The sequence below is a fragment of the Vibrio sp. SCSIO 43155 genome (genome assembly GCF_023716605.1).
GTDB classification, from domain to species: Bacteria; Pseudomonadota; Gammaproteobacteria; order Enterobacterales; family Vibrionaceae; genus Vibrio; species Vibrio harveyi.
On sequence record NZ_CP071852.1, the window covers coordinates 1,439,091 to 1,554,433 of the forward strand.

89 protein-coding genes (2 of these 89 cut by a window edge) are annotated in these 115,343 nt (G+C 44.8%); 50 read left to right on the plus strand and 39 right to left on the minus strand.

Features of this window, described 5'->3' with window-relative positions; translation table 11 throughout:
- Positions 1–1,717: the 5' portion of a DNA repair helicase RadD gene (radD, locus tag J4N44_RS06625; protein ID WP_009698138.1), read on the minus strand. The gene continues 35 nt to the left of window position 1, outside the view; the window shows 1,717 of its 1,752 coding nt (coding positions 1–1,717); it begins with the start codon at positions 1,715–1,717; the stop codon falls past the left edge of the window.
- A gap of 74 nt (positions 1,718–1,791) precedes the next feature.
- On the opposite strand from radD, the gene rsuA reads away from it, so the two are divergent.
- From rsuA to J4N44_RS06640, 3 genes are all read left to right on the plus strand, one after another.
- A complete protein-coding gene (gene rsuA / locus J4N44_RS06630) occupies positions 1,792–2,493 on the plus strand; it encodes a 16S rRNA pseudouridine(516) synthase RsuA (RefSeq protein ID WP_005450615.1) in 702 nt (233 codons plus the stop codon).
- Between the two features lie 467 nt (positions 2,494–2,960).
- On the plus strand, positions 2,961–4,163 hold the full coding sequence (locus J4N44_RS06635) for a Bcr/CflA family multidrug efflux MFS transporter (RefSeq protein WP_053050202.1): 1,203 nt from the start codon (positions 2,961–2,963) through the stop codon (positions 4,161–4,163).
- Positions 4,163–4,825: a DUF2913 family protein gene (locus J4N44_RS06640; protein WP_252044988.1), complete on the plus strand. Its 663-nt coding sequence runs from the start codon at positions 4,163–4,165 to the stop codon at positions 4,823–4,825. Before J4N44_RS06635 ends, J4N44_RS06640 begins: the two co-directional genes overlap by 1 nt.
- Before the next feature lie 71 nt (positions 4,826–4,896).
- On the opposite strand, the gene J4N44_RS06645 is transcribed toward J4N44_RS06640, so the two are convergent.
- Positions 4,897–6,618: a solute:sodium symporter family transporter gene (locus J4N44_RS06645; RefSeq protein WP_252044989.1), complete on the minus strand. Its 1,722-nt coding sequence runs from the start codon at positions 6,616–6,618 to the stop codon at positions 4,897–4,899.
- A 133-nt stretch (positions 6,619–6,751) separates the two neighbouring features.
- Complete coding sequence (locus J4N44_RS06650; protein ID WP_252044990.1) at positions 6,752–8,854, minus strand: alpha-galactosidase; 2,103 nt, start codon at positions 8,852–8,854, stop codon at positions 6,752–6,754.
- A gap of 232 nt (positions 8,855–9,086) precedes the next feature.
- On the opposite strand from J4N44_RS06650, the gene J4N44_RS06655 reads away from it, so the two are divergent.
- Complete coding sequence (locus J4N44_RS06655) at positions 9,087–10,148, plus strand: LacI family DNA-binding transcriptional regulator (protein WP_252044991.1); 1,062 nt, start codon at positions 9,087–9,089, stop codon at positions 10,146–10,148.
- Here the strand turns inward: J4N44_RS06655 and J4N44_RS06660 are convergent.
- Positions 10,145–11,605, minus strand: coding sequence for a DUF2867 domain-containing protein (locus J4N44_RS06660; RefSeq protein ID WP_252044992.1), 1,461 nt, complete (start codon positions 11,603–11,605; stop codon positions 10,145–10,147). The two genes, J4N44_RS06655 and J4N44_RS06660, sit on opposite strands and share 4 nt — an antisense overlap.
- A 95-nt stretch (positions 11,606–11,700) precedes the next feature.
- Between J4N44_RS06660 and J4N44_RS06665 the strand changes: the two genes are divergently transcribed.
- From J4N44_RS06665 to fabV, 8 genes are all read left to right on the plus strand, one after another.
- The gene (locus J4N44_RS06665; RefSeq protein ID WP_053050206.1) at positions 11,701–13,077 is read left to right on the plus strand and encodes an MATE family efflux transporter; all 1,377 of its coding nucleotides are present in this window, start codon (positions 11,701–11,703) and stop codon (positions 13,075–13,077) included.
- A 129-nt stretch (positions 13,078–13,206) separates the two neighbouring features.
- On the plus strand, positions 13,207–13,878 hold the full coding sequence (locus tag J4N44_RS06670) for an ABC transporter ATP-binding protein (protein WP_005428554.1): 672 nt from the start codon (positions 13,207–13,209) through the stop codon (positions 13,876–13,878).
- Positions 13,859–16,312 (plus strand): ABC transporter permease, encoded by a 2,454-nt coding sequence (locus tag J4N44_RS06675; protein WP_009698130.1) that lies wholly within the window; start codon positions 13,859–13,861, stop codon positions 16,310–16,312. The genes J4N44_RS06670 and J4N44_RS06675 overlap by 20 nt, the downstream gene beginning before the upstream one ends.
- Positions 16,312–17,436 (plus strand): lipocalin-like domain-containing protein, encoded by a 1,125-nt coding sequence (locus tag J4N44_RS06680; protein WP_005450604.1) that lies wholly within the window; start codon positions 16,312–16,314, stop codon positions 17,434–17,436. The genes J4N44_RS06675 and J4N44_RS06680 overlap by 1 nt, the downstream gene beginning before the upstream one ends.
- 331 nt (positions 17,437–17,767) lie before the next feature.
- Positions 17,768–18,943 (plus strand): Na+/H+ antiporter NhaA, encoded by a 1,176-nt coding sequence (gene nhaA / locus J4N44_RS06685; RefSeq protein WP_050936306.1) that lies wholly within the window; start codon positions 17,768–17,770, stop codon positions 18,941–18,943.
- 458 nt (positions 18,944–19,401) lie between these two features.
- Positions 19,402–20,028 (plus strand): TetR family transcriptional repressor PsrA, encoded by a 627-nt coding sequence (gene psrA, locus J4N44_RS06690; protein ID WP_005444555.1) that lies wholly within the window; start codon positions 19,402–19,404, stop codon positions 20,026–20,028.
- A 68-nt stretch (positions 20,029–20,096) separates the two neighbouring features.
- Entirely contained in the window at positions 20,097–22,382 is a 2,286-nt protein-coding gene (locus J4N44_RS06695; RefSeq protein ID WP_009698128.1) for an acyl-CoA dehydrogenase, read from the plus strand.
- A gap of 178 nt (positions 22,383–22,560) precedes the next feature.
- Positions 22,561–23,763: an enoyl-ACP reductase FabV gene (fabV, locus tag J4N44_RS06700; RefSeq protein WP_005444550.1), complete on the plus strand. Its 1,203-nt coding sequence runs from the start codon at positions 22,561–22,563 to the stop codon at positions 23,761–23,763.
- A gap of 113 nt (positions 23,764–23,876) precedes the next feature.
- Here fabV and J4N44_RS06705 read toward each other — a convergent pair whose 3' ends face one another.
- Together J4N44_RS06705 and J4N44_RS06710 are read right to left on the minus strand one after the other, a co-directional pair.
- On the minus strand, positions 23,877–25,559 hold the full coding sequence (locus tag J4N44_RS06705) for an aspartate:alanine antiporter (protein WP_005444545.1): 1,683 nt from the start codon (positions 25,557–25,559) through the stop codon (positions 23,877–23,879).
- 181 nt (positions 25,560–25,740) lie between these two features.
- A complete protein-coding gene (locus J4N44_RS06710; protein WP_005428550.1) occupies positions 25,741–26,007 on the minus strand; it encodes a GrxA family glutaredoxin in 267 nt (88 codons plus the stop codon).
- Positions 26,008–26,367: 360 nt separating this feature from the next.
- Here J4N44_RS06710 and J4N44_RS06715 point away from each other — a divergent pair, with 360 nt between their 5' ends.
- A complete protein-coding gene (locus tag J4N44_RS06715) occupies positions 26,368–27,606 on the plus strand; it encodes an iron-containing alcohol dehydrogenase (RefSeq protein ID WP_009702965.1) in 1,239 nt (412 codons plus the stop codon).
- Between the two features lie 79 nt (positions 27,607–27,685).
- Here J4N44_RS06715 and J4N44_RS06720 read toward each other — a convergent pair whose 3' ends face one another.
- The 5 genes from J4N44_RS06720 to J4N44_RS06740 all read right to left on the minus strand — a co-directional run bounded on the left by J4N44_RS06720 (position 27,686) and on the right by J4N44_RS06740 (position 33,276).
- Positions 27,686–28,540, minus strand: a complete 855-nt coding sequence (locus J4N44_RS06720) for a MurR/RpiR family transcriptional regulator (RefSeq protein WP_005444542.1) — start codon at positions 28,538–28,540, stop codon at positions 27,686–27,688.
- Positions 28,541–28,851: 311 nt separating this feature from the next.
- Positions 28,852–30,498: a pyridoxal-dependent aspartate 1-decarboxylase PanP gene (gene panP / locus J4N44_RS06725; RefSeq protein WP_050903952.1), complete on the minus strand. Its 1,647-nt coding sequence runs from the start codon at positions 30,496–30,498 to the stop codon at positions 28,852–28,854.
- Positions 30,499–30,619: 121 nt separating this feature from the next.
- Positions 30,620–31,132, minus strand: a complete 513-nt coding sequence (locus J4N44_RS06730) for a hypothetical protein (protein WP_005444538.1) — start codon at positions 31,130–31,132, stop codon at positions 30,620–30,622.
- Between the two features lie 211 nt (positions 31,133–31,343).
- Entirely contained in the window at positions 31,344–32,249 is a 906-nt protein-coding gene (locus J4N44_RS06735; protein WP_005444536.1) for a LysO family transporter, read from the minus strand.
- Positions 32,250–32,355: 106 nt separating this feature from the next.
- Positions 32,356–33,276 (minus strand): HDOD domain-containing protein, encoded by a 921-nt coding sequence (locus J4N44_RS06740; RefSeq protein ID WP_005444535.1) that lies wholly within the window; start codon positions 33,274–33,276, stop codon positions 32,356–32,358.
- Positions 33,277–33,646: 370 nt separating this feature from the next.
- Between J4N44_RS06740 and J4N44_RS06745 the strand changes: the two genes are divergently transcribed.
- Positions 33,647–34,234 (plus strand): TfoX/Sxy family DNA transformation protein, encoded by a 588-nt coding sequence (locus J4N44_RS06745; protein ID WP_005444533.1) that lies wholly within the window; start codon positions 33,647–33,649, stop codon positions 34,232–34,234.
- 210 nt (positions 34,235–34,444) lie between these two features.
- On the opposite strand, the gene J4N44_RS06750 is transcribed toward J4N44_RS06745, so the two are convergent.
- The 3 genes from J4N44_RS06750 to J4N44_RS06760 all read right to left on the minus strand — a co-directional run bounded on the left by J4N44_RS06750 (position 34,445) and on the right by J4N44_RS06760 (position 37,635).
- On the minus strand, positions 34,445–34,993 hold the full coding sequence (locus tag J4N44_RS06750; protein ID WP_005442235.1) for a hypothetical protein: 549 nt from the start codon (positions 34,991–34,993) through the stop codon (positions 34,445–34,447).
- A 207-nt stretch (positions 34,994–35,200) separates the two neighbouring features.
- The gene (locus J4N44_RS06755) at positions 35,201–35,698 is read right to left on the minus strand and encodes a response regulator (RefSeq protein ID WP_009698122.1); all 498 of its coding nucleotides are present in this window, start codon (positions 35,696–35,698) and stop codon (positions 35,201–35,203) included.
- Entirely contained in the window at positions 35,695–37,635 is a 1,941-nt protein-coding gene (locus tag J4N44_RS06760; RefSeq protein ID WP_252044993.1) for an ATP-binding protein, read from the minus strand. The genes J4N44_RS06755 and J4N44_RS06760 overlap by 4 nt, the downstream gene beginning before the upstream one ends.
- A gap of 185 nt (positions 37,636–37,820) precedes the next feature.
- On the opposite strand from J4N44_RS06760, the gene J4N44_RS06765 reads away from it, so the two are divergent.
- From J4N44_RS06765 to J4N44_RS06780, 4 genes are all read left to right on the plus strand, one after another.
- Entirely contained in the window at positions 37,821–39,083 is a 1,263-nt protein-coding gene (locus tag J4N44_RS06765) for a DUF945 family protein (RefSeq protein WP_017188166.1), read from the plus strand.
- Positions 39,084–39,214: 131 nt separating this feature from the next.
- Positions 39,215–40,309, plus strand: a complete 1,095-nt coding sequence (gene serC / locus J4N44_RS06770; RefSeq protein ID WP_252044994.1) for a 3-phosphoserine/phosphohydroxythreonine transaminase — start codon at positions 39,215–39,217, stop codon at positions 40,307–40,309.
- Positions 40,310–40,476: 167 nt separating this feature from the next.
- Entirely contained in the window at positions 40,477–41,649 is a 1,173-nt protein-coding gene (locus tag J4N44_RS06775) for a sugar ABC transporter substrate-binding protein (RefSeq protein WP_017188164.1), read from the plus strand.
- A complete protein-coding gene (locus J4N44_RS06780; RefSeq protein ID WP_005444512.1) occupies positions 41,646–43,580 on the plus strand; it encodes a diguanylate cyclase domain-containing protein in 1,935 nt (644 codons plus the stop codon). The genes J4N44_RS06775 and J4N44_RS06780 overlap by 4 nt, the downstream gene beginning before the upstream one ends.
- A 78-nt stretch (positions 43,581–43,658) precedes the next feature.
- Here the strand turns inward: J4N44_RS06780 and J4N44_RS06785 are convergent, their stop codons facing one another.
- The 4 genes from J4N44_RS06785 to dsdC form a co-directional block, all read right to left on the minus strand.
- Positions 43,659–44,045 carry a hypothetical protein gene (locus tag J4N44_RS06785; protein ID WP_005444511.1) on the minus strand — a complete coding sequence of 129 codons (387 nt, stop codon included), beginning with the start codon at positions 44,043–44,045 and terminating at the stop codon, positions 43,659–43,661.
- Positions 44,046–44,279: 234 nt separating this feature from the next.
- The gene (locus J4N44_RS06790; RefSeq protein ID WP_017188162.1) at positions 44,280–45,293 is read right to left on the minus strand and encodes a helix-turn-helix domain-containing protein; all 1,014 of its coding nucleotides are present in this window, start codon (positions 45,291–45,293) and stop codon (positions 44,280–44,282) included.
- A gap of 549 nt (positions 45,294–45,842) precedes the next feature.
- On the minus strand, positions 45,843–46,793 hold the full coding sequence (locus J4N44_RS06795) for a helix-turn-helix domain-containing protein (protein WP_017188161.1): 951 nt from the start codon (positions 46,791–46,793) through the stop codon (positions 45,843–45,845).
- A gap of 182 nt (positions 46,794–46,975) precedes the next feature.
- Positions 46,976–47,923 carry a DNA-binding transcriptional regulator DsdC gene (gene dsdC / locus J4N44_RS06800; RefSeq protein WP_005444507.1) on the minus strand — a complete coding sequence of 316 codons (948 nt, stop codon included), beginning with the start codon at positions 47,921–47,923 and terminating at the stop codon, positions 46,976–46,978.
- Positions 47,924–48,131: 208 nt separating this feature from the next.
- Between dsdC and dsdX the strand changes: the two genes are divergently transcribed.
- Entirely contained in the window at positions 48,132–49,469 is a 1,338-nt protein-coding gene (gene dsdX, locus J4N44_RS06805) for a D-serine transporter DsdX (RefSeq protein WP_049536178.1), read from the plus strand.
- Positions 49,470–49,484: 15 nt separating this feature from the next.
- Complete coding sequence (gene dsdA, locus J4N44_RS06810; RefSeq protein WP_049536177.1) at positions 49,485–50,816, plus strand: D-serine ammonia-lyase; 1,332 nt, start codon at positions 49,485–49,487, stop codon at positions 50,814–50,816.
- 260 nt (positions 50,817–51,076) lie between these two features.
- Here dsdA and cydC read toward each other — a convergent pair whose 3' ends face one another.
- The 3 genes from cydC to trxB form a co-directional block, all read right to left on the minus strand.
- The gene (gene cydC / locus J4N44_RS06815) at positions 51,077–52,798 is read right to left on the minus strand and encodes a heme ABC transporter ATP-binding protein/permease CydC (RefSeq protein ID WP_252044995.1); all 1,722 of its coding nucleotides are present in this window, start codon (positions 52,796–52,798) and stop codon (positions 51,077–51,079) included.
- Entirely contained in the window at positions 52,791–54,578 is a 1,788-nt protein-coding gene (gene cydD / locus J4N44_RS06820; RefSeq protein ID WP_252044996.1) for a heme ABC transporter permease/ATP-binding protein CydD, read from the minus strand. The genes cydC and cydD overlap by 8 nt, the downstream gene beginning before the upstream one ends.
- A 103-nt stretch (positions 54,579–54,681) precedes the next feature.
- Positions 54,682–55,641 carry a thioredoxin-disulfide reductase gene (gene trxB / locus J4N44_RS06825; protein ID WP_252044997.1) on the minus strand — a complete coding sequence of 320 codons (960 nt, stop codon included), beginning with the start codon at positions 55,639–55,641 and terminating at the stop codon, positions 54,682–54,684.
- A 633-nt stretch (positions 55,642–56,274) separates the two neighbouring features.
- On the opposite strand from trxB, the gene J4N44_RS06830 reads away from it, so the two are divergent.
- Positions 56,275–56,934: a 2OG-Fe dioxygenase family protein gene (locus J4N44_RS06830; RefSeq protein WP_005444497.1), complete on the plus strand. Its 660-nt coding sequence runs from the start codon at positions 56,275–56,277 to the stop codon at positions 56,932–56,934.
- Positions 56,918–58,153, plus strand: coding sequence for a cysteine desulfurase-like protein (locus J4N44_RS06835; protein WP_049536176.1), 1,236 nt, complete (start codon positions 56,918–56,920; stop codon positions 58,151–58,153). Before J4N44_RS06830 ends, J4N44_RS06835 begins: the two co-directional genes overlap by 17 nt.
- A gap of 79 nt (positions 58,154–58,232) precedes the next feature.
- Here the strand turns inward: J4N44_RS06835 and J4N44_RS06840 are convergent, their stop codons facing one another.
- Positions 58,233–59,057: a DUF2797 domain-containing protein gene (locus J4N44_RS06840; protein WP_026000105.1), complete on the minus strand. Its 825-nt coding sequence runs from the start codon at positions 59,055–59,057 to the stop codon at positions 58,233–58,235.
- Between the two features lie 340 nt (positions 59,058–59,397).
- Here J4N44_RS06840 and J4N44_RS06845 point away from each other — a divergent pair, with 340 nt between their 5' ends.
- Entirely contained in the window at positions 59,398–60,735 is a 1,338-nt protein-coding gene (locus tag J4N44_RS06845; RefSeq protein WP_252044998.1) for a GGDEF domain-containing protein, read from the plus strand.
- A gap of 196 nt (positions 60,736–60,931) precedes the next feature.
- Here J4N44_RS06845 and J4N44_RS06850 read toward each other — a convergent pair whose 3' ends face one another.
- From J4N44_RS06850 to J4N44_RS06860, 3 genes are all read right to left on the minus strand, one after another.
- Positions 60,932–62,302 (minus strand): SLC13 family permease, encoded by a 1,371-nt coding sequence (locus J4N44_RS06850; RefSeq protein WP_009698107.1) that lies wholly within the window; start codon positions 62,300–62,302, stop codon positions 60,932–60,934.
- Positions 62,303–62,547: 245 nt separating this feature from the next.
- Entirely contained in the window at positions 62,548–63,282 is a 735-nt protein-coding gene (locus J4N44_RS06855; RefSeq protein WP_009700901.1) for a SanA/YdcF family protein, read from the minus strand.
- A gap of 166 nt (positions 63,283–63,448) precedes the next feature.
- Positions 63,449–65,137, minus strand: a complete 1,689-nt coding sequence (locus tag J4N44_RS06860) for an NAD-dependent malic enzyme (RefSeq protein WP_005444490.1) — start codon at positions 65,135–65,137, stop codon at positions 63,449–63,451.
- Positions 65,138–65,365: 228 nt separating this feature from the next.
- On the opposite strand from J4N44_RS06860, the gene J4N44_RS06865 reads away from it, so the two are divergent.
- The 4 genes from J4N44_RS06865 to J4N44_RS06880 all read left to right on the plus strand — a co-directional run bounded on the left by J4N44_RS06865 (position 65,366) and on the right by J4N44_RS06880 (position 71,042).
- Positions 65,366–67,720 carry a helicase-related protein gene (locus J4N44_RS06865; RefSeq protein WP_188015204.1) on the plus strand — a complete coding sequence of 785 codons (2,355 nt, stop codon included), beginning with the start codon at positions 65,366–65,368 and terminating at the stop codon, positions 67,718–67,720.
- 402 nt (positions 67,721–68,122) lie between these two features.
- Positions 68,123–68,500: a hypothetical protein gene (locus J4N44_RS06870; RefSeq protein ID WP_005444488.1), complete on the plus strand. Its 378-nt coding sequence runs from the start codon at positions 68,123–68,125 to the stop codon at positions 68,498–68,500.
- A 290-nt stretch (positions 68,501–68,790) separates the two neighbouring features.
- Positions 68,791–70,467, plus strand: a complete 1,677-nt coding sequence (locus tag J4N44_RS06875) for an alkaline phosphatase D family protein (RefSeq protein WP_252044999.1) — start codon at positions 68,791–68,793, stop codon at positions 70,465–70,467.
- A gap of 215 nt (positions 70,468–70,682) precedes the next feature.
- Positions 70,683–71,042, plus strand: coding sequence for a T6SS amidase immunity protein Tai4 family protein (locus J4N44_RS06880; RefSeq protein WP_038898695.1), 360 nt, complete (start codon positions 70,683–70,685; stop codon positions 71,040–71,042).
- Positions 71,043–71,100: 58 nt separating this feature from the next.
- On the opposite strand, the gene J4N44_RS06885 is transcribed toward J4N44_RS06880, so the two are convergent.
- Together J4N44_RS06885 and J4N44_RS06890 are read right to left on the minus strand one after the other, a co-directional pair.
- Positions 71,101–71,331, minus strand: a complete 231-nt coding sequence (locus J4N44_RS06885) for a PAS factor family protein (RefSeq protein ID WP_017819479.1) — start codon at positions 71,329–71,331, stop codon at positions 71,101–71,103.
- Between the two features lie 376 nt (positions 71,332–71,707).
- Positions 71,708–72,172: a DUF417 family protein gene (locus J4N44_RS06890; RefSeq protein ID WP_050936545.1), complete on the minus strand. Its 465-nt coding sequence runs from the start codon at positions 72,170–72,172 to the stop codon at positions 71,708–71,710.
- Between the two features lie 128 nt (positions 72,173–72,300).
- Between J4N44_RS06890 and J4N44_RS06895 the strand changes: the two genes are divergently transcribed.
- The 5 genes from J4N44_RS06895 to J4N44_RS06915 all read left to right on the plus strand — a co-directional run bounded on the left by J4N44_RS06895 (position 72,301) and on the right by J4N44_RS06915 (position 76,682).
- On the plus strand, positions 72,301–72,777 hold the full coding sequence (locus tag J4N44_RS06895) for a GNAT family N-acetyltransferase (protein WP_009698103.1): 477 nt from the start codon (positions 72,301–72,303) through the stop codon (positions 72,775–72,777).
- Positions 72,774–73,253, plus strand: a complete 480-nt coding sequence (locus J4N44_RS06900) for a GNAT family N-acetyltransferase (protein WP_049536172.1) — start codon at positions 72,774–72,776, stop codon at positions 73,251–73,253. The genes J4N44_RS06895 and J4N44_RS06900 overlap by 4 nt, the downstream gene beginning before the upstream one ends.
- 209 nt (positions 73,254–73,462) lie before the next feature.
- Positions 73,463–74,881: an SLC13 family permease gene (locus J4N44_RS06905; RefSeq protein WP_252045000.1), complete on the plus strand. Its 1,419-nt coding sequence runs from the start codon at positions 73,463–73,465 to the stop codon at positions 74,879–74,881.
- 3 nt (positions 74,882–74,884) lie between these two features.
- Positions 74,885–76,222 (plus strand): ATP-binding protein, encoded by a 1,338-nt coding sequence (locus J4N44_RS06910; RefSeq protein ID WP_009698101.1) that lies wholly within the window; start codon positions 74,885–74,887, stop codon positions 76,220–76,222.
- Positions 76,209–76,682, plus strand: a complete 474-nt coding sequence (locus tag J4N44_RS06915; protein ID WP_005444472.1) for a response regulator — start codon at positions 76,209–76,211, stop codon at positions 76,680–76,682. Before J4N44_RS06910 ends, J4N44_RS06915 begins: the two co-directional genes overlap by 14 nt.
- Before the next feature lie 85 nt (positions 76,683–76,767).
- Here J4N44_RS06915 and J4N44_RS06920 read toward each other — a convergent pair whose 3' ends face one another.
- Positions 76,768–78,474, minus strand: coding sequence for a putative bifunctional diguanylate cyclase/phosphodiesterase (locus J4N44_RS06920; RefSeq protein WP_005444471.1), 1,707 nt, complete (start codon positions 78,472–78,474; stop codon positions 76,768–76,770).
- 460 nt (positions 78,475–78,934) lie between these two features.
- Between J4N44_RS06920 and J4N44_RS06925 the strand changes: the two genes are divergently transcribed.
- The 4 genes from J4N44_RS06925 to J4N44_RS06940 all read left to right on the plus strand — a co-directional run bounded on the left by J4N44_RS06925 (position 78,935) and on the right by J4N44_RS06940 (position 83,751).
- Positions 78,935–80,146 carry a cyclic di-GMP phosphodiesterase gene (locus J4N44_RS06925; RefSeq protein WP_005444470.1) on the plus strand — a complete coding sequence of 404 codons (1,212 nt, stop codon included), beginning with the start codon at positions 78,935–78,937 and terminating at the stop codon, positions 80,144–80,146.
- A gap of 323 nt (positions 80,147–80,469) precedes the next feature.
- Positions 80,470–81,096: a LysE family translocator gene (locus J4N44_RS06930; protein ID WP_005444463.1), complete on the plus strand. Its 627-nt coding sequence runs from the start codon at positions 80,470–80,472 to the stop codon at positions 81,094–81,096.
- A gap of 207 nt (positions 81,097–81,303) precedes the next feature.
- Positions 81,304–82,848, plus strand: a complete 1,545-nt coding sequence (locus tag J4N44_RS06935; protein ID WP_252045001.1) for a YjjI family glycine radical enzyme — start codon at positions 81,304–81,306, stop codon at positions 82,846–82,848.
- A 21-nt stretch (positions 82,849–82,869) separates the two neighbouring features.
- A complete protein-coding gene (locus J4N44_RS06940) occupies positions 82,870–83,751 on the plus strand; it encodes a YjjW family glycine radical enzyme activase (protein WP_152163497.1) in 882 nt (293 codons plus the stop codon).
- A gap of 16 nt (positions 83,752–83,767) precedes the next feature.
- Here the strand turns inward: J4N44_RS06940 and J4N44_RS06945 are convergent, their stop codons facing one another.
- Entirely contained in the window at positions 83,768–84,724 is a 957-nt protein-coding gene (locus tag J4N44_RS06945) for a LysR family transcriptional regulator (RefSeq protein ID WP_045488354.1), read from the minus strand.
- 339 nt (positions 84,725–85,063) lie between these two features.
- Between J4N44_RS06945 and J4N44_RS06950 the strand changes: the two genes are divergently transcribed.
- Both J4N44_RS06950 and J4N44_RS06955 read left to right on the plus strand, forming a co-directional pair.
- Positions 85,064–85,831, plus strand: a complete 768-nt coding sequence (locus tag J4N44_RS06950; protein ID WP_009702297.1) for a TerC family protein — start codon at positions 85,064–85,066, stop codon at positions 85,829–85,831.
- 168 nt (positions 85,832–85,999) lie between these two features.
- A complete protein-coding gene (locus J4N44_RS06955; protein WP_009698095.1) occupies positions 86,000–86,602 on the plus strand; it encodes a 2OG-Fe(II) oxygenase in 603 nt (200 codons plus the stop codon).
- Between the two features lie 93 nt (positions 86,603–86,695).
- On the opposite strand, the gene J4N44_RS06960 is transcribed toward J4N44_RS06955, so the two are convergent.
- A complete protein-coding gene (locus tag J4N44_RS06960; protein ID WP_252045002.1) occupies positions 86,696–87,955 on the minus strand; it encodes an HD domain-containing phosphohydrolase in 1,260 nt (419 codons plus the stop codon).
- 292 nt (positions 87,956–88,247) lie between these two features.
- On the opposite strand from J4N44_RS06960, the gene J4N44_RS06965 reads away from it, so the two are divergent.
- From J4N44_RS06965 to J4N44_RS07005, 9 genes are all read left to right on the plus strand, one after another.
- Entirely contained in the window at positions 88,248–88,880 is a 633-nt protein-coding gene (locus J4N44_RS06965) for an SDR family NAD(P)-dependent oxidoreductase (protein WP_050939230.1), read from the plus strand.
- 179 nt (positions 88,881–89,059) lie between these two features.
- Positions 89,060–90,253, plus strand: coding sequence for an iron-containing alcohol dehydrogenase (locus J4N44_RS06970; RefSeq protein WP_017819473.1), 1,194 nt, complete (start codon positions 89,060–89,062; stop codon positions 90,251–90,253).
- 174 nt (positions 90,254–90,427) lie between these two features.
- Positions 90,428–91,633, plus strand: coding sequence for an aromatic amino acid transport family protein (locus tag J4N44_RS06975; protein WP_252045003.1), 1,206 nt, complete (start codon positions 90,428–90,430; stop codon positions 91,631–91,633).
- Between the two features lie 259 nt (positions 91,634–91,892).
- The gene (locus tag J4N44_RS06980) at positions 91,893–93,017 is read left to right on the plus strand and encodes an HD-GYP domain-containing protein (protein ID WP_252045004.1); all 1,125 of its coding nucleotides are present in this window, start codon (positions 91,893–91,895) and stop codon (positions 93,015–93,017) included.
- 99 nt (positions 93,018–93,116) lie between these two features.
- Positions 93,117–93,332 carry a hypothetical protein gene (locus J4N44_RS06985; protein ID WP_005433984.1) on the plus strand — a complete coding sequence of 72 codons (216 nt, stop codon included), beginning with the start codon at positions 93,117–93,119 and terminating at the stop codon, positions 93,330–93,332.
- A gap of 374 nt (positions 93,333–93,706) precedes the next feature.
- On the plus strand, positions 93,707–94,471 hold the full coding sequence (locus tag J4N44_RS06990; protein WP_005444434.1) for an ABC transporter ATP-binding protein: 765 nt from the start codon (positions 93,707–93,709) through the stop codon (positions 94,469–94,471).
- A 12-nt stretch (positions 94,472–94,483) separates the two neighbouring features.
- A complete protein-coding gene (locus J4N44_RS06995) occupies positions 94,484–95,368 on the plus strand; it encodes an ABC transporter substrate-binding protein (RefSeq protein ID WP_017819471.1) in 885 nt (294 codons plus the stop codon).
- Positions 95,368–97,344: a Fe(3+)-hydroxamate ABC transporter permease FhuB gene (gene fhuB / locus J4N44_RS07000; protein ID WP_005444426.1), complete on the plus strand. Its 1,977-nt coding sequence runs from the start codon at positions 95,368–95,370 to the stop codon at positions 97,342–97,344. The genes J4N44_RS06995 and fhuB overlap by 1 nt, the downstream gene beginning before the upstream one ends.
- Before the next feature lie 216 nt (positions 97,345–97,560).
- Positions 97,561–99,783 carry a TonB-dependent siderophore receptor gene (locus J4N44_RS07005; protein WP_050925845.1) on the plus strand — a complete coding sequence of 741 codons (2,223 nt, stop codon included), beginning with the start codon at positions 97,561–97,563 and terminating at the stop codon, positions 99,781–99,783.
- Positions 99,784–99,827: 44 nt separating this feature from the next.
- On the opposite strand, the gene J4N44_RS07010 is transcribed toward J4N44_RS07005, so the two are convergent.
- From J4N44_RS07010 to J4N44_RS07040, 7 genes are all read right to left on the minus strand, one after another.
- Positions 99,828–100,376 (minus strand): MSHA operon transcriptional regulator, encoded by a 549-nt coding sequence (locus J4N44_RS07010; RefSeq protein WP_005442115.1) that lies wholly within the window; start codon positions 100,374–100,376, stop codon positions 99,828–99,830.
- 496 nt (positions 100,377–100,872) lie between these two features.
- Positions 100,873–102,600 (minus strand): DUF3466 family protein, encoded by a 1,728-nt coding sequence (locus J4N44_RS07015; RefSeq protein ID WP_252045005.1) that lies wholly within the window; start codon positions 102,598–102,600, stop codon positions 100,873–100,875.
- A 577-nt stretch (positions 102,601–103,177) separates the two neighbouring features.
- Positions 103,178–104,956: an ABC transporter transmembrane domain-containing protein gene (locus J4N44_RS07020; protein WP_005444422.1), complete on the minus strand. Its 1,779-nt coding sequence runs from the start codon at positions 104,954–104,956 to the stop codon at positions 103,178–103,180.
- Entirely contained in the window at positions 104,956–106,698 is a 1,743-nt protein-coding gene (locus tag J4N44_RS07025; protein ID WP_005444420.1) for an ABC transporter transmembrane domain-containing protein, read from the minus strand. Before J4N44_RS07025 ends, J4N44_RS07020 begins: the two co-directional genes overlap by 1 nt.
- A gap of 271 nt (positions 106,699–106,969) precedes the next feature.
- Positions 106,970–107,461, minus strand: a complete 492-nt coding sequence (locus tag J4N44_RS07030) for a type II secretion system protein (protein WP_005451816.1) — start codon at positions 107,459–107,461, stop codon at positions 106,970–106,972.
- A 229-nt stretch (positions 107,462–107,690) separates the two neighbouring features.
- Complete coding sequence (locus tag J4N44_RS07035) at positions 107,691–109,034, minus strand: sodium/glutamate symporter (protein ID WP_252045006.1); 1,344 nt, start codon at positions 109,032–109,034, stop codon at positions 107,691–107,693.
- Positions 109,035–109,461: 427 nt separating this feature from the next.
- Positions 109,462–110,340, minus strand: a complete 879-nt coding sequence (locus tag J4N44_RS07040; protein WP_045488376.1) for a LysR family transcriptional regulator — start codon at positions 110,338–110,340, stop codon at positions 109,462–109,464.
- A gap of 103 nt (positions 110,341–110,443) precedes the next feature.
- On the opposite strand from J4N44_RS07040, the gene J4N44_RS07045 reads away from it, so the two are divergent.
- Together J4N44_RS07045 and J4N44_RS07050 are read left to right on the plus strand one after the other, a co-directional pair.
- Positions 110,444–110,731, plus strand: coding sequence for a putative quinol monooxygenase (locus tag J4N44_RS07045; protein ID WP_045411324.1), 288 nt, complete (start codon positions 110,444–110,446; stop codon positions 110,729–110,731).
- A gap of 11 nt (positions 110,732–110,742) precedes the next feature.
- A complete protein-coding gene (locus J4N44_RS07050) occupies positions 110,743–111,720 on the plus strand; it encodes a Gfo/Idh/MocA family protein (RefSeq protein WP_252045007.1) in 978 nt (325 codons plus the stop codon).
- 84 nt (positions 111,721–111,804) lie between these two features.
- Here the strand turns inward: J4N44_RS07050 and J4N44_RS07055 are convergent, their stop codons facing one another.
- Positions 111,805–112,491: a DNA-3-methyladenine glycosylase I gene (locus J4N44_RS07055; protein ID WP_017819464.1), complete on the minus strand. Its 687-nt coding sequence runs from the start codon at positions 112,489–112,491 to the stop codon at positions 111,805–111,807.
- Between the two features lie 86 nt (positions 112,492–112,577).
- On the opposite strand from J4N44_RS07055, the gene J4N44_RS07060 reads away from it, so the two are divergent.
- On the plus strand, positions 112,578–112,772 hold the full coding sequence (locus J4N44_RS07060; protein ID WP_005377692.1) for a hypothetical protein: 195 nt from the start codon (positions 112,578–112,580) through the stop codon (positions 112,770–112,772).
- 72 nt (positions 112,773–112,844) lie between these two features.
- On the opposite strand, the gene J4N44_RS07065 is transcribed toward J4N44_RS07060, so the two are convergent.
- Positions 112,845–115,343: the 3' portion of an Hsp70 family protein gene (locus J4N44_RS07065; protein WP_252045008.1), read on the minus strand. It continues 312 nt past the right edge of the window; 2,499 of the gene's 2,811 nt are visible here — the last part of the coding sequence; its start codon lies off the right edge, out of view; its stop codon occupies positions 112,845–112,847.

The following is a 115,343-nucleotide window of genomic DNA, read 5'->3' on the forward strand; positions in this document are numbered from 1 at the left end:
GTTTCCAAAAACGCCCTGACTTTCTAGCAATCACGAATTGTGGCAGACGGAAACGATGCTGGTTTGCCACGACTCTGGTTGGCGACGCCTCTTCAAATGGACGATGTTTGTCAGCAAGGTGAGGGCGTACAAACTGGTCTTTGAAGATTTGCTTCTGTTTTTTGGTATTCAGTGACCAGAATTCGTGAACCAATGCATTTCCTTCTCCTTGATAGGTTTCACCGGAATACGTCACTTTCAACTGTGATTTGCCATCACTGGACTTAAATACTGACAAGTCCATCTCGGTACATTCAAAGATCAGCGCATCTTTTAGGTTCAATGCTTCCTTGAGCTTTTTGTCTGGATCAACCAGCGTGGCATCACACTCATGACAAATACGCGCTGCAATGTCGTTATCAGCGCCACACTCGCCGCAATATTTAGCTCTAAATCGATAACCGCAATGCTCACGTTCTCCGGTCTCATCGTCCTCAAAATATCCTTGGCAACGACGACCAAAGTGCTCCAGCAAAAAGCCATTGCTATCCAGTTTTCCCCAGAAGTTGTTATTAAAGCCGCAAGCGGGGCAAGGGATGGTGATGATTTCGCTAGTGGAATCTGGCTTCGGATCGCCCACTTCAGGCTGATATAAATCATAGCTGTTGCCAGCGTAATCCAGTACGAGACATTCTGATTTGCCTTCCGACAGACGCAAACCACGACCAACAATTTGCTGATACAAGCTGACCGACTCGGTTGGGCGCAGAATCGCGATTAAATCCACATGTGGTGCATCGAAGCCCGTGGTTAAAACGGACACGTTAACCAAGTACTTTATCTCACGATTCTTGAACGACTGAATAATGGCATCGCGCTCTGGTGTTGGCGTGTCACCAATCACAATCGCGGTTTCGCCTTCAGGCAATAAACCATGGATTTCTTGTGCATGGCGAACTGTAGCTGCAAATACCATTACGCCTTTGCGTTCTTTGGCGTATTGAATGATTTGTTCAACGATCTGTGGTGTCGCTCGCTTAGCTTTGTCGATCACCATGTCCATCTCAGCTTCTTTGTATCGACCTGTGTTTGCTGGTTTGAGTTGTGAGAAGTCATAAGATAGGACTGGCGCGTCCATCATGCGAGCTGGTGTTAAGAAGTTTTCATCCAGTAAGTAACGGATAGGGAGTTCGAAGATACAGTCACGGAAAAAGCGTGACTCTTCCGTGCGAACTTGTCCACGGGTGTGATACTGATAGATCCAGCCCATGCCTAAGCGGTATGGGGTTGCGGTTAACCCCAAAACTTTAATGCCTGGGTTGAGTTCTCTTAGGTGCGTGATTACTTTTTGGTAGCTACTGGTTTTTTCGTCTGGCACGCGATGACATTCATCAATCACTAACAAGGAAAATTGATTCTTGAAAGAGTCCAGATTGCGCACTACTGATTGTACAGAAGCAAACACCACTTGCTGATCGGTTTCTTTACGTCCAAGACCCGCTGAGAATATTGAGCCTTTCAGTCCATAGCCTTCGTACTTGGCGTGGTTCTGTTCCACCAGCTCTTTTACATGAGCAAGTACTAGGACGCGCCCTTTGGCAAGTCTTGCTAGCTCTGCAATGACCAAGCTTTTACCTGCACCTGTAGGCAGCACAATGACTGCTGGTGTGGTGTGTTTACGAAAATAGTGAATCACCGCTTTAACAGAGTCGGCTTGGTATGGTCGAAGGGTGTACATGAAAATCTGTGAAATTGCTCAACTATTCGAATTAGGATCGCTATAATACCCGACCTTAAACATTAGAGGTATTCATGCGTTTAGATAAATATTTGTGTGATGGGCTGGGTGCGACTCGCAAGCAGGCAACGAAGATCATCAAAAGTGGCGAAGTGACCGTTGATGGCGAAGTACAAAAGAGTGGTGCTTTCAAAGTGCCAGAAGGTGGTGTGGTTGAGTGGGAAGGGCGCGAAGTTGGTGCTCCTGGTCCTCGTTACATTATGTTGTACAAGCCTGCGGACTTTGTGTGTTCACATGAAGATGGGCATAACCCAACCGCATTCGTGTTGCTTGATGAGCCAAAGGTAGAAAACCTACACTTTGCTGGTCGCTTGGATGTGGACACTACTGGTCTTGTGTTGATCACTGACGATGGTCAATGGTCCCACCGTATTACGTCGCCAAAACACAAATGTGAAAAGACGTACCGCGTATGGCTTGTGGATGCGATTCAACCTGATTACGTTGAAAAGTTTGCCGAAGGTATTGAGTTACGTAATGAACGCGAACCAACATTGCCTGCCCACCTTGAAATTGTAAACGAAGCTGAAAACGAAGTGCTGTTAACGATTGTGGAAGGTAAATACCACCAAGTGAAGCGTATGTTTGCTGCGCTCGGCAACAAGGTTGAACACCTTCACCGTGAGCGTATTGGTTCAATTGTGCTTGATGAAGCGCTTGAGCCGGGTGATTACCGATTCTTAACAGAAGAAGAAGTCGAATCAGTAGTGAAATGATTCACTCTGGTTGGAAGTAATTGCTGTTCTGGGAAATTGTTTAATTCCTGATAGGAACTAGTGTTTTGGTAGGAAATCGCTCAGAATGGGGATTCCTACCAAATAAGTCTTAGTGTCTGAACAAGACGCGCATTCGCCGCTCATAAACGCAGGCAGAACTGTATTTAATCTGAGAAAAGTCTTTTCTCTTGTTGGTCCTTACTGACGATAAGTACAGACGGTGTTAACGTCATCGCCTCTTCGTTTTAGCTCGGTTACTTTTTCGTTCTGCATACTCATCATGCAGGTTTTAGCGTCGAGTTAGGCAAGACCGCCTTGGTATACTTTCGTCTTTTATGATCTTCTCAATAGTAAGGATACTATGCACTGTCTCCGTGATTGTTACGGATTCGGGGTAAGGGAAGCGTCAATCATCTATCTCAATCAATGTGGAATGTTGATGGGAGGACACAACAAGAGGTAAGGCAATGACAGAAAAAGCCCAAAGTGCTCCCCAGTCACAAATCAGTTTTTTATTATTCCTTGTACTCGGTGCAATTGGTGCGTTGACGCCACTTGCTATCGATATGTATTTGCCGGCTATGCCAACCATCGCTAAAGATCTTGGTGTAACCGCAGGTGCTGTACAAATTACGTTAACGGCTTATACAGCAGGCTTCGCAATAGGTCAGCTGATTCATGGTCCGTTAGCCGACAGCTATGGTCGCCGACCTGTACTCATTTTAGGTGTGCTCTTTTTTGGTTTGGCAGCGGTAGTCAGTGCAACGACTAACGGTATTGATGCGCTTACTTATGTGCGTACGGCACAAGGTTTTGCGGGTGCGGCAGCGGCTGTGATTATCCAAGCGGTTGTACGAGACATGTTTGACCGTGAAGATTTTGCGCGTGCAATGTCATTCGTGACGTTGGTGATCACGATTGCACCTTTGGTTGCACCGATGATTGGTGGTCACCTCGCGATCTGGTTCGGTTGGCGTTCAATCTTTTGGGTGCTCGCTATCTTCGCGGTTGTGGTGATCTTGCTTGTTCTATGGATGATTCCAGAGACATTGAAACCAGAAAACCGTCAGCCATTAAGATTCAGAACCACGATTCGTAACTATGCACGTCTGTGTTCTAACCCTGAAGCGTTAGGGTTAATGCTCTCAGGTGCGTTCTCGTTCTCAGGCATGTTTGCATTCCTGACTGCGGGTTCATTTATATATATCGATTTATACGGTGTTCGACCAGACCAATTTGGTTACCTATTTGGCTTGAACATTGTGGCAATGATCATCATGACCAGTCTCAATGGTCGCATGGTGAAAAAGGTCGGTTCCCATTTTATGCTGCGCTTCGGTCTAACCATCCAGTTGATTGCTGGTATTGGACTGTTTGCTGGTTGGGTGCTTGATCTTGGTTTGTGGGGCATCGTGCCATTTGTAGTGCTGTTTATTGGAACCTTGTCTACGATTGGTAGTAACTCGATGGCGCTGCTGTTAAGTGGCTACCCAACGATGGCAGGCACTGCATCTTCACTTGCTGGTACTCTGCGCTTTGGCACAGGTTCATTGATTGGTGCGCTTGTTGCAGCAATGCCCGGTGGCGTTGCGTGGCCGATGATCGTTGTTATGTTTGCTTGTTCAGTGCTGTCTGCACTGTTTTATTGGACTTTAGGAAGAAAGGCGTAATGTCTAATTACACCAAAGAAATTCAAAATTTAGTTAACGCTGCTTTGGCAGATTTAGACCAAGAGCATCGCTCTGGTAAATTGGCAAATGCACCAGTAGCGAACAATCATTACTTGGTTCGTTGGGTAACCAAGGCGCTGAAGTCACAGCGTTTTGGTCGCACTGTGGGTGATGACTTAACGCGTTGGCAAAAAGCAGGTCGCTCAAAAGGTAATGATGCGGGTTTGCTATTCATCTTCAAACGCATCTCTGGCTTTTACGCGCAGTTTTTCCCAGAAGGTGAAGAGCCTAAAGTGATCAAAGATTCTGACGTTGAAGCGTTCCTTGATGCAATGGAACAAGCGGATTGGGAAGTGTCTACGTCTGAGCAACTGGTTGGCTGTGGCAAAGTGCAAATCTTCACTGAAGGTCAAAACTCACTAGCCTTATGTGCTGACCAGTGCGAAAGCTGTTTTGATGGTGAGCTACTCGTTAAACCAATGAGTTGGTTTGTTCGTGGCAACCACGCAGAGTTTGTCGAAAAAGCATCACAAGCGGGTTATATGGTTCATAAAGTGACGGATTACAAATCTATGGTGAAATACCACGGTGAATACCTGATCTTCCCTGCTAACGAAGGCAATCAACTGGCAGAGATTCCGCTGTCATTTAAAGCAGACTAATTCATCTATCGCATCATAAAAAATCGGAGCCTGTGCTCCGATTTTTTATATCCGTGACTTATCGATCTTATTTATGGCATGTACATGTCATTCAGTTTAGTCACTTGCTTATGCTTTCTACGCTTGATGAAGTAGTTAGAAACCACACCGAACATCAAGACCAGACCACAGAACCCGTACACTTGCATGATAGTCGGATCGCTTGAGACAAAACCGAAGTCTGAGAACATTACGTAAGCGCCCAATACCATGTAGATGATGACCGCTGATGCTTCAAAGCGGAATGACCACGGCGTCACATCGATATTCTCATTTACAGGCATTACGTAGTCTGTTTCACGTGGCATGAAGTGACCAATCGCAAACATCAGAGCAGTACACACGACGAATAGAATCGCCAATTGGTGTAGGAAGTGGATTGGTGTACCAAAGACCAATTGCATCGCAGCGTAAGAGCTAACAAATACGACCAAAGCAACTTTAGCGGCAATAGCCGGTACACGTTTGGAAATGTAGCCTACAAATACGATGGTGAAGATAGGCACACTAAAGAAGCCCGCAACCATTTGTAGGTATTGGAACAAGCCTTCTGGTGCGTACATGATGAAAGGGGCAATACAGACCGAAATGATCGCAATGATAACACCGAAGATACGACCTTTACCGACCAACTCCTCATCCGATTTGTCTTTGCCAAATAATGGTTTGTAAACATTCAAAGCAAACAAGGTGGTTGAGCTGTTCAATACGCCGTTAAAGGTACTTAAGATAGCGCCGAACATGACCGCAACAAAGAAACCAACAAGCGGCTTAGGCAATACCTCGTTCACCAAGCGTGTGTACATCGTGTCTGGGTTGCCTGCATCTGCGCCAAACATATGGAAAGCAATGATGCCCGGAATGATAAGAAACAGTGGAGATATAACTTTAATCGCACCCGCGAGAATCACACCTTTCTGACCTTCTTTGAGGTTCTTTGCGCCAAGTGCACGTTGGATAATGGATTGGTCAGTACCCCAGTAGTACAAGTTCACCAACAATAGACCTGTGAACAGAGTAGAGAACGGCAGTGGATCGGTCTCTTTACCTACGGATTGCAGCTTTTCCGGTGCGGCTGTCAGCAATACGTCTAAACCTTCCATAAAGTTACCGCCGCCTAATGCCATCAGACCAAATACAGGGATCATCAAACCGCCGGTGATCAAGCCTACGCCGTTGATCGTGTCTGCAATTACCACGGCTTTTAGACCGCCGTAAATCGCGTAGAAGAAACCCAACAAACCAATAGTGGCAGAAATAAGGGCGATAGAGCTGAACTCAGAAATGCCCAGCAAAGCTTGCACATCAAAGATTTCGCCCAGTACCACAGCGCCAGCGTAAAGAGTGGTAGGTAGAATGTTGATGACGTATTGGCACAAGAACAACAGGGTAACGAACTTCTTCACCGACATGTCGTAACGGCTTTCTAAGAAGTCAGGAATAGTGGTGATGCCTTGCTTGAGGTAGCGAGGAACAAGCAGCAGCGCAATGATAACCAGTGTAACGCCAGATGCCACTTCCCAGCCCATCACACTCATGTTGTGGGTGTAGGATTGTGCACTCATGCCAACAAAGCTAGTAGCACTCAGGTTGGTAAGAATCAAGGAGCTGGCAATCAGCCCACCTGTTAAGCTTCGTCCACCAAGGAAGAAGCCATCTTGAGAGGTGTGTTTATCGTTTTTAACTTTGCTGTAAGTGAACACCACAACAAAGCCTGTAAACAGCAAGAACGAAAGTAATACTGTAATAGACATTTTGTTTCCTTAACAAGTTAAGCAATTAAGTTTTGCTTGTTAGTTGTAGGGTGTCCCTCTAGCGCGTATAGGAGTGTTTTATCAGGAACAACGCGAAGTTGAAACCCGGTCGCTAGAGGGCACAGATAGAGGTTTAAATTTTCTTAAGGTGTACAATCAGTGCCGATTCAGGGTCGAGAATCGGAAGCGTCACCCCAATTTCCTTTAAGTTATCGCCACTTAACGTCAGGGTTTTGTCTAGCCATTGCGGACGTTGCTTCATCAACTGGAAGCTGGTTTTTGGCATTTCAACAATCTTGACTTCGTAACGGGCGTTTTCATCCGCACAGCTAACGCGAAGTGGAGATGGCAGTGCATGATTTGGCATTGCCAACTGACACACCGTAATCAGCATTTCTTGCCCGTTCTCAACGCCATAGTTGTTCTGGTTTTGATCGGCAGGATCGATGCGGAAAGTACGTCCAGAATGAAGCAAATCGCGATACTGTTTGTGCAGTTGAATGTAATGAGCAAACGCTTGCTTTTCTTCCGCGCTTTCTTTTACTGGATCGAGCTCCACACCCATGTGGCCGCTTAACGCTGTCACACCACGCATGTTGATCGCATGACGACGATTGGTTGAGTGACACTCTGCAGGACCAATGTGAGCGCCCATGACTTCAGGTGGGAAGAAGTAGCTCATACCACGCTGAATCGCTTGACGTTCCAGCGCATCGTTACAATCAGAAGCCCAGAAACGGTGAGTGCGTTTAAGGATTTCAAAATCAATACGACCACCACCCGAAGAGCAAGACTCAATTTCAACCGCAGGGTGTGTTGCTTGAAGCTCGTCAAGCAAGCGGTAAAGCGCTTTCGTTTGACCATGTACAGCAGGTTTACCTTGATGCCCCGGTTGAACCAATTCACGGTTCATGTCCCATTTCAGGTAGCCGATGTTGTAACGAGTCAGTAAGTCATTCAAACGTTCAAACAGGTAGTTGAAGCAATCTTGGTTTTGCAAATCCAACACGTATTGCCAGCGACCGGAGGGCTGGTGGTAGCCTTGCAGACTTAATACCCAATCTGGGTGTTGGCGATATAGATTTGAGTCTTGGCTGACCATCTCTGGCTCAACCCAAAGACCAAACTCCATGCCTTTGTTATTTACGTGCTCGATGACAGGCTCAAGACCATTCGGGTACTTTGCTTCATCCAAATACCAGTCACCAAGCGCTGCACGTTCGCCATCACGACCAATGAACCAACCATCGTCAATTATGAAGCGCTCGACACCCATTTCAGCGGCTTCCGTTGCCATCTGCATGATGTATTCAGGTTTATGATCGAAGTAGATGCCTTCCCACGTGTTTAAATGAACAGGACGAGGCTTGTTGTTTGGAAATTGAATAATATTGGCACGAACAAACTCGTGGAATCGCTCTGATATTCCATTCAAACCCGAGTTACTGTATGTCGCGTAAAGCCATGGTGATTGGTAGGTTTCACCGCTTTGTAGGCGCTTTTCACCAGACAGCAGTAGTTCACCAGCTTGAACAAAGCGACGACCGTCACTACGAACATCGGCACGAAGTTGGTGGTTACCACTCCAACCAAGATGGAAGCCCCAAACTTGTCCCAATTGTTCACTAAAGCCATTAGTGCCTGCGAACAAACCTGGGAAGTTTTCGTGAGAGGTGCGACCGCGACGGTTTTCTTGCATAAAGCCACCATGCTCAAAGCTCAAACGCTGAGTTTGAAACTCATGGCACCAGCGTCCGTGGAACGTCATCAGCTCGTTTGCATGGTTAGGAAGTGGCAGAGTAGAGGAGAGCTTACCCAAGCAATACTCACCGGCAGTTGTGTTTGTTACGGTGATGCGTTTTTGTACCACATCACTGTTAAAGTCGAGTTGTAGCTCAATCAATAATTCAAGACCAGCAATGTCATCTTGCAGAGTAAATGTCGCGCTGTTGTCATCGTGCTCAATGGATGTGGTTGTGAACACGGGAGCCCAGTCTTCGCCATTACGATGCCCCTCAATCCCAGGCGCATTAAAGTGACCACTACCAAGCTCAGGACAAAGTGATAACGGCACGTCGACATCAAGGCGAGCCTGAGATATAGGGCGCTCGGTTGAGAGCATTAAATCGGGATCGATCTGAGCGATTTTTGCGCCCCAATGAAGGATTTCAGGAACACGATCCACTTTAATGATCATGCTGTGATTCTTGGATTTTAAGTGAACAATTTTTTGCATGTTGTTTCTCTGTTTTCGCAAACATTTAGTCTGCAAATAATCATGCGCTTGTTTGGTTTTATTTCGATTGAATAGCCGTTTAAATGTGACTTTGAACAGGTTTTAGAGCGTGGTTTTGTGTGCTAGATCTTCTGTTTTCGGGAACATTTTTTCATGTTTTTTACGACATTGTTCACGAGAATATTCGAATGAATTTGGTAGAGTGAACAGCAAATCAGAATAGGAGAACGCAGTGGCAGTTACGTTTAAAGATGTTGCACGGTTAGCAGGTGTCTCGACGCAAACCGTATCGCGCGTAACCAACGGCGCGGATAACGTCGCAGAAGAAACACGAAAGCGAGTTAACGACGCAATCAAAAAGCTTGGATACGTGCCGAACAAAGGGGCACAAATGTTGAGCCGAGCGAAGTCGCGGATCATCGGTATTGTCTCTTTGGATATCTCACTGCACGGTGTGGCCCTTATTGCTAATGGCGTTCGCAACCAAGCACATGAGATGGATTACGCGACGGCGCTGGCAGTGTTAGGTGACAACTCCATTGAGGAATTCCGTAGTGCAATCCGAGAGCTTATTGCCCAACAAGTTGATGCCATTATTATCAACGCTCCGGTAACCAGAGAGATGGCAGAGACCCTAGTGGAGCAGTTCAGTCAGCTCACGCTGGTTTTTATCGATGTACCCGAGGGGACGCCCGTTAATTCTCTCAGTTGTGATCATAAATCTGGGGCAAATTTGGCGATCTCCCATTTGATTGAGTACAAACGCGAATCTTTTGTGTGCATTTCTGGACCAAAGGCATCCACGGCTTCTCAGATTCGTTACCAAGAATGGCAGTCACAGATTCAGCAGCATGGACTGATGCAAACGGCATTCTATGAGGGGGACTGGCAAGCTGCCAGTGGCTACAACGCAGTTAAAGACGCCGTGTTAAAAGGTGTACCTTTTGATGCTGTATTGGTGGCGAATGATCAGATGGCGCTTGGCGTGTTATGCGCGCTTTCGGAGGCGGGTATTAATGTACCTAAAACCGTATCTGTGGTTGGGTTTGATGGCATTCAAGATAGCCAATTTTTCTCACCCCCTCTGACAACGATTAAGCAAGATTTCAACGAACTTGGACGAAGGGCGGTCAAGTTAGTGCTGAGTCAGATGGAAAAAGGGCAAGGTGTTGTGTCAGAAGTATTGCCTGTCAGCTTGGTTGAACGACAAAGCACATCACCAAAGGCGGATACACTTTATGACAAGCAAGAAATACTTGCTCATCTAGAAAATATCCGCCGATTATTGCCTTAACCGTCAGGTTGGACTTTGCTTTGGCTTTCCAGCACTTCTGCTTCTTTGGCGATGGCTTTCACCATTCCTTTAAAGATAAATAGGTGCGCGGGCATCATCGCAAACCAGTAAAGTAAGCCCGGAAAGCCTTGTGGGTGCCACCATGCGGTAATGTCGAACTCACGCTCTTCGCCATCGTCTTTAATCGTGATTTCCAAACGACCAAGTCCCGGTCCTTTCATTCCAAAGAACAGTGAGAGGAACAGGTTCTCTTCACAGCGAATGACTTTCCATGAATCAATGAAGTCACCCACCTTAAGCTCTGGTCCTGGTGGTGAAACTCGAATAGGTTTCCCACCACCAAAGAAGATATCGAGCCACTCGCGGGTTCGCCAAAGGAGATTGGCAAAGTAATAGCCTTTTTCCGGGCTTCCGATCTTTTGCGCGACTTTCCAAAGTGATTCCGCAGAGGCTTTTGTCTTGATGTTAGCTCCCGCTTGTTTTGGATAGTACCCGTAGCCTGGTTGCCAACGTTTGAGTGCTGCAGGCTCAAATCCCCAAACATTACTGCGCACAAAAGTCCCTTCAGTTGCTATGGTGTCTGTAACGGACTGTTCATAGCTGATCAGCTCTTGAGGGAATCGCTCATGAATGGCTTTGGTATCAGCAATATAATCGTGTTCCAAACCTGCAAGTAGCGCTTTACCAATACTTGCGGGGACAGATGTCACAATAGCTAACCAATACGATGCCATTTTAGGTGTCAACAGGGGTGTTGACCAAAGTCGGTAAGGTTTCTTAGTGACCTTACAGATTACTTCAAATTGATCGCGATAACTTAGTGTATCTGGACCACCAACTTCATAAATTTCACTTTCTGTTGGTTTGGTTTCTGCCAATTCAAGCAAATAGTGATTGAGGTTGGGTAGGGCGATTGGGTTGGCTTTGGAGTCTACCCATTTAGGTGCAATTAGAATCGGCAGGTTATAGACAAAGTCGCGCATGATCTCGAATGCCGCAGAACCGGGACCGATAATGACGCCAGCTCTAAGTTCAGTAACAGGCACACCGGCTTGGCGAATGATCTTTCCCGTCGCTTTGCGTGCTGCCAAATGTTGAGAGTTTCCGGTTTGAGGCTGAATTGCACTTAAGTAAATAACGTGTTCTACACGACTTTTCTCAAGGGCATTTTTGAAGTTCTCTGCGAGGTTTAATTCGTATTCAACAAAGTCGTGACCTTGCGCCATACCGTGCACAAGGAAGAACACCAAATCAAAATCATTCACGATTTCGAGCGTCGCTTCTGCTTCGGCGAGGTCTAAATAAGTGAGTGTGAGATTAGGGTGTGGCTGAGTTCGGGATTCTAAATAGTCAATATGACGCGCCGCTGCCGTGACAATGTAACCTTTATCAAGCAGTTGTGGAAGAAGCTGTGAACCAATGTATCCTGAAGCCCCAAGTACCAACACCTTTTTCATTCTGAGTCCTTTTTATTGCTGGTGGATTAGTCACCACTGGGTATAATCATGAGACACTTTTCCCGTTCTATCAATAAGTTGTCGTCGGAGCGAGCATGACTTTTTTCTCACAATTGGTTACTCATGCTGATAAGTCGTTTTTACGTCGACTATTTGCTATCGCATTACCCATTACTTTACAAAGTATGATGTTCTCCAGCCGTGGCTTAGTAGATGTGTTGATGCTTGGTCAGTTGGGCGAGGCAGAAATTGCGGCTGTGGGTGTTGCAGCTAGAGCGACCTTTGTTACTACAATTATGTTGCTTGGCGTAACAACTGGTGGTGCGTTGTTAACGGCGCAATATTGGGGGGCGGGTGATAAAGTGGGGGTGCGCCAGAGTACTTCACTCACTTGGATGATCTCCATGGTATTCGCGGCTTTCACTGTCGTGTTATTTGTGTTGTTCCCCGAGCCCATTATGCGTCTGACAACAGATTCAGAAGAAGTGATTCGTCTTGGTGCCGATTATCTGCTGATCTCATCGGTCAGCATGTTTGCCGTGGCTTGTGTTGCCAGTATGGCGGTTGGTTTACGCGCCATGCATCAACCGGGGTTAAGTACGTTTTTTAGCGGCATCGGCATTCTGTCTAATATCTTTCTTAACTGGGTGCTTATTTTTGGGCAATTTGGCTTTCCTGCGATGGGGATTAAAGGGGCTGCCATTGCGACGGTCATCAGTGGCGCAATTGAAGTAACATGTTTATTCAGTTATCTGTGGTTTAAAAAGCACATCATTGCTTTTGGCTTGGATGACATTCGTGCCAGCTTAGTGTTGGATAAAATCACCCGTTTCTTAAAACTTTCCCTTCCGACAACATTTAACTTCCTAGCATGGGCGGGCGGCTTGTTTGCTTATCACGCGATTATGGGACAAGCAGGCGTGCAAGGCTTAGCGGCATTGTCAGTAATGACGCCCGTAGAGTCGATTGCTCTTGCTATGATGATTGGTTCATCTAACGCTGCTGCGGTATTGGTGGGTAATCAATTAGGCGCAAAGAACTTTGATCCGGTTTACTACCAAGCGTGGGCAACCGTGATTCTCAATGTGTTGATAGCTGTTGTTGTCGCGATTTTACTTCTGCTCTCAAACCAACTTATTCTCGATGCCTTTAGTGCTCTAACGCCAGAAACGCGCCACCTAGCTGAACAGTTTATGGTGATTCTTGCGATCGGTGTGGTTCTTCGCTCTGTACCTATGATGGCTATTGTTGGTGTACTTCGTGCTGGTGGGGATGTGAAGTTCTGTTTATACCAAGATCTAATCGCGCAATGGGTGATCAGTATCCCTCTTGCTGCTTTTGGTGCAATTTATCTTGGTTTTGAGCCTCAGTGGGTTTATTTGCTGTTTTTGACCGAAGAAGTGGTGAAGTGGGGAACATGTCTACACCGCATGGCGAGCAAGAAATGGATGAAAAATTTGATCGAAGCTTGAATGGTGTCGCGAGACAAGTTGCATTTGTACTCTGATAGTGTGATCAACTATTCAAAATACTTCCTACCAACAGGATTTTAGTGTAGATTCTGATTCCAATTTTTAAACACCATTTGAGCGGCAAAATCAATGTTAAAACTGTCAGACCTATGTAAAGGCTATGTAGACGGGGGAGAATTTCATCCTGTACTACAAGGGGCAGAATTAACATTACAACAAGGTGAACAAGTTGCATTAATGGGGGAAAGTGGCTCAGGTAAAAGTACCTTACTTAACTTGATAGCTGGTCTTGATACCGCTGATTCTGGCGAGATCCAGTACCCAAGTTTCGCCATGCACAGCGCTCCAGAGCACTTAAGAACTCTATACCGCCGCAACAATATTGGTAATATCTTCCAGCAGTTTAACCTACTTCCTACTTTGAACATCGCTGACAACATCCGTTTTTGTCGCCAATTAAAAGGCTTACCAGAAGATAAAGGCTTGTGGCGTCAAATTCTTTCAGCTCTAGACCTTATGCCACTTTTAGGTCGTTACCCTGAAGAAGTCTCTGGTGGTCAGCAACAACGTGCAGCGATTGCTCGTGCCTTGTACATGGAACCGAAAATCCTGCTTGCCGATGAGCCAACTGGTAGTTTGGATGAGCGTAATGCTGAAGCGGTAATGCGTTTGCTAACGAGTCTTGCTCGCCAGTTAGAGTGTACTTTGCTGCTGGTAACACACAGTGAAAAAGTGGCAGAACACATGGAAGGTCGAATCCGTCTTCAAGGAGGACAACTACATGTTATGGCCCGTAGTTAAGGCACTACTCGGTCATTACCGTCGCTATCCACTTCAAATCATTCTCGTTTGGCTTGGTTTAACCCTCGGGGTGTCCCTCCTTGTCGGTGTGACTTCTATTAACCAACACGCTAAACAGAGCTACGAAACCGGTGAGAAACTTTTTTCAAACCCTTTGCCTTACCGTATTCGTACTAAGCATTCTGCTAACAAAATTCCTCAGGGCTTTTATATTCAATTACGTCGCGCTGGTTTCAACCAATGTGCGCCTTTTGATATTCTTCATCTCGATACGAAAGCCGACTTAAGCCTGATGCTAGTAGGCGTTGATCCTGTTGCGCTGTTGCCGCTTCACCAAGGTAAATCACTTAAAGACCTTCCTATGTTGTCTTTAATGAAGCCTCCGTATCCTATCCTTGCTAGCCAAGATCTGGCTGCACACATGCAATGGAATGATGGCGACTTTATTGAGCTCAATGATGGCAGTCGACTTGGACCGCTAAAAGTCGATACGGACAACTTACTCTCTGGCACTCGCCTCGTTACCGATATTTCTCTTCTTCGCATGCTTAAGCGCAGCTCCGGTTTGTCCGCTATTGCTTGTGGTGAAATGTCCGAAGAGAAAATGTTGGCACTAAAAAATATGCTGCCAAACGGTATGACACTGGTGCGTAACAGCCGCTCCGAATTAGAGTCACTGACAAAAGCATTCCACATGAACTTAACGGCGATGGGTATGTTGTCGTTCTTAGTTGGCTTATTCATCTTCTATCAAGCAATGTCGTTGTCTTTTATTCAACGTCAGCGCTTGGTTGGTATCCTCCGTCAAACGGGGGTGAATGGCATGCAATTGGCGCAAGCGCTCATGCTTGAACTGACCATCCTTGTTCTTGTTGCTTGGGCGTGTGGTAACTTCTTTGGTCTTATTTTGGCAAATGAGCTTATCCCTGCTGTCTCTTCAAGCTTGAGCGATCTTTATGACGCAAACGTCGGTTTGACGATTGGCTGGTCATGGGAGTCGAGCCTATACAGTTTGGCAATGTCAGCGATGGGCGCTTTGATTTCGTGTCTGTGGCCGCTGATTCGCTTGTTAAAGTCACAACCGATTCGACTTTCTTCTCGGTTGTCTCTGATGCGTTTTGCTGGGCGAGAGTTCTCTTGGCAGGCTTTCGCGGCGTGTGCGTTCTGTGTAGCTGCAGTTGCCGTCTATCAAGCGCCAAAAACTCAAGAGTCGGGATTTGCGATTATCGCACTCATGTTGATCAGTGTGGCGTTGTTTATGCCGTTTTTGATGTGGCATATGTTCCAAAGCTTCTCTTACTCACTACGTTGGGTTCGTGTACGTTGGTTCTTTGCCGATGCTGCAGCAAGTATGAGTTATCGTGGTGTAGCAACCATGGCATTTATGCTCGCATTGGCAGCGAACATTGGCGTGGAAACCATGGTGGGCAGCTTCCGTGATACAACGGATAAGTGGCTGAGCCAACGCCTTGCGGCTGATATCTATATTTACCCAACTAATAACTCAGCAGCACGCATGAGTGCTTGGTTAAAAGAGCAACCCGAAGTGGATGCTGTTTGGTGGCGTTGGGAAAAAGATGTCCCTACTGAGCGCGGTGCATTACAAGTGGTGAGCACGGGTTCTTCAGAAGGAGAGTTGGACTCTCTTACGGTGAAACTAGGCGTTCCAAATTACTGGTATCACTTGCACCATTCTAAGAGTTTGATGGTAAGTGAATCCATGGCTTTGAAGCTCGACATTCGCCCTGGCGACTATATCGACCTTCAACCTCCCTTAGGGGGAGGTTGGCAAGTGGTTGGCGTGTACTACGATTATGGCAACCCATATAACCAAATCATGATGTCTCATCGTAATTGGCTGTACGCGTTTGCGGGCTCTGGTAATGTTGGACTTGGTGTTTTGCTGGAAGATAATGTCAATGGCGAAGGCTTGAAGCGTAGATTAGAGAACGTATTCCGTTTGTCCCAAGACCGAGTCTTTGATAACAACAATATCTACAACCAAGCTATGCGTGTGTTTGACCATACCTTTGCTATTGCAGGCACCTTGGGCAACATCACTCTGATCATTGCGGTATTTGGTTTGTTCTTTGCAACACTTGCGGGAGAACTTTCTCGGCAAAGACACTTCTCACTACTGCGGTGTATGGGTGTATCAGGCAAAGAACTAGTCATGTTGGGTGGTTTACAGCTATTTGTCTTCGGTACCATCTCAGCCATCATTGCGGTCCCACTTGGTTTAGCATTGGCACACTTGATCGTTGATATCATCATTAAACAATCATTTGGTTGGTCGCTAGAGTTACAGACGATTCCTTGGGAATACGCTCAAACGATCGCTTGGGCAATGTTGGCGATCATGATAGCAGGAGCTTTACCTGTTATCAGGATGATTAAGAGCACGCCAATGAAGTCATTGAGGGATGCGCTGTAGTGAAAAACATGAAACTCAAAAAGCTGCTATCTCTTTCTGCATTAGTGTTTGTCGTATTTGTCACCCTCGCGGGCATGACTCTTTATTTTACGTATTGGGCGGAAGCGACAGCAACTGAACAAAGTGAAATCAGCGATGTATTAAAGCGCGAAAGTAAGACTATCTTCGAGCCAGTTCTACCAAATGAGCACGTTTCGCTGCCGCATGATTTCCGTTTTCATCCAGATTACCAACATGAATGGTGGAACTACTTTGCGAAGGTGCAAGACAAGCACGGCAAGGTTTACAACATTCAATGGAGTTATTTCCGCGTTGCTACCGACGAGCGTGATACTCGAGGTTGGCAAAACCCACAATTGTTTATCTCTCATATTGTCGTCAGTTCCGGCTCGCATGTTTGGAAAGAGCAGCGTGTCGCTCGTGGAGGGATTGGGCAGGCGGGCATGACGAATCGTCCTTTCCGTTTATGGATTGACAACTGGACTTGGCGTGCGCTTGGCTCCACACCATTCCCAGGAAATCTTGATGTCTCGACCGATACGTTTGCAATTGACTTAAATACTACAACGAGCGGTCCTTTTGTTGTTAATGGTGACAAAGGGTTCCAAGTTAAACATGCGCTGCAATCTATCGCGTCTTTTAGCTTCAGTGCGCCGTTTCTCAATGTCAAAGGTACCCTTACCCTTAATGGACGTGAAATCCCGGTATCAGGCTCTGGATGGACACAGAAGGAGTGGGGAAGTGGTCTGATTGGCGAAGGGCAGCAAGGTTGGGATTGGTTTGTGTTTAACCTTGATGATGGACGAGCGCTTACAGTGAGTCGTTATCGTCATAATGGTCAGGTTCCTCATTTATTCGGCACACTATCAACGCGTTCTGGCAAGGTGATAAACCTAACAGAAAAAGAGCTGACGATGACGCCACTACACGTCACTAACTTGTCTAATGGAAGAAGGTTACCGCTTCAGTGGATCATCAATGTCCCCGGGCAAAACATCAATTTAACGACACGGATCATAAAATCGGACATGTGGCTTCCTTTTGTGATTCCATATTGGGAAGGACCGATACTCGCATCGGGTTCCAATGAAGCCTGGGGTTTTATGCAACTCACCGGTTACTAGAAACAACGAAAAAGCCACCCAACAAGGGTGGCTTTTTTGTTACTGAAACACGCAGTTTTCGGTGTAAAACCGCACGTTAATCACGAAAATTAGTCAGATATTATACTAACTTAATAGTAGTCTATGTGAATAGATTGAGCTTATAAGGAGATAGGCAGGTCTTGTAAATAATTATGTTCTTGTTGAAAAATACGATGTTTCGTAAATGAAACATCGGAAAAATCGAAGTTTAAACTCTAAACAAGCGATTATTCTAAAATTTTCAGCAGCTATACACTCTCATCATTCTTTGTTAATCGTTTATTAAGATAATAAATATAAGGGCGAAACCATGAACGATGTCATTCGTGACTTTTTCAAAATGGAATCCGCAGGCGGTATCCTTCTTGTGATTGCAGCAGCAATCGCTATGACCATTGCAAACTCACCGCTTGGCGAAAGTTATCAAGCAATGCTGCATACTTATGTATTTGGTATGTCAGTGTCTCACTGGATCAACGATGGCCTGATGGCTGTGTTCTTCCTATTAATCGGTCTTGAAGTAAAGCGTGAGCTGCTTGAAGGTGCACTTAAATCAAAAGAAACCGCAATCTTCCCTGCAATTGCAGCGGTAGGCGGTATGTTAGCTCCGGCACTTATCTACGTTGCTTTCAACGCAGGTGATGCAGAAGCGATTTCTGGCTGGGCAATTCCTGCAGCAACAGACATTGCGTTCGCTCTGGGTATCATGGCGCTTCTTGGTAAACGTGTTCCAATCAGCTTGAAGGTTTTCCTACTTGCGTTGGCGATCATTGATGACCTTGGTGTGGTTGTGATTATTGCGCTGTTCTACACTGGCGACCTATCAACGATGGCATTGATTGTCGGCTTCATCATGACGGGTGTCTTGTTCATGCTGAACGCAAAAGAGGTCACCAAGCTAACACCTTATATGATTGTCGGTGCGATACTATGGTTTGCCGTACTTAAATCTGGTGTTCACGCAACACTTGCAGGTGTGGTTATCGGCTTCGCTATCCCACTTAAAGGCAAGAAGGGCGAGCACTCCCCACTGAAACACATGGAGCACGCACTTCACCCATACGTAGCATTCGGTATTCTTCCTCTGTTTGCTTTTGCAAATGCAGGTATCTCACTAGAAGGCGTATCGATGTCAGGTCTGACTTCAATGTTGCCTCTGGGTATTGCGCTGGGTCTGTTGGTTGGTAAACCACTTGGTATCTTCACATTTAGCTGGGCGGCAGTGAAAATGGGCGTGGCTAAGCTGCCAGAAGGTGTGAACTTTGTACATATTTTCGCTGTGTCCGTGTTGTGTGGTATCGGCTTCACCATGTCGATCTTCATCTCGTCACTTGCGTTTGGCAATGTAAGTCCAGAATTTGATACTTATGCTCGACTAGGTATCCTGATGGGCTCAACGACAGCTGCTGTAATTGGTTACGCACTACTGCACTTCTCCTTGCCAAAGAAAGCGGTTGAAGAAGTCGCAAGCGAGAAAAAAGCGTAAGCTAAGATAGAATAATTTAACGAAAGCCTCCCGACAGGGGGGCTTTTTTGTATCCGAGGATCGGTGAAGTCTGTTCAACGTAATACAAGGTTAAGCGAAGGCGGCAAACTCAAATGACAGACGAAAAAAAGCCCAGACGAAAAATTGTCTGGGCGGATACAAACATAGGAGTTAATAAGAAAAAGCAGCAATGTAGCAACTAGATAGAAACAAGTTTGACGGCCTGTGAAACTTTAAATGCCCTAGTTGTTACAGTAATTCAGACCGAGACAATTCCAAACAGTTCCATTTTTTTTAGAATTTTTTTTCACAAAACAATATTCGCTTTAAATTCATTCCTTTAAGTTCGCACTTCTTTTATCTGGTCAGACCAATGCTTGAAAGTGTGATGTTAATCATTTGTTAATCTCAGGTTTCGGGAGTATATTTCAAACAGTTGTTTAATACGAGTGATTGAAATGGCCCCGAGAAGTACAACTAAAGAAAAAATACTCGATGTAGCAGAAGGACTATTTGCAGAATACGGCTTCAATGACACATCACTACGAACCATTACTGGTAAGGCGAATGTCAACCTAGCTTCGGTTAACTACCACTTTGGCGATAAGAAAACGCTGGTGAGGGCAGTATTAGATCGATACCTAGAAGCGCTAATGCCAAATATTAAGACGTCTTTGATCGAGTTAAACACGCGCGATGATTACAACATGGATGAAGTGTTTGAATCGCTACGTTTGCCTCTAAGAGCACTGAATGATGTGCGTCCGAATGGTACTGCGTTATTTATGTTGCTAATTGGTCGTGGATATACCGATGTCCAAGGTCATTTACGTTGGTTTATTAGTACAAGATATGAGGAAGTGCTAAAGCTGTTTATGTTTTCCATCATGAAAGCAAATTCGGAATTGACGGAAGAACAGTTGTTCTGGAGATTGCACTTCACACTAGGCACTTGTGTTTTCACTATGGCATCAAGCCAAGCGTTAACCGAGATTGCAGAAAGTAAGTTTGAAAAAGAGGTCGATGCAAAGTCTGTCGTTGATCTTCTGATTCCATACTTGTCGGCAGGTATGTCAGCCAAGTAAACAAAATTAAATCAATAATAAAATAAGTTAAAGCCGCGAGCGGTGACGTGAACAAAAGGATCTGAACTATGAGCTCTCTACGAAGAAAATGGATTAGTGACCCAGCATTCAAAATGTTTAAGAAAGTACTCCCTCCATTGTCGAGCACGGAAAAAGAAGCGATGGAAGCGGGTAGCGTATGGTGGGATGCTGAGCTGTTCTCAGGCAAACCTAACTTTACGACGTTACATCATTATCCAAAACCTGCGCTTTCTTCTGAAGAACAAGCTTTCATGGACAATGAACTCGAAACATTGCTTGAAATGCTTGATGATCAAAAGATCGTTAAGGAAGACAGAGATCTTTCGCCTGAAGTATGGGAATACTTGCGCAAAGAGCGTTTCTTCTCGTTAATCATTTCAAAAGAGTATGGCGGTCGTGAGTTCTCAGCACTGGCTAACTCGACCATCGTTTCTCGCATCGCAACACGTAGTATCAGTGCTGCGGTATCAGTGATGGTTCCAAACTCTCTGGGACCTGGTGAGTTGCTGTCTCACTATGGTACTCAAGAACAGAAAGATTATTGGTTGCCGCGTTTAGCAGATGGTACGGACATTCCGTGTTTCGCCCTTACAGGTCCAGAAGCGGGCTCTGATGCCGGTGGCATTCCAGATCAAGGCGTAGTGTGTTACGGAACTCACGAAGGTGAAGAAGTTCTTGGTATCCGTGTTAGCTGGAATAAGCGTTATATCACTCTAGCGCCAGTAGCAACAGTTCTTGGGTTGGCATTTAAGCTTCAAGATCCTGATGGTCTACTTGGCGACAAAAAAGACGTGGGCATTACTTGTGCACTTATCCCAGCAGATCATGAAGGTGTGGAGATCGGTGAGCGTCACGACCCACTAGGCTCTGCATTCATGAACGGTCCAACACGCGGTAATGATGTATTCATTCCAATGGAATGGTTGATTGGTGGTTCCGAATACGCAGGTAAAGGCTGGCGTATGTTGGTGGAATGTCTATCGGCTGGTCGTGGTATCTCTCTTCCTGCACTTGGCACCGCGATTGGTCACCTTACAACGCGTACAACCGGTGCTTATGCATATGTTCGTAAGCAGTTTGGTATGTCGATTGGTAAGTTTGAAGGTGTTGCAGAAGCGATGGGTCGCATTGGTGGTTTAACTTACCTGTTGGAAGCGACACGAACGCTGACAACCACTTCTCTGGATATGAAGGAGAAGCCGGGCATCGTGACCGCAATTGCCAAATACCACATGACCGAAATGGCTCGTACTATCCTGAACGATTCTTTCGATATTCATGCAGGACGTGCAATTCAAGATGGCCCAATGAATTACCTAGCTAAGCACTATTTGGGTATTCCCGTTGCGATTACCGTTGAAGGTGCAAACATCCTGACTCGCAACTTGATGATCTTCGGTCAAGGTGCGACACGTTGTCATCCATATGTTTTGAAAGAAATGGAAGCAGCAGCAAACCCAGATGTAAAAGAAGGCGCAAAAGAGTTTGACGAATTGTTGTTCAAACATATTAAACATGCGATGGGTAATACTTTTGGTGCTCTTGGCGCGGCATTGACAGGTTCTCGCTTTGTTAAAGCGCACATGAGCGGTCCTACGCAGCAATACTATAAAGACATCACGCGCTTAAGCCGCGCACTTGCAGTGAGCGCAGACTTTGCAATGTTAACTCTAGGTGGCGATCTGAAGCGTAAAGAAATGATCTCTGCACGCCTTGGTGATGGTTTGAGTTACTTGTACATGGCGTCCGCTGCACTTAAGAAGTACGAAGATGAAGGTCGTCAACAAGGTGATTTGAACTTTGTGCACTATGCCGTTCAGCACTGTTTGTACAACGCATCGAAGTCGCTTAATGAAGCGTATTCAAACTTCCCAGTGAAATACGTCGGTGGCGTTCTGAAAGGTCTGTTGTTCCCATTGGGTAATCACTTCAAAGCTCCAAGCGATGAGCTCTGTGTGAGCCTTGCTGAGGCAATGATGACGCCTGGAGCTCAACGTGACCGAATGACGAGCTTATGCTACATCGGTCAATCAGAGGATGATAGCGTAGGGCTCATGGAACGAGCGTTCCTTGCGATGTACGACGTGAAGCCTCTTGAACGCAAACTGATGAAAGCAGCGAAAGATGGCAAGGTAGCGCGTAAAGGTTTATTGCATGACCGCCTGCAACAAGCATTCGAAGCGGACGTACTTACTGAGCAAGAAATTGATCAAATTATGGCAGCAGACAAACTGCGCTATAAAGCGATTCAAGTCGACCATTTTAGCCACGACTTTTCAGAAGTTCGTACAAATGCACCAAGCAAAAAATCGCATTTGAACTCGGCAGCGTAATACGACTGCGTATAAAATAAGAAAAGCACCTCAATTGAGGTGCTTTTTCGTGTTTGAGCCTATAGCTTTTTTGTTGAGTGCTCCAACCACTTGCATTTTCGCAGCATTTTTACAGAAATTAGGTGCGAAGTAGGGCTGAACCTTTTATCCTAGCAACGTTTTTTAAAGGAAGTTGAATATGATCATCAAACCTAGAATTCGTGGATTTATCTGTACTACTACGCACCCAGTGGGTTGTGAAGCTAACGTAAAAGAACAAATTGCTTACACTAAAGCGCAAGGTCCAATTAAAAACGCGCCAAAACGCGTTCTTGTTGTGGGTGCATCAAGTGGCTACGGTCTATCTTCTCGTATCGCTGCGGCATTTGGTGGCGGCGCTTCAACTATTGGTGTTTTCTTCGAAAAAGAAGGCACAGAGAAGAAGCCAGGTACAGCAGGTTTTTACAATGCGGCTGCTTTCGAGAAGCTAGCTCGTGAAGAAGGTCTGTACGCGAAAAGCCTAAACGGCGACGCTTTCTCAAATGAAGCAAAACAGAAAACAATCGATCTGATCAAAGAAGACCTTGGTCAGGTGGATATGGTGGTTTACTCACTGGCTTCTCCAGTACGTAAAATGCCAGAAACGGGTGAACTGATCCGTTCAGCACTTAAGCCTATCGGTGAAACTTACACGTCGACTGCTGTTGATACCAACAAAGACGTAATCATCGAAGCAAGCGTAGAGCCTGCTACTGAGCAAGAAATCCAAGACACAGTAACCGTAATGGGCGGTGAAGACTGGGAACTATGGATTAATGCACTATCAGAAGCTGGCGTTCTAGCAGATGGCTGCAAAACTGTGGCGTACAGCTACATCGGTACAGAGCTTACTTGGCCGATCTACTGGGATGGTGCTCTAGGTAAAGCGAAAATGGACCTAGACCGCGCAGCAGCAGCACTTAACGAGAAACTATCAACAACTGGCGGTAGCGCAAACGTAGCGGTACTTAAGTCTGTTGTGACTCAAGCAAGTTCTGCAATTCCTGTCATGCCTCTTTACATCGCGATGGTGTTCAAGAAAATGCGTGAAGAAGGCGTACACGAAGGTTGTATGGAGCAAATCTTCCGTATGTTCAGCCAGCGTCTTTACAAAGAAGACGGCAGCGCAGCAGAAGTAGATGAAGTAAACCGTCTGCGTCTGGATGACTGGGAACTACGTGAAGATATCCAGCAACACTGCCGAGATCTATGGCCACAAATTACCTCTGAAAACCTAAAAGAGCTGACTGACTACGTTGAGTACAAAGAAGAGTTCTTGAAGCTATTCGGCTTTGGTGTTGACGGTGTGGATTACGAAGCAGACGTTAACCCAGCAGTAGAAACAGATTTCACTCAAATCTAATCGTTTCTAACGGTATTAAAAAGGCGCTCATTGAGCGCCTTTTTTGTGTCTTGAATCTCTGTGCTGAATAATGAGCGCTGCTTGAACACACCTGAAAAGCACGCTCAAAGAGATTAACTTAAAATAATCAGAATCGTACCGGCTAAAGTCATTAAGATATTGGCAATCGCGTAGGTACCTGCGTAGCCAAGGGCAGGAATAGTCGACTTCGCGTATTCGTTCACTACGTCCATTGCTGGTGCACACGTACGAGCACCGATGATGGCACCAAAGAGTAGAGCACGGTTCATCTTAAGTACGTAAGCGCCAACTAGGTACGCGAGCACGACAGGCACAACACTAACGATAAATGCCAAACCGATGATTTGTGGACCCACTTGAGTTAAGTGTTCAAACATCTTGCCACCGGCGCTTAAGCCGATGCCAACCATAAAGAACATTAAACCTAAGTCTTTGACCATATTCAATGCTCCTTGCGGTACATAACCGAAAGTAGGGTGGTTTGCTCGTAGGAAGCCCAGTGTGATGCCTGAAAGCAACAGACCAACTGCGTTACCTAGGCTGAATGACACTTGACCAAACGTCATGGTCACCAAACCAAACATAATACCTAGAATAAAGAAGCTACAGAATGCGAGCAGGTCTGCCATCTGGCTGTGGATCGAGATGAAACCGATTTTCTCAGCGAGACCATGAACACGACTCTTCTCTCCACTTACTTGGAGCACATCACCTTTGGCTAGAACAATGTCCAAGTCCATTGGCATTTCAATTTGAGCACGCACGACGCGGTTCAAGAAACAGCCGAATTCCGATAGATTCAAATCAGATAGGCGCTTACCAGCAATTGCATCACTTTTAACCACGATCTCTTCTTCGACGATTCGAAGGTCCAGCAAGTTACGGTCGAATACTTCTTTACCGTTGCGAAAGCTTGGATCAAGACGTGCATGGCTATCTGGGAAGCCTACCAATGCGATTTCGTCACCTTCTTGTAGGATTGCATCACCGTCTGGGTGAGCAAGGATACCATTACGGCGAATACGCTCTATGTAGCAGCCTGTTTGGCGGTAAATGCCCAATTCGCGAAGGTTCTTACCATCTGTCCAGTCAATTAGCTCAGGACCAACGCGGTACGCGCGGATGATTGGTAAGTAGACCTTACGTTGGCTAGAGTTACCCAATCCACGTTCTTGCGCAATTTGCTGAGCTGAATCGGATAGATTCTGCTTTTGCAGTTTTGGCAACAGTTTGGCGAACATGATCATACTGATCAAACCCACCAAATAAGCCATCGCATAACCAACCGATAGATTTTCTAATACCAAAGAAAAATCCATGTTTCGTGGGATGGTTGCAAGACCAGAATTCAACGCATCTTGTGCGCCCACCAATACAGGCGTAGCGGTAAGAGCGCCGGCCATCATACCCGCAGATAAACCAAAATCGAGTCCCATGTAATGGCTACAGAAATAGGTTAACCCTACCGCTGAGACTAATACGGTCATGCTCAAAATAAAATAATGTTTACCGTCGCGGAAAAATATGCCGAAAAAGTTTGGACCAGCTTCAATACCTACACAGTAGATAAATAGCATAAAGCCGATGGTTAGGGCTTCTGCGTTAAAGGAGAAACCAAGATGACCCATAACAAGAGAAGTAATGAGGACGCCTATGGAGTTACCTAACTGTAGGTTCCCAAAGCGAATTTTACCAATGGCAAGACCAATTGCTAATACGACGAAGATTAGAAGAATAGGGTTTTGTTCAAGAAGGTGTACGACGTCTATGTTCACTGTGTGGCTCGGTAAAGTGTGTGCCAAATAAAAGATTAAGAATTGCGAATTGTAACTAAATATAGCAAAAAGATAAGTGAATTTTTTTAGGTTTTACTATTACTTGACGTAAGGGAATAACAAATTGAATAAACAATAAAAAAGCCGCTAATAGCGGCTTTTAAAAATTCAGTAATTTGGATTACTCGTCGAATAGACCTAGGTGCTCTTTTGCGTAAGCTTCAAAATCATCACAACCACCAATGTGTGTTTGGTCGATGAAGATTTGAGGAACAGTTTCTACTGGCTTACCAACTGTTTTCTCTAGGTCAGCTTTAGAAATACCTTCAGCGTGGATGTCTACGTAACGGTAGTTGAAGTCATCACGTTTTGCTTTAAGTGTTTCTGCGTGCTCTTTCGCGCGAACACAGAATGGGCAAGCTGGGCGACCAAAGATAACTACGAACATAATCTTATTTCTCCTAAAATCTATTCTTTTTGAAAGCACAACTAGACTTCATGTCGGTACATGCTTTCGTTTCTTGAGACAACTATGCCCGATCCAGATACGGAAATAAAGCAGCATTTACCTCTTGTCTCGATAGGCGAAATCTATCGTATAAAAACTAAACACGCACTAAGCTTAAAGCCATGAAAAGTCACTTTTTAGAATGATTCTTAACCGCAAAAGCACATGACGTAAGTATGTGAAGTGACGCATAAAAACACACTTTTTGAAGGGTTAATGGCGGCAAGGTGCACTTGGTCAACTTTTTTTGGTGGAAAGCATAGCACTCTAGTGTGAGTTGTTGTTTTGGGGAGGAAGTGTATGTTTCAGTTTATGACTGCGACACGGATTATCTTCGGCGAGGGAGCACTCCAATCTTCGCTGTCTGTAATCAATCAATTTGGCTACAGCGTTTTACTGGTGACTGGTAAAGATACGCAACGTGCCACACCTATCATTAATTATCTAAAAGCGCAGAACATGCGTTATCAACACGTTGCCATCAATGGTGAACCTAATATCACAATGGTAGAAGAAACCGCAGTGCTTGGACGCAAATTCCAACCTGATATGGTTATCGCGATTGGAGGGGGTAGTGTCATTGATATGGGCAAAGCGCTCGCGGCGATCATACCTAACCAAGGTGACGTATATGACTACGTCGAAGTCGTTGGAAGAAACGTTCCTTTGAAAACCAAGCCGATTCATTTTATTGCTATTCCTACGACAGCAAGCACAGGGTCAGAGGTAACCAGAAATGCTGTGCTTAAATCGGGGCAAGACCAAGTGAAAGTAAGCTTAAGAAGCCCGGAAATGCTCGCAGACGTTGCGATTGTTGATCCAACCTTAACCTATGGTACTGACCAGTATACCTCTGGTCGTGGCGCGATGGATGCGTTTACTCACCTTATGGAAGCCTACGTTTGTGGTGATCCAAATCCTCTTACCGATATGGTGTGTGAAGAAGGTTTACGTCGCTTAAGCCGCTCAGTAATTGCAGGGTGTAAACAAGACAGTCACAAAGCCAGATCAGACCTTTCTTTTGCGGCACTTTTAGGCGGAATGGCAATCACAAATGCCAAGCTCGGCGCTGCGCATGGTTTAGCTTCCGCATTGGGAGGCAAGCTTGATGCGCCGCATAGTGTGATTACTGCACGTCTGGCTCCGCATGTGATGCAAGAGAATATCAATGCGGCAAAGCAAGCAGGACGAAGTGATGTGATCAGTCGTTATAAGCGTTTAGCGCAATTAGTGACGGACCGAACTAATGCCAATGAGCACGATGGCGTGCTTTGGGTGAAAATGGTGTTAGATAAGCTAGCGCTACCTCAGTTAGGTAAGTTTGGAGTATGCCAAACTTCTTTTGAGCAAGTTGCGGATGATGCTTTGAAGTCAGTAGCAATCAAAGGCAACCCCTTACCCCTTACGCAGGATCGGTTGGTGTACATTCTTCGTCAAGTTTGTGATTGTAGCGATGCGTGTGTAGGAGAGAGTTCGCATCACGTAAGTTCAGTAGAAGTGCTGGAGTCTCGCTCTGATCTATCGGATGTGAATCAATAGAAATACGACCTGAACAGATACGAAAAGGGGAGCTACTTAGCTCCCCTTTCTATTTTTTATTACAGACTAAGTCGATTCGTTAGTATTGACTTAGCTTATCGTAGCGGCTGTCTTTCAATGCGTCTTTTACTCGCTTTAGGTTTTCACGGAAGCCAGTACCACGGCGCAGCGTGAAGCCTGTTGCTAGGACATCGATAACCGTCATTTGTACTACGCGACTTGCCATTGGCATATACACGTCGGTATCTTCTGGCACGTCTAGTGTAATAGCCAGTGAACTCGCTTTCTCTAGTGGTGAGTCTTTTGCTGTGATTGCAATAACGGTTGCACCGTTTTCACGTGCAAGGTTCGCAATCTCAACTTGGCTCTTAGTACGACCTGTGTGAGAAATCAGAACGATAACGTCATTGTCGCTACAGTTAATGCAGCTCATGCGTTGCATTACGATATCTTCAAAACAAGTAATAGGAATGTTGAAGCGGATAAACTTGTTTTGAGCGTCGCGTGCGACAGAAGAAGAAGCACCTAGACCGAAGAATGAGATGCGCTTCGCTTGAGTCAGGAGATCAACTGCACGATTAACTTGCATCGCATCAAGGCTATTTTTTGCGACATCTAAACACGCCATTGTCGATTCGAAAATCTTGTGCGTGTAGGCATCAGGACCATCGTCTTCTTCCACATTACGGTTAACGTAAGGCGTACCATTGGCAAGGCTTTGCGCAAGGTGAAGTTTAAAATCTGGGAAACCTTTGGTATCCAGACGACGACAGAAACGGTTAACAGTAGGCTCACTCACGTCAGCCATTTTAGCTAACGTTGCAATGCTTGAATGAATTGCAGTTTGTGGAGACGCCATAATCACTTCCGCAACTTTGCGCTCTGACTTACTGAAATTCTCCAGATTTTTTTGAATTTTTTCTAATGTATTCATAGTGTTCACGAGGGTATAGAGAACAACTCGCTGGCTCTGCTAACGAATGGAAACCCAAAGGCTTCTCGGTCTAGAGGGGCGTTAACGAAAACTACCAGCGCCATAAATTCAGTATAAACCCGATCCTCAATCTGGCTAAACCAAATACGGTTACTATTTCGTGAGAATTTGACAAGCCTCAAACAAAATGTTGTAAAAACTACAGAATTGGATGTGGGATCGATGGTTTGTTGCTCTAGTGGCACAATAATGATGATTGAGTTACATCAAAAAGAAAGAAATTTTCAATTTGATGTAACTCACATTGGCACTTAAGAATTGAGAATGTCGTCGACAGTTTCTTCAATTTTTGCCATTAAGCTTGGGGCTTGTTGAGCAATTTCGCGCTGCTCGTCCAATACCGCACTTAGAATGTCATTGGTCGTCAATGGGTTCGCTAACACAACACGGAATACAATGGTGTTCATGCGTTGCCATTGGTCTGGGTTCAGTCGAGTACGTGACACAAAGGACTTACCTGTTTCACGCTGGCGCTTTTGGATAAACTGAGTCAGTTGGTTGAGTAACTCATTCAGTTTCTCTTTCTGCGTACCTTGTGCTTTCTCTAATGCTGCGCGCATATTGGTTGGCAAATAACGGTAAGTCAGCAGACAAAGCTCAGGCTCAGACACTAACTCAAAGTCTTCTTGCTCGTTAATAAGATCAGCGAAGTAGCGCGCTTTGGCGATACTCTGGTCAATCAGCAGTTCATAACCAGGTCGGCTAATGATATGCATTGCCGCGTAAACCAACATCGCCATACCGGAGCGAGAGCCTTCAAGGGTGTGGCTACCTAGGTCTTTTGAGCCCTTACGCAAAATGTATTGTGCGTGGTGCTCGATTGACTTCATCGCATCTGGGTCTTTAAACAGAACCATACCTGCACCCATAGGGATGTAGAGTTGTTTATGCGCGTCAATCGTCACAGAGTCTGCAAGTTCGACCCCACCAAGTAGGTGACGATGATTGTTCGACATCAGTGTCGCACCACCCCATGCTGCATCCACATGGAAGTGACAATCGTGTTCAGCACACACTTCAGCGATTTGAGGAAGCGGGTCAACGCTACCGGTTTCTGTCGTACCAGCAACACCAACCACCGCAATAGGCTTGATATTTTGCGACTCAAGTTCCGCAATTTTTGCTTTCAAGTCATCAACGATAATGCGGTTGTTTGCGTCTGTTTTGACGGCAACTAATCCTTCTTGACCAAGCCCAAGTACGTCGGCAGCTTTCTTCAGTGAGTAATGCCCACGCTCAGAAACCAGAATTGCCAGCCCTTCATAGCCATAATGTTTCATGGCTTTGAAAAGACCTTCTTTTTCAACGCCTTTGAATGCGCCATCTGCTCTTAGTGCTTTATTGCGAGCAACCCAAAGCGCAGTAATGTTCGCGATGGTACCGCCAGAACAAAATGCACCGAGAGAGTGCTTCGCGCTGTGCATCCACTTACGGTAGAACTTGTCGTCCTGACCATAAATAAGGCGATGCAGCATACCAAGTACTTGGCGTTCAAGTGGTGTGAATGCTTTCGAAGTTTCAATCTTTACCAAGTTTTGGTTCAAGGCGATCATGATCTTCGACAGCGGCATTAAGAAATACGGCAGGGCAGAAGTCATGTGACCAATAAAGCTTGGCGCAGATGTATGAACCGAGTGAGATACCAAGGTATCTAGTAGGTGCTCGGTATGGTCTGACACGAACTCTGGTTGCTCAGGAATCTGAGCAGAAGAAAAGTCTTTCTCAATTTCACGTAAAGGCTTTTCTTCTGCCACGATGTGTTCACGAAGAAATTTGTTCAAGTTCTGGGAGAGACTCTCGTCGATTTTGGTCAACGTAGAATCTGGACCTTCAGGAATTGTGAAGATCTTTAACAAGCTCTCGAAGCTAACGTCAGCGGTTTTTTGTTCCTTAACCATAGCAAAGAATCTTTGTAGTTATTTTGGTAATGCGAGCGGCACAATCTAAACCAAAACGGGCGCAAAGTCCCGTTTTAATTATTGAAACCCATGTTGCTGAAATGAAATTCTAGGGCGAGGTTTATTCACACTTCTGCTTTTCAATCTTAGCAATTGATTGATTGTACTTATTAAGCGCAGAATCGATCTGTTTTGGGTGGCTCAATAAGTCAGCAAATGCAGAACGTAGGTCATAGTTCTTTGGATGGTTCGCCGATTGACGATCACTAAACGTTTTTTGTGCAGCTTGACCGAGCTCATCACTGCGTGTTGCAAGCTGCTTCACATCGTGTTGTTCTAGCTTGAGCCACGCTTCAACAGGTTGCTCTGTAGCAACACGGCTAGGATCATTTTTCAGGAAGTAATGTACCGCTTCACGGTTTAATTCAAAGTGGTGTTGGCGACCTTCTAAGAACCATTGACTTACTTCTTTCAAATCTGGGTATTGAGTAACGGTTAGGTCTACAAGGTCTTGATACCACTGTAAAGAGGCGTCTATATAACCGTCGTATTTGTTTGCAAGACATTGCTGGTCAGCAGCAAAGGTAAAAGTTGAGCTTGTAGCGAGGAGCGCTGCAACGACAAAGCGTTTCATTGTTATTCCTTTTTGGTTGAATTCCCTTTGTAACCCCAATAGGCACTATGCCTTGCCTGTCACTGATTACCGATCCAAGAGTTTAAAAATCAAAGGGCTCGATAACTAAGCGGTAATCCAGAAAATTCTCTTTGAATTGAGCATTTTGAGGTTACGTGGGTATTTGAATTTTTGCCGTATTGTAATGGATGTTAATGAATATTCCTGAGATCTAGCTAGCAAGAGACACAAAGAAAAGCATCATGACAGGCACCAATAAGCTCAAAATAAAACCACTTACGATCGCGACAGGCACACATCGAACCCCCCCAGTTGTCTGGATGACTGGCAGGGTAAAGTCCATTGCTGTTGCTCCTGCGTAACCAATGGCTGTTGAAGGGTAGGTGCGAATAAACAATGGAATAGCAACTAATGCGACCAACTCACGCATCAATTCAATCAAGAAGGAAGCGCCGCCAAAAATGGGACCAAATGCATCACCCATCAAGATGCCAGCTAACGAATACCAACCAAAGCCAGAAGACATTGCCAGCGCTTGGTAGAGTGGTAAATCCAAGATCACTGAGGCAATTGCACCACCGAGCATACAAGTTGCAATAATGACTGTCGCAATCGCCATGCCTTGTTTGTTCAACAGAATCTGCTTAAGGGTTAAGCCGCTATTACGCAATTGAATGCCAATAAAGAACAGTAGAAGAAATAAAATCCATTCGCTCGCCGTATCCACCCAAGAAAGACCAATTGGCAAGATCAAACCGGCAATCAAACCACCACCAACGACGACAACAAGCTTGATTGATTCTAATGCCATAGAAGACAGTGGGAGTTTTTTCTGGTTTTGGTCGGTTTGCAAAGGAAGCAGTTTATCGACTAGCGGCAAGGCAAGTAGGTTACAAGCGCCCAAACAGACGAAGAAAGTACCAGCGTAAAGCAAGATGGTTTGCAAGTTGCTGCCGAGGTTGTCGAGTGCAGCAAGGCTTAAACCCATCAAGGAGAGAATGACGTAAATCAGGTATGAGGTCGACTTGTTGATTTTTTCAAGTACCGACGCCTGAGAAATTGGAATTAAGTAGCCCACCACCAATGGGGCAAAGATAAATAGCATCCCTGAGAACATAAAACTCAATGATTCCTTTATGAGGTAAGCAAAATACATAGCCACGCATAAACAGCTCAGAATACTATCTGATGCTTAGCGTGGCTTAAAATGAAGTATTGAGAGATTAAAGACCGCTTGCGCTTAGAACTTCTTTAATTTCACAATGGAAGTCAGTATCACTCATATTGCTCAACTCGTACAAGATTTCTGCACCCGTTAAATTGAATTCCACTTCATGATCTTCAATGCGTTCATCTTGGTTACGGAACATTAATAAGTGGTTTGCGATACGAGCAATATCCAGGTAGCTGACTTCTGGGCGCGATGCTTCATATTTTTCATTCGATGAAACCTCACGGAAATCATTGTCAAAACCCCACTTCTCCAATACTAATTTGCTTGTCGCAGAACAGCGCGTTTGGAATATTTGTAGTGCAATATCTGCATCTAAGTAATTACCACGATCAAGATATAAGTGGTATTCGTTGATGAGACAGAACAGACCAATATCCGCCAACAAACCTACTAATAGCGCTTTTTCTTGCTCTAGGTGACCGTATGTCGCTGGTTCATGCTTACGGAACTCTTGGACAACCAATACCATGGTTGCGCCTAGCTCACGAGAAACCGCGGCACTTTTCACCAATATACTATTGCAGTCTTTAGAAAGGTTGACCGAATGCTTTAACTGTTCAATTGCTTGAGCTGTGACGATATCCCTCACTCGTAAAATGCCTAAGCGAGATACCGCTGTTGTCAGGTCATTACAGGTAATATTACGGCGATTAAAAATCACGGAATTCGCGACGCGAACCACAACCGCAGCAAGACTAGGATCTTCTAGTAACGCATTTGCGACGTCGGAAATCGTGGTGTTTTCTTCTGTGCAGAGTTGCTGGATTTTAAGTACGACATCAGGGATAGGAGGAAGGGAGATTTTCCCAGTAGAAATTGATTGTTCTACTAGGTGAGCGAACTCAGATTCGAGTGCTTTTATAAGCTTATCTTTATTATTTGGTAGCCAAAAAAATGATAGATGTTCCATTATGACGTTGTGCTAGAGAGCTTTCGTACAGTGTACCTCCACACTATGTTGCTTATCAATTAAATACCTATTTCACGTTCGCAATTGCCGCATTTATCACCATGATGTTTGATTTTTGGCAGTTGCTGTGTCAAAAAAACATCGCTTAAGGATGAGTAAATGTGAAACTAATCACGTATGTGGAATTTGTAGTTCGGCAACTGTGACATAGATCCTAACTTATTTTTCAACGTTAAGTATGATTAAGACAGTTGGTGAGCGCAATTCACAAAAATATCGCCAACATATCGACAATTTATAATTCGCTATAAGCTGCTGTTCATCTGGTGACATCGCTAATCGGGGTAATTTATTCCAATTACAGAGGTCAATGGACATGACAGACCAAGCTTTTTTTAACTATGTAAGCAATTTTAGTGAGTACCAAAAACGTTCAATGTTTGGCGGGATTGGTTTATTCAGCAACGACGCAATGTTCGCACTAGTAAGTAACGACTGTTGTTATTTACGTGGTGGTAACGGGTTAGATGAAGAATTTACTCAACTAAACTGTGAAAAATATAAGCACGTCAAAAAACAAACGACGGCAACCGTTAACTACTATGATGTAACCGATCTATTTGACTCAGGTTTTGCGGGTCTAGACGCGTTGTTACAAAAATCGATTGAATGTTCTATTAAGGAACGTAAATACCAAAAGTCTTCAGCCAGTAGACGTTTGCGTGACCTACCCAATATGCAGTTGACGCTAGAGCGTATGGTCAAAAAAGCAGGTATTGATGACGTAGAAACGTTTTTGGAACTAGGACCAGTAGAAGTATTTAATAAAGTAAGAGTGACATACGGTAGTGATGTTGATGTGAAGCTTCTATGGAAGTTTGCTGGCGCCACTGATGGTATTCACTGGAAGCTGCTCCAAGAACCACGCAAGAAACAACTGCTGGCAATGTGTGAATAAATCGCTTTAGTTTCACGATGATTGACTCGTTTAGGATGAAGTTAGCGAGTCATAAAAGGTGAGTGTTGAAAGCGACAAAAGGAAGTTGATGCTTTTGGCCACTTCATTTGAGTTAGTCATTGCAACAAGACAGTTTGTAGATACAAAAAAACCGAGGTAAATGCCTCGGTTTTTTAGTTCATACTTTAAGAAAGTACGCTCAGTAGGCGTTTAGAACTTAAAGCGAGTAGTGAACATTACTTGATCACCGTAGAAGTCGTTGATACGCGCTTCAGCACCCAGAGAGAATAGCTCTGTAGAGTGGAAACGAGCGTAAACAGAGCCGATCCAATCGTCATCGTTGTCGATAGAAACGTAACCCGCTTTACCACCAACTTCTAGTTGAGGACCAAGCCATTGGCGCACGCCTAAGTTAAGTTCCATACCAACGTCAGTGCTGCTTGAGTTTGACGGTTGTACAACGCGCATTAGCATTGCACCCGTTAGGTCAGCCCAGTTGTTTAGTGGTGAGTGGAAACCAAAACCTGCTGCTGAATCGAAATCACCATCAAACTCAGAGTCGATGCGCGCGATTACGTGTGCATTTGGGTGGATTGATTTGCTGAAACCAGCACCGAACGTTACTGGGCTAGCACCAATGCGAGCTTCCATGTAGTCGTAGCTAAAGTTGCTCATTGTTGCTGGAGCGTTGTAGTCGTTCGCAGCTAGAGCTTGGCTTGATGCCAACAAAAGGGCAGCGGCTAATAGTGTTTTACGCATAACTAACGATAAACCTTGTCTTATAGTTCCATGGATCCAAGTAACCACTTGAACCGTAATCTGATTTGTTCGACATCATAATAAAAACGAAGGTCTACGACCAACAAAAATGTGTCGATGTTTTGTCAAATGACTCATTGTGCCGTTTTATCAGCAAAAAACGCGCCATGTTGATGACGAATATGACTTGTTTTTCTATCCCAGCTCTCATTCACCAAAGCTTGCACGTCGTTGTGCCATCGCGTTGAGGATTGCCTCTGCGTCTAGGATGGATGTCCACGATAATAAGTTGTCATCATTTTCTATCATAAAAGCAGTCAGTTGCGAAACAATAGCGTCTCTGAGCTCTTCACCTTTCCAAGGCTTGGCGATGTAGTAATCGAGGCTCGCATGATTGATTGCTTCAACGGTGTCTTCTAAGCCAGCTTGACCCGTTAAGAGCAGCTTGCGAGATGATTTAGTGTCACCATTTTGACTGAGTTCGATTAAAAAGCTGATGCCAGTTTGCTCCGGCATGATGTGGTCACACAGAATCAAGGCAAGCTGAATACCGTCCTCCGCCATTTCTTCAATCACCTGTTTTGCTTCCGTGACAGATTCCGCACCCTCAACAACGAAATTTTCTTCGAATGGCATCAAATCCTGAAGGACACTATCTAAGACTTCTCTTTCATCATCCACACATAAAATCAGATATTTAGTCATACTTCATCTCCTTCTTGAGTGATAGGTAACCAGACGGTCATGCAAGTGAAATGGTTGAGCTCAGATTCCACCTCTATCCAGCCTTTATGGCTTGCCATAATCTGTTGGCAGATAGACAGTCCGATACCTAAACCGAAATTACCTTCTTTCTTGGTTGTAAAGTTGAGTTCAAAAATGGCTTTTTGTTGCGATTCGGGGATGCCACATCCGTTGTCTGTAAATGAAATTACGGCATACTTTTGTTGGTTTTTTTCTACCAAGCGAGATTGAATAGTGAGTTCGCCTTTATCAGGAAAGGCATCAATGGCGTTGGAAATCAGATTTGTCCAAACTTGTTGTAAAGCAATGGGTTGGCAGAGTGTATTAGGAAGTTCTGCGTAGTTTGTTGTGACCTTATGCATCTTGAGTTTGTTCTCAAAGATCACCAACGTATCTTCTATGCCTTCATGTAAGTTGGCAAAGTGTAAACCTTCGTCGTCTGAGCGCGCGTAGCCTTTTAAGCTTTTTACCATATCAGCGATGCGAGCTGCGCAAACATTGATTGAGCGAAGTGATGCGCCGACTTGATGATATTGTTCTAACGTGCCAAGTGAATCCAATGAGTCGGCGTTTTGACGGTTAAGTTGTGCAACCAAAGTTTGGTCGCCCTCAAGCCCTAGATTAACGACTTTCTTTGCTAATGTTCTGTCGGGAAGGCTGGCACTCAATTGTTTTACTCGCTCCCTGAGTTCTGCGGTCGAAGCCGGTTTGGCGCTTTGAGCTCTTGTCAGTAAACCAATGCCTTTTTCTTGAACCTCGTAACTAGGTAGCTGAGTGAGTAGGTTTTCAAGTGTCAGAGTTAGGTTTTCTACCCCTCGCAAGATAGCTGCAATGGGGTTGTTTAATTCGTGTGCGACACCCGCAACAAGTTGACCCAGCATCGCCATTTTTTCGCGTTCGATGAGTTGCTGGTGGGCGGACTCCAATGATTCCAATGTTTTTTGCAGTTGCAACTTAGTGTTGATACTGCGTTGCAATCGTCGGTTGAAATGACGTAGCAACAAGTTGGTAAACAGAGGTAGTAAGTTAGAATCACCTTGCATCACCTTACGGAAGACATTTCTGTCAAGCTTGATGACTTCCGTTTTTGTTAGGGTGAGTGCAGTTGAAAACGAACTCTCTCCGGTGACAAATGACATGCCGCCGACAATGTTTCCTTTTGAATGGCGCACCACTTCACGTTGCATGCCAAGTTCATCACGTTTGTAGAGCGCTACCTCACCACTGGTAATAAACCACAAGAAACTGTTTGGCTCGCCTTCAATCGTAAGTAGGTGTTCAGGAGAGTAGGTGCGGCAAGCCTTGGTATCGTCATTTTGTTCAAAGAAGTGTTGCAACGCCGTGATGACTTGTTCTGCGAGTTCCCCATCAGAGAGGGCATGGTAGTCGTTCAAGAATCCTGCTTGATAGTTGCTCATCTGATTTTCGATGTGAGCGCGCAGCAATTTATGCTGGTCGAGGATTTGGCTGTAGTTGAGCAAGTCTTCTCTATCATGACGGAGAATGAACTGGGTCAGTTCTTTTTGCGCCGTATTGAACAGGACCTTATCCGGAAGAGGCTTGGTTAAGCAGTGATCGAGGCGTCCTTCATTGACGGCGGTTAAAATGGCCTCAATATCGGACGAGCAGCTAATAAGGATTTTGCGAGCTTGCTCAGTGTGTGGCTTGCGGTCGAGACCGATGAGGAAGTCAACGCCATTAAAATGTGCATGATGGCTCGCAATAACCAGCGCAACCTTTTGTTCTCTTTCTTCGAGGTATTCGAGAGCGCTCTGCGCTTCTTCTATCGATTCTACAGAGAGAATATCAAACTTGCTCGAAAAGGCAGACAACTCCAGTCGAAACTGTTCGGCACTGATTGGATTGTTGTCGAGGCACAATACGGCGTAACGGTTCACAGTGGTTTGAGCTCCGGTTAAAACTTGGCACCAACAACATATCAATTAAATATAGAAATGGTTGAGAGCTGAGTATTGTTCTCGATTAATGAACTAAAATAACCATCAATAGTCTGATATATCTCAATGTTTTATCCGCTTTGGGTTTGGGTTAGACTGAGCACAAATACTCAATAAGTGACGTTATGGAAAATCTTAAAAAAATCGGTGCCATTGGTGGCGCTATTTCTCTTGCGCTGTGTTGGCCGTTAGCAGTTGGTCAAATTGGTCAAACTATCATTGAAGATGGCATCGCCAATATGAACGATGAAATGGTCAAAGGTGAAATTGTGGAATATGACCGCGGTTACCTGTCTTCGGTCGTTCTGACGCGTTACACCGTTGTCGACCCAGAAATCAAAGCGCAGCTTGAGCGTGATGGTCTTCCGACAGCTTTTGATGTGACCAGCGACGTAACACATGGTTTAACAAGCCTAAGTGCTGACTCTAAATTGGTGGATGCTGACTTTTTGCCGCTGACAATGCACAGTAAAACTCAGCTCAACGGAAACACGGATTTCACGCTTAACCTAGCAAGTTGGAATTACCAAAACGACGCTCAAGGTATGCACCTTTCATCTAGTCCTGCGCAAGTTAAAGGTAATGTGACTGTGCTGGGTGATTTAAACTACCAAGTGTCGATTCCTTCGGTACAAATCGACTTTGAAAATGGTGAAGAGATTCATCTAACAGAGCTGAAAGGTGAAGGTAAAGGTAAGCAAGCAAAAGGATACTGGCTAGGGGAGCAATCTTTCTCTCTACAAAAACTGGATATTGTTGATGCGCAACTTGCCCCGATGTTCCTAATCGAGAACGCAAGCTACAGTGGCAATACATCCCTGAATGAATCTGGCGACAAACTGAACACCCAGTTGGTATTAGACGCTAAGCAAATGCGTTTAACGGATGGTACAGACGTTGATAACTTCAAGCTTGATTTCGCTATCGGTGATATTGACAGCCAGTCGTTCGATCAAATTATGTCGATTTACCAAAATTCACCAATGCTAGATGAGCAAGAGATTCAAAAGCTGTTGCCGCATATTGATACTTTGTTTAGCAAAGGCTTTAACCTATCAGTCAACGAACTATCTCTCGCATTTGGAGACGGCAAATTCCGTAATGAATGGCAATTATCCGTGCCGGAAGGTACCGACCACATCACGCAAGACCCGATGAAGCTAATGACAGCGACAAAAGGCTCGCTGAATACTTACTTCTCTGATGAGTTGGTGGATCTGTACCCATTCATTCAAGAAGGCGTTGACGAGTTGATGGTGATGGAACTTATTGAGAAAAAAGACAAGGGCTATGAACTAAAAGCACAAATTTCTGATGGGAAATTGAAGTTCGAAAATGGACAAGAATTTCCTTTAATCGCACTGCTTATGCCTGCATTGATGCAATAGAGAAGTTTACAAAGTAAGTTTTTAGCTTTTCCAGTTTAAAAAGAGGTCGTAAGACCTCTTTTCTTGTTTTTATCCCTGCAAAAACGTGATATTAATTTCGTAATCTTTACTTAGCAGGAGCAATGAGCATCATGGAACAAAATACGGACAACGTATTTAACTTCAGTGCAGGACCTGCAGGTCTGCCAAAAGCAGTCATGCAGCAAGCACAAAAGGAGCTAATCAACTGGCAAGGTCTTGGGACTTCAGTGATGGAAATCAGTCACCGAAGCAAAGAGTTCATTAAGGTTGCAGAAGAAGCAGAGCAAGACCTTCGTGATCTTTTAAATATCCCAGACAACTATAAGGTATTGTTTTGCCAAGGTGGTGCTCGTGCTCAATTTGCCGCTGTTCCACTAAACCTATTAGGTAGCGCGGAAACTGCGACCTACATTGATGGTGGTTACTGGGCAGAAAGCGCAGTAGCAGAAGCGAAAAAGTACTGTGAACCTGACGTGTTCAACGCAAAAACGGTGATTGACGGTAAAGCGGCAGTTCTACCTGCAACAGAATGGAAAATTTCGCCAGATGCGGCTTACGTCCATTTTTGCCCGAACGAAACCATTGATGGTATTGAAATCAACGATCTGCCAGTAACGGATAAACCAATTGTTGCAGATATGTCTTCGACCATTCTTTCTCGTGAAATTGATGTTTCTCAATACGGTGTCATTTACGCTGGTGCACAAAAGAACATTGGTCCATCAGGCATTGCAATTGCGATTGTTCGTGACGATCTTCTTGGTTTGGCGAAAGAAGTGCTACCGAGTATTCTTGACTACAAAGTGTTGGCAGAAAAAGAGTCGATGTTCAACACGCCTCCTACATTCGCTTGGTACTTATCAGGTCTAGTGTTTAAGTGGTTAAAAGAGCAGGGTGGCGTAAAAGCGATCGAGCAAGTAAACCGTGAAAAAGCAGCACTGCTATACGATTACATCGATCAGTCTGATTTCTACTGTAACGGAGTGCACTCTGCGAACCGTTCTCTGATGAACGTACCGTTCCAACTAGCAAAACCAGAACTTGATGGCACATTCCTAGAGTTGGCAGATGCAAAAGGACTGAAGGCACTAAAAGGTCACCGTGCCGTTGGTGGTATGCGTGCATCAATTTACAACGCGATGCCGCTTGAAGGTGTGCAAGCTCTCGTGGACTTTATGCGTGAGTTCGAGCAAGAGTACGCTTAATCACTAACTGTGATATAATCTTTGAAAGCGTCGCAATTGCGGCGCTTTTTGCTTTCTATGGTAGGGTGAACCACCAATGGAAGCACCCGCACATTTCCTGTCGGCACTTTTGAATAAGCACCAGTCGTTCGCTACTTTTGTAATACCATCAATTTTCGAGAATTCTAGTGAGAAACCTGAGCCTGTTGTTGTTATTTCTGTTTTCCTCCTTGGTCTCCGCTCAAGAGATCCAAGTTTGGAGTGGCATTGAATATTCTACCGTCGCAGAAATTAACGAGCGCTTCGAAGCCGAAACAGGCAACACACTCGCGATCAGAGAGTTCGATGTAAACAATATCCGTTCAGAACTACTACTCGCCAAGCAAACTGGTATTACCGTGCCTGATGTTATTTGGGTTCCTTCTGATTTCTTGGGACTACATGACTACTTTGATCTCGCCCAAATTCCGCCAAGCTGGTTAGAAGAGAAAAGCATAGAGCCAAAAGCTCTGGAACTCGTCACCGTGGACGACGCCATTTATGGGGTACCGCTTGGTTTAGGTAATCACTTGGTTTTGTATGTGAATACGAAGCTGACCAACGAAGTACAGCCAACTTGGGAAAAGCTTATTGAAGATGCCAAACAGGGCAAAAGCACGCTCGCAATGCAGTATCCGAACATGTACTTCTTGATGTCGTTTGTGCCTATGTTTTCCGATCATAGAACGCAACCTATCACTGATATTGATGTTGGTGCACTGGCGGCGGCTCTTAAGTTTTATGGTCGTTTACCTAAAGAAGGTGTGGTGATTGATGATTACAACCAAGATCAAGCGCGAGCGTTGTTCATTGAAGGGAAAGCGCCATATCTCATTGATGGTGATTGGGCGCTAGGTGAGCTGAAGCAACACTTCTCAACAGAACTCAGAATCAGCAGTTTACCGACGTACAATAATCATCACATGCACTCACTGAGTGGCGGTAAGGTGTTGGCATTTAATGCTGAAGCAATGCGCAATCCGGCGAAGAAAAAAGCAATGCGTACTCTGGCGATGATCGTACAAAAGCCGGAGTTTATTGAAGACGTCATCATCAACCAGAACTTGATCTCTACCAATCGCTCAATCAACCGCAAATGGTATGACGAAGAGAACACCTACTATAGCGATTTGTACAAAGAGCTGACCCCCGCTTATGCCATGCCAAGTACCGTAGAAATGGCGGTGACTTGGGAAGCGTTGATTCGCGGATATAAGCGCTATAAAGCAGGCATGCCTGCACACGGCGCCGCTCAATTTGTGGTGGACTTCATCAATAAACATTCAAATCACATTCACAAGAGTAGGAAAGCATCCTTATGATAAGTTTGCGTAGCATCTTAACTTTGATTGTGGTGGTAGGGTCGTTACTGCCTGCTTATTGGGTGGGCACCAGTATGATCGATAAGCACCAAACCGATTTGTTGGTGCAAAAAGAACTTAAACTGGAAAATACCAATCAAGGTATCCAAGAAACGATAGGTGAAGACCTGACCTTTGTGGCGAACTTAACTCGCTGGTATTCCAAGGATCGCTTACTCGTTCAAGGCATGGATAACGTCCTGTATTCATCCATTATCTGGCAAATGATAGAGACATTTGAAGAGTTGGCGGTCAATGTCAGTACGACTTACATTATCGATAAAAACTGGCAACCAATGTACGAAAGCAATGGCTCAGTATATCACCTAGAAAACAGTAAGCTGCTGACCAAAATTCGAGCCGCTGAAGACATTTATAAGCAAGGTAAGATGTATCACAGTACTTACTTTGATGAGGGGCTGGTATTAAATGGGGGGCAAAGTGGTATCGCCTTTGTCAGCCCGTTACTGCCGTACACGCTGCTGCCAGGTTCAGAGTATGAGCCGCAAGGTTATTTGGTTGTTTTAGTGTCATATCAGGATTTAATCCGAATTTCGCAACCATTCTTATATGCTCAAGAAAGCGTTAACTTCCACTATGGTGCGGTGAGTAATACCAAGGGGGATACCACGCATCATTTGAGTAAAATTACCGTCCAGAACAACAGTTTTGTGAAGCCATTAGAAGTGACTATGATTCACACTGTGTCAGACGCAGCACGAAACCAAGAACTGACACAATCGAAGCAACAGCTATTAAATATCATCATTGCGACCTTGGTTGTGACTCTATGCATTGCGATTGTGGCAAGCCGATGGCTTACAGAACCTATTCGTCAGATGGAAGTGGTCGTGCGTCGATTTAAAACGAATAAACGACCAGATTTATCGCCTAAGCGTTTTCAATTTAAAGAGTTTAGACAGTTGATGAGCCTATTGGATTCGCTTTGGGCGCAATTGACCAGTCAGATGGATGAGTTGGAAGTACGAAACAAAGCGCTGCGCAACGCCAACCAACAAGTTCAAGATACTAACGCGCAACTTGCGAACTTCAACCAAAAGCTAGAGCATCGAGTTGAAGAGCAAACGGCGGAGTTGCGGGCAAACTTAACACGCGAAGAAGCGCACCAAGCAAAACTCATGACGCTGATTAACTTTACCACTAGCCATGCAGGGGTAGGGTTCCATGCGATTCCGGAAGTGATTAATTCGGGGCTCTCCCGCTTGTTTCCTGACTCAGACATGCGCTTTAGTTTTGAAAAACCGCGCAGCGAAAATGCGAAAACCATGCGATCTTCTACGGGAGCTGAAATTGGTTACTTCTGTTATGGCAATTATGTCATGACAGGAGAAGATCGCATTTTATTGGAGCTATTTAAGAAGCAGTTATACTCGTGGCTGGAGTTAGAAGATTTCGCACGTCGAGACAAACTCTCAAAGTGCTTTAATCGTAAGGCGTTTGACGAAGACTATGAGTTTGCTTGCCAATCCGTCATTCAAGGACATTGGCAATCTATGGCTATTATTGTGATTGATATAAACGGCTTAAAAAACCTCAATGACAATTATGGGCACGACCGTGGTGATGTTTTGATTGCTAAGTCAACGCAACTCATCAAGTCGGTTCTCAACGGAAAATCCTTGTTGTACAGAATTGGTGGTGATGAATTTGCCGTCATTGCAAAAGACTTGAGTATTGACGCTCTAAACGCGTTGATTACACGTCTTGAGGTATCTCAACAGAATAAGTGGGTTGAGCTATCTGAGCATAACCGCTACCCAGTTCAGTTTTCTGTTGGAGGGGCTTCAAGTGAATCTGTGTCGATTGAAAATCTGTTTTCGATCGCGGATGAAGCTATGTATGAGAAAAAACGCGCCTTCTATCAGAAGTAATAATGAGTAATCGCAGACAGAAAAGCCCTTGTTCTTGCCGAATTAAGGGCTTTTTCGTATCCGGTTTTAAACGTTAGGTTAGTTAAGGTGTAGAGTCAGGGGTTTCGCGATAGCAATGGATTCAATCGGCGAATCATCATCGAGAGGATAGGAGATACTAGAGCTGACAATGCCTGCATTATATAGGCAATAGACGATATCAAGTTTGATATTATTTTGTTTAAGTTCGATGCCCGTCAATACTGAATCACAGTCAGCTATTTCAGATAAATTTACCGCTTTTTGTAGTGAGATTTTTAATAGACGATCTTCCGCTTCATAGCTGAATGCTCTTACTGCAAAGTCATCAATATCAATGATGGATTGGTTTTCTTCATTAGTGTCTAGAAATATTGGATTAACTTTATCCCGATATTGAATTGAGAGTGTCCCGTGCAAATCAAATGGATAGCGAATCTTTTTCATGCGTTTCACCTGCTAATAAATTAAAGCGCTTGGGTATAGATCTTAACGACTTAGATGTTGAGCAGGATAGCATTTGAGAATTGATGAGCATCTTGATTGCTAAGTGATATAGCGGCAATCATTTGAATGCCGCTATAGAGCTGTGAACCGTTATCAGAAGTCAAAGATAGCGATATGAAGGCACAGTGAATCTAAACTAACAATCGACAGCAAAGCGTAAAAGCCGGTATTTGTTTAACAAATGCAATTAGGGTGTTCTGTACAACTGTCACATTGGCGATGAGTACAAACACCACAACACGTCAATAAATAGAGAAATTCTGGCTGAATAAACAGCTCACTGGTTTCAATATACATGATTGCGCGAGTATAGCGTTTAGCGCCAACTTTGATTGCACCTACCGGGCTTTCTCCTTCGTAAGCCGCAACACTAAAGCCCATTTTAAACATCACATCGACCGAGCTCTTTAAAGTGACACTTGCGTAATAATGATGGATATGCGCGTTTTGAGCCAAGAAAGTGAACTCTGTATGCAGCTGTTTACGAAATACGCGTTCATTTTTGGAGTGCTGACTGATGGCGTAGTAAGAATATACTCCTTTCTCTCTCAATGGCTTGGTTAATCTAAGGTCAATCGTGTCGATAGGTAAGCGTTGCTTTTTAGTTCTATCTAGCTCATTTTCCAATGTGGGCACAGTAAAAAACATACCAATGTTATGACCGACTAGCTCACCTTTGGAAAGGTATTTATAAGCAATTGCTCGATTGTCTTTTTGATATTCAACCAAATCAATAGTCGCAAGACTATGTTTAATATTTAAAGACTTAAGCTGATTATGAAAGTTGTTCAGACTGTTAATGAATTCTTGCTCATTATTTTGGCTCAGTTCTTCCTCTTCAATATGATCATACACAACAGGGTAAGCATTTTTGTAGTCAATCCCTGAGATGATAGACATTGCGTCTTGGTATCTTTGTTTCAAAGACAATTCAAACTGTTCAACCTCGTCTTTTAAGGGCGTATCTAACCCTAAATTACAAAGGTATGGCAGCAGGTTGTTTTCAAATGCACGAAGCACTCTGACTCGTCGGCTTAGACTCGGTTGAGTGATTCCTCTTTCCCATCGGCTAAAAGTAACACAGTCTATATTTGCTAAATCACCACCTAATAGATTTAGTCTTATTGATGCTTGCTCCTGAGTTAACCCTAATGTGGTTCTTATTGATTTTAGATAACTCCCGAACACTTTACTTCCCCCATAGGTTTAAAACATGTCCATAGCTAATTGTTATTTTTCGTTTAAGTTATGTGCATGACATTTCTCTGCCAAATGTGTCAATTTTGAGAAATGGTATTCCGGTACGGTACAATCATTTAAAATTGATGAGACATATAGGAAGTTGGAAATGCATTAATATTTATGTCGTGCTGCTCATAAATATCATGCAAATCGTATTATGTTTGTCGTTTAATTGAGAAGGCATTGTGCGTATTCTATAGGTATGAGATGCCTAGTTGAAAATGAAGGATATTATTTTGCATTCATATAACCATATGAATAATAATGATTTTATTGTTTTATTTATCAATGTCCAAACAAAAATAATTGAATTTCAATTCGATCTAATATTTTTTGCCATTATCTTAAAAATGAGAAATGTTCATCAAAGAGAATATATTTCATAAGAAAATAATAGGTATTAATGGAATGGTGTTCTTTAGGTGAATTTCAGCCTCTTATACGTAGGAATATACGAACTAAAGCCGTTAATAACGTTGCATAGTCATTTTATATTTATCTTTGAGCAGTCATGTTGGTTTGATGTTGGTGGAGCAGGTAGATCATCGCTGGCTGAGCTAACAGCACGGCAGTATCCAATTTCAATAAACACTTTCGATATGCTTTTCGACCGATTTTGACAGAGCCGGTCCGAGCTGGGCTGTCATACGCGACTTTTTTGGCACCAAGGTCCACTAGATAATCACTGAATTTGTTATCGAAGGCATAGTAGTAAATCTCAGTAATATTGGATTTGCTCGCGATGTAATCCACAAACGTTGGGTGCAGTTTCATGAAGACTTGTTCACTCATGGCATAACGACTCAAACAACACATGGCGAATTGATACTGCTCCGAATAAGACCGCACGAGCTCAAATGGCAGTGTTTGGTTAGGATTGGTAAAGTGTTCGTCGAGGTCCTTTGTTTTAAATAAGAAGGAAATTGAATGTCCTTTTACCTTGTTGGACTCACTATCTCTATACACCTTGGCTATCAATTTGTTTTCTTCATCTAATGCTAAGAAATCAAGGTCCAGCATTCCTGGGTAGTGAGCATCGGCATTTAGGAAGAAGTTATGCAACCGTGGGAGGTGAGTGTCGATGTCATGAGCAAAGAGTGCCTCTTCGATAATAGGCGCTTCTTCTTGGGGTTTTAATTCTTCATATCCAGAAGAAAGTAATAGTGCTTTTTGTGAGTAGTAACGTTCATAAATGATATCGTCCAAAAACGTTTCGTTCTCCGGCGAAGGCAAAGAGAGCAAAAAAGGTCTGAGATCTAAGGTAAGCTCACGTAGCACTTTAATTGCTTTGACGGTCTTAGGAGCCGTTGCATTCCTTTCCCAGCGACTAATAGTGACTGAATCCACAGATGAAAACTCTGGATTTGCCAAGTTTAATTTTGTCGCAAGCTCCCTTTGCGTTAATCCAAGTTGATATCTCAATTGCTTTAGATAATCACCGAACATTAACTACCTCACCAAGTTTGTTCTGTTTGGGGTATTGATTGTTGGGTCATTATAGGGAGAGACAGACAAAGCTCAAGCATCAGCGCTTTCTAATGAAGGCGCTGGTTTTTCAGTCAGCCTTAACATTTATTTGTGACGCGAAATCGGCGCGTGAAGTAATAGATCTTCTGAATCGTTTTCTCTTATATTCTCGTTATACTGATTTGCTCAATTAGCCAGTTAATAAAAAGCTCAAGCTTTCGAGAATGTTTTTCGTTAGCCGTAACGACATAATATTTCTGTTTGCATTGCAGAGTTTGGTTTCTAAAAGGGGTGATCAGTTCGCCGGATTTAAGTCGTTTTTCCACCAGCGATAATCGACCGATAGCAACCCCCGCATTGTGCATAGCAGCACTGACGGCTAAATCGGATCGGTCGAATGAAATGCTTGGAATAGCGTCAATGTCTGTTATGCCATTTTGCTTTGCCCACAGTGTCCATTCATCGTGATGGGAGTTGTAATCCCATGCTTGGTTGTCGTGAAGTAGGGTGGCGTTTACCAAATTCGCTGGCTTTTCAAATAGGTTAAATTGTTCTGCATATGTTTGAGTGCAGACCGGGATTATCTCTTCGCTCATCAATTCTTTCGACCACAACTTTTCTGGCATTTGCTCATCGAAATAGATCGCGGCATCGATGCCATAACCTTGGAAATTGACGTTCTCATTGCCAGTAAGAATATTCAGCTCGATGGAAGGGTGCTTTTGCTTAAATAGGTACAACCTAGGCACAAGCCAACATTGTGCAAAAGAAGGGCGGGAGTAAATCGTCAGCTCTCCGGAGACTTCGCCATTTCTGACTTCCATTACCTCTTGGTTTAACTCGTTGAGCGTTCTGTTCAAGGCGAGATAAATACGTTCCCCTTCTTCAGTGAGCGTGATTTTTCGGTGAGAGCGGGTAAACAAGGCAATGCCAAGTTCTTCTTCGAGCTTGTTGATACGGTGAGAGATGGCGCTGGGCGTCATGGAGAGTTCTTCTGCTGCAAGAGAAAATGAACTGTGTCGTGCTGCCACTTCAAAAGTATGAAGCTTGGAAAGTTGAAAACTATTGATGCGTTGGTTCTTGGCGAAAATATTGTCTCTGGTATACATGTGCGTTATTGAGTCGAACTTGATAGAACACATAATAACGGCGTTGTTATAGTTGGATTCACCTATTGGTCGAAAAATTCACTAAACGTCGTATAAATCACGCTTTTGTTTAAATTTACTTCATCTAAAGGTGAGTTTTGATCGTTTGTCAGGGCTATGGATTCCTCGTTTAATTGCAGTCAATTAAAACAACAACATAGGTCTGAACATGGAATCCAACCTTTGGGTCATTACTACCCTCATAACGAGTATCTTAATGATCGTTTTTGCGATCGTTAAGTTTAAACTCCATCCTTTTTTAGCGCTGTTACTCGCCAGTTTTTACGTTGGTGGGATGATGGGGATGCAACCTTTAGAGATGGTCAGTGCTATCGAAAGTGGCATTGGCGGCACTCTTGGTTTTCTTGCTGTCGTGATTGGTTTAGGCACTATACTTGGCAAGATGATGGAAGTGTCTGGGGCGGCTGAGCGAATTGGGCTTACCCTACAAAAGATTCGCTGGCTATCACCTGAAGTCATTATGGTGTTAATCGGCCTTGTTTGCGGAATTACCCTATTCGTAGAAGTTGGCGTAGTGCTGTTAATTCCACTGGCTTTTTCGATTGCGAAAAAAACCAATACCTCACTTTTAAATCTCGCCATTCCGCTTTGTACCGCCTTGATGGCAGTGCACTGTATTGTTCCTCCACACCCCGCCGCATTGTTTGTGACCAATGAGCTTGGTGCTGATATCGGTTCTGTGATTTTCTATGGCTTACTCATAGGTTTGGTTGCGTCTTTAGTTGGCGGTCCGCTGTTCTTGAAGATGATGGGTGCTCGTCTACCTTTCAAAACCGTACCTGAAGAGTTCACCTCATTAGAAGTGAAAGATGAATCACAATTACCATCTTTGGGGGCGACGCTATTCACCGTGATGTTACCTATTGCGCTGATGCTGTTAAAAACGGCGGCAGAACTCAATATGGAACATGGCAGTGCGCTGTACACCACTTTGGAGTTTATCGGTAACCCAATTACAGCAATGTTTATCGCCGCTTTTGTTGCTTATTACATGTTAGGTATTAAGCAGAACATGGGCATGAGTGTACTGCTTGAGAAAACGGAAGGTGCATTTTCTTCGATTGCCAACATCTTGCTGATTATTGGCGCTGGTGGTGCATTCAACGGCGTATTAAAGGGCAGTGGTTTGGCGGATGTATTGGCACAGTTACTTTCTAATCTCGATATGCATCCGATCCTTCTTGCATGGCTTGTCGCGATTATTCTGCATGCGGCAGTGGGCTCTGCCACCGTTGCCATGATGGGCGCGACGGCAATTGTGGCTCCATTACTCCCACTTTATCCGAACGTAAGTCCAGAAATCATTACTCTGGCTATAGGCTCTGGCGCAATTGGTTGTACGATAGTGACCGATTCGCTCTTTTGGTTGGTGAAGCAATATTGCGGAGCCACGATGACAGAAATCTTCAAGTACTACACGACAGCGACATTCATTGCCTCTTTTGTTGCATTAGCAGGCACATTCTTTCTGTCGTACATGATCTAATAAAGGTAAACAATAATGACTACGCATAACGTAAACGCACTAGTAGCAGAATTCCCTTTGGTTGAGCGACTCATTGGGTTAGAAGAGGTGGTTTGGTTCAACCCAAATATCACCACACTTGAAGAAGGTCTGCCGTACGTTGGTTTAGGTGCAGCCAACATCAAAGACGCGAGTGAACGACTAAAACGCTTTGCTCCATACTTAATGAAAGCCTTCCCAGAAACGGCGGCTTCTAACGGAATTATTGAATCGAACGTTGTTGACATCGACAAGATGAAGTCCTGCTTGGAAGCGCAATATGGCACTCAAATTCTTGGACGTTTGATGCTGAAAAAAGACAGTCATTTGCCTATTTCAGGATCAATAAAGGCGCGTGGTGGCATCTATGAAGTGCTAACACATGCAGAGAAGTTGGCGATTGAAGCTGGGCTTCTAAGTGAAAGTGATGATTACAGCAAATTGTTCAGTGAAGAGTTTCGTCAGTTCTTTCAGCAGTACAGCATTGCCGTAGGTTCGACAGGGAATCTAGGTATGTCTATCGGCATCATGAGTGCAAAACTTGGCTTCTCGGTATCGGTTCATATGTCAGCGGATGCACGAGAGTGGAAGAAAAATAAGCTGCGTTCTCATGGCGTAAACGTGGTGGAGTACGAGCAAGATTACGGTGTTGCTGTAGAGCAGGGACGCAAAGAAGCGGAGAAAGATTCAACTTGCTTCTTTATTGATGATGAGAACTCTCAGACCTTGTTCTTAGGTTATTCCGTTGCAGGCGAACGCTTGAAGCAACAGTTTGATGATATGGGTATCATCGTTGACGCGGAGCACCCTCTGTTCGTTTACCTACCTTGTGGGGTGGGCGGTGGTCCTGGTGGTGTGGCGTTTGGCTTGAAGATGGCATTTGGTGACCACGTTCATTGTATCTTCGCGGAGCCGACACACTCTCCGTGTATGCTGCTTGGGGTGCACACTGGCTTACATGATGACATCGCGGTGCAAGATCTTGGTATCGACAACATTACTGCCGCTGATGGTCTAGCGGTAGGGCGTGCGTCTGGTTTTGTGGGACGAGCAATGGAAAGACTGCTTGATGGTTACTACACCATGACGGATGAGCGCATGTACCATCATCTGGGTGAGCTAAGTGAACAAGAAGACATTCGTTTAGAGCCTTCTGCGTTGGCGGGCATGATGGGGGCAGTTCACGTTTCACAAGACCAAGTTTACCAAGCTCGAATGCAATTTAGTGAAGATAAGATGAAGAACGCCATTCACCTAGTTTGGGCTACGGGTGGCGGCATGGTGCCAGAGGCTGAAATGTCGGCGTACCTTGCGAAATCTGGTCGATAATTGAGTTTACTCTTGCTTTGGGAACTGCGAGAGTAATACCAATCGTAGCAAATAACTGGTCATTCTAGCTGGTTATAACGCTTGATAACTTTGTTTACTTTTCGTTTCAAAGTAAGTTAATTGTAGAGTAACTACTTATCGAAAATTTTAGCCTTGTTCTCAAGCGTTTTTCCTGCGCTAACTTTGAACACTTGCTTACTGTGATTGGTATAAAAAAGGGCTCATCAATGGATGAGCCCTTTGCTTATGTTAATTCCAGACTACAGAGATTGTAATAGCTGGTGGTAACGACCTTTCTCAGCTAGTAGCGCTTGGTGGCTACCTTGTTCGATGATCTCGCCTTGCTCCATCAGACAGATGTTGTCCATACTCTCTAGCTCAATCAAACGGTGGGTGATAAATACCACGGTTTTGTTCGCAAAGTGCTCTTTGAACAGTGCCATTACCGTTTGCTCTGTGCGTTTGTCTAGACCTTCAGTTGGTTCATCAAGAAGCAGGATTGGGGCATCACGCAACAGAGCGCGCGCAATACCAATTCGACGCTTTTCACCACCAGACAGTTGACGTCCGCCATCACCTAACCAAGCGTTCAATCCTGGCTCTTCTAAGAGATTCGCTAAGTCCACTTTGGTCAGAATATCAGCTAGCTGCTCGTCCGTGGCTTCAGGGGCTGCAAGCAGCAGGTTGTCACGCAATGTGCCATTAAGAACATCAACACGTTGGCTTACTACTGTGATTGCCGCGCGAAGATCAGATTCACTCCAATCTTGCAGAGGTGCGCCACCGATGCTCACTTGCCCCTGGTTTACATCCCAGTAGCGACAAAGCAATTGAATAAGTGTTGATTTACCTGAACCAGTTTGACCAACAATCGCCGTTTTCGAGCCTAGTGGCAGTGATAGCGTTAGATCTTTCAGTACTTTTTGCTGACCATCAGGGTAGGTGAAATCTACCTTACTGAACTCAATATCTAACGGCTTATCTTCGCGTTTAGAACGTTCAGGGAAGATAACGTCTGGTTCAGCTAGCGTGATTTCGTTTAATCGACGTGCTGAAGTCAGTGTTTGACCTAGGTATTGGAAAGCACCGGCGATTGGCATCAGAATTTCAAAGCTCGCCATGGTGGCAAATGCGAACAGCGCAATCCAAGGATCTGGCGCACGACCACCAACGCCATCCGCAGCAAACCACAGCATCGCAACGAGCGTTAAACCATTTGCTAGCATCAGCAGACCAGAAGCCATGCCCGTTAGGTTAGCGTTGACGAACTGGTTGGATAGCAGTTGTTTTTGCTTATCAAGAATCACATTGCGGTAGCGCTCTTCTGCGCCGAATAAGCTTAGTTCACTGTAACCTTGCAACCAGTCTAGTGTTGCCACGCGAAGCTGTGCTTTATTTTGTGTCAGATGTTCGCCGTTATGCTTACCCAGTTTGTAGAACAGTACCGGCCACACTAACAGCATTACCGTTAGAATACCGCCAAGCAATAGGGCAAGATGCCAGTCAAAGAAAGCAAGCACTGCGGTTAGCGACAAGATGCCGAATACGCCAACAATCACAGGGCTGATAAGACGCAAATAAACATGATCCATTGCATCTACATCCGCCACTAGACGGTTTAGCAAGTCTGCATCACGCAAAGTCGAAACACGACCGGGGATCAACGGCGCAAGCTTCTTGAAGAAGAAGATACGTAGATCCGTTAGTAGCTTGAAGGTCGCATTGTGGCTAACCACTCGTTCACCCCAACGACCTGCCGTACGTGCCATTGCCGCACCACGAACACCTGCGCCAGGCAACATGTAGTTAAAGGTCTCGCGAGCTATGGTCAATCCTGCCACAGCAGCAGCCGAAATAAACCAGCCTGATAAGGTTAGCAGACCAATGGAAGCGGCCAGTGTTAGGAAAGCCAGTAGCATACCCAGCGACAAACCAAACCAGTGCTTTTTATACAGTTTTAGATAAGGGAGTAAATCACGCATCTAAGTTCCCCTTGTCTGATTCACGTTGAGCTAGGTTGGCAGCCAACATTTCTTTAAATAAACCATCTTGAGATGCCAGAGTTTCGTAATCACCACGTTGGACAATTTGACCTTCTTGCATCACCAAAATCTGAGACACATTTTGCAGTGGTGCCAATTGGTGAGTGATCATCAAGTTAGTGGTGGATTCGGTGTATTTACCGATGCCTTCCATCACAAGTTTCTCGCTCCGAGCATCCAAGCTGGCGGTTGGCTCATCGAGTAACCAAAAACGCCCGTTTTGTAGCATCGCACGCGCAAGTGCAAGACGCTGTGCCTGACCAACAGATAGACCACCGGAGCGGTCAGAAATTTGGTAATCCAAGCCATGCATTTCAACAAACTCTGCGGCGTGAGAGTCGTTGAGTACTGAATGGACTTGTTGGTCTCGAATATCTTGCTTGCCCAAGGTGACGTTGTCACGAATGCTGCCGTGTAAAAGCATCGGGTTTTGCCCAATCCAACTGATGGCTTTTCGCCATGTAGACAAGTCCAGCTCAGATAATTCACAACCGTTAACTTTCAGACTGCCCTTGTATGGCATAAAACCAAGGATGGTGTTCACTAAGCTGGTTTTACCTGCACCACTAGGGCCAACTAATGCCGTGCTTTGGTTGGCGTCTAAAGAGAAGGTTAGGGGACCGACGAGTTGTTTGCCTTCTGGACTGAAGATAACAAGGTCACTGGCTTCGATGTGAATCGCTGCGTTTTGCTCAACGACTTTATTGCCGTCTTTCACTTGGTCAACGTCTAGCTCTAAGAACTCAACGATGCTTTCTGCTGCACCGACTGCTTGCTGCTTCGCATGATAGAAAGTGCCTAGATCGCGCAGTGGTTGATAGAATTCAGGCGCAAGGATCAGAATAAACAAACCGGCGAAGAGGGTTACGCCAGCGCCGTAATAGCCGAAGTTCAGTTCACCGATGTAGCTGAAACCGAAGTATACCGCAGTAATCGCAATTGAAATCGAAGTGAAGAACTCAAGCACGGCAGAAGATAGAAAGGCAATCTTCAAGACATCCATCGTACGTGTACGGAAGACTTCTGATGCCCCTTTTAATGTCTCGGTTTCTGACTTAGTGCGATCGAACAAACGAATCGTTGTCATCGCTTGTAAGCGGTCGTAGAAATGCCCAGAAAGACGTTGTAGTGCTTTGAAGTTCTTGCGGTTTGCGTCAGCGGCTTTCATACCAACCAAGGCCATAAACATTGGAACCAATGGCGCAGTTACTAGGAAAATTAAACCCGCTGCCCAGTTAATAGGGAAGACCACCACCAGAATGATGAAAGGCACCAATACAGACAACGACATTTGTGGAAGGTAGCGAGAGAAGAAATCTTGCATATCTTCTACTTGCTCTAAAATCAGAGTTGCCCAACTGCCCGCTGGCTTGCCTTTGATGTAAGCAGGACCAAGTTGGTGGACTTTATCGAGAATCAGTTGACGAATATAAACGCGGATTTGTTCACCACAACGGTATCCCGCAATTTCGCGTCCCCAAGTACAGGCCGCGCGACCAACAACGGTGACACCTAATCCGACGAAGTGCCAAACAAGTTCACTTTTGTCGACATGCTCAATGATTAACTGGTGGAGAATGGAGGCGAGCAGGGCTGCTTGAGCCAATAAAAACACGCTTGATAGTACGCCTAGGCCTATCGCAACCATCAGCCAGCGCTTGGCTAACTTACTTTGTTGCTTAAGCCACTTATTCAAGCTGCTTTGCTTTTTCTTATCCATCGTGAAGGCTTAATGATAATTGTTTTAATGAGGCGGTAGTATACAAAAGAAAACCCAGCGGGAATACCGCTGGGCTTTAAGGATATGACACAAATGTGAAAAGTTATTTGTCAGTAAGTGCGTCTAGGAAACGTTCTGCATCCAGTGCAGCCATACAACCAGTACCTGCAGAGGTAATAGCTTGACGGTAGTTATGATCCATCACATCACCCGCTGCGAACACACCTTTAATGCTGGTTTGTGTTGCGTTTCCTTCAAGACCAGATTGAACGATGATGTAACCATCTTTCATGTCTACCTGGCCTTCAAAGATCTGTGTATTTGGTTGGTGACCGATTGCGATGAATGCGCCCATTACTTCGAGATCTTCGGTCGTACCGCTGTTCACATCTTTGATACGAACGCCAGTAACGCCCATGTCGTCACCTAGCACTTCATCTAGAGTGCGATCAGTATGAAGAATGATGTTACCGCTTTCTACTTTATCCATCAGACGCTTCACGAGGATCTTTTCAGCGCGGAATGAGTCGCGACGGTGGATCAGGTGAATTTCAGAGGCAATGTTTGATAGGTAAAGCGCTTCTTCTACCGCTGTGTTACCACCACCCACTACCGCTACTTTTTGATTACGGTAGAAGAAACCATCACAGGTTGCACATGCCGATACACCACGGCCTTTGAACGCTTCTTCAGATTCAAGACCTAGGTATTTTGCTGATGCGCCGGTAGAGATAATTAACGCATCACAAGTGTACTCACCAGAGTCACCTTTTAGACGGAATGGACGTTGAGACAATTCCACTTCGTTAATGTGATCGAACACGATTTCTGTTTCGAATCGTTCTGCGTGCTCTTTCATGCGTTCCATCAAACCAGGACCAGTAAGACCTTCTGCATCACCAGGCCAGTTTTCTACTTCTGTTGTGGTCGTTAGCTGACCACCTTGCTGCATTCCCGTCACAAGCACAGGGTTTAGATTGGCACGCGCTGCGTAGACTGCTGCGGTGTAACCTGCTGGACCAGAACCAAGAATTAATAGTTTACAGTGTTTTACGTCGCTCATTATGGCTCCATAGAGGGCTGAACATTTTCTCCGATTGTATGGAAATTCTTAGTGCTTTAAAAGCATAAACGAAAGGAGCCAACCGAATTATTGGTTATAGGTTAGAACTTGCTGATGTTTATACCCAAGTAACCTCGAGATGCTAGGTTCAGCGAGAATGACTTGGTTTGTAGACGCGGCGACGATTTAAAGATCTAGTCACTCTAAATCAAGAATCGGCAACAAAGTATACAAGCCAAGACAACTCGCCCTTCGGGAGCGTGTCAGTGCCTCGATTTCTGCGTCAAACAACTTGGAAAGAGCTGGCTATTACGCGGTGTTGTTTTCCTTGAACTCGAATCAATGACAACGCTCTGAATCCTGCATCTTGAAGTCACTTGGGTATATCATCGAGTGTGCCATTCCAGAATAAAATTCTATTCATAGTGGAGAGTTCTAGTTTCAAATGTTGTGAATGCTCCGTCATGAATGTTTAGACTGATATTTAACAAAATATTAGATATGTATGTTGTTTTTTCGTTTTTGTTGAAGCTATCAACGTCAAATTCTGGTAATTGCAGAATATTTGCGTATCCTAGAATGTAAATTAAATGTTAACTAAAACAAACTAGATGTGCCTCATTAAAGGAGCCAATGATGTTACATTCACGTGAGAACACCCTACATTTAACTCAGCTCAGCATGGCCGCGATTGAGCAACTTTCTCCTTCCTTTGAAGGACTACCTCGGACAGAACATGCCGATGGTCAGTATCGTTTACGCCGCTACTCCGTCGTGGGGTTTGAAAATGGTCAAGTGATTGATTTAAACAAGAACAGCTTTGTTCAGTCATCGGATATCAACCGCTTTCAAGGTGATGTCGTTCGTCAATTTGAGCCGATTGAGAAAGGTATTCTTTCAAGTGACGGCTTCCGTGAAATGTGCGCGTTGTTTGTTAATGCTAATCACCTACCAGAAGGTCAGGAAATCGAAATTCACCAGATTCGAATCACAGCGATTTATGATGAAACTCAAGTTGCTCCCGAAGGCGTGCACCAAGATGGCTTTGACCATATCGCGCTTGTCGGCGTGGGACGTCACAACATCATGGGCGGGGACATCATGCTTTACAGCAGCCACAATCAAGCGCCTTTCTTCCGTAAAGTGCTGGAGAATGGGGAAGTAGCAATGCTGGCAGACAGCAAACTGTGGCACAACGCCGTTCCAATTCGCTCAGTGATTAATGATCAAGAAGGTCACATGGATGTATTTGTACTGACAGCGACGGACAAACGAAATGAACTTCAATCTTAATCAAATTCGAGAGCAGTTTCCGGCATTGGCGCAATACCATAACGACCGTCCAGTAACGTTTTTTGATGGTCCTGGTGGTTCACAGGTACCGCAGTCGGTGTTAGACAGTATGGTGAGTTACCTTGGGCATTTTAACTCTAATCTCGGTGGGCACTATTTCTCGAGTCAAGCGACGGTTGACGTTATGCAATCCGCTCGTGAGTCTGCGCAAGCACTGCTCAATGCACCTTCATCCGGTAATATCGTTTTTGGTGCCAATATGACGTCACTGACTTTCCAATTAAGCCGTGCGATCAGTCGCGATTGGAAAGAGGGAGATGAAATCATTGTCTCGGCGTTAGATCACTACTCCAATGTATCGAGCTGGCAGCAAGCCGCAGAAGACAAAGGCGTCATTGTTCACCAAGTGAGAATCAACGAACATGACTGTACGTTAGATCTAGAACATCTGCAAAGTCTGCTGAGCGAAAAGACTCGCTTAGTCGCTGTGACTTACGCATCGAATACCACCGGCTCAATTGTCGACATTCATCAAGTGGTAGAACTGGCGCATCGCATTGGTGCTCAGGTTTATGTGGATGCTGTTCATTATGCGCCGCACCACTTAGTCGATGTGCAAGCTATAGGGTGTGATTTCTTGGCGTGTTCCGCATATAAGTTTTTTGGACCACATGTCGGTATCGCTTACATTGCTGACCAATGGTTGCACAGTATCAAACCGTATAAAGTGGAACCTGCAACGAATATTGGACCAGGACGCTTCGAAACAGGAACGCAGAGTTTTGAAGGTTTAGCAGGCGTGACTGCTGCTATCGAATACTTAGCGCAATTTGGTGATGAAGGTGCATCACTTCGTCAGCGTTTAGAGCAAAGCTACGCGTTATATAATCAGCATGAACAGCAATTAAGTGCGCATTTCTTACAGCGTCTGAGTGCGCTTGATGGGGTGAATCTGTTTGGTATTAACGATGAAAGTAGCCAACTGAGGACACCCACGTTTGCTCTTACGTTTGATAAATACGCTCCAGAGTTCATTGCTAAAACGTTGGGGGAACACAATATCTGCGTTTGGAACGGGCACTTCTACGCACTCGGGTTGGTTCGCCAATTGGGGCTCGAAGAATCTGGTGGCGTGGTGCGAATTGGTTGTATGCACTACAACACCACAGCTGAGATCGATATGTTATTTGATGTGTTAGAGAGCATACTGGACGCGTAAGAATCGAAAACTCAAAGAACAAAAAGCTCGGGCACTTGGCTCGAGCTTTTTCGTTTCTCTAAATTCAATTAATCGAGGCTTATTCGCTCACTTCAATCTCATACGAAGTAAATTTACGTACGTTAATCACCCCAGTATCAAAGATTAGGTATTGACCTTTAATGCCTTGTAGCGTGCCAGTGACGACAGGGTTCTTATCAAAGTTGTGTGAGGTGATTTTTGTTGGATGTTGCTGAACTGGGTAGCTCAGGGAAGTGATGTTCTCACTTAATACTTCAATAGCATCATCACCGTATTGTTGCTTAATCTCAGCAATTTTATCTTCCACCAATGGCAGCAGCTCAGCGAAACGCTCTTGTAGCTCAATTGGTTCTCCATCACCTTTTAATAGAGTACGCCAATTCGTCTTATCGGCAATGTGTTTCGCTAACTCTACTTCAATCAGACCAGAGATATGGCGGGTTTTCACCTTGAAGATCGGTAGGCCTTGCGTCGCACCCTGATCGATCCAGCGGGTTGGGATTTGAGTATGACGTGTGATACCAACTTTCAAGCTTGACGTATTCGACAGGTAAACGAAGTGGTCTACCATGCAATTCTCTTCCCCCCATTGAGGTTCACGGCAGGTACCTTGCTCGTAGTGACAAGTTTCTGGCTTCATGATGCACATGTCGCAACTCGCTAACTTTTTCATACAAACGAAACAGTGGCCTTGAGAATAGCTTTTTTTAGTTTTCTTACCGCAAGAGCAGCAGTAAATGTTGCCAGTGTGAGTCAAGGTAAGTGTTTGACCAAGAAACGGACTTAGATCCACTTCTTCATCACCGACAGGTAAACGGTAACTTACGGCACCGTCTAGAGAAGCACGCATCTTACTTAGCGTACCAGTAGCAATTATTGACATGACATTACTCATTATTGTGTTTTTGCACAGTATATACCGAACCGGGCTCGATAGGCAGGAAGAGGGAGCGAAGTTGCGGGATTTGAGTGTTCTTTGTTGGTTTTTTAATCGATGTACTCTATTAAGGTTTGAAGTGCTTCGCACAAGCACTTAAATGAAAATACACAGGCTACTTTGGAGCAAGATCATGTTGTATAACCACATGTAATGTATCAATAGTGAGAATTTGAGTTAAAAATCACTTTTTGGCTTGATAAATAACTTTATTTGAAAAGTGAAATAACATTCAGTACATTGGTCGATATAAACAGAATGATACTCAGTAACTAGGTTGGTCGTGATGAAATGGATACATAGATTAATTTTTGCATTATCGATATGCACCATCAGTTTGGTGGCGTTATATAGCTTGCTTGGTGACACCCGCAAACTTGAAGTTACACCAGACAAGTTCAATATCCATGTAACCAATGACGCTATTGCGGGCGGTCTGAGTGAGTCAGATATTACCTATCAAAACCACAGTTTGACTTTAAATTGTGATCTCAAAGAGAGTAAGTACGCATGGCCATACTGTGGAATTTCCGTGTACACCGATGTAAAAGAAGCAACCAAGGGGGTGGATCTTTCTAGTTACCACACGGTCCGTTTGAAGATCCGTTACGAGGCTGCAGGTGATGGGCAAAGCCCAAGCAAAAATCTACGTTTGTATTTAAGAAACTTTAACTCTGCCTACTCAATACCAACGGATGAATACACCATTAAATACAATGGTATGCAGTTTTCTCCTTCCGATTTCAGTGAGATTATTGAGATCCCAATTAAGAACCTTCAAGTTATGACATGGTGGTTGAATGACAATGATGTTGCTATTGAGCACTCTGCTCCGGAGTTTTCTAACATTACACGCATTGATTTAGCGACAGGTGCAGGTGCGGCGCTTGGTAAACATAAGATCGTGATCGACAAAATTGAGTTTGAAGGTGCGTACGTCCAGCAATCAACGCTGTTGTTTGTTTTATTGTTCTCCTGGATGGCATTAGGTTTGGCATTTTCACTGCACGAGATGCGAAAGAACAAAATGGCTTACAACAAAGCGAAAAAACGTCATCGTCATCTAGAGAAAGTTAACAACACGTTACGTGCGCAAAATTATGAATTCGCTGAACTGGCGCACCGTGATGCATTGACTGGAGCGATGAACCGTCATGCGGTACAAAGTTGGCTAGAACAGCAAGCTCGACAGGTTCGATGGGGGCACGACTCATTTTCCATTTTGTATATGGACTTAGATAAATTCAAACGTGTGAACGACAAGTACGGTCACCAGATGGGTGATGATATTCTGCGTGAGTTCGTCATGGTAATCTCAAGTTCGATTCAACCCGAAGATCGCCTGGTTCGATGGGGTGGGGAAGAGTTTGTGGTTTTTTGCCCTGACACCCATGTGGAACAAGCGGTGAAAAAAGCAGAAGTCATAAGACAGAATGTTGAAAGTCACTTGTGGGTTCATGGTGAACCTTTGACGTGCAGTATCGGTGTCGCTCAGATGCAAAATGAACGAGTCTCTGAGACGATGGCTCGTGCAGACGAAGTGCTCTACTTAGCTAAGCGCAATGGTCGTAACCGAATCGAAGTGAATTACGGCATGCAAATGAAGTCAGATGTGGCGTCTTAAATCCAGCCTTAGACAGAGAAATACAGAGAAGAAAAAAGGTGGCCGACCGACCACCAAAAGGGAAACTGCTGAACATGACTATGGGGTAGTAGCTAGGTATTCATATGATTACCGAGAACAGCAGCTGTAGTGCTAGACTTTGACGACAGAGAGCTGCGCATGATGTAGCTCTCTGCGTTTTTCCAGAACCTCGTTGTTACCAGAACAACCAAGCGAACAGCGTTAGTGCACCAATACATGCGATGTTCAGAACCATACCAATTCGCATCATTTCTTTCTGTTTAATATGACCCGTCGCAAAAACAATAGCATTTGGTGGTGTTGCTACTGGAAGCATGAAGGCACAAGACGCAGCAACAGCGATTAGCGCAGATAGAATCACTGGCGATAGACCAAGAGCCTCAGCAATGGTTGCAAATACGGGCACCAACAGTGCAGCACTCGCCGTGTTACTTGCAAACTCAGTTAAGAAAACGACGAATGCGACAACGGCTAAGATAGTCAGTAGCACGCCTGCTTGCTCTAGGAATCCAGCTAGACCATTTGCTAGGAATACGCTTGTTCCTGTCGCTTTAAGCACATTGCTCAGACAGATACCACCGCCGAACAAGATCAGTACGCCCCAATCGGTGGTTTTCTCAATATCTTTCCATTCCACTGCTCGTGACGCACCAAGCAAAAGAATTGCACCGATTGCCACTAAGGTATCGAATTTAGCAAAGCCACCTAGCATCGCGTTGATTGGTTTGCTGAAAATCCACAAAGTAACCGTCAATAGGAAGATTGCTAGCGTGATCATTTTGCCGTTTGTCCACTCAACAGGCTGGTGGTCAAGTTCGAACTTGTGGCTCAAATCAGGCTTAGTCATGGTGTAAAGGACCAAGATAGCGATAGGCATGAGAATCAATGAAATTGGTAAACCTAGTTCCATCCACTCTGTAAAACTCAAACCGACTTCTGCCGCTGCGATAGCGTTCGGTGGGCTACCAACTAGCGTTGCAATGCCACCAATAGAGGCGCTGTAAGCAATGCCCAGTAGAACGAACAAGTAGGTACTGTGACTTTTCTTCGCATCCAGTTTGCTCATTACACCTAGAACCAATGGCAACATCATGGCTGTGGTTGCAGTGTTTGAAATCCACATTGAAAGACCCGCGCTAACACCAAACAACATGAACACAGCAACTGACATCTTACCGCGTGCGATGAGCAACACTTTATCGGCGATGGCTTGATCGAGCTTTTGTTTATGAAGTGCAGCGGCAAGAGCAAATCCACCCAAGAACAAGAAGATGATCGAGTTAGAGAAGTTGTTCAGTGCGGCTTGCGTATTAAAGACCCCCAAAAATACCGCGAGTAGCGGGATCAAAAGAGCCGTGATGCTCACATGGATTGCTTCCGTTAACCAAAGTACAGCTACGAAAATCAAAATACACAAGCCAGTTACGACTTGAGGATCAAAGGGTAGGGTGTTGAACAATATAGCGAATAGCAGGACATTAGACGTTAATATCATGCTGTTGCGAGTGAAGAACCAGTTCTTCAATGTCACAGCGAGTGCGGTCATGGTTGTGCTCCTTTTGCATTGCCTTAGTGTTGGTTTTTTATGGCAAAGTAACTGACTTGTAGTTATTTATTGATTAAATGTTACTGTGAATGCGAAAGGTAATTTTGTCTGAATCGACGGTCGAGCAAGAAAGTGTGAGGTCGGGAATTAGAAATGGGTAGAAAGCTACCCATTTACTTTTAATGAATTGTTATCGGTGTGTAATGCATGGCTGAGTGGTTGAAATAAACGACATCTCATAGAGTTTACTGCACAGGGATATTACGTTCGTTATCGATGGTTTCTGGTACCTCTTCCACGGCAACGATTGGCTCTTGAGGACCAAGAAAGCGCGGTTGAGTATGCATTACGTACAGATCTAAGAATGCTTTTACACGAGCCATAAGTTCACGAGTGCGCATGTTGAGTTTTTGCTTGCTTGCCGTTGGACCTGCTACTGCCAAACATTGTGCGTCGATATTGTATGCATCGGCAATGAAAAGAGCACGCTCACAGTGGAACCGCTGTGTGACAATTAGGAAGCGCTCAGAGGCAAAAATCTTCTTTGCTCGAACAATCGAATCCAAAGTACGAAATCCTGCGTAATCGAGATGGATGACCTCCTCCGGCACACCGGCTTTCAGTAAGTCTCGTTTCATCGTCCAAGGTTCATTGTAAGAGCGGTGAGCGTTATCCCCACTCAACAAAAATTGCTTCACTTTGCCTTGTTTGTACAACTCAATAGCCGCATTGATTCGGTGTGTGTAATAGGTGTTGAGCACCTTACCAATGTATTTACTGGTACCAAGAACAACGGCGACTTCATGCTCGGGTACTTGCTCGTAGTCGGTAAAAATTTGTTCTTGTGCTTGTAGCACAACCCAACGGTCTATGGCGATAACGGTGACGAGGAGACCGATTAAAGAGATCGACAAAACCAAAGCCAGACGCTTCCATGAGAATTTAAGCTTCCACTTTGACTTTATGCGGGAAAACAGCAAAACGTTCGATGTCCTTATTTCAATGTGTATCCCTCATCATATCTGATAGAAATGAAAAGAGAGAAGCTCATTTATGCCAAAATACGGTTAGGATGAGAAAAAAAAGCATAAAAAACAAAAGCCCCCGCAATGCGAGGGCTAATTATTATACAAAGCGTAGCAAAATTTAGAATGCTGTGCGTTTGTAACGGCGATAAACAGGCTGCCAGAACGCTTGGTCAATGGCGTCGTTTAACGCTTCATCGGTGATTTCTAGCGCAACGCCTTGCTCAATTGCTTTCTTCGCAACAGCGAATGCAATCTTCTTCGATACCAAATGAATTTCTTCTAGTGGTGGAAGTAGGGCACCGTTGCCGTTGATAGCTAATGGCGAACATGTTGCCAACGCTCGGCTTGATTCCATCAGCATTTCATCGGTTACACGCTTCGCATTCACCGCCAGAACACCAAGGCCAATACCTGGGAAAATGTAGCTGTTGTTACATTGTGCGATAGGGTAAGAACGACCTTCATGAACCACTGGCTCGAATGGGCTACCTGTTGCAACCAATGCTTCGCCGTTTGTCCAACGAATGATGTCGTTTGGCGTTGCTTCTACACGGCTAGTTGGGTTCGACAATGGGAACACGATCGGACGCTTACAGTGTTTGTGCATCTCTTTGATTACTTCTTCACTGAACAGACCCGGAGCACCCGATACACCGATCAGCACTGTTGGTTTCGCGTTGTGCATCACATCAAGAAGTGAGAAGCCATTTCCTTCATTTTCCCACTCTTTTGTGTTGTCGAACTTCTGAACCAAGCGTTGCTGGAAATCAAGAAGGTTAGGCATACCCTCTTGCAATAGACCCCAACGGTCAACCATGTAAACTTGTGAACGCGCTTTCTTATCAGAAATCCCTTCCGACACCATTTGTGCGATGATCGCTTCGGCGATACCACAACCTGCTGAACCTGCACCCAAGAAAGTAATACGTTGATCTGAAAGCTTAGTGCCTGCCGCTTTACATGCTGCTAGTAGAGAGCCTACCGTTACCGCCGCTGTACCTTGAATGTCATCGTTGAAACAACAGATGCGATCTTTGTAGCGCTCTAGAAGCGGCATTGCGTTTTTCTGTGCAAAGTCTTCGAACTGGATTAGCGCATCTGGCCAACGACGTTGTACTGCTTGGATAAACTCTTCAACAAACGCATCGTAATCTGGACCCGTGATACGGGGATGACGCCAGCCCATGTACATTGGGTCTGCTAGACGTTGCGGGTTGTTAGTACCTACATCCAGTACGATTGGTAGCGTGTACGCAGGGCTGATACCACCACACGCCGTGTATAAAGAAAGTTTACCGATTGGAATGCCCATGCCGCCGATACCTTGGTCACCCAAGCCCAAGATTCGTTCGCCATCAGTCACTACGATAACTTTAACGTTGTGGTTGGCTGCGTTGTTTAGCAGATCATCGATACGATCGCGGTTCGGGTATGAGATAAATAGACCACGACCACGACGGTAGATATTTGAGAAGTTCTCACACGCTGCACCAACAGTTGGTGTGTAGATGATAGGCATCATCTCTGAAATGTGGTTTTGAACTAGTCGGTAGTATAGCGTTTCGTTTGTATCTTGGATGTTGCGCAGGTAAATGTGCTTATCCATGTCGCTTTCAAAGCTTTTGTACTGTTGGTACGCACGCTCTACCTGTTCTTGGATCGTTTCAGTTGTCTCTGGTAGAAGACCTTCCAAGTTAAATGAACTACGTTCTTCTGCAGAGAACGCACTGCCCTTGTTCAATAGAGGAGTCGCTAAAAGAGCCGGACCCGCATATGGGATATAGAGTGGGCGCTTGTCGTTGTTCATTGGGTGCCTTAAATGTAGGGTTGAAGGATGCGTGCAAAATTCTAACGGGTTCACTATTTAGTTGTAAACATTCGTTGATGTACATCAACGTAATGTCGCAAAAAAATTCAGTTCCCGACGAAAATATCGTCACTGGAAAGAAAACATAACCATGAAATCGATTCCTAAAGCAGGAATTTCTCACTCAGGTATAATGCCCCGCAATCCATTATCACGTTCTTATTTGTTATGTCTCAATTGCCTATCGATAGCTTACAAGCTGAATTTGACCAACTCGTGAATCACCACCATTTGGTGGTAGAAGCCGAAACGGGCTCTGGTAAATCTACGCGTTTACCGCTTTGGTCTGCTAATCATGGTCGAGTATTGGTCATTGAGCCGCGTCGAATCGCATGTACGTCATTGGCAGAGTTTCTTGCTGATCAATCTGGTCAACCGTTAGGGAAGCAGATTGGTTACGCGATTAAGCTTCACGCTCACTATGATGAAAACACCAAAGTCGTGTTTGTGACGCCTGGTGTTGCACTACGTTGGTTCGCAGAAGACAAGCTTGCTAGCTTCGATATCGTGATGGTGGACGAATTTCATGAGCGTCGCTGGGACATTGATCTCCTTACGGCGATTTTAAAGCAAGAAAAGCAACACCGCTTGATCGTGACGTCAGCAACCTTAGAAGGTGAAAAACTGGCGAACTATTTGGATGCCAAACGGCTGCGATCGGAAGGTCGTTGTTTTCCTGTTACCGTTACCCATCGTTCACTGGATAGCCGTTACTTACCGAACAAAAAAGGTTGCGAGAATGATGTCGTTCGAACAGTGAAGGAGGCGCTGGAAGATGAAGAGGGCGATATTCTCGTTTTCTTACCGGGTCGCAAAGAAATTACTCAATGCGCACAAATGCTGCAAAACATCAATGACGTAATGATTGTGAAGCTGCATGCTTCGGTGAGTGATGAAGAGCGACACCATGCGTTAACGGTACAAAATCAACGCAAAGTGGTTTTAGCGACCAACGTGGCGGAAACCTCGCTGACCATTCCCAATATCCGCGTGGTGATCGACAGTGGTTTGGAACGCAGAACGGTGCAACGAAACGGACGCACAGCTCTGACATTAACTCATATCTCCAAAGCCAGTGCCGCTCAGCGAATGGGGCGTGCTGGTCGTGTTGCAGAAGGGGCGTGTATTCGTCTGTTTGGTGAACATGCGCCATTAGAATTGGTTACCCCACCCGAATTACATCGTGAAGAACTTGTGGAGCCTATGCTTGCGGCTGCTTGTTGCGGCTATAGACTTTCCGAACTTCAATTTCTTGATGCGTTACCTGAAAAATCGCTGCTCTCCGCGAGCCAAACCTTGCGAGGTATGGAAGCGATAGACCAACAAGGTGATGTCACCGAGCATGGTAAAAAAGTTTACCCCTTACCTATTGACGCATTGTTTGCTGATTTAGTCACTCGTATGCAAACCAAATCAGAAAAAGAAGCGATGATCGACTTAGCTGCCGCACTCTCTGTTCCAGCTCAGTTGCATCAATTGCAAGGCGGTGAGTCTGCCGAAGCCCTAGCGCAAGAAGAACCATTTGGTTGTGATGCATCGCTGATGATTCGCTTGGTGAGAGGAGAGCAACTTCCTGGCGTTAATGTTGATGTGAGCGTACTTGAAGAAGCACAAGGCTTGGCGAAACAGATGCGAGAAGTGTTTGAATTGCCAGAACTTGACGCAGCATCGCGATACAAACGTGATGAACTGACTAAAGCAATCGCCAAGTTACATCCCGAGCTGGTCTTTGTTCGTCGAGAACGACGCCGTGACGCTTTGGGCAATGGCTTGATGGAAATGGTGGTCGGTCGCAATAGCCGCTTCCCTGATAAAAGTGAGGCAGCATTGGTGCTCGATAGCCATAGTGTTCCCGGAAGAGGCGTAAAGCAGACGCTTAACCTTGCATCTGTGATGTTACCTGTTTCCTTGGCGCTGCTACGTGAATTAGAACTTGGCGAATGGCAGCAAGGCGAAACCAATTATGATGAAGAAGTCCCGCGCGCGACCATGCATTTGATCTATGCAGGGCGAACCATTTGTACTGAATACCAAGCACTTCAAGGAGAAGTGGCGGTTCAGTCTATTGTCGAGATGATTGATGAACAAGCGCTATTGCCGGGATTTGCGCCACTAAGAAAGCAACAAATTCAGCATTGGAAGATCTATAACGCTCTCGGGTTAAACCAAACTCCTGTTGATAAAAGCATGCTTGATGATTTGTCTTTTTCTACTTGGCTGGTCGAACAGCTGGAAACGCTTGGTGTCGAAAGTGTAGAAGACATCGAACTGTTTGACGCGGATGATATCCCTTTCGAAGGTATTCCAGATTGGGAATATCAAGATTTTGCAGAACAGTTTCCACTTAAGCTGGTGTTAGCTGAACTAAAACTCGACGTAGAGTACTTTGTGTCACGTAAATTGGTTCATGTCATCTACACAGAAGGTAACCGGAAAGGTGACCCAAAACGCTGGGAGCTACCACGATGGTCAGGCTGGAAAGTGCAATATAAGAAAGCCAGCCGAGTGCTCGATGTAAAATAACCTAAACCGGAACAGTAAAGGCGGAATCGAACTAAGCGACACCTTGTACTTTAATGACATCTTAGGTCTGTATGTGCAGGGGTATCACGACTACGGAGAAACCTCGATAGATTATGACTAGTCACAAACTCAAGTAGGACTCGATATTCGTCTTTTGAACTTAATAGTCATCATCCACTGGCATGCCTTGGCACACCGTAGTTTTAGTTCGTCGTTTAAAATATTAATCAATTGAATGCTTATATATGGCGAAGCTGTACTCCATTTGTTACAAAGCTGGTTTTAATATTTCCTTTTGAGGTTAAATTAGGGCATAAAAGACCATTGTTTTATATCCTATTGCTATATCAAAGTAATTGAACGATATTTTGTATATCTCATTTCAGAGTGTCGAGGCATAGGATGGAGCAACAAGGAAAGACATGCATTGAATTCGACTACACAAGCTTCCTAGGGGCAACGGGAAGTAAGAAGTGGACCTTCTTGGAGGCATTCGCCACCATCGCTCCCATTTTTGGCTTGATGTGGAAACAGAACATCGCGGAGTTGAGCTTACCAGAGGATCGCCTTTGGGATGCTGCCTTAAAATCGATGTCTTCACGTCAGAGTGATGAATCCAATCTAGTTATGTTGGTGAAGCTAGCAAAACATGAAGGGATCCATGAATTACGTGTAGTTATGCCTTATTCGTTAGACTCAAAGCAGATTGAGTACATTGAATCTCGAAGCAAACTAAAAGTAGAAACTGCCGAGCAAGATGTGCTGAATTTGAGGCTCTAACACCCAAGGAACGATCCCCAAACACAAAAGCGACCTGTCAAAAGGTCGCTTTTTTTGTTTTACCTATCAGATTTATAAATACCTTCATGATTTGTTGGAAGTGTGATGAATATAGAGTATTTACACTTAAATTAACAAAAATGTAACATCAAGAAATGCAATTGTCATAACTACCTTCTAACTTAATGTTTTTTAGAGTAATTAGCCAAAGAAGCATAATGCGTCTACTGGCTGGTTAAATCGTGCAGGAACGAGCGCGTTAATAAAACACAATAACAAAGGAAGTTACTATGTCATTGTCTCGTCGAGATTTCATAAAAGCCGTCTCTTCAGGAGCCGTTGCAACAACACTTACCGCCTGTGGTAGCGATGATAGCGATGCGACTCCCACGGGATCATTCGAATACGGTGTGGCCAGCGGCGACCCGACCCAAACTCAAGTGATTATCTGGACTCGAGTGACCACCGCCGCCAGTTACGTGGAGGTAACATGGCAGGTCTCAAGATCAGAAGATTTTTCAACCGTTGAGCAAAGTGGTACTTTCACCACGGACACCAGTCGAGACTTTACGGTTAAGGTGGATGTGCAAAACCTCAACCCGAGTACTCAGTATTACTACCGCTTCATGGTGGGCGAGACCACTAGCATCGTTGGGATGACACAAACTCTACCTGAAGGCAGCGTAGATAAAGCATCCATGGCTGTCGTGTCTTGCGCAAATTATCCCGCGGGTTATTTCAACGTTTATAAAGAGATTCTCAAACAGCATCAAACAGAGTCGTTCGATGTAGTTTTGCACCTTGGTGATTACATCTACGAATATGGCGCTGGTGGTTATGCCAGTGAAGATGCAGCTAGGTTGGGGCGTGAGCCAAGTAAAGGTACCGAATGCATTACTTTAGATGATTATCGAAAGCGCTATGCTCAATACCGTCAAGATCAAGATCTCCAAGCTTTGCATGCTGCATTGCCAATGATTGCGGTTTGGGATGACCATGAGCTTGCGAATGACGCATGGAAAAATGGTGCAGAAAACCATCAAAATAATGAAGGCAGTTTTGTCGACAGACGCGCCGCCGCTGCCGCAGCATGGACTGAGTGGTTGCCTGTTCGCGAGAATACCTTTTCGAATATGTTGATTTATCGTCAGTTCTCGTTTGGTGATTTGATCAACCTAATGATGCTCGATACTCGCTTAGTTGGGCGAGATCAGTCGTTGGACTACTTTTCGCTTAATGCACCGACAATGGATGCGATTGGTGGACTCGTAGCGCAATCACGCAGTGCTGATAGGGAGCTACTTGGTACTGAACAACTGGCTTGGTTAATGAATGCGTTTAACAGCCAAGACGCCAAATGGAATGTTCTTGGGCAGCAAGTTCTTATGTCGCGTATGGAGCTTCCGAGCTCGGTTATGTTAGCAATGTTTCAGTTATTCAATGCCACAGATGAGCAGAAAATGGATGCTCTTCTCGCGGTGAACAGTGCGATTTCAAATTACCTCGCTGATCCAAGCTCAGATACGATTAAGCTGCCATATAACCTCGATGCTTGGGATGGGTACTATGTTGAGCGAGAGCGAGTGTATGAGATTGCAAAAGCGAGTGAAGGTCATTTTGTTTGCTTAGCTGGTGATACGCACAATGCATGGACCAGTGAGTTAAAGGATGTATCTAATAACCCTGTTGGTGTCGAGTTTGCGACAAGTTCGGTTAGCTCTCCGGGTTTAGAAGAATACTTAGCGTTAGAGCCCGTTGCCATCGCACAAATGGAGTACACATTGCCGCATTTGGTTTCTGAGCTGCAATGGACAGACATTAAACAGCGTGGCTTTATGCGTGTAACCTTTACACCAGAAAAAGCGCAATCTACTTGGTACATGCTCTCTAGTGTTAAAGATAAAAACTACCAAGTGACCACAAAGATGGCATCAACAACAGATGGTGTCACGCTCGCTCTTGAATAGGGTTTCAACTCATTCTCCTTGAACGAATTCCTTAAACGTTAACCTTAAGCCAGCAAGGTCGTTGCTGGCTTGATTACATATGACGTCCTCACTCCCAATGAACAATCACTTTCCTCGAATGTGTCGCAAATTCCAAATGCTGGGTGCAATGAGACGTAAAGGTGCGTTAGGTTGCATCTAGCTTAAAGTTTAAACTTTTTGGATGAGACTCAGGGATGAAGACATTGAAAAATAGCGTCTGGTTAGGATGTGTCGGTTGGTTTTACAGTTTATTGGTAGGAGCAAGTCCGCTTGAAAATCACAGTAACGAGCAGTTGTTGACGAACTTTGCTCTTGCTTCGTGCATCGCCACGTTTTATCCAAAAACAGAAGTGGCAAAAGACGCGAGAGTGGCAATGCAGGGGTACGTAGAGTTTTCAGATCTATCGATAGAAGTGTTTGCAGGTATTCATGAACTCATTGACCGTAAGGCGGTAGAACAGTATCAAGCGAAAAGAGGAGGGACGGTAGAGCTCGCTTATTGCATCGACTTCTCACACTCAGAACAAGTCCAGCGACTCACGACTTATGATTAAATCTCGGAAAGAAAAACGGCCCTTAGGGGAGTAGGGCCGTCACAGAACAAAAAGCAAATTAACGCTCAGGAGTCGTTAACAGTCTAATCGCGCTGTCTACTGCATTGTCTATTCCTTCACGGCTTTCCAGTTTCCCTGAACTCGCTGGGCCAAGAGCGCATGCATACAATGCAAGTTGCTTATCAAATGGCAGATCGAGTTGCTCATACAAGTTTTGGCGGATCTTTGCGTGGTGTTCAGGTTCTTGGTTAGCAAGGTTGACAAGCGTGTCAAAAATTAGCGTTTTCATATAATTCCTTTTTTATTGCACGGGGTGCATATGGAGTGTATTCGATTACAAGCTAAATTTCAGACGCACCAATCACAGAAAAGCTGCCCAATGAAAATTTTCGAAGCGAAGTAACTATTTATCAGTAGTTATGTATGAGCCGAGATTAAATGTTTATTTAAATCAGCGTGATAGGGGAGGTATGATTCTTATAGATGATATTTAAGTTGGGAACTTCAAGGACTTCAAAGCGTACTTTTATTTGCACTTTAACAAGTTCGATTTTAAAGGATTAAAAAGGGAGCTGACATGGAAAACACTGCGTTGTATTACGCCTGATTAAAAGCGCCACTATCAAATGGCGCTCCTCTTCATTCACTTGAAAAGTGCCTGTTACTTAAGCGGCTGCCTTTGTAAACGAGCTCGGTTTATTCTTCTCAATCACACTGATTGAAATTGCTAGGAACAAAATATCTTTCACTAGGAAAAAGTTCGCGATTAGAACACCGTCGGAAACTTTCCATGTGTTTGGTGTCGTAACTAAGAAGCTCAGTGTAGCAAGAAAGATGATGCTCGCCGCAATACCAGACCAGTAGGCAACGGTTGGTTTTTTCAAACCGATGATCAATCCAAGTGCGACGATGATTTCTGTCAGACCAATGATATTAGAAACTGCTTGAACTGAGATGATGCTGTACAGCCAAGACATTGCTGGGTGATTAAGCACCAAAGGTTCAATTAGCTTGGCTTCTGTAGGGGTGAACTTATAAATACCTAGCCAGATAAGAACCAAGGCAACGCCAAATACGCCTAGGTAGTAGCCAAATTGAGTCGGTTTTTGGGTAACAGATGATGCATGCATAATAACTTCTCCTATAAAAGCATGATTTCAAATGACCGACGGTTGAATTATAAAATTCTTGAATTTATGGTTATATAAAATAACTAATATCTATATAGACAAGCTAAGCAAGAAAAGGAAAGGCTTAAATGGAATTTGTTCCCGTCGATTTATCTCGTCATTTAGATTTGTGCATTGCATTTCGACAAGACGCGTATGAGGTGAGTTTTGGTCATCAAAATGGGTTCGACACTCAAGAAATCACCTTGTGGTTCAAGTCGATAGTGGAAGATCCCGAAGCGGGTTTTTTTCATGTGATCAAAGATGACCAAATTATCGGGCAATTAGAGTGTCGGTATCCGGTAGCCGATGAAGAGGGGCATAGATTCGGATACATCAACCTGTTTTATTTGCTGCCGGAGTTTCGTCATCAAGGGCTGGGTAAGCAATTGCAAGATTTCCTATTCAAACGCTTTGTTGAAGAGGGCTGCGTATATGCAAGATTGCGTTATATTCCGGGTAATGATGCGGGAGAACGTTTCTACCTCAAGCATGGTTGGTACCCAGTAGGTGAGCCAGGTGTGCGAGGCCAATTAATGCAGTTCGATTTAATAGAAAAACTATGATTGTTATTCGTGATTTTCGTGAGCAAGATGCACCAATACTCTGGGCACTCTTCTATAACACGGTACGTAATGTCAACCGTCGAGACTACAACGAACAGCAACTGAAAGCGTGGGCGCCAGACGAGTTTGATTCAGAAATTTGGCTGCAGAAAATGACGGACATTCAACCCTTTGTCGCAGAGTTAGATAGGGTCATTGTGGGCTATAGCGATGTTCAATCAAGCGGGCTTGTTGACCACTTTTTCTGTCATCACGCATATCAAGGGCAGGGCGTTGGACGCGCACTAATGGCGCATGTATTCAAGCAAGCTAAAGAAAAAGGGCTGACACGGCTCTATTCGGAGGTGAGTATTACCGCTCGTCCTTTCTTTGAACACATGGGATTCTCTGTGCTTAAGGAACAACAAGTTGAGGTGCGTGGAGCGATACTGACGAACTATGTTATGGAGCGAGCGTATGATGGAAGCGCTGTGTGATCGATAAATATATTTCGCTCAATTAGTGAGCTTGAACACAGATACCGCATGTTTTCCGTCGTGAATAAGAGTTCATTGATCTAACACCAGAAACCCTCCTCTAAAGGGCGCGCATAATTTCTTCTCGGAGTGGCGAAAGGAAGCCAATAAAAACAGCTTCTTACGCTTGTTATCTCACGGTAAACCATCTCAGGAAGAGAAGTAGTACTATGCGCCCTTATCTCAAATACATCATCCCAACGGTGATCCCTTTGCTCGTTTTGCTGATGCCATTGTCAGCCTTTCCATTCGAAGGAATCACCATTATTCAGCAACGAGTGATTGCAATCTTCTTGCTTGCAGCGCTTTGCTGGGTATTTGAACCGATCCCAATTTATGCCACGTCGGTGGTGATCATCGTGCTTGAGCTGTTGCTCGTATCCAACAAGAGCATCATTTTCTTTAGGTTTGATGAAGGGCAGCCTCATTTTGGCGAGCTATTGCAATACAACGACATCATGGCGACCTTTGCTAGCCCAATCATTATGCTGTTTTTGGGCGGTTTCTTTCTTGCGATGGCCGCAACTAAATATCGCTTGGATGTGAACTTGGCGCGTGTGCTACTCAAGCCTTTTGGGCAAAACCCTAAATATGTGATGTTAGGTTTAATGCTGATCACGGCGATTTTTTCGATGTTTATGTCGAACACCGCGACAACCGCAATGATGTTGTCGATTCTAACGCCAGTGATTGCGGTGTTTGGTCCCAAAGACCCTGGGCGTATCGCGTTTGCTTTGTGTATTCCTGTTGCTGCAAACATTGGTGGCATCGGCACGCCAATTGGTACGCCTCCAAATGCGATTGCCTTGAAGTATCTCGTTGGTGATAACTTAATTACCTTCGGTGAGTGGATGGTCTTCGGTGTTCCTTTTGTGGTTGTGATGATGGCTCTTGCTTGGTTCTTAATCGGCTTTATGTATAAAGCGGAACAAATCACGATTGACCTCAATATTAAGAGCAAATTCCTAAAAACACCGAAAGCGATGATTGTTTATATCACCTTTGCAGGCACCATTTTACTTTGGTTGATGGGTTCTGCTCATGGCATGAACTCGTACACCGTCGCTTTAATTCCTGTCGCGGTATTCTCGCTAACTGGCATCATCAACAAAGAAGACTTGAAAAAAATCTCTTGGGATGTGCTTTGGCTCGTGTCTGGTGGTATTGCGCTTGGGCTTGCTCTGGATAAAACGGGTCTAGCTAAGCTGGTGGTGCATAGCATTCCGTTTGATGAATTCTCACCTTATGTTGTGTTGTTTGGTGCGGCGTTCTTATGTTTGGTGATGGCGAACTTTATGTCCCACACGGCGACGGCTAACTTGCTGATGCCTATTATGGCTGCGCTTGGTACATCTATGGCGTCCTTGACTCCGTTGGGCGGTGAAGTGACATTGATTCTAGTAGTGACTTTCGCAGCGTCATTAGGTATGTCTCTCCCAATCAGTACACCACCAAACGCATTGGCTCATGCAACTGGGCATGTACAAAGCAATCAAATGGCTCGTGTCGGCGTTGTGCTCGGTGTGGTTGGAGTGTTGTTGAGCTTCTTGATGGTGTGGATTCTTCACACGGTTGGACACATTGGTTAAGCCATGTACGAAAGTAAACTAGATACGCTGGTCGAGCGTTACTTCAATCATATCGAGCGTCGCATTACCGTAGCGGCAGGTTCGGTTTTGATTGAACAAGACGGTTACAACGAGCGACTCTATTACGTGTTATCAGGCGAGCTTGCTGGCTACTTTTCCGAAGACGGTAAAAAGCAAACCGAAGTGTTTTCTGCATCGAAAGGGGCATTTATCGGTGTGCACAGTTTCTTTTCAGGAACGTGGACCGCGTCGTCAACGGTGATAGCGCAAACGGATGTTGAGCTAGCGTGGATAGAGCGCAATACTCCGGCTGTGGAAGCGGGCAAATACGGACCATTAACGGCGCAGTTTATGCCTGTCATGGTCAATGAGCTGTCGCGCCGTCAACGTCGAGCGATGCAAGAAGCCTTAGCCAAAGAGAAAGCACTGCAAAAGCTGCACACCGCAGAGCAAATGACGACGTTAGGTCAACTTGCTGCAGGCATTGCGCATGAGCTTAATAATGCCATTGGGGTGGTGAGTAGTAAGTCGGAGCGTTTGGAATCCGTGATCATGGAATTACTTGAAGAAGTTCATCCGGAAGCAAGTCAGTTCTTTGATTTTGGTTTGATGCAAGGGCAAAAAGTTTCTTCCAGTGAGGCAAGAAAGCGGGGACGCCATTTCGAAAAATATTACGGTTTACCCAAAGAATTGGCTCGTGAACTCGCCCGTGCAGTGCCGACCGATTACCTAAATGAACATTGGTTAAAGCGACCAGAAGAAGCCATTCGTTACTGGCAAATGGGGCGTGATTTACACGACTTACGCATTGCCTCCAAGCACACTGTTGGCATCGTGAAATCGGTGAAACAGCTTGGTCGCACTGACATCGATAAAGAAGAAGGGCTTAGAGTCAATGACTCGATAAACCAAGCGCTTGCTTTGTTACAAAGCGATTTACGACGCGTAAGCGTGCGCTTTAGTCCTGCTGACTTGCCTTTGTTTGTTGGTTCACAAACGGAATTGGTGCAGATCTGGGTCAACATCCTAAAGAACGCATGTGATGCGATGAGAGAGACAGAATCACCTGCGATTGAGATCCAAACTCGTGTGAGTAAAAGCAAGATACTTGTGACCATCGCAAATAATGGTCCAGAGATTGATGAAGCGACACGCAGAAAGATTTTTCGACCAAACTTCACCACGAAAAAAGGTGGGTTGTCGTTTGGCTTAGGGTTGGGGCTGTCGATAGTGAAACGTATTGTGGCTGGCTACAACGGCTCAATTGCGGTGAAAAGCGACAGTGAGAAAACCATATTTAGAATTAAATTACCGGTAGAGGATGAACATGGACAAGCTTAATTTAATTTGCGTTGATGACCAGCGAGAGGTGTTAAGCGCGGTTCTGCAAGACTTACAGTCGTTAAGCCAATGGCTCAACATTGAAGATTGCGAGTCTGCCGATGAAGTTCTTGAGCTGATGGACGAATTGGATGCGGAAGGTGAGATGATCGCTCTCATTATTTCAGATCACGTCATGCCAGGGAAAACAGGTGTAGAGCTGCTAACGGAAATTTCCAAAGACAGTCGTTTTATCCATACGCGAAAAGTTCTGCTGACAGGACAAGCAACCCATACGGATACGATTAATGCGATTAACTCGGCAGGCATTGACCGTTACTTTGAAAAGCCATGGCAAGCGGAACAATTGGTCGAATGTGTCAGAAATTTGGTGACTAAATATATCTTTGATATGGGATTAGACTACACCGAATATCATGAGCACTTAGATCAAAATGTTGTGTTTGATCGCTTGAGATAAATCGCAAACAAAATGAAAAGCCTGAGCTGGAGTGTCTCCAGCTCAGGGAAGTTCAATGATGAGGACCGATTCTTAGTGAGCGCCTTTATTGACTCAAGGTGTATCGGCTTGCGCTCGCCACTGAAAGTGGTTTCGAGAACCAATAGCCTTGTAGGTAGTCCACGCCCATACTGGTAAAGAAGTCGCGCATTTTTGCGTCTTCAATCCCTTCGATAACCACTTCTATATTTTGTTCGCGACACATAGTGATCAAGAACTTCAGGTACTCATGAGAGGAGCGGTTGGTTAATGTCTTCCAAGCCATCGACTTATCAATCTTAATCTGTGTCATTGGCAGATCGAAGAAGCAGTTTAATGAGCTGTAACCAGCACCGAAGTCATCCAAAGAGAGAGCGAAGCCCAACTCACTCAAGGTGTTCAAAGGAGCAATAGCTGCCTGGTTATTGTCCAATATAAAGGTCTCAGTAAGCTCCAAAACAATTGCTTGTGGCTCGACTCCTACTTCGTCAGCCATTGCTTTAATTTTGTTTGGAAATTCGCTATTGAGAAGCTGTAATACTGATACGTTTACGTTCACCCTTACTTGGTTTTGATAGCGCTCACGATAGCTCTTTATGAACTGACACGCTTTCTCGAATACTTGATAACCAAGCTCAACGATCAAGCCTTTGTTTTCTGCGACGGGAATGAACTCGTCTGGATAGATCTCACCGAACTCTTTACTGCGCCAACGTACCAAAGACTCGAAACTCACGACTTGCAGATCGGATGCACTGACGATTGGTTGGAATTTTACACTCAGTGTTCGCTCTTCAAGTGCGTTTTTTAAGCCTTGCTCAATAAAGAAATAGCGATCTACCGCATACTGCGTTTTCTGGCTGTATACGGCAATACGATCTTTGTTCTTCTCATTGGCGTATTGGCAAGTGCGTGCGGCTTTACGCAAAATTTCTTCAGCAGAATGTTCCGGATCGATGGAAGGGTATAAACCGATACTGATGTTACTGCCAAGATATTGCCCTTGTTCGACAACGGCATCGTGATAATTTTGCTTGATGGTCTGTGCGTATTCTTGCAACTGTTCGAGCGGCACGTCGTCAAGTACCAAAATCGCGAAGTCGTCATCGTGAACACGATAAACCGTGCAGTTTGGTGAAGGTAAGTGACTAAGCGTTTGCAATAGCTTTTCTACTAAACCATCAACAAGCTCGCTACCGTATTGGTTTAGGTACGACTTGATCTCTTCGATCTGGATGTAAAAAATCGACGCATGAGCACCGTTGGATTTTACGCATTCACTGATGTTAAGCAGTAAGTGAGCGCGGTTGGCCATACCGGATGCGTTGTCATGGAAAGCGACTTGATGAATGTAACTCTCCATCAACTTACGTTCAGAAATATCGCGATGGCTGCCAACCATATAATGACCCAGTTCGGTTTCTTTGGTCATTGCAACGCCTTCGATCCAAACATATTGCCCGTTGGGTTTACGAAGGCGGTAGGTGGTCGTGACGCGAGTGTTGTCGGTCGTGATGTGTTCATCGACACGTTTAGATAAGCGTTCTCGATCTAACGGGTGCACCAACTCTAACCATCTATCGAGGTTGATACGCCCAGCGTTGATGCCGAACTGCTCATAAAAACGCTGGTTGTAAAAAACCATGCTGCCGAACTCATCCATGTAGAAGAGTCCTTCATTAAACACATCGAAGATATGAATGAAGCGTTGTTCAACGATCTGTAAAAAATCACGATCGTGTTCTGAAATAGTTTGATCAACCTTGTTGGTCAAGATACTTCCCCCATAACCCAAGCCGTCTTGGAGATAAGTATATAAGTCGAGCTACACGCAAATGACATATTTTTGAAGTTTGTCCTTTTACACTGCAAACGAAAGAAGTCGGTCCAGATTGACAGTTTGTTATGTTAATGAGCTTACGGTGTTTATGTGTAAGTAGAATAATTATTAGAGTAATGCGACTAATAATCGGTATTTATAAAACTTAGTCAACAGTAAATACCATTTGTATTGAGAAGTTATTGATTCAGCACCCAAATTATCGAAATTGTCAGCATCTGTGATGAAATCTTGACCTAAGTCCATAAAATAAAAGTGGTTTATTGTGGCGATGTTGTCTCATATATTGACCAAAAGCTCATTAATTCTAAATGATAGTGAATTCTTATAACAGTGAATGGTCAGATCTCTTATAATGCGTTTGCTAAATAATAAGTGTTAACAAGTTGCGCGTATGCAGTACAAACCAGAAGACTCAATAAAAATAGCGATCGCAGACGTCAGTATCGGTATGTTCGTTACTGCGATTGAACAGAACAAACGTGTCAACCTCGCGAATGCTGGTCGTGTCTCTACGGAGCAGGGCATCAAAAAACTGCATGCGAGCGGCGTAAAGTACGTTTGGGTCGATCAGAAACTCTCAGCGCAGCAGTGCGTCTTTAAGCCTGTTGAGGAAGAGCATGACATTACGTTGTCAGCTTCTGAAATCACGACCACTCCTCAAATCCAGCGAGCGTTCCGTTCCCGCGAGGCGCAGCACAAGCGTGCCAAAAAACTGATTGCGGAAGCGAAGTGTTTAGCGCAAAAGCTGCTGAACCAAACCTTTGAAGGAAAAATCATTGAGGTCAACGAGATTGAATCGTGGGCCGATGACATGATTGACAGCGTATTCATCGATTCTGATGCACTCCAATGTGTATCAGCGCTGCGCCAAAAAGACAGTTACCTTTTGGAGCACTCAGTGAATGTCGCTTGTTTGTTGGTTTCTTTCGGTAAGCATTTAGGGCTAGACAAAGAGACGCTGAAACAACTTGCGATCGGCGGCATCATTCATGATGTTGGTAAAATCAAAGTTGATGATGAGATCTTGCATAAACCTGCTCGCTTAACACCGGAAGAATTTGAACACATGAAACTCCACCAAGTGTTCGCAGGTGAGATCATTGTTGGCGTTAAAGGGTTGAGTAGCGTGAGTCGTGATGTGTGCTTGATGCACCACGAGAAACTTGATGGTACTGGTTACCCACTGGGCTTATCGGGTGAGCAAATCCCGATGCATGGGCGCATGAGCTGTATCGTTGATATCTATGATGCATTGACGGCGGATCGCGTCTACAAAAAGGGCATGAGCTCGGCAGAAGCGTTTAAAATCTTATTGAGTTTGACGCCATTCCACCTTGATCCCGACTTGGTGTACAAGTTCATCAACTGCATAGGTGTGTACCCTGTGGGCTCGATAGTACAATTGAGTGATGGCCGAGTTGGCATTGTGTGGACATCCAACGATTCTCAGCCACTTAAACCCATCGTGAAGTGTTTCTACTCACGTAAGTACAAGCGTTACATCGATGTTGCTATGGTAGATTTAAAAAACAGCTCACATTCGGTTGAGAAAGCAGTAGCGCCATCATCGTTAGAAGTGGATCCAAAACCTTTCTACGATTAAGCGCAATTAAGATGGGTTATTCACAATATCTGTCGAGTAACGAATCGCTTTACAGGGTTGCATATTACCAGTATGTTGATTGCATAACTAAACAGCTCAAAGTGTACTAGAAGCGAGGCAAACTGAGTTTTTCTACTTAGCTTGCTTACTCATAGGATTGACTAAAAGCTAGGTTGGTTTTGAGCCTGTTCAGTTATCTTCGTTCAGCTTTCATAAAAGCTATGTGGTGTCTTTCCGCGTTACGTTTCATGGATAGAAACGTCGAGAAAGGCAAGTAGGCTACACGATCTGTACCCCCATCAACACATTGGAAAGGAGCGCCAATGCAACTCGATACTTGGATCTACTACACCCTTGCGATACTTGTTCTGACTGCCTCTCCTGGTCCTAGCTCGCTGCTTTGTTTGAGTAAAGGCGTCAGTAATGGATTTCGCCATGCCTTTGCGACCGCCCTTGGCAGTCTGACGGCAATTACTATAATTCTTACCTTATCTTTTACTGGACTTGGCGTCGTTATCGCCTCTTCAGAACTGGTGTTTAACATCATTAAATGGTGTGGTGCTGCGTATCTTATTTGGCTTGGTATTCAAGCATTACGCTCTAAGCAAACGGATTTCTCACAAGCACAACCGGAGCAATCTTCTTCGAATTATTTAAGCGCATTTACCAGTGGTTTTATTGTGGGTTCGAGTAACCCGAAAGCCATTGTGTTCTTTACCGCGCTGTTTCCTCAATTTATTGACCCATCTGCATCGTTATTCACTCAATATATTGTCTTTGCTAGTACCTTTGTGGTGTTTGAACTGAGCTGGCTGACCTTCTATGGTTTGCTGGGAGTGAAAACATCGGATTGGTTATTTGCGAAAGGACGAGCGAAGTTATTCAATCGTTTAACGGGCGGTGTATTCATTAGCGCGGGCGTTATGTTGTCGACTGCGCATCGTAGCTGAATTGATAATTATTTCGCTAAGTTATTAAAACTTAGGCTAAATTAGCAAAATCTTATTTCCAAAATGGAAATCAACTTTTTGGTTTTTTTCATTAGTGGCAAAGACTCTCAAGGCGTAGAATTCAACGCGTCCTTTCAACCAATGCTCAAAAGTGAGCAGACGATTTGAAAGGACGTATTCGTTGTATTTTCTCCAGGAACATCTTAGATGACTCAAAGCCTTTCTGATCTTCAGCAGCGTTTCCTTGCTATCGCGACCGATAGCAACTTATCTCCAAAACAGAAATCAAACTTTCTTGCTTTGGAAGCCGAAGCCACAATTCCATATATGACCGTCTCTGACGATGTAAGCCAAGCGATGCAGCAAGGCGTCATATGTGACATGTTTGAAGGTCACGCGCCATTTAAGCCGCGCTATGTTTTGCCAGATTACGCAAAATTTCTTTCTCAAGGTTCTGAATACTTGGAGTTAGCTCCAGCAGAAGATTTTGATGATGCGATCAACATGTTGACCATCATTTATCATCACGTGCCTTCGGTAACCAACATTCCCGTTTACCTTGGTCAACTTGATGACGTGCTAATGCCTTACGTGGGTGACCTAACTGACGAGCAAATATACAAAAAACTGAAACACTTCTGGGTCATGCTTGATCGCACATTGCCAGACGCGTTCATGCACGTGAATATTGGTCCTACGGACAACATCATTTGTCGTACGATTTTGAAAGTTGACGCAGAGCTAAAACAGATCGCGCCAAACTTAACGTTCATGTACGACAAAGCAGTTACACCAGACGACCTGTTAAAACAAGCAACACAAAACATTTGTGAGTGCAGCAAGCCGCACATCGCAAACTACCCAATGCATGTGAGCGCGTACGAAGGTGGTCGCTTTGGTATCGTGAGTTGCTACAACTCTCTGCCATTGGCTGGTGGTTCAAACACGTTAGTGCGTATGAATCTAAAAGAAGCGGCGAATCGTGCAGATAACCGTGAAGATTTCTTCAACAACGTTCTGCCAGAATACCACGGTTTGATGGTTGAGTTGATGGATGCTCGAGCTTCACATTTGCATGAGAAATCTGAATTCTTTAAAGGCTTTCTAACGCAAGAAGGTCTGATCGAAGAGTCTCGTTTTGCGCCAATGTATGGCATTTATGGCATGGCAGAAGCGGTAAACGTATTGCTAGAGAAAGAGGGCAATGCGAGTCGTTATGGTCAAGACACAGCGGCAAATGAGCTAGGTCATAAGATCTCTGCGAAATTGGCTGAATTGGTAGAAAGCACATCAGTGAAATTTGGTTTGGAAGGCAAAGCGCTACTGCACGCGCAAGGTGGCATCAGCTTAGATTTGGATGTGACGCCGGGTGTGCGCATTCCTTACGGCAACGAACCAGATCCAGTGTCTTACGTGCAAGCGACGGCAGGTCATCACCAATACTACCGTTCTGGCATCAGTGACATTCTGACTATCGACGAAACCGTGAAATCGAACCCAGAAGCGATGTTCAACCTATGTAAAGGCGCATTGAATGCTGGTTACCGCGAGTTTACGGCAAACGTAGCATCGAACGACTTGGTTCGCGTGACGGGTTACATGGTGAAGCTGTCTGATATCGCGAAATACGATGCAGAAGGTTCACGTACTAATACTACATTCCTAGGCGCAGAAGCGGCGAAGAACACTGGTATTTTGGAGCGTTCTCCACGTGTGGTGAGTCATGAAATGTCACCGATTTACGCTAAGTAATTGGTGACGGATAAGAATAAGATGGCTAGACGAACGGAACACCTCTTGGCTAAGGTAACTCGTATCCTTCCGTTCTCTTGTGTTGATGGACCTGGAAACCGTCTAGTCATCTTTCTACAGGGTTGTAACTATCAGTGCATCAACTGCCACAATCCGCACACAATCAATCACTGCAACCATTGTGGGGATTGTGTGAGCGAGTGTCCTGTTGGCGCACTGAAGTTCGACAAAAGCAACAACGTTGTTTGGCTTAAAGAGGAGTGCACCCACTGCGACCGTTGTATAGAGATATGTCAGCACCAATCTAATCCAAAAATTACTGACTACTCTGTGGAAGCAATGCTCGATTTGATACGAAAACAGCGCTTTTTTATTAGCGGTGTGACGGTATCCGGTGGGGAATCTACCTTACAGCTTCCTTTCATTATTGCGCTGTTTAGAGGGATTAAACAGGACCCTGAATTGCAACATCTTACTTGCTTCATTGATAGTAATGGCTCTTTATCTACCGCAGGTTGGGAAAAAGTCCTACCGTATATGGATGGGGCGATGATCGACCTAAAATCGTGGCAAAGTGAAACGCATCACTGGTTAGTAGGGCGGGATAATCACCGTGTATTTCAAGCAATTCAGTATTTAGCCGAAGCAAGCAAGTTGTATGAAGTGCGTTTACTGCATATTCCAGGTAAGAGCGATCTCGATACGGAAGTCGCAACTGTTGGGCACTATCTGCAAGCGTTACCTGAATCAGTCAACATTCGTTTGAACGCGTTTCAGCATCATGGTGTAACAGGCGAAGCCCTTGGCTGGGAGAAATGCTCTCAGGATGAAATGGAGCGCTTCCACGCTCAATTGAGCCAATTCGTGAGCAGACCAATGACCATGCCATCGGTCTATGTGTAACGCAGGAGGGATAACTTTAAAGTTTATTCACTCTTGGTTTGCTGCATCCTCCCAAGGTTTCACACGCCTTAAGCACTTGTTGTTGTAGCCATCTTAAAGCGGGATCGTTGAGGCTCGCTTTGTTCCACACCAAGCTATACGCCACTTGTCCATATTCGAACGGCAATGGTCTTTCTACTAATCCTTTCGCTTGTAGTGCCATTTGTGCCCAAAGCTTTGAACAAGTGAACAGATAATCTGAGTGGTGACACATCACAGCTGCGGACCCAAAGTCCGCCACGTGCATCGCGATACTGCGTTTGGCGTAGCGCTGAGTTAAGTTCTGCTCAAAGTAAGGTTGAGATAAGTCTTTATCGTGAATGCCAATGTGCCTAGCACACAAGTAGTTTTCTACCGAGAGATCTTCTTTTGACAATGGGTTGTTACTGCCCATCAAACAGATCATCTCATCTTCCAAAATCGTTTGCCAAACCAAGTCTTTATTATGCGTAGGTGGTTGGCTGATATCGTGCGGCAGAATCATAAAGTCCACTTGTCCACGGATTAAAGAATCAAAACTCATCTGCTCTTTCGCGTAGACGTTTAGTTGTGCTCGACTGCCCATTTGTTGAGATAGGTTTTGTAGCATTGGTGCGAAAATTTCAAAGGTACTTTCACGCATCGCCAAAGAGAAGCGACCTTCGTAATACGCAGGATTGAATGAGCCTTGATAAAGTAAACCGTTCATACTGGAAAGAATGCCGTGTACCGAAGGACCGATGTTTAAAGCAAACGGCGTTGGAACTAAGCGAGTACCATCGCGGTAAAAAAGGTCATCTTTAAGAATGTCGCGTAATTGGCTTAGCGTTTTACTCACGCTAGAAGGGGTCACGCAAAGCTGTTCTGCTGCTTGAGTCACACTGTGTGTTGTGAGCAACATGTGCAATACGGTGAGGTGTTTAAGGCTAATGCGTGAGAGTGTTATGTAATCCATTCGTAAGACTAACTAGTGTGATTTTTCTCAGTATATCAAAATATTATTGTGAAACATTTTTTTACGATTGTTGAAGCACGCAAAAAGAGGTGTTTCTTTTCGTGTTCTATATAAAGATTTGGCTCAATTGGGCACTTTATGGGGGTGAGTAGTGGCAATAACCCTTAGAGGACGAAAGATGGTTGACATAAGCCTGACAAAATAGGGGATTGCGAACAAATAGGAGAGGTGATTTACTCAACTTTCCTAAGTAACAGAGGTTTAAATAAACTTAATGGACGACCCCTTTAGTCGACTGAACAATTCACTGTATGGCTTCCAATCATCGGAGGCGTACTCATGTTAGAACTTTTCATGCAACCAGAAGCGTGGGCTATCTTCGCTACCTTGTTTGCTCTTGAAGTTGTCTTAGGCGTTGATAACGTCGTATTCATCTCCGTTCTGTGTGAACGATTACCACAACACCAGCGTAAACTTGCCCGAAACCTAGGTATCGGTCTTGCCGTTATGGCTCGCATTGTTTTGGTGTTCTCGATCTCTTGGATCATGCAGCTTACTCAGCCGTTAATCAGCTTTAGCGACTACGCATTTACTGGTCGTGATTTGATTATGATTGCAGGTGGTGCGTTCCTGTTGGCGAAAAGCTTGAAAGAGTTGTGGAGTTGGTTAACGCATACAGAACACGGTCACTCGACTCATGTTCGTACTGGTCTTGCCGTGGTTCTATTGCAGATCGTTGCAGTTGACGCTGTGTTCTCAATGGACTCGGTGATCACCGCAGTTGGTTTAACGAGCGAGGTACCTATTATGGTGGCGGCAATCATCTCGTCAGCAATTGTAATGGTATTAACGGCGGAGAAAATCAACAATCTAGTGACGCGTTACCCGGGCTTTAAGACACTTGCTCTACTGTTCCTAGTATTGCTAGGTGGTCTGTTGATGGCAGAAGGTTTTGCTATTCACATCAACAAAGGTTACGTGTATTTCGCGATGGCGTTTGGTCTAGTGTTGGAAATGTGTCATATCCAGCTAAAGAAAAAACAACGCCCAGTGATTCAGCGAATTCGTCCAATCCGGCCTCGTTCTGTTGCGCTTCAAACTCGATAATTGAAACGTAGCAACTGAACCAAACTGAGCCGCTCTTGAGAGCGGCTTTTTTACGTCTTTATTCTGTGAACTGTGTGGATTTGTCGTGTCGATAGAAAATGGAATTTGTTGTTGTAGCACGGATTTCTTATATAGACCGCCCAAACCTATACGAGTGAACAAAATAGAATGAACAAACTGATCGACGCGTTATCGACGCACGGATACTACATCTGGGATGATTTTATTTCTCAAGAGGAAGTGGCTGAGCTGCGTGACTGTATTCCTGATGATTGGAAGAAAGCACGTATTGGTCGTAACGACGACGTGACTCGTATTGAAACCATTCGCAGTGACAAGATCCAATGGTTGAAACGCGACATGGGTGCACCAGTGGCGTCTTTCTTAGACAAGATGGAAGAGATCCGTTTGGAAGCGAACCGTCATTTCTTTCTAGGCTTGTTTGAGTACGAAGCGCACTTCGCGAAATACGAGAAAGGTGACTTCTACCAAAAACACCTCGACTGCTTTAAGGGCAATGAAAACCGCCGCCTAACCACAGTGTTCTACATGAATGAGTCGTGGAGCGAAGAAGATGCAGGTGAGTTGGTGGTGTACGATTTGAATGACAACAAAATTGCGACTATTCCACCGCGTTCTGGTCGTCTGTTCGTGTTCCTATCTGAGCAATTCCCACACGAAGTGTTGCCGACAAACGCTGAGCGATTCAGTATTGCAGGTTGGTTCCGTATTAACGGTGTCAAAGATAACCAGCTCGACATCGCTCACTAGACCTTATTATTGTGGTCGCGTTGAAATACGTTTGAAATAACAAAGGGACGCCAATCTGGTGTCCCTTTGTTTTATTCTGTTTACGGCTCGGCGTTAAGCTTGAGTGGAGAGCTCATAACACGTTTGCATGTGTGATGACAAAACTCGATATACATCAGAACAGAGCTTACCTGATTTGATCTGCTCATCCATGATGATGGCGATTTCTTGTGGCGTCATGCGTCCACGGTAGGGACGATCTTGAGAAAGTGCTTGAAAGACATCTGCGACCGCAATAATGCGCGATGGTACGTCCAAGGCTTCACCTGTTTTATGGTATGGATAACCTGAGCCATCTAAGCGCTCGTGATGATTGGAAGCCCATTCAGCAATTTTGGCGTTAGGAAACACTTTATGCAGTGCTAACTCTGTGTCCACGGTGTGACGTTTAATTCGAGTGTATTCGTGTTTGTCCAGCGGTCCTTCCTTATGAAGGATCTCATCCGGAGTTTTGAGTTTACCAATATCGTGAACGAGTCCAGCAATAAAAATCATCTCTTGTTCGTGCTCATCCAACTCCATTTTCTTCGCCAAGTAACGAGACAGTTCAGCGACCTTTTGTGAATGTTGATAAGTAAAAGGGCTCTTGGCATCAACAATACGAGCTAAGAACAAACCCAAGCTGTTCATGTCTTCTATGGTTAGTTGTTTTTGCAGCCAGTCTATATTCTCAAATTGAAGTCCAATCGTTTCGATATGCTCTGACTCCATCGCAAACCAAAACGCATCTGTCATGATCAATTGAACCATCGCGTCGCACATGTCTGGGTTAAACAGCGTGCCCGCATTTGCCATTACACACTCGGCAATCAGTTCCTCATGCAAGGTGACAAGGTCGCTATGGCAGTTAGATACGTAATACGCACGCATAAAATCGAGACGATCAGAAAGGTAAAGCAGTGCAGCGACGTCTTTTTCAAATGTCGGAAGATCGATCTGTTCGAGTTCTTTCCAGTACGTATGATGATAAAGAATTGGCGTTGCGAATTGAGTGAGCAACCGACATTGCTTAAGCGTGTGGTAGCCACGGATGCAGTGCGCTTTGGCGTCTTGAGGAACAAGCTGTTCAAGCAGCATCATGTGCTCGCGGGTCTCAGAAACTCCGCAGTCGTGGATCATGCCAGCAAAGTAACAGAACTCTGCTTTTTTGATGTCCCAACCTAAGGTGATCGCACATTGATAGGCAATATAGGCGACTCGATGGCTATGGTGTGTATCGTCTACGCCTACGTAATCTAACGCACGCGCTACCCAGATCAGGGCTTGTTTTAGATCGACTTCAAACCCCGAGATGGAGTGGGAAGATTGCTTCATTGTAATTACCGACGTTTTTACTCGCCTGTGCTTATTTTATTTTGATTTTTTAGGGGAATGCGACAGCGAACTGATACCTAAAAAGGGTGCACATGGCTTAGTTATAGTTATGCCGAGAATAATACTGCTTGTCGCACGTAAAATTCATCCGAAGCCCAGAACTCTTGGTCATTTCTTTGAACTACGTATTGATTTCGAAAGATTTCTCCTTGTTCGATTGACTTCCTTTGAAAACCACACAAATAGTGATGTAAAGTATTCTCATTATCATGTGTGTTGTGAAAGGTAAGTTATGAAAAGAGTCGTTATATGGGGCGCGAGCAGTGGTCTTGGTTTGGCAATTGCGCAGTATTTTGCTGAGAAGGGTACTCAAGTGATTGGCGTAGCAAGAAATCCAGATAAGAATCCGGAATTGAAGGCGATATGCCACTCGACCTTTACGTGTGATGCAACGGTAGCGACTGAGGTGAATGCGGTTGTCGAGCAGCTTAATCAAGATGACATCATCATCAGTACTATGGGCAGCTTTCGTGCGGATATTCCGGTGGATTATCTTGGTCATCGCCATCTTATCGACGCTGCTTGCCACGCTTCACTGAAACGTTTTGTATTGGTGACGTCTCTCGGTTGTGGTGACAGCTGGCAGTATCTCTCTGAACGCTCTAAAGCGGGCTTCGGCGGTGTCGTCCGGGAGAAGTCATTGGCAGAAGCATGGTTACAGACTAGTGATTTGGATTACACCATTATTCGCCCAGGTGGTCTTAAAGATGGTGACGTGACAGGCAATGGTGTTTTGGTCGAGCCGAAAGAAGTGCATGGATTGGTATATCGTCAAGAAGTTGCTCGTTTGATTTTTGATATGCTTGAAGACGGCAAAGGAAGCGGAGAGATCTTCCATTGTGTCGATCCAGAATTAACGTACTAAATGTGCTAATCGAATGAATCAAAAACAGGGAGAGTGTTTAGGCGCTGTCCCTGTTTGTGCTTAGAGTCTCGATATTTGTATTATCAATAATGCTAACGGAAAGATGAATCTGTGACCTTACCAGTTCGAGCGGATTAAAAAAGCAACTAGAATAAAAGCTCAAAACAAAAGGACTTGTTATGTTAAAACACCTGCTTTATCGCGGTTATACCAATGGTTTGAAAGCCGCCGCCTATGTACTCCCACTCCCTAAACCGACATTATTCTCTGGTGCTGGCAGTCTCCATGAGTTGACGGAGGCGATTGCTGATCTTGGTTTTAAAAAGTTGCTTCTTGTGACTGATGACGGCTTAGTAAAAATTGGTATGGCGGAGCAGGTAATAGAAAGCGCGAAAGCCAGAGGTTTAGACGTTGTGCTGTTTTCTGAAGTAAAACCAGATCCCACATACGATCAAGTAGAGACTGGATTAACGATGTATTTCGACTCAGGATGTGACGCGATTTTAGCGCTTGGCGGTGGTTCTGCCATGGATTGTGCCAAAGTTATTGCTGCCCGGGTGACAAACAGGAAATCCATTAAGAAGCTTGCTGGTTTGTTTCGCGTGTGGAGAACTCCTGCGCCTTTATTTGTGATTCCGACAACGTCTGGTACTGGATCTGAGGTGACGATTGCCGCTGTTGTTTCTGAACCAGACACCCACCACAAAACCCCATTAATGGATCCGAAATTGGTGCCTTTAATGGCCGCATTGGATGCGAATTTACTGGTTGGTTTACCAGCAAAGATAACGGCTGATACGGGTATTGATGCGTTGACACACGCGGTAGAAGCTTTCATTTCCCGTAATGCGACTGTTGATACCAAAGCCTATTCGATTGCGGCTATTAAGCTTATCTTCAAGTACTTACCTCAAGCCGTAGAAGACGGAAGTAATATTGAGGCTCGAAACAAAATGGCAATGGCGTCTTACTATGCTGGGTTAGCCTTCACCAAAGCGAGTCTTGGTTACGTTCACGCATTCGCGCATAACTTGGGTGCCAAGTATGGCATACCTCACGGAATGGCGAATGGTCTTGCTTTGCTCCCTGTCCTTCGATTTTCTTTCTCTGAGATTGAGCCACAACTGACAGCCCTAAGTGAAGCCTTGAGCGGAACGCAAGGTGAGGATAGAGCGAGTGCACAAGATTTCATTCATAGGCTAGAAGATTTGTATAACGCAATTGGCATCGAACAAACATCGCCACTGTTGCAATCCTCTGATACTGGAGAGTTAGTGAGTTTGATCCTTAAAGAAGCGCACTGGAATTATCCTGTTCCTAAGTTTATGAATGAAGAGGAGTGCGCCCAATTGCTTGCAGAAATTAGAGTTTAAAAACGTTATGTACACTTAAGTTTACGTGTGTGGATTTTTATCCTTACACTTTGCTTGATCTTATTAGAAAGATCCTACAGAATCGTCATCATTCCAAATATGGTGTTAGGTTTGGTATGCCGTTGCCCGATCTGATGCTGATAAATCTTATAAAGCTGTAAAGATAAATATACAATGAGTCGATCTAAAGTGTTTGGTAGCACCCTGATTATTGCTGGGACTACGATTGGTGCTGGCATGCTGGCGCTTCCTCTTGCCTCTGCTGGCATTGGTTTTTCTACCTCTTTAATTATTATGCTGGGGTTATGGGCGTTAATGGCGTTTACTGCGTTGTTGATGCTGGAGCTTCACCAATATGCGGACAGCAGTGCAACTCTTCATACTCTAGCGAAACAAATTCTTGGTCAGAAGGGCAAATGGGTTGCAAGCTTTGCCATGCTCTTCTTGTTTTACTCATTGTGTGCTGCTTACATCGCGGGTGGTGGTGCTCAGTTTGGTGACCGTTTGACAGAGTGGTTTGGTCTGGATATTTCTGGCTCGACTTCAACCATCATCTTTACCCTTATCGTGACCATGGTTGTGACAGTGGGCACTGGCACTGTAGACAAAGTAAACCGCGTGCTGTTTGGTCTTAAAATGGTGACCATGATTGCAGTCTTGTCATTTCTTGCGCCAAACGTGACCGAATCTTACTTGCTAAGCATGCCAATAGAGCAAGGTCTTGTCGTTGCCGCTATTCCAGTAATCTTTACCTCTTTTGGTTTCCACGGCAGTATCCCGGCTATTGTTAACTACCTCGACGGTGACACGTCGTCTCTGCGTAAAGCGATCATCGTTGGCTCTACAATTCCGCTCGTGATCTACATTTTCTGGCAAATTGTAACGCTTGGTGTAGTAAGCCAAGATACCTTGATTGAAAACGGTGGTTTGAGCGCATTGATTGGTCAACTGTCTCAAACTGTTCACCAGTCAAATCTTGGTAGTGTGGTAGGCGTATTTGCTGACCTTGCACTTCTGACGTCTTTCCTAGGTGTGAGTTTGGGTCTGTTTGAATTCTTGGGTGACACGATCAGAGGCGACAGTGAAAAGCCAAACCGTTTGGTTGCAGCAGTGATCACATTTACACCACCACTAGGCTTTGCATTGTTTTACCCGCAAGGTTTCATCATGGCGCTAGGTTATGCTGCAATTGCTTTAGCTATTCTTGCTATCTTCCTACCGCTAGTTATGGTGGTAAAGGTGCGTCGCTCTGATGAGTTTACGGGTGAATACCGTGTGGCAGGTGGACAAGGAGCACTATTAGTAACAGGTATCGCTGGTACTGGTATTGTGATGGCGCAGCTACTCATTACTTTGGGTGTTCTTCCTGCGTTGGGTTAATCACCAAACGGATTGATATCGGAAAACTCAATTTGCATAAAACAGCCAGTGCTCAAAATAGCACTGGTTTTTTTTGATCTGGATTAAATTACCGTAGAATATTCGGTGAAAAGATTGGCGAAAAACTGTTTTTATTTCGTACACTTAAGTTGTGGTATGTCGATAATTTAGGTGGAGAAAAGCCGCTCTAATCACATCAAATACGCTGACTTTCATGAGCCTTTTCTTCTGGTTTCTCTACTTGGTGTGGAGGTGAAGTATGGCGCACCGGAGTTTTTACCCGTTTGCAAAACCGCTCAATGAGCAAATGCAAACTTTGAAGAATAGGATGCAGGCACATTTACCGTGTGTCGATAGGGTGTCTTTTGCTAAGTATCACCCTAAACAAGGCATGCTTAAATCTTTTGCCGAAAGTGAGTTCGACACTTGGTGTTTGGCTCATCACGAAGCGCCACTTCGAAAACTGCACAACCTGAGCATTGCTGCAGACAATGCCATCCCTCGTCTTGTTAACGATCTTTACGACATCAACCACTGTCCACGTATTCAAACCTTGTTGAAACAAGGCTACCACTCGTCTGTCGCTATTCCTTGTTATGACCGTCAAACCTTTACTGGGTTTGTGTTTCTCAATTCGATTCAACCCAATGCGTTTAGCGTCGAGGCTTTAAATGGGTTAAGACCCTATTTTGAGATGGTGCAATTTGCCGTTGAATCTGAAGACCACGTCGTCAATGCGATTGAAATCTTGGCAGAAAGAATGCAGTGCTTGATGCCAGGGTATTCGCCGGAAGTTTACTCGCACACTAAGCGTATTGGTATGTACGCCCAATTAATTGCGACAGAGCTTGCCGATGTTTATCAATTTAGTGATGAAGTTGTCGAGCAAATTGGAATGTTCACTCGTTATCATGCTTTGAGTGAAATAAAACTCCCTGCTGATGTGGTATGTAATCGCCGATGTGTGAATGCAGAGCAAGAAGCGCTGCTATCTGAGCATATTGAACAATGTGTTGAGTCAGCAGATAACATTGTGGCGAGAATTGGTAATCCAGTTCATCCGAGTGTCACTTTATTTCAGCAAATTACGTCTTACCAATATGAAAACCTCGATGGGTCTGGCTATCCGCATGGGTTAGATCGTCCAGGGATTCCTATCGCCGCTCAAATCGCGGCAGTTGCTAATGTGTTTGATGTCATGACCACCCATCATCCATATCGTCAAGCGTGGTCAATCCTGTATGCCTTGTTAGAGCTTGAAAAACGCGTTTACCAAGGCTTGTTATCCCGAGAATGCGTGAATGCTTTGCGCGAACATCAAGGCTACTTAAAACAAATTATTCATAAGTACCCAGAGCATTATGCTGGTATGGGGTTAATGTGAAAGTAGAGGAGCAAACCATGAAGGGAATCAAAATATTGACTAGGAGGTCGGAATAAATAATACTGTATATGTATACAGTAACTCGTTTGGAGGTGAAGTATGTTGTGGGAAACCCTAGAAAGAGTAAACCGCTTACGCCAACAAGCACTTGCGAATGCTGAATTCGTAGAGTCGGCAAAGGAACATGAAGAAGCTTTGCATGACCAAGAGTATCACTACCAACCAAGAAAGCGTTCAGCCAAAGACAAACAAGGTAAGAAGTCGCTGGCCGATATCTATAAAGAAGTAGAGTTTGGCGCTGACGCTCGTCATTAACTGGTTCAACAACGCTGCGGCTCTCATCCAACTTTTCTTATCGTCGCAGCTTAACTTATTCCTTGAGCGAGCATTGCGAATGGCGATGCTCGCCGCCGATAGTCCTCATTTCCAATCCCTATTTCATTTCGTTTTAAATTGCTTTTCCCCTTGCTTCTGACGTGCTTTTTGTAGCGAGAATGTGCTCCCAATAAGATTTATAAAATTATTTATTAATGATAATGACAATGGTTTGCATTTGTATCTTTGCTGTTATATAAAGCCAAGCTTATTAATCGTTTTGTTGAATAAAATTATAAAACGTAACGGGAAGGTAGACGGCAAAGCGAAGTTTCACCAACCCCGAGACGTAAATAGGATTAGGTGAAGTAGGGATGTTAGAAGCCAAAGCACTCCAATTCGATATTGACGGTAAGTCTTTGTTGAAAGCATTTGATTTGACGTTTGAAACTGGAAAAACGTACGCGCTTGTCGGACACAATGGTTCTGGCAAATCCACACTTCTCAAGCTGCTCGCTCAGCAACAACCATACAGTGATGGCGATATTTTGCTGCATGGTGACAACATCAACCGTTTATCGGCAAAGAAATTTGCCCAGCACATCGCTTACCTTCCTCAGCACTTACCCATGACCGACAGCATTCTCGGTCGAGATTTAGTGAGCTTTGGTCGTTACCCTTGGCATGGTTTATTAGGACGGTTGAGTACAAAAGATAAAACCATCGTGGAAGAGGCGATGGAAATGACAGGAACATCCAAATATGCCGATCGCCTTGTTGACACGCTTTCGGGTGGTGAGCGCCAACGAGTGTGGCTTGCGATGTTACTCGCACAGAAAACCGAATACCTGTTGCTTGATGAGCCCTTGTCTGCGCTCGATATTAGTCATCAGGTCGATATGCTTTCTTTGATCTCTAAACTTAGTAAAGACCTAGGTTTAGGGGTCATCATCGTACTGCATGACATTAACTTAGCTGCACGCTTTTGTGATGAGATTGTCGCATTGCACCAAGGTGACTTGATAGCGCAAGGTGACGTTCAACAAGTATTTACCGAGCCTAAGTTGCAGCAAATCTATGGCATTGAAATGCGTATTTCTGACCATCCTGCTGGGTATCCAGTAGCGATGCCAAGCTAAGTGGGGTCAACAATGGATTGTAAGCCGCTTATTTCATTGCTGAAGCGACTTGTTTGGGCGACAAGTCTTGCTTTTCCTCTGTTTGCTCATGCAGTTGATAAGACGCCATCACCACGAGTGATGTCGGTGGATTGGACACAGACCGAAACCATGCTTGCACTCGGTGTTGTTCCGGTTGGCGTCGCACAAGGGCAAGATTATGACGCATGGGTGAAAGCCCCAATATTACCAAAACAAACAAAAGATGTGGGTTTAAGAACGCAACCCAACATTGAGCGTATCTACGAGCTCAAACCCGACCGTATTTTTATTGCCCCTTATTTTTCTGCGATGGAAAGCCGATTAGCGGAAATTGCGCCTGTTACAACGATAGATCTTTACGGGCAGGGAATCACGGATTGGTCGGTATTGACTCAATTCACTCGTACTTTCGGCAAAGAATTGGGACGAGAGGTAGAAGCAGAAACGTTTATTGAACAGTCAGAGGCACAGCTTGCCTCACTCAAAGAAAAAGTCGACCAAAATTCAGCGCCATTATTAATGGTCCAGTTTATGGACACTAAACACGTGCGTGTCTTTGGCGAGAACAGTTTGTATTCACAAGCAATAAACCAGCTTGGTCTCTCTAATGCGTGGACGGAAAAAACCAATAGCTGGGGTTTTAGTATGGTCGGTATCGACAAACTCGCGGGAATAAAAGCGCAGATCGTTATTGTGGATCCGCTTCCTCATGGTGGAGAGCAACAGTTGGCACAAGACCAATTTTGGCAATATATCGTAGAACAATCAGGTCACCCTGTTATGCGCGTTGATCCTGTTTGGAGCTTTGGTGCCATGCCCTCTGCGGTTCGCTTTGCTCATTTAGTCGCTGCGGCAAAAGAGAAGGAGCACTTCTAATGAGAGCTTTTCCTTTATCCTTAGTGATCTTACTTTCTATGTTTACGGTGTCGGTTGGAGCGTTACATCTGAGTCAAACCACCGCCTTTTCCAATGGTTTAGCAAGCCTTTGGCAGCCTGATTTCCAGTCGATAAATTCCGTTCTTCTTCATTTTAGCTGGTGGCCACGCGTATTTACGACGGTGATCTCCGGAGCGGGCTTGGCAGTTGCTGGTGTGTTGATGCAACAGGTTCTACGTAATCCGTTGGCATCTCCTACGACTTTAGGCGTTGCGAGTGGGGCGAACTTTACGCTCATGCTTGCCACGTTATTCACACCTTGGATGCTGGACTTTTCTGCCAATTTAGTTGCTTTGGTTGGTGGTATCACTTCAATGGGGTTAGTGATGTTGTTGTCTTGGCGACGGGCTCTTTCTCCGACCGTTGTTGTTGTTTCTGGCTTGGTGATCAACTTGTATTTTGCTTCTCTGAGTACGGTCATTTTGATGATGAATACGGAGAAGCTCAATGGACTCATGATCTGGGGAGCAGGCTCCTTAGTTCAAAGTGGTTGGGATGATTTCAGCTATCTTGCACCAAGAGTCGCCATTGCTGCACTAGTGGCATTTTTGTTTGCTAAACCTTTGAGCCTTTTGGAGCTATCAGAGCAAGGAGCAAAGAGCTTAGGTGTGTCGCTAGCGAAGCTGCGCTTTGTTTGCCTTGGCTTAGCGGTGCTTATTACTTCTTGGGTTGTGGCGACGGTGGGTATCATCGGTTTTATCGGTCTTGCTGCGCCTGCTATTACACGCTTGATTGGCGTGCATAAGATTCAGCACAAACTTTGGATCTCAATGTTGATTGGTGCAATGCTTTTGACCCTCACCGATTTAGTCATTCAACAATTACCGGGTTTGATGGCGAGCTTTATTCCAACAGGAGCTGCCACTGCCGCGTTAGGCGCACCACTGTTACTTTGGTTACTACCTCGATTATCACAAAAGACGCAAGGGCATACGCAAACCGTGCTCACTCGTCACTCGGAGCGCGTCAACAAACTTAACAAACACGCTATCGCATTTACTTTGTTGATCATCTTGGCGGGCATCGTGCTCTTCAGCACCGTTTCAGTTCAGAACGACGGCTGGACATCGCTTTTCTCTACCCATGAATGGCTATTTTTGGAATGGCGCACACCTAGGCTTTTAGCCGCGGCGATGGCCGGGGCTATGTTGGCGATTGCAGGAACCATGATTCAGCGATTAAGCGGCAACCCGATGGCTAGCCCGGAAGTGATTGGTATCAGCTCAGGAACAGCAATGGGCTTGATCATTGCTATGTTTACTGGCGTCGGTGCATCGGTTGTGACTTTGTCTATTGGTGGCTTGATTGGTGCCTTGTTGACGGTACTAATCATTGTCTTATTGAATAGAAAATCTGGCTTCCAACCAGAACGAATCTTGCTGACAGGTATTGCCATTACTGCACTCATGAATGCCATCCAGAGTTTTATTTTGGCAACGGGTGACCCACGCAGTTATCAAGCATTGGCTTGGCTTTCAGGCTCGACGTATTACGTGTCAATGGACACGCTGCTCCCGCTCGCTCTTTCTGCCATTGTGTTTATTGGTTTGAGTTTTGTTTGTGTTCGCTGGTTAGATATTTTGCCGATCGGGGCTTCTTCTTCTAAAGCCCTCGGTCTCAAAGTTGACCGTTCTCGTGCCATTTTACTATTGCTTGTGGCTTGTCTTACTGTCAGCGCGACTTTGGTTGTTGGTCCTATTAGCTTCGTCGGTTTGCTTGCGCCACATTTGGCACGTTTGTTTGGCTTTAATAAAGCATCGCAACACATGCTATGTGCCGCCTTGCTTGGTGCAGGCGTGATGCTATTGGCTGACTGGATGGGCAGACAGGTACTTTATCCGCAAGAGATCCCTGCAGGATTGGTGGCATCTCTTATTGGTGGTTTGTATCTGATGTGGGGACTACGTCGACTGTAACGACGATTTGGCTTCATTCCTCACATATCAAAACAATAAAAATCTAGAACTGGGTGATCGCTCTCATCACCCAGTTTGTGATGCTAGCAAAGCACGTCCTGTGTTTTTGCATTTAAGGAAAATCAGTGGTTATGCCGGAACCAACCCGTGTGGGCTTGTCTATTCGCTCAATGCATAAAAGGTTGGAAAGGTTGCCGACAAAAAAGGAGAAAAATGATGAATCGGCAGTTTATGCTAACACCCGCAGCAGTGGCTATTGCGATGGTGCTAGTAACCCCTCAAGTGCTTGCTCAAGAAGATGAAAACATTGTTGTAATTGGTCTACAAGAAGACAGTGCCGTTGGTCCTGATTTTAGCTACCTTGGTGCGAAGAGTCGTACTGCAACGAAGATGGATTTAGCGATCAACGAAACGCCACGCGCTGTTTCCGTTGTGACTCGTGAGCAAATGGATGACCGCGCATCAATCAGTGTCTCAGATGCACTGCAATATACGCCAAGCATTCAAACCAATTACTTTGGTGAAGATAACAAGCAAGATTGGTTTATTATCCGTGGTTTTAAGCAGGCGAATAGTGGCTTATATCAAGATGGAACTCGTCTGTATTCATCTGGATTTTACAGTTGGCAGATTGACCCGTTTGCATTAGAGCGAGTGGAAGTGCTTCGTGGCGCAGCCTCTGTGCTTTATGGTCAAAACCCTCCAGGTGGTGTTATCAATTTGGTGAGCAAACGCCCTCAGTTTGATGGTGGCTCTGGTCAGGTGTCGGTGGAGTATGGTTCTGAAGATCGCAAACAGATTTCTCTGGATGTGAACTCAGAAGTGAATGAGAAGCTTGCTGTTCGTGTGCAAGGTTTGGCGCGAAAGAACGGCACACGTGTTGATGGCGTTGAGGCCGAGCGTTTCCTTATTGCTCCTTCACTGACTTACAAGTTCACTGATACGTCAGAAATTACTTTGCTGACCAGTTACCAAAAAGATGATTCTGACCCATACCTGCAGTTCTTACCTGTAGAGGGAACATTGAAGCCAAACAAAAACGGTAAGATAAGCGATAGTCTTGCGGTCGGGAACACGGATTGGGAAACGTTTGAACGCGAACAGCTTTCTGTTGGTTACGAGTTTGCACATATGTTCAATGACACGACTTCTTTTGTTCAGTCGACTCGTTATAGCCAAATGGACGTCAACCTTCGACAAATGTATTCGTACGTCTATGCTGCTGACGTCCCAGGATTAGGTCCGCTGCTTGATCCTTTGAATGAGCGCAAAAGCATCCTGCGTGCGGCCAGTACAGAAGAGGGCTCTTCTGATGCTTTCAATATTGATAACCGCTTGATGCACAACATGCAATGGGGAAGTGTTGAACATAACCTCATGGTTGGTATTGACTATCAGATGGTCAGTATTGATGGTAAAGACTTTGCAAGCGACCCATTGGTGGCTGATGGAAATTCACTCTTAACCACGCCTATTGGAATCTTGCCAGATCCGCGTTTTGATGTTTTCAACCCAAGTTATTCGAACAATGTTTGGTTGCTAGACCCAACAACGCTTCAGCCTTTGACTGACGCCGACAAGCAGCGAACAAAGGTTGATAACGAGCAGCTTGGTATCTATCTACAAGACCACATTCTGGTCAATGACAAGTGGGCGGTTCTTCTTGGCGCACGTTATGATGATACGAGCAATGAGGTTCACAATGTAACGACAGGCTCTCGAACTAAAGTTGATAATGAAGAGTGGACGTTTAGCGTAGGTACTGCATACATTTCAGAGGCTGGTTTTACGCCATACTTTAGTTATTCGCAGTATTTTGATCCTATTATTCAGCAAGACAGTGCAGGCAAGCCTGCGAAGCCAGAAAGTGGAGACCAGTTTGAAATCGGTGTGAAATACCAACCTCGTACGTTCGATGGCTACTTTAATATTGCAGCTTACCAAGCAACGAAAGAGAACCTTGCTCGAATCCACCTCAATCAGTTAACTCAAATTGGTAAAGTAGAAAATAAGGGTATTGAATTTGAAGCAGTAGCAAATGTGACCCCGTCACTGACATTACTTGGTAACATTGCTTATGTGGATTCTGAAATCAAAGAAGATGTGAACGCAGCATGGGTGGGCAATTCTCCATCTCAAGTGGCGAACACGGTATCATCCGCTTGGGCGCATTACCGTTTCCTAGAAGGGACACTTGATGGCTTAGCTGTTGGGCTTGGGGCGCGTTACACCGGTGAATCATACGGCGATAACACTGAAACAATTAAAGTGCCGGGCTACTTCTTGATGGATGCGACGGTGAGCTACCGTATTGGTGATTACAAGTTGCAAGTTGCAGCTAAGAACCTAGCAGATAAAGAGTATGTCGCGACATGTGATGGTTTTTGTTGGTACGGCGACCGTCGTAATGTCATCGCGAGCTTAACCTACGATTGGTAAATATTAGTGTGAAACAAAAATCCCCCGAATTATCGGGGGATTTTTTAGAAATCAGCTTTGCGCACGTAATGAGGGTTTTTGTACTTTTTCTCGGGACCAAAGGTAGAAACCACCAATTTATTCCATAACGCTTTATCGAACTCGCCTTTTGGGATTGAAGGGTAGAGCGTTTCTTCCTCTTCTCTTGCAAAGTTCATGTACTGTTTTTTCTTGATTTGGTTGTACTTTTTAGCAATCTGATTGTGCTTTCTTACCCACTCAAGCTTGTACTCGCGTAATACCTTCTCACCCTTGTCCGCATCCATTCGAGATAAGAATAGGCGTTTGTAAGAAACCTTTCTGTCCAGCATGGTACGCATGACGGTTTGAATGTATTTACCGTGATGAGTAATGGTGATGTCATTCTCATCGATAGGCGTGATGCACCAACTCTTTGGTAAAAAGCTTGGTTTCTTAAATTGCTTATTACGTTCCATTAGCACCTGATGAAGAACCAAATCAGATGTGCCGCGGAAGGTCTTTTGCCACTTAGCGATTCGAATTTGTAGCGAACCTGGCAAGCGATAGATGTTAGTAAACTTATCTTGGTCCATGGACTTCAGTCATGAAATTAACATGCAATAGGAAAATTGATAGACGCGAGTCCCGGCAAGCAGAATGAATCCACTTTGCTGAGGGAAAACGTGTCGGTAATTAGCGCGATTTTACAACGACATCGCTCAAAATAGCGAGGGGTTATGTCAATAATAGGTAAGAAATAAAAAAATTGTTTAGATTATGAATAGAATCAGGTGGTTTTATGGTGATTTTAACTTGAACACCTCCAAAGTAACCTTTGTGTACTTCCGACTTTGTAAAAGGAAAGGGATGTCAGTTTCGAGTCTTCATCAAAAGCTCAAAGTTAGGGCGTAAATCTCATTAGCCTTACCTGTTCTGAACTTCAAATAGAGTTTTAAGCTCATGAGCGCCCCCATTTCTGTTTTAATTTGTTGTTCAGAAACAGGGGAGTCACCATTGTCATCTACGATGTGTTTTTAGCGAGGAGATAAAAAACGTGCTTTCACGTTTTTAACTTGATCCAATATTTTCCTATTTAATGTTTATTTTTCTTGTCTTAACGTTTCTCGTAATTGAAAGAATAGTCAACCCGAATGCGGTAAATAGCCCCAAACCCGCGCCATTACGTTTCGTTGGTGTTTTTTCAACATCCCTAGGTACAATATTCTTCGCTGTTTTTCCTTTAATTGGAATTAATTTAACCGCAACGACTTCTTCTTTATCTGAACAAGTCGCATTATTGGCGGTGGTTTTATATCCAGAATGACACTTCAGCGCTGTTGCAGAAATAATACCCGCATCATTAATGTCGCTCGCATCGATAATTCTGAATCGGTTATTTTCTTGGGAGTAAGAGGTGGACGAAGTATCGCTTGAATCTGAACCGTTTGTTAAATCATCCAAATACCACGCTTTTCCATCAAACAGCGTTTTTGCTCTTTCACTGACTTTACTATTTTTTGCATAAGGCAAGATAAACGCTCGTTGTCTACGTGGTTTGCCTTTCGATGCGCGTACCTTTTCTGCATCCACTCTGCCGACAATTTCATTGTATGTATTGATTGCACCCATTTTTCCACTCGCACCGTCAAAGAAGATCCCGGATTGCAAATAGTTGGCTCGCAATGTTTTTGCTCTTACATCATTGACGACGAATAAACGGTTGGGCGCAGAACCTGTTGGCATTAAATACTGCCCTGAACGTTTCGCTTCACCAATCGCAACGAAGTTAGAGTTAACGCCGGTTAACCTTGAATTGCTATGCAGTGTTTTGTTTTTAATTCGTTGCTGTGCCCCGTCCACGGGTTTGTTGACCCAATCTTCTTTTTTATTAAGGTCGCCAACAAAGACGGTGGCGTCCATGTAGTTGTCTTTCTGATACGAGTTGTAGCCGACGCCATAGACAGTACTACCATCAGTAACAAAGTCTCGCATGCTACCTTGGGCAAGTCTTTTGCCGCCTTTGAGTCGTTTGCTTTGCCATTCGAGTTCTAGCGCATTTCCTTTGTCATCCCATATTGCAGCTTTAGAACTGTGGTTCGATCCTGATTTTCTCGCCACGCTGCCAACAGTGATAGTGCCATCTGTCGCCCATGCACGGGTTGCGACTATGGCTGCTTGATCGCCTGCAGTAGTAAAGTTTGGTTTAACTGGTGAAATGGTGTCTTTAGAGTCTAATCCAGTCGCCACCGTCCCAATTGACTTTGCGTCTTTTGTTAAAGCATTAACCACGCTGTTTTTGGTATTTGGGTTAAAGAGAGGGAAGGCTGTGTTGTGGTCACCTTCTACGTATGCGGTTACTGTTGGCTCAGATGCTTCATTGTGACCCAATGACCATGCTTGCCAGAGTGTGCTCGCCCACGCTGAACAAATCTTGTATTTTTTTTCGTTGTCACAGTATCGTTTAAAACCAGATTCACTACCTCGATATGCAAAGCTAGAATCCATTGCAAAAGGTACTTCTTCTCTCAGTTCAGATACATCAATAGGTTTCCCCTCTAGCATAGCCGTTGAGCGAACATCGAGTGCTATTTTGAATTTACTGGCATCACAATTCGCTTCTTTTTCAAAGCAACCGAGTGAGTAAGGTTGTCCAGTAATTGGATCATTAATGTCTCCACTTTGAATCGCGGAACCAAATGAAGATAAATTAGTGTTATCGGGAACGACTTGCACTACTTGATATAGTGCAGCTTGTGAACTTATTGAAAAACCAGCAGTAGCAAGCGCTATAAACTTAATATTCGCTTTTAAACTCATCCATCCAATTCCTATCATTCTAAATAATGTTTTCGGTAATATGTGACCAAGGAATTTATAGATAATTCATTATTGAACGGTGTTTTTTTGTATGTGTTCACGTACAAATAAATACATAAAAATACAAAGTAAATAGTTTTAAAATAAGAATGGATAACGGGTTATATACCCAAGTGACTTCAAGATGCAGGGTTCAGAGCGTTGTCATTGATTCGAGGTCAAGGAAAACAACGCAGCGTAATAACCAGCTCTTTCCAAGTTGTTTGACGCAGCTATTGGTTTAATTAAAAAAGCGGGGCAATGACACGCTCCCGAAGGGCGAGCTGTCTTGGCTTGTATACTTTGTTGCCGACTCTTGATTTAGAGTGACTAGATCTTTAAATCGTCGCCGCGTCTACAAACCAAGTCATTCTCGCTGAACCTAGCAACTCGAGGTTACTTGGGTATAGTCTAAGAATATTAGAAATGAAGGTGGTGGAAACCGGGGAACGAGACATCGAGTCGGTTCGCCGGTATTGGGGATAAACAAAAGCCCGCAGTATGACCAACGGGCCTAATGTCTGGGTCTATACACTGTTTAAACAGCTTCCTCAAACTGTTTGTCATCTTCCTCTTCAAGTTGCTGAATATGTCGATTTGCTTGCTGAAGCTGGTACATCTGCGCGTATCGTCCATTGTGTTTTAACAGCGCTTTGTGCGTGCCACTTTCAACCAAATCGCCATGATGCAAAACGATAATCTGATCGGCATCTAAAATAGTCGATAATCGGTGCGCAATGACGACAAGCGTCATATCTTGGCGCAGAACTTCTAAGCTTTTTTGAATCAGAGCTTCAGTACCCGAATCGATGTTCGCGGTTGCCTCATCCAAGATAAGGATTTTTGGTTTAGCCACCAAAACACGCGCCAGCGCAAGCAACTGCTTTTGACCTGCAGAAAGATTCGTTTCGCCTTGTCCAAGTTGTGTGTCTAGACCATTCGGATAACGACGAATTTGTTCTGCCAATCCTACCTTTTCTAGTGCATCCCAAACTTGAGTATCTTCGACCGCTCTACCTAAAGAAATATTTTCTTTTACGCTAGCAGGTAAGATATGCGGGTCTTGTTGAACCATGGCAACGTCTTTACGAAGTACGTCTTTTCCTAGGGACTTTAATGGGCGACCATCGATGCGTAACTCACCGATGTTCGTTGGATAAAAGCCCATCAGTAGTGATGCGAGGGTACTTTTACCACTGCCGGTATGACCAACAAGAGCGATAAAGTCTTGGTGAGCAGCTTTGAGAGAAATGTCTTTCAACACGTCTTGTTTGCCATCGTAGCTGAAAGTGAGGTTGCTCAATTCGATTGCACCCGTTTGGAGTGGGCGGTGATCGTCACCATAGGTTTGTTCTTTCGCATCCATCAACTCGAACACTCGCTCACTCGATACTAATGCTTGCTGAAGTAATGCCAACTGCTGAGTCATTTCAATCAAAGGTTCAGTTACGCGCGCTAAGTAGCTTATGAAGGCATAAAGAACGCCGACACCAATCATTTCTACGCCATTAAAACCAAAGATAGCAACGAGTGAGAGCAGTGCAAGACCCGCGAGTAAATCCATGAGCGGACGCAGTAGGAAGCCGTTCAAACGAATAACTTTCTTTGATGCGACTAAATGATCTGCGGTGAGCCCGTTGAATTGCTTGTTGAATCGTTCTTCTTGCTGCATCAACTGCACTACACTCATGCCTTGAATAGACTCACTCAAGTTGGCGTTAATGTCTGTCAGTAAATCACGCATGTTGCGGTAGCTTTCGGTACTTAGTTTTTTGAACAGGTACATGAAGCCGATAACGATAGGTAGGAGCACTAACACCACGATCGTCAGTTTCCAGCTCATGTAAAACATAACCCCAAGCATTACCAAGATCATCACCGCGTTCTTCACTACCGTCGCGATTAGCAGTTCGTAAAACTGTTGCAGCGATTCCGTGTCGTTGGTGATTCTTGAAACCAACTTACCAGCAGGAGTGTAATCAAACTCGGACAAGGGTTGCTTGATGACGCCAGCGAAAACTTGTTTGCGAATCGTTTTTATTGTGTTGGTCGCCACAATGCTGAACTGCAGCGATTGGAAATATTGAAACGTCGCTGAAATAAGCTGTAATGCGATGTAGCCCGCTGCCAATGAAATCAAAATATCTCGTGAATAATCACCTTTCGCGATGTGTTCATCAATAAAGTATTGAACGAGCCAAGGTCCACCCGCGCTGGCTAACGCGGCTATAAACAGCAGTGCTAAGCCTTTTAACATCGGCTTTGGTTGCGACAATGGGTAAGACAATAACCGTTTAAACGTTGTTGATTGCTTCATTATTCGTCCTCCATTGCTTGTTCTAGTTTTTGATATTGGTACATCTCTGCGTACCAACCTTGCCGCTCAAGAAGCGAGCGATGTTGACCACGTTCTGCGATGTGACCGTGGTTGAGTACGACAATCTCTTCGGCTGCCTCTAACGCAGTGAGGCGATGAGCGATGACGATTAACGCCTGTTCACGGTAGTGCGTCTCTAGGTTCTTTAGTATTTGATGCTCTGTACGCCCATCAACGGCAGATAGAGCGTCATCTAAGACCAGCACTTGTGCATTGAGCAACATGGCACGAGCAATAGCGATACGTTGTTTCTGACCTCCAGAGAGGGTAATGCCTTTTTCGCCCACTTCTGTTTGATAGCCTTCAGGAAACTTCTCAATATCGTCGTGGATACAAGCTAGTTTCGCCGCACGATAAACGTCTTCTTTTGATGCGTCAGGGTTACCTAGAGCGATGTTGTCGAAGATAGATTTAGAGAACAAGAACGGGCTTTGATTGACCACGGCAAAGCGGTTTCGCCATTCTGGTAAGAGTGCGTTTTTGATTTTGATATCACCAAATTGAATCGTACCGTTGTCCATGTCATGTTGACGAAGCAGTAGGGTTAGCAAGGTTGATTTGCCACTACCGACAGGACCTGCAATGCCGAGCATTTTTCCAGGCTCCAAAGTGATGTGAACATCGGTGAGCGCAGCGGGCAGATCTTTTGACCAGTGGAACTCATTAATCTTGATCTGCAAAGGTAATGGATCCGTGCCTAATGGTGTATCGCCACTGATGATTTCTGGCTTCTCATCAAATATTTCTTGTAGGCGATTCCACGCAGCAGAGCCTCGTTCCAGAATATTGAACAAGAACGCGAATGCCAACATCGGCCAGATCATAAGACCTAAGTACATGGTAAATGCGGTCAAATCCCCAAGTGTAATATCACCTTGGTCAACTAAATACGCACCTGATGCCACGCTTAGGAAGAAAGACATGCCAATGGTCAATTGGATTGCTGGGTCAAAACGTGCGTCAACGCGAGCTACCGCGATATTCTTCTCGCCGGTATCATCGACGACATCTTCAAAACGCTTTTGCTCTTGGTTTTCTAACCCAAAAGCTCGCAGCATACGTACGCCATTCAATGATTCTTGAGTCATGTCTGACATTGTGGAGAAAGCTTCTTGTGCGATCTTAAAACGCTTATGCAGAATGCGAACAATGAAAAAGATGATGATCGCGAGGAATGGCATCGGTAAAAGAGCCATTAACGTCAGCTTCCAACTGATTTGTGTCACCATAATAATGAAAACAGCAATACCAGTAATCACCGAATCTGCCGCGGTTAATACGCCTTCACCGGCTGTCATCACGACGTTGCGCACGTCATTGGTACCACGAGCCATCAGGTCGCCAGTTTTGTATCTTTCGAAGAATCGAGGAGGTTGCGTGGATATATGGCGATAGAGTCGGTTACGTAAAATAGTGCCTAATTCCCAACTCGCGCCAAATAACCAGATACGCCACAGAATTCGACAGCCATATATCGCAAAAAATAACGCAATAAGCCCGGTTAACCACATCAGTAAGGTGCTGGTTTCTAGCGTGTTATCAACCACACCATCGACAATAATGCCGACTGCTTTAGGGGGAACAAGCTGAAGGGCTGAAATGACGGCAAACAATAGGATTGACCCCACATATTGTTTCCATTTGAGTTGGAAGTACCAACGCAGCTGCCAGAATATTCTCATTTCGCCTCCTGCTTAAATTATTGAATTTGTTATAGAACTATTATTGAGCGAATTAATGAGTTTACAAGCGGAATTTTTGAGCGAAATGAAAAACAATACAATGTGTCGATTTGGCAGGAACAGTGTGGTTTGCTGCCTTATGTATCGCTGAAAGGTGTGGATGTAACGAGATAATGTGAATTTATTGTTAACTTGGAGTTTTGGAGGGTTTTGGGTTGTTAGGGGATAAAAGCTTCAAAAGTGATACTCTTGAAGCTCATTCCGAGTGGTTTTAGCAGTCTCTAGTTTGAATTCCGTATTTTATTTGACCACCTGATGTTTTCGGGTAGTAAACCTCAACATAACAAAGATGAGAGATATCTACGGGCTTATTAGCGAAGCCAATCAAGAAGTAAGGTTCGTTTTCATCATCTACGCCATACCATCGATTGATAGTCAATTGAGGGTCAAAACCAGCGAGTTCTTGTGCAGGTATTACGTTCTTTATGTATCCGTAATAGCCAATTAAATCCTTAACACCATCGCTATCCAAGTCAATATTCTTGACCTCTCCACCATCGACTTGTTCTTGAGATTGCATGACTGCTTTCGCATAAACTTGATTGTTTGCGGTCATCAAAGCTTCTCTTGCGCCATGTAAGACCGCAATACGGGCGTCTTTTTGGATGTCTAAAAATTTTGGAAACGCCACAACACTTACTATTCCCAGAATGACGATACAAATCACCAATTCTATCAGAGTAAAACCTTTGGAATTACGCACAGCCAACCTCCGAATTTGCTTTTATAGACTGCTATTCTGGAACAAAATTATGGCTGGAAAGGTATTGAAAAAGAATGAAGTTATGCGATGAGTAGTCATGTTCTTATATATAAAACAAATTGCTCATTTTTTTAACTTGAAGTGTGTTTGTTTTTACATAAAAAGTTATTGAGATATCAGTAAGAAAAAGCCCCATTTCAGCTAAAATGAGGCTCGGTAAATCATGTCGTTATGATGGATTCGTTGCGGTCTGTGAGCCTTGTTTGAAAACAAAACGCCAAATGAAAAGAACCATGGCTATGTAAGCTAGACCAACGCCAAGCGTTTGCCAGTGCATGCCGTTATACATCGCGATTGGCATCAAAGATATGATGAAGATGTCAGTGATTGAGCCTGGGACATAAGCGATGGCGTAATCATCAAGTACCTTGCTACGCATCTTTGGATCGACAATACGCAGTAGGGCAATACCCATTGCAACCGTACCCGTCAGCCAACCCCAAGAGAAGATGCCTTTTTCAAACCAATCGTCTCCCATGATGCGTGGAGCCACCCAAAAGATTAACCAAAGTGTGAAACATACGCCGCCAAGAGCTAGTACTACCATAGGCATTAAGTATTGAGCCAAGACGGTAATCTTGATTGCAGAGATACCGAAGATAATCAAATAGTCGGTGCTGATGCCCGCTGCATGTTTGAACGCGCCATCACAAAGGTAACGTGACGCTTTGGTCTGCTTTGCGACAATTCGAACCAACATACCGCCAAGGAACCCGGTTACAAACGTTGGGATCTGCACCTTATCGTGGAAGGAAGATAAATAGTTAGCAGCAACATAGGAGAACGCCGTTACTACAACCACCAATGCGGCGTGAATCGCAAAAGAATCAACCGACAGGGAAGACATAGTGTCTTTCATTACCGGTTCTTGATCATCAGGTTTAACAAGGCCTTTGCGTTCGTGTTCGTCCATGCTATCGAATGTCGTAAAGCTACGAATCCAACCCAGCTTCAATGCGAATTGCAGCATGAGCATGCCGACAGAAATCGAAATGAAGATACCCACGGTTGCGAAGGTTAAACCTAGTGTGAAGCCATCTTCCCAACCAAGCCCCGTGAATATTTCGCCAACAACAGAAGCTGAACCGTGACCGCCCATAAAGCCTGCAGACATTGTCACGCCAAAGCCTGGATTAATCTCTGGCCAGAAGAAGGTAGTGATCGCGAGGCCAAACATTGCTGCAAATAACCACTGTGAAACAGAAGCGATTTGGTTGAATGCCCACAATGAGCCAGCGCGCTGTGCGACGGTCTTAGGTGATGGGACATCAGTTGCCAGACCTAACGCAGAAAAAAGTGCAGCAGTTAATAGGCTTGCGTTAGCGGTAAATGTATCGGTCCAAGGCAGTATGTTTAGCAGGGCTGGTCCAAAAATCAGACCGAATAATCCCGCGAGAACCGCCGATGGAATGTACATACGTTGTAGTAGTGGCGTGTGAACGCGAATGACTTTTGCCAAAATCAATAGTAAGCCAGCAATGGCTAAGTCAGTCAGCATTAGACCTTTAGGCATTTTATCCTCCAGTAAATGCAGTCAAGGGGTAGCGTCCTTGTGACCAACCTTGATTGAAAAATCGCTCCCAACGAAAAAAGTCACATACGTGACCAAAAGTGTTGAGAAATCAATGTCGTTTTCATAAGCAAAGGAATGTGCTTATGCAGTTTGAAATGAGTGCAAATGTCGTGATTACGCACGAACTTGGAGAGAAATTAGATTAAATTTCTCGATGTTATTTTGATAGTTCACTCAGGAAAGGCGGCAATCCTAGTCACTTTGTCAGGGCAATGCAATTGATGGGAATCAATAAATTATGTTCATCAAATGAGCGTTCTGTACTAACAGTATGAAAAATAAAGATAATTAATGATAAATAATATTTGTCATATCGACAATAAAAACTAATTGCTTGGTTAAATTACAGCCGTTTTGTCTGTTTGTATTATTGGCTCACATGAGAAAGAACAAAATCGACGAAGGTGCGATTTTTAAGGGAAAGCTGTTTTGAACGGTAAAGCAGGTGGATCGGCTTTGGCTTGGGAATGTGTGAATGGAGAATTTCTACCAACGCGCCAGACTGGATTTCTTGTTCAACTAAGATCTTTGGTTGTAGAAGAACACCAGAGCCTTTTAACGCGGCAAACTTAAGCACATCACCATTATTAGACGTTAATCGGGTGTTGCTGTTTCCAAAGGTATTAGATGGCATGTTCACCACTTGTTGGCTTTCTCCTTGGTGATACTGAAATCCCAAACAATGATGATGTTCAAGGTCATCAAGCGATTGGATAGGGGCATGTTGCTCAAGGTAAGAGGGTGAGGCGCAGTAAGTCATGTCGTATTCCCCGAGTTTTCTTGCAACTAACGATGAATCGACCAACTCACCAATACGAATAATCACGTCTGCTTCGCTTCGATATGGGTCAATCAAACTGTTATCCAACATTAACTCAACGTTCAGTTCGGGAAATTCTGCTAAGAAGTCAGCCACGATGGGCGCAATCACCCTTTTACCATAGGTAACTGGGCAGTTAACTTTTACTGTTCCAGTTGGGCGGTTGATCAGCGTCTGGATTAGGTTCTCAGCGTTGGTGATGTCTTCAATAATGCGGTGGCACTCTTGATAGTAGAGTCTGCCAGCTTCGGTCAAGGACTGTTTGCGCGTGGTGCGATGAATCAGCTGCGTACCTAAGTTTTGCTCAAGAAAGCTCACGTGTTTGCCAACCATGGTCGGTGAAATGTCAAAGTGGTGTGCGGCGTTACGAAAGCTGCCATGTTCGACCACGTAAGCGAAAACCTTCATGCTTGTTAATTTATCCATTACACACCCAGAGTTGATAAAGAAATAACTAAAGCAGAGTTTATCAATCATATGAGGTTAATTACAGTGGACGTATGATTAAGAGTGGAGAAAGAGATCCATCATGAGCGAGACGATTTTTGTTACCGCCGAACTGGAAATGAATGCCGATAAACCAAGACAACAAGTGGTTGAGGCCATTGAACAATTTTGCCTTGATATGCAGAGCGAAGCTGGGTGTTTGCAAGCGAATGCGACCTACGATTCGAAAGAACCACTGCGTGTGATTCTTTGGGAGCAATATGAAAACCGCGCCGCGATTGAAGCGCATTTTGCTATGCCGCATACACAAGCGTTTATTGCGGCTGAAATGGCGGAGTTAGTTCAAGCATTCGAAACCCAGGCTCAATAGGAGACGTGAACATGAAATGGGGCATTTTAGGCACAAGCTTTATCTCAGGTGTCATGGCTGAGGCAATCCGAGGCGATGACAAGAGCGAGTTGTACGCGGTGGCTGGGCGTTCGGAACGGAACTTGAATGCATTTGCTGAGCAATATGGTATCGAGAATACCTTCAATGATTACGATGCATTGATTGCCGATGAACAAGTCGACATTATTTACATCGCACTGCCAAATCACCTTCATCATGACTTTATCGTCAAAGCGGCAGAGAAAGGGAAAGCGATTCTGTGTGAAAAGTCACTGTCGGTAGACATGGAAAAAACCGAGCTGGCTTTAAAAGCAGTCGAATCGCACAAGGTATTCTTTGCTGAAGGTTTGATGTACTTGCATCACCCGTTTATCAGCGAGTTACTTTCGGTGCTTAAATCGGGAGAGATCGGTGAACTTCGCTCCATCCATACTTCTTATATTGCGTCGATTGCGCAGTTTGTTAATCCAGACAGCAAAGGTGCTTTGTATAATTTAGGTTGCTACCCAATATCATTGGTGCACTTGGTGGTGAAAACCATGTTGGGTGAACAAGCCTTTGGAAACCGCTCTATGACGGCGATTGGTCGACGAGGTAACGATGGGAATATCTGTGAATCGAGCTTGATGATGCAATTCGGTGAGCAACAAACGGCGAGCGTGCATACCGCCGAAGATCACGGATTGAAACACCAATTCACCATTCTGGGTAGCAAAGGCTGTATTACGTTAGACTCGAACCCATGGCTACCAACGCAAGATAACCAGTTTAGTGTGGAAATTTACGAGACGTCGAAGCGTGAAGTGTTTGTACCGGCAACTGGGGACGCTTTCTTCTATCAAGTGCGCACTATTCGCCAAGCGGTTGAGGAGGGGCGTACCTCGTTAGAAAACCCTTGTGCAACATGGGAAGACTCTCACCGCATTATGCAGCTACTGACTGAGTGGGAATCACTGGCTTCAAAGTAAGTCTGTACTTGAACCAATGAACATAAAAACGGCGCACTAAATCCAATGATCAGTGCGCCGTTTGTATTTTGGGTTTAATCTCGGTTAAATGCGATTATCGCCGGTGCTGAACGCAATAACTTGGCTGATTTCAGACAGGCTTCTACCACTTTCTTGTTGCCATTGCACAAACGCTTTGTTGGTGGCGTCGAGCGACTTTTTAGTGTCTTTGCCACCTTCAATGATCTTGCAATTACGCAGGTAAGCCTCGACGTCGCTAGACAAGATAAAGGTATCAACGCCCATTTGGCGAAGTGTGTAAGGGCCGGTATTTCCACCTAGGCGATTACCGTGTTTCTTCAAATATGCCCATAGGTCGGTGATTTTCTCTTGCGGCCAATCGGCAACCATTTTGCCAAACGAGCCGTATTCGATTTTTGCTTCGTGGATCATACGAGCATTAGCAGGGATCGACATGACTTTAGTGAGATGGCGAATGATGCGTTTGTCGGTTGCTTTGGTTTCCCATTGCTCGTCTGACAGCATTAACAAGGGCTCAATCTTAAATCCGAAGAATACTTCTTCGAAGTTCGGCCACTTGTTGCGAACCACGCTCCACGAAATCCCACTTTGGAATACCTTCATCGAAAAAGCGGCCAGCCAACGGTCATCGGGAATCGCTGCCAATTCTTCTTTGCTTAGTGGATGAGACAAAAGCGCTTCAAGTTGATCTTCACCACCTTTACGCTCAGCAGCGCGCTGATAAATCGCGTCAAATTTTTCGATACTCATAAAAGAAGTTAGTCCTAGTTTATGTCGATATTTGCGAAACATACTACGCTTAAGTGGCTGAATCGTAAATTGATGGAGTGTCACAAATGAAGAAGGTCACATTAACGTTTGTCGGAGAAGGTTCGGATCGTATTGCGGAAAAATTCTATGCGTGGATGACGGACGGTGGGTTGGAAGACAGCATGATTGAGAATTTATCTGACCGTGAAATCTCAGTGGTCGGCATCAGTGATATGGATAATGAAACGCGTGATGTGGTGATCAATACGGAAATGAACTAAGTCAGCAAGTAGAATCAGATAAAACAAAGCCCTTCTCATGAAGGGCTTTGTTGCGTTTATAAGCATGGGAGCTTAGTTGTTTACCAGCGTCAGGCCGCTTGGGAGTGCATCACCAAAGATACGCTTCGATTCGCTCTCAGATAGCTCTTTGACTTCTTCAACCAGTGATACCCAAGATTCAGGCACCTTACTTTGCTTCAACTTAGCCAGTACCTGCTCACGGTAATCGTCTGAGATATCGAATAGGCGGTCGCCCGTCTTACGACAAATCATCACGGCTGCGAAAGCGATCATTGGCTCTTTCTGCCAGTTCTGCTCTAATAGCTTAGGCAACCATTGTTCCGCTTGTTCACGAGGAATTACGTTATGCTGGCTGCCATACAAAGGCGTACGCGATGCCAAACGACCCATTGCCCACCAGTGCGCTTGTTCGAATTGGTTATGGTTGATGGCTTTGCTCAAGAACCACGTAGCCAATAGAACTTTGTCTTCGACTTCTAGGTGTTCAAGCGATGCCGCTAATCGAACCATGGATTCATAACCCATGTCTTGCGCCGCTTTGGCTGATTGTGGGTTTTTCATCGCGCCAGGGTGTAGGTATTTCGCGATGTCCGCCAAGATAGTCTCTTGCTGCTCTTGGCTTAAACCACCTGCGATACGACGCCAGAAGACCCACCAGTCAGTCCAACCTTGATGGTTCTTAAACTGAATGTTTTGTTGGTAGAGACCCCAAACTTGCTCAATGCGCCATGAGTCGGTTGGATCGCCAAAGCCCGGACGCAGTGCAAAACCTGCTAAACGAAGCCAGTTTTTCTCGTGCTGTTCAGAGCGGCGGCGACGCTTACGACCTTGTGCAAAGGTATCAAACAGTTGACGTAGGGTCGTGAAATCCCACTCGTCACGTTTGCCCAGTTTCTTCTCAAGATCTTTGGCTAAGGTTTTGATCTCTTTGCTTTCTGCGCTTTTCTTGTTACCGCTGTAAAGGCGAGCGATCAGCTCCTTACATTCGTTCAACTTAGGGTGAAGTTTAACTTGTTCACTGTCGTCGGTTTGCTTGTTACGAACTTCGAATTCCAGCTCCCAACGTTTGTTATCGTCGTCCGCGCTGACACATTCCATCTTAAGCGTGCCGACTTCCGTCAACTGACACGCCAGTTGTACTTCTACGCGCTCTTTTTGGTTGGCTTGCAGTTCGGCGCCTTCACCTTCAAGGGTGGTGATATAAGGTGGCAGAGGAGCAAACAAGTCAGGATCAACGTCAACCATCACACCGTTTTGAATAGCGGTGTTATTGGTTAAGGTGTCGTGGGTAGACGTCAGCAGGTTAAAGCGAACAGGTTCACCTAAGGTAAGCGAGAAACGACGACCACTTAAGCGGATCTCGTGACCTTCTTCTGTACCTTTTGCAAGCAAACAAAGCGCTTTGCCCATCTTGTTCTTTTCTTGAAGATGCAAGAAGTAAGAACGGGCTGCACCACCACCAATTCTAAGCTGTGCACCACGACGTGCTTTACCAAAGGCAACGGCACCCAGCGCAACCGACCAATCTGGATGCGGGTTATCTAATACCGTAACCGGTGCGCCGCGCCAATCGGAAAGGAGGGTAGTGACACGCTCAGTCACAAGCTCACTGTTGAACACACCACCGTTGAGTAGCAAACCGACTGGAATGGCATTTTGTTTGTCGTCTTCGATACCAAGAGCGGCACGAGACACTTGTTGATGCTGAGTTAAGAACTCGGCAACGTGTTTGCTCACTGCTGGGTCAGCGACGTATGGAAGACCAAACTCAACAACGGCGCTGCGGCGTTTGTCTGGCACTTCACTGAAATCAGAAAGCGGGAAGAAGCCATCTAAAGCTATTTGGTGCACTTCTTGTTTGCTAAGTCCAATACTCTTTGTTCCGCCAAGAAGCTTCGAGCCGCTGCCCAGCATGGTGATTTTTACTTCTTCAGGTGCACTCGCTGAAAGTAGGTTTTCTTTCGCCTTGCGAGTTTGCTGAATCAGCTTAGTCAGGCTTGCTGCAGTAAGCTTCTTACTTTGATTGAAGCGACTCTCTGCAAGGTGCGCTAATGCTAAGTCGAGGTTGTCACCACCAAGCATCAAGTGTTCGCCAACGCCAATACGATCAAGGGCTAGCTCATTTTGTGAAGAGAAACTTGCTTCAATCAAGCTTAAGTCGGTAGTACCACCGCCCACATCGCACACCAGAATCAGTGGCAGCTCTTTGAGCTCATCGGCTGCGGTTTGCTGGTGGCGAGCATACCAGTCGTAACATACCGCTTGTGGCTCTTCGAGCAGGACGATTTTTTTCAAACCTGCCAACTCAGCGGCTTCAAGCGTAAGCTTACGAGCGGTTTCATCGAACGATGCAGGAACGGTCACAACCACATCTTGGTCTTCTAGCTTATTGCTAGGGTGACGGTAGTTCCATGCTTGACGAATGTGGTTGAGGTAGCTTGCGCTGGCAATGACGGGAGAGACTTTGCCCACGTCATGCGCGCCAGCCCAAGGAAGAATGTCTGAACTGCGATCCACTGCTTGGTGTGATAGCCAGCTTTTAGCACTGGA

Excerpts from the sequence above, each read along its gene's own strand:
- rsuA (WP_005450615.1), top strand. The coding sequence starts at position 1,792 with ATGCGTTTAGATAAATATTTGTGTGATGGGCTGGGTGCGACTCGCAAG.
- J4N44_RS06635 (WP_053050202.1), top strand. The coding sequence starts at position 2,961 with ATGACAGAAAAAGCCCAAAGTGCTCCCCAGTCACAAATCAGTTTTTTA.
- J4N44_RS06640 (WP_252044988.1), top strand. The coding sequence starts at position 4,163 with ATGTCTAATTACACCAAAGAAATTCAAAATTTAGTTAACGCTGCTTTG.
- J4N44_RS06645 (WP_252044989.1), bottom strand. The coding sequence starts at position 6,618 with ATGTCTATTACAGTATTACTTTCGTTCTTGCTGTTTACAGGCTTTGTT.
- J4N44_RS06650 (WP_252044990.1), bottom strand. The coding sequence starts at position 8,854 with ATGCAAAAAATTGTTCACTTAAAATCCAAGAATCACAGCATGATCATT.
- J4N44_RS06660 (WP_252044992.1), bottom strand. The coding sequence starts at position 11,605 with ATGAAAAAGGTGTTGGTACTTGGGGCTTCAGGATACATTGGTTCACAG.
- J4N44_RS06665 (WP_053050206.1), top strand. The coding sequence starts at position 11,701 with ATGACTTTTTTCTCACAATTGGTTACTCATGCTGATAAGTCGTTTTTA.
- J4N44_RS06670 (WP_005428554.1), top strand. The coding sequence starts at position 13,207 with ATGTTAAAACTGTCAGACCTATGTAAAGGCTATGTAGACGGGGGAGAA.
- J4N44_RS06675 (WP_009698130.1), top strand. The coding sequence starts at position 13,859 with ATGTTATGGCCCGTAGTTAAGGCACTACTCGGTCATTACCGTCGCTAT.
- nhaA (WP_050936306.1), top strand. The coding sequence starts at position 17,768 with ATGAACGATGTCATTCGTGACTTTTTCAAAATGGAATCCGCAGGCGGT.
- psrA (WP_005444555.1), top strand. The coding sequence starts at position 19,402 with ATGGCCCCGAGAAGTACAACTAAAGAAAAAATACTCGATGTAGCAGAA.
- J4N44_RS06695 (WP_009698128.1), top strand. The coding sequence starts at position 20,097 with ATGAGCTCTCTACGAAGAAAATGGATTAGTGACCCAGCATTCAAAATG.
- fabV (WP_005444550.1), top strand. The coding sequence starts at position 22,561 with ATGATCATCAAACCTAGAATTCGTGGATTTATCTGTACTACTACGCAC.
- J4N44_RS06710 (WP_005428550.1), bottom strand. The coding sequence starts at position 26,007 with ATGTTCGTAGTTATCTTTGGTCGCCCAGCTTGCCCATTCTGTGTTCGC.
- J4N44_RS06715 (WP_009702965.1), top strand. The coding sequence starts at position 26,368 with ATGTTTCAGTTTATGACTGCGACACGGATTATCTTCGGCGAGGGAGCA.
- J4N44_RS06720 (WP_005444542.1), bottom strand. The coding sequence starts at position 28,540 with ATGAATACATTAGAAAAAATTCAAAAAAATCTGGAGAATTTCAGTAAG.
- panP (WP_050903952.1), bottom strand. The coding sequence starts at position 30,498 with ATGGTTAAGGAACAAAAAACCGCTGACGTTAGCTTCGAGAGCTTGTTA.
- J4N44_RS06730 (WP_005444538.1), bottom strand. The coding sequence starts at position 31,132 with ATGAAACGCTTTGTCGTTGCAGCGCTCCTCGCTACAAGCTCAACTTTT.
- J4N44_RS06735 (WP_005444536.1), bottom strand. The coding sequence starts at position 32,249 with ATGTTCTCAGGGATGCTATTTATCTTTGCCCCATTGGTGGTGGGCTAC.
- J4N44_RS06740 (WP_005444535.1), bottom strand. The coding sequence starts at position 33,276 with ATGGAACATCTATCATTTTTTTGGCTACCAAATAATAAAGATAAGCTT.
- J4N44_RS06745 (WP_005444533.1), top strand. The coding sequence starts at position 33,647 with ATGGACATGACAGACCAAGCTTTTTTTAACTATGTAAGCAATTTTAGT.
- J4N44_RS06750 (WP_005442235.1), bottom strand. The coding sequence starts at position 34,993 with ATGCGTAAAACACTATTAGCCGCTGCCCTTTTGTTGGCATCAAGCCAA.
- J4N44_RS06755 (WP_009698122.1), bottom strand. The coding sequence starts at position 35,698 with ATGACTAAATATCTGATTTTATGTGTGGATGATGAAAGAGAAGTCTTA.
- J4N44_RS06765 (WP_017188166.1), top strand. The coding sequence starts at position 37,821 with ATGGAAAATCTTAAAAAAATCGGTGCCATTGGTGGCGCTATTTCTCTT.
- serC (WP_252044994.1), top strand. The coding sequence starts at position 39,215 with ATGGAACAAAATACGGACAACGTATTTAACTTCAGTGCAGGACCTGCA.
- J4N44_RS06780 (WP_005444512.1), top strand. The coding sequence starts at position 41,646 with ATGATAAGTTTGCGTAGCATCTTAACTTTGATTGTGGTGGTAGGGTCG.
- J4N44_RS06785 (WP_005444511.1), bottom strand. The coding sequence starts at position 44,045 with ATGAAAAAGATTCGCTATCCATTTGATTTGCACGGGACACTCTCAATT.
- J4N44_RS06795 (WP_017188161.1), bottom strand. The coding sequence starts at position 46,793 with ATGTTCGGTGATTATCTAAAGCAATTGAGATATCAACTTGGATTAACG.
- dsdC (WP_005444507.1), bottom strand. The coding sequence starts at position 47,923 with ATGTATACCAGAGACAATATTTTCGCCAAGAACCAACGCATCAATAGT.
- dsdX (WP_049536178.1), top strand. The coding sequence starts at position 48,132 with ATGGAATCCAACCTTTGGGTCATTACTACCCTCATAACGAGTATCTTA.
- dsdA (WP_049536177.1), top strand. The coding sequence starts at position 49,485 with ATGACTACGCATAACGTAAACGCACTAGTAGCAGAATTCCCTTTGGTT.
- cydC (WP_252044995.1), bottom strand. The coding sequence starts at position 52,798 with ATGCGTGATTTACTCCCTTATCTAAAACTGTATAAAAAGCACTGGTTT.
- cydD (WP_252044996.1), bottom strand. The coding sequence starts at position 54,578 with ATGGATAAGAAAAAGCAAAGCAGCTTGAATAAGTGGCTTAAGCAACAA.
- trxB (WP_252044997.1), bottom strand. The coding sequence starts at position 55,641 with ATGAGCGACGTAAAACACTGTAAACTATTAATTCTTGGTTCTGGTCCA.
- J4N44_RS06830 (WP_005444497.1), top strand. The coding sequence starts at position 56,275 with ATGATGTTACATTCACGTGAGAACACCCTACATTTAACTCAGCTCAGC.
- J4N44_RS06835 (WP_049536176.1), top strand. The coding sequence starts at position 56,918 with ATGAACTTCAATCTTAATCAAATTCGAGAGCAGTTTCCGGCATTGGCG.
- J4N44_RS06840 (WP_026000105.1), bottom strand. The coding sequence starts at position 59,057 with ATGTCAATAATTGCTACTGGTACGCTAAGTAAGATGCGTGCTTCTCTA.
- J4N44_RS06845 (WP_252044998.1), top strand. The coding sequence starts at position 59,398 with ATGAAATGGATACATAGATTAATTTTTGCATTATCGATATGCACCATC.
- J4N44_RS06850 (WP_009698107.1), bottom strand. The coding sequence starts at position 62,302 with ATGACCGCACTCGCTGTGACATTGAAGAACTGGTTCTTCACTCGCAAC.
- J4N44_RS06860 (WP_005444490.1), bottom strand. The coding sequence starts at position 65,137 with ATGAACAACGACAAGCGCCCACTCTATATCCCATATGCGGGTCCGGCT.
- J4N44_RS06865 (WP_188015204.1), top strand. The coding sequence starts at position 65,366 with ATGTCTCAATTGCCTATCGATAGCTTACAAGCTGAATTTGACCAACTC.
- J4N44_RS06870 (WP_005444488.1), top strand. The coding sequence starts at position 68,123 with ATGGAGCAACAAGGAAAGACATGCATTGAATTCGACTACACAAGCTTC.
- J4N44_RS06875 (WP_252044999.1), top strand. The coding sequence starts at position 68,791 with ATGTCATTGTCTCGTCGAGATTTCATAAAAGCCGTCTCTTCAGGAGCC.
- J4N44_RS06880 (WP_038898695.1), top strand. The coding sequence starts at position 70,683 with ATGAAGACATTGAAAAATAGCGTCTGGTTAGGATGTGTCGGTTGGTTT.
- J4N44_RS06885 (WP_017819479.1), bottom strand. The coding sequence starts at position 71,331 with ATGAAAACGCTAATTTTTGACACGCTTGTCAACCTTGCTAACCAAGAA.
- J4N44_RS06890 (WP_050936545.1), bottom strand. The coding sequence starts at position 72,172 with ATGCATGCATCATCTGTTACCCAAAAACCGACTCAATTTGGCTACTAC.
- J4N44_RS06895 (WP_009698103.1), top strand. The coding sequence starts at position 72,301 with ATGGAATTTGTTCCCGTCGATTTATCTCGTCATTTAGATTTGTGCATT.
- J4N44_RS06900 (WP_049536172.1), top strand. The coding sequence starts at position 72,774 with ATGATTGTTATTCGTGATTTTCGTGAGCAAGATGCACCAATACTCTGG.
- J4N44_RS06905 (WP_252045000.1), top strand. The coding sequence starts at position 73,463 with ATGCGCCCTTATCTCAAATACATCATCCCAACGGTGATCCCTTTGCTC.
- J4N44_RS06910 (WP_009698101.1), top strand. The coding sequence starts at position 74,885 with ATGTACGAAAGTAAACTAGATACGCTGGTCGAGCGTTACTTCAATCAT.
- J4N44_RS06915 (WP_005444472.1), top strand. The coding sequence starts at position 76,209 with ATGGACAAGCTTAATTTAATTTGCGTTGATGACCAGCGAGAGGTGTTA.
- J4N44_RS06925 (WP_005444470.1), top strand. The coding sequence starts at position 78,935 with ATGCAGTACAAACCAGAAGACTCAATAAAAATAGCGATCGCAGACGTC.
- J4N44_RS06930 (WP_005444463.1), top strand. The coding sequence starts at position 80,470 with ATGCAACTCGATACTTGGATCTACTACACCCTTGCGATACTTGTTCTG.
- J4N44_RS06935 (WP_252045001.1), top strand. The coding sequence starts at position 81,304 with ATGACTCAAAGCCTTTCTGATCTTCAGCAGCGTTTCCTTGCTATCGCG.
- J4N44_RS06940 (WP_152163497.1), top strand. The coding sequence starts at position 82,870 with ATGGCTAGACGAACGGAACACCTCTTGGCTAAGGTAACTCGTATCCTT.
- J4N44_RS06945 (WP_045488354.1), bottom strand. The coding sequence starts at position 84,724 with ATGGATTACATAACACTCTCACGCATTAGCCTTAAACACCTCACCGTA.
- J4N44_RS06950 (WP_009702297.1), top strand. The coding sequence starts at position 85,064 with ATGTTAGAACTTTTCATGCAACCAGAAGCGTGGGCTATCTTCGCTACC.
- J4N44_RS06955 (WP_009698095.1), top strand. The coding sequence starts at position 86,000 with ATGAACAAACTGATCGACGCGTTATCGACGCACGGATACTACATCTGG.
- J4N44_RS06960 (WP_252045002.1), bottom strand. The coding sequence starts at position 87,955 with ATGAAGCAATCTTCCCACTCCATCTCGGGGTTTGAAGTCGATCTAAAA.
- J4N44_RS06965 (WP_050939230.1), top strand. The coding sequence starts at position 88,248 with ATGAAAAGAGTCGTTATATGGGGCGCGAGCAGTGGTCTTGGTTTGGCA.
- J4N44_RS06970 (WP_017819473.1), top strand. The coding sequence starts at position 89,060 with ATGTTAAAACACCTGCTTTATCGCGGTTATACCAATGGTTTGAAAGCC.
- J4N44_RS06975 (WP_252045003.1), top strand. The coding sequence starts at position 90,428 with ATGAGTCGATCTAAAGTGTTTGGTAGCACCCTGATTATTGCTGGGACT.
- J4N44_RS06980 (WP_252045004.1), top strand. The coding sequence starts at position 91,893 with ATGGCGCACCGGAGTTTTTACCCGTTTGCAAAACCGCTCAATGAGCAA.
- J4N44_RS06985 (WP_005433984.1), top strand. The coding sequence starts at position 93,117 with ATGTTGTGGGAAACCCTAGAAAGAGTAAACCGCTTACGCCAACAAGCA.
- J4N44_RS06990 (WP_005444434.1), top strand. The coding sequence starts at position 93,707 with ATGTTAGAAGCCAAAGCACTCCAATTCGATATTGACGGTAAGTCTTTG.
- J4N44_RS06995 (WP_017819471.1), top strand. The coding sequence starts at position 94,484 with ATGGATTGTAAGCCGCTTATTTCATTGCTGAAGCGACTTGTTTGGGCG.
- fhuB (WP_005444426.1), top strand. The coding sequence starts at position 95,368 with ATGAGAGCTTTTCCTTTATCCTTAGTGATCTTACTTTCTATGTTTACG.
- J4N44_RS07005 (WP_050925845.1), top strand. The coding sequence starts at position 97,561 with ATGAATCGGCAGTTTATGCTAACACCCGCAGCAGTGGCTATTGCGATG.
- J4N44_RS07010 (WP_005442115.1), bottom strand. The coding sequence starts at position 100,376 with ATGGACCAAGATAAGTTTACTAACATCTATCGCTTGCCAGGTTCGCTA.
- J4N44_RS07015 (WP_252045005.1), bottom strand. The coding sequence starts at position 102,600 with ATGAGTTTAAAAGCGAATATTAAGTTTATAGCGCTTGCTACTGCTGGT.
- J4N44_RS07020 (WP_005444422.1), bottom strand. The coding sequence starts at position 104,956 with ATGAAGCAATCAACAACGTTTAAACGGTTATTGTCTTACCCATTGTCG.
- J4N44_RS07025 (WP_005444420.1), bottom strand. The coding sequence starts at position 106,698 with ATGAGAATATTCTGGCAGCTGCGTTGGTACTTCCAACTCAAATGGAAA.
- J4N44_RS07035 (WP_252045006.1), bottom strand. The coding sequence starts at position 109,034 with ATGCCTAAAGGTCTAATGCTGACTGACTTAGCCATTGCTGGCTTACTA.
- J4N44_RS07040 (WP_045488376.1), bottom strand. The coding sequence starts at position 110,340 with ATGGATAAATTAACAAGCATGAAGGTTTTCGCTTACGTGGTCGAACAT.
- J4N44_RS07045 (WP_045411324.1), top strand. The coding sequence starts at position 110,444 with ATGAGCGAGACGATTTTTGTTACCGCCGAACTGGAAATGAATGCCGAT.
- J4N44_RS07050 (WP_252045007.1), top strand. The coding sequence starts at position 110,743 with ATGAAATGGGGCATTTTAGGCACAAGCTTTATCTCAGGTGTCATGGCT.
- J4N44_RS07055 (WP_017819464.1), bottom strand. The coding sequence starts at position 112,491 with ATGAGTATCGAAAAATTTGACGCGATTTATCAGCGCGCTGCTGAGCGT.
- J4N44_RS07060 (WP_005377692.1), top strand. The coding sequence starts at position 112,578 with ATGAAGAAGGTCACATTAACGTTTGTCGGAGAAGGTTCGGATCGTATT.